General features: G+C 72.0%; 101 protein-coding genes, 2 rRNA genes and 2 pseudogenes (2 of these 105 cut by a window edge). 72 read left to right on the top strand and 33 right to left on the bottom strand.

The window, feature by feature from the left end:
• The 9 genes from D7M15_RS17250 to D7M15_RS17290 form a co-directional block, all read left to right on the top strand.
• Positions 1 to 2,207, top strand: a 23S ribosomal RNA gene (locus D7M15_RS17250) (it extends 922 nt beyond the left edge of the window).
• A 67-nt stretch (positions 2,208 to 2,274) separates the two neighbouring features.
• Positions 2,275 to 2,391: ribosomal RNA gene (rrf, locus tag D7M15_RS17255) — 5S ribosomal RNA — on the top strand.
• Positions 2,392 to 2,474: 83 nt separating this feature from the next.
• Positions 2,475 to 3,185, top strand: a complete 711-nt coding sequence (locus D7M15_RS17260; RefSeq protein ID WP_121518341.1) for an HAD family hydrolase — start codon at positions 2,475 to 2,477, stop codon at positions 3,183 to 3,185.
• A gap of 92 nt (positions 3,186 to 3,277) precedes the next feature.
• The gene (locus tag D7M15_RS17265) at positions 3,278 to 4,459 is read left to right on the top strand and encodes an acetoin utilization protein AcuC (RefSeq protein ID WP_121518342.1); all 1,182 of its coding nucleotides are present in this window, start codon (positions 3,278 to 3,280) and stop codon (positions 4,457 to 4,459) included.
• A gap of 136 nt (positions 4,460 to 4,595) precedes the next feature.
• Positions 4,596 to 5,420, top strand: a complete 825-nt coding sequence (locus tag D7M15_RS17270) for a phosphatase (RefSeq protein WP_240649350.1) — start codon at positions 4,596 to 4,598, stop codon at positions 5,418 to 5,420.
• 126 nt (positions 5,421 to 5,546) lie between these two features.
• On the top strand, positions 5,547 to 5,756 hold the full coding sequence (locus D7M15_RS17275) for a helix-turn-helix domain-containing protein (RefSeq protein WP_121518344.1): 210 nt from the start codon (positions 5,547 to 5,549) through the stop codon (positions 5,754 to 5,756).
• 307 nt (positions 5,757 to 6,063) lie between these two features.
• Positions 6,064 to 6,162, top strand: a complete 99-nt coding sequence (locus tag D7M15_RS17280) for an AURKAIP1/COX24 domain-containing protein (protein WP_003948845.1) — start codon at positions 6,064 to 6,066, stop codon at positions 6,160 to 6,162.
• A 176-nt stretch (positions 6,163 to 6,338) separates the two neighbouring features.
• Complete coding sequence (locus tag D7M15_RS17285) at positions 6,339 to 7,424, top strand: NAD-dependent epimerase/dehydratase family protein (protein ID WP_121518345.1); 1,086 nt, start codon at positions 6,339 to 6,341, stop codon at positions 7,422 to 7,424.
• The gene (locus D7M15_RS17290) at positions 7,417 to 8,475 is read left to right on the top strand and encodes a lysophospholipid acyltransferase family protein (protein ID WP_121518346.1); all 1,059 of its coding nucleotides are present in this window, start codon (positions 7,417 to 7,419) and stop codon (positions 8,473 to 8,475) included. The genes D7M15_RS17285 and D7M15_RS17290 overlap by 8 nt, the downstream gene beginning before the upstream one ends.
• 66 nt (positions 8,476 to 8,541) lie before the next feature.
• On the opposite strand, the gene D7M15_RS17295 is transcribed toward D7M15_RS17290, so the two are convergent.
• From D7M15_RS17295 to D7M15_RS17305, 3 genes are all read right to left on the bottom strand, one after another.
• Positions 8,542 to 9,786 (bottom strand): DUF5667 domain-containing protein, encoded by a 1,245-nt coding sequence (locus D7M15_RS17295; RefSeq protein WP_121518347.1) that lies wholly within the window; start codon positions 9,784 to 9,786, stop codon positions 8,542 to 8,544.
• Between the two features lie 199 nt (positions 9,787 to 9,985).
• The gene (locus tag D7M15_RS17300) at positions 9,986 to 10,798 is read right to left on the bottom strand and encodes an ECF subfamily RNA polymerase sigma factor, BldN family (RefSeq protein WP_121518348.1); all 813 of its coding nucleotides are present in this window, start codon (positions 10,796 to 10,798) and stop codon (positions 9,986 to 9,988) included.
• Between the two features lie 451 nt (positions 10,799 to 11,249).
• On the bottom strand, positions 11,250 to 12,143 hold the full coding sequence (locus tag D7M15_RS17305; RefSeq protein WP_121518349.1) for an HAD-IB family hydrolase: 894 nt from the start codon (positions 12,141 to 12,143) through the stop codon (positions 11,250 to 11,252).
• A 182-nt stretch (positions 12,144 to 12,325) separates the two neighbouring features.
• Between D7M15_RS17305 and D7M15_RS17310 the strand changes: the two genes are divergently transcribed.
• The 6 genes from D7M15_RS17310 (at position 12,326) to hemB (ending at position 18,768) form a co-directional block, all read left to right on the top strand.
• Positions 12,326 to 12,580 (top strand): glutaredoxin family protein, encoded by a 255-nt coding sequence (locus tag D7M15_RS17310; RefSeq protein ID WP_121520914.1) that lies wholly within the window; start codon positions 12,326 to 12,328, stop codon positions 12,578 to 12,580.
• A gap of 309 nt (positions 12,581 to 12,889) precedes the next feature.
• Positions 12,890 to 13,666 (top strand): redox-sensing transcriptional repressor Rex, encoded by a 777-nt coding sequence (locus D7M15_RS17315; RefSeq protein WP_121518350.1) that lies wholly within the window; start codon positions 12,890 to 12,892, stop codon positions 13,664 to 13,666.
• Positions 13,663 to 15,018 (top strand): glutamyl-tRNA reductase, encoded by a 1,356-nt coding sequence (locus D7M15_RS17320; RefSeq protein WP_121518351.1) that lies wholly within the window; start codon positions 13,663 to 13,665, stop codon positions 15,016 to 15,018. Before D7M15_RS17315 ends, D7M15_RS17320 begins: the two co-directional genes overlap by 4 nt.
• The gene (hemC, locus tag D7M15_RS17325) at positions 15,015 to 16,085 is read left to right on the top strand and encodes a hydroxymethylbilane synthase (protein ID WP_276314460.1); all 1,071 of its coding nucleotides are present in this window, start codon (positions 15,015 to 15,017) and stop codon (positions 16,083 to 16,085) included. Before D7M15_RS17320 ends, hemC begins: the two co-directional genes overlap by 4 nt.
• Entirely contained in the window at positions 16,082 to 17,761 is a 1,680-nt protein-coding gene (locus D7M15_RS17330) for a uroporphyrinogen-III synthase (protein ID WP_121518352.1), read from the top strand. Before hemC ends, D7M15_RS17330 begins: the two co-directional genes overlap by 4 nt.
• Complete coding sequence (gene hemB, locus D7M15_RS17335; RefSeq protein ID WP_121518353.1) at positions 17,758 to 18,768, top strand: porphobilinogen synthase; 1,011 nt, start codon at positions 17,758 to 17,760, stop codon at positions 18,766 to 18,768. Before D7M15_RS17330 ends, hemB begins: the two co-directional genes overlap by 4 nt.
• A gap of 17 nt (positions 18,769 to 18,785) precedes the next feature.
• On the opposite strand, the gene D7M15_RS17340 is transcribed toward hemB, so the two are convergent.
• From D7M15_RS17340 to D7M15_RS17350, 3 genes are all read right to left on the bottom strand, one after another.
• Positions 18,786 to 19,106, bottom strand: a complete 321-nt coding sequence (locus D7M15_RS17340) for a DUF397 domain-containing protein (protein ID WP_121518354.1) — start codon at positions 19,104 to 19,106, stop codon at positions 18,786 to 18,788.
• Positions 19,103 to 19,930, bottom strand: a complete 828-nt coding sequence (locus D7M15_RS17345; protein WP_240649351.1) for a helix-turn-helix transcriptional regulator — start codon at positions 19,928 to 19,930, stop codon at positions 19,103 to 19,105. The genes D7M15_RS17340 and D7M15_RS17345 overlap by 4 nt, the downstream gene beginning before the upstream one ends.
• A gap of 102 nt (positions 19,931 to 20,032) precedes the next feature.
• Positions 20,033 to 20,584 carry a MarR family winged helix-turn-helix transcriptional regulator gene (locus tag D7M15_RS17350; protein WP_240649352.1) on the bottom strand — a complete coding sequence of 184 codons (552 nt, stop codon included), beginning with the start codon at positions 20,582 to 20,584 and terminating at the stop codon, positions 20,033 to 20,035.
• Between the two features lie 75 nt (positions 20,585 to 20,659).
• On the opposite strand from D7M15_RS17350, the gene D7M15_RS17355 reads away from it, so the two are divergent.
• From D7M15_RS17355 to D7M15_RS17365, 3 genes are all read left to right on the top strand, one after another.
• Positions 20,660 to 21,544 (top strand): IS982 family transposase, encoded by an 885-nt coding sequence (locus tag D7M15_RS17355; RefSeq protein ID WP_121517663.1) that lies wholly within the window; start codon positions 20,660 to 20,662, stop codon positions 21,542 to 21,544.
• A 166-nt stretch (positions 21,545 to 21,710) separates the two neighbouring features.
• Positions 21,711 to 22,472: an SDR family oxidoreductase gene (locus tag D7M15_RS17360; RefSeq protein WP_121518355.1), complete on the top strand. Its 762-nt coding sequence runs from the start codon at positions 21,711 to 21,713 to the stop codon at positions 22,470 to 22,472.
• A gap of 13 nt (positions 22,473 to 22,485) precedes the next feature.
• Complete coding sequence (locus D7M15_RS17365; protein WP_121518356.1) at positions 22,486 to 23,394, top strand: NAD-dependent epimerase/dehydratase family protein; 909 nt, start codon at positions 22,486 to 22,488, stop codon at positions 23,392 to 23,394.
• A gap of 51 nt (positions 23,395 to 23,445) precedes the next feature.
• Here D7M15_RS17365 and D7M15_RS17370 read toward each other — a convergent pair whose 3' ends face one another.
• Positions 23,446 to 24,207 (bottom strand): class I SAM-dependent methyltransferase, encoded by a 762-nt coding sequence (locus D7M15_RS17370; protein ID WP_121518357.1) that lies wholly within the window; start codon positions 24,205 to 24,207, stop codon positions 23,446 to 23,448.
• Between the two features lie 189 nt (positions 24,208 to 24,396).
• Here D7M15_RS17370 and D7M15_RS17375 point away from each other — a divergent pair, with 189 nt between their 5' ends.
• Entirely contained in the window at positions 24,397 to 25,635 is a 1,239-nt protein-coding gene (locus tag D7M15_RS17375) for an aromatic acid exporter family protein (RefSeq protein ID WP_121518358.1), read from the top strand.
• Positions 25,636 to 25,684: 49 nt separating this feature from the next.
• On the opposite strand, the gene D7M15_RS17380 is transcribed toward D7M15_RS17375, so the two are convergent.
• The 4 genes from D7M15_RS17380 to argS all read right to left on the bottom strand — a co-directional run bounded on the left by D7M15_RS17380 (position 25,685) and on the right by argS (position 29,998).
• Positions 25,685 to 26,197, bottom strand: coding sequence for a GNAT family protein (locus D7M15_RS17380; protein WP_121518359.1), 513 nt, complete (start codon positions 26,195 to 26,197; stop codon positions 25,685 to 25,687).
• A 118-nt stretch (positions 26,198 to 26,315) separates the two neighbouring features.
• Positions 26,316 to 27,812, bottom strand: a complete 1,497-nt coding sequence (locus D7M15_RS17385; RefSeq protein WP_121518360.1) for an FAD-binding protein — start codon at positions 27,810 to 27,812, stop codon at positions 26,316 to 26,318.
• A gap of 151 nt (positions 27,813 to 27,963) precedes the next feature.
• Positions 27,964 to 28,164, bottom strand: a complete 201-nt coding sequence (locus D7M15_RS17390; protein ID WP_121518361.1) for a hypothetical protein — start codon at positions 28,162 to 28,164, stop codon at positions 27,964 to 27,966.
• Positions 28,165 to 28,219: 55 nt separating this feature from the next.
• Positions 28,220 to 29,998, bottom strand: a complete 1,779-nt coding sequence (gene argS, locus D7M15_RS17395) for an arginine--tRNA ligase (protein ID WP_121518362.1) — start codon at positions 29,996 to 29,998, stop codon at positions 28,220 to 28,222.
• 202 nt (positions 29,999 to 30,200) lie between these two features.
• Here argS and lysS point away from each other — a divergent pair, with 202 nt between their 5' ends.
• The gene (gene lysS, locus D7M15_RS17400) at positions 30,201 to 31,979 is read left to right on the top strand and encodes a lysine--tRNA ligase (RefSeq protein ID WP_121520921.1); all 1,779 of its coding nucleotides are present in this window, start codon (positions 30,201 to 30,203) and stop codon (positions 31,977 to 31,979) included.
• A 40-nt stretch (positions 31,980 to 32,019) separates the two neighbouring features.
• On the opposite strand, the gene D7M15_RS17405 is transcribed toward lysS, so the two are convergent.
• The 3 genes from D7M15_RS17405 to D7M15_RS28540 form a co-directional block, all read right to left on the bottom strand.
• On the bottom strand, positions 32,020 to 33,537 hold the full coding sequence (locus tag D7M15_RS17405) for a DUF2637 domain-containing protein (protein WP_240649353.1): 1,518 nt from the start codon (positions 33,535 to 33,537) through the stop codon (positions 32,020 to 32,022).
• A gap of 175 nt (positions 33,538 to 33,712) precedes the next feature.
• Positions 33,713 to 34,405 (bottom strand): DUF3558 family protein, encoded by a 693-nt coding sequence (locus D7M15_RS17410; protein WP_121518363.1) that lies wholly within the window; start codon positions 34,403 to 34,405, stop codon positions 33,713 to 33,715.
• A gap of 119 nt (positions 34,406 to 34,524) precedes the next feature.
• On the bottom strand, positions 34,525 to 35,523 hold the full coding sequence (locus D7M15_RS28540; RefSeq protein WP_165906283.1) for a hypothetical protein: 999 nt from the start codon (positions 35,521 to 35,523) through the stop codon (positions 34,525 to 34,527).
• 225 nt (positions 35,524 to 35,748) lie between these two features.
• On the opposite strand from D7M15_RS28540, the gene D7M15_RS17420 reads away from it, so the two are divergent.
• The gene (locus D7M15_RS17420) at positions 35,749 to 36,942 is read left to right on the top strand and encodes an RtcB family protein (RefSeq protein WP_121518364.1); all 1,194 of its coding nucleotides are present in this window, start codon (positions 35,749 to 35,751) and stop codon (positions 36,940 to 36,942) included.
• Between the two features lie 60 nt (positions 36,943 to 37,002).
• Here the strand turns inward: D7M15_RS17420 and D7M15_RS17425 are convergent, their stop codons facing one another.
• Positions 37,003 to 37,767, bottom strand: a complete 765-nt coding sequence (locus tag D7M15_RS17425; RefSeq protein ID WP_121518365.1) for an SDR family NAD(P)-dependent oxidoreductase — start codon at positions 37,765 to 37,767, stop codon at positions 37,003 to 37,005.
• Between the two features lie 411 nt (positions 37,768 to 38,178).
• Here D7M15_RS17425 and D7M15_RS17430 point away from each other — a divergent pair, with 411 nt between their 5' ends.
• On the top strand, positions 38,179 to 40,065 hold the full coding sequence (locus D7M15_RS17430) for a BCCT family transporter (RefSeq protein ID WP_121518366.1): 1,887 nt from the start codon (positions 38,179 to 38,181) through the stop codon (positions 40,063 to 40,065).
• Positions 40,066 to 40,174: 109 nt separating this feature from the next.
• Here the strand turns inward: D7M15_RS17430 and D7M15_RS17435 are convergent, their stop codons facing one another.
• The 3 genes from D7M15_RS17435 to D7M15_RS17445 all read right to left on the bottom strand — a co-directional run bounded on the left by D7M15_RS17435 (position 40,175) and on the right by D7M15_RS17445 (position 42,841).
• On the bottom strand, positions 40,175 to 41,125 hold the full coding sequence (locus D7M15_RS17435) for a DUF389 domain-containing protein (protein WP_121518367.1): 951 nt from the start codon (positions 41,123 to 41,125) through the stop codon (positions 40,175 to 40,177).
• 125 nt (positions 41,126 to 41,250) lie between these two features.
• Entirely contained in the window at positions 41,251 to 42,102 is an 852-nt protein-coding gene (locus tag D7M15_RS17440; protein WP_121518368.1) for a hypothetical protein, read from the bottom strand.
• A 145-nt stretch (positions 42,103 to 42,247) separates the two neighbouring features.
• Positions 42,248 to 42,841 carry a hypothetical protein gene (locus D7M15_RS17445; RefSeq protein WP_121520925.1) on the bottom strand — a complete coding sequence of 198 codons (594 nt, stop codon included), beginning with the start codon at positions 42,839 to 42,841 and terminating at the stop codon, positions 42,248 to 42,250.
• 124 nt (positions 42,842 to 42,965) lie between these two features.
• On the opposite strand from D7M15_RS17445, the gene hemL reads away from it, so the two are divergent.
• The 6 genes from hemL (at position 42,966) to ccsB (ending at position 49,621) form a co-directional block, all read left to right on the top strand.
• Entirely contained in the window at positions 42,966 to 44,273 is a 1,308-nt protein-coding gene (gene hemL / locus D7M15_RS17450; protein WP_121518369.1) for a glutamate-1-semialdehyde 2,1-aminomutase, read from the top strand.
• Positions 44,274 to 44,365: 92 nt separating this feature from the next.
• Complete coding sequence (locus D7M15_RS17455; protein ID WP_121518370.1) at positions 44,366 to 45,046, top strand: histidine phosphatase family protein; 681 nt, start codon at positions 44,366 to 44,368, stop codon at positions 45,044 to 45,046.
• Between the two features lie 127 nt (positions 45,047 to 45,173).
• Entirely contained in the window at positions 45,174 to 45,776 is a 603-nt protein-coding gene (locus D7M15_RS17460) for a TlpA disulfide reductase family protein (protein ID WP_121518371.1), read from the top strand.
• Between the two features lie 19 nt (positions 45,777 to 45,795).
• Entirely contained in the window at positions 45,796 to 46,557 is a 762-nt protein-coding gene (locus D7M15_RS17465) for a cytochrome c biogenesis protein CcdA (RefSeq protein WP_121520927.1), read from the top strand.
• Positions 46,558 to 46,562: 5 nt separating this feature from the next.
• Entirely contained in the window at positions 46,563 to 48,491 is a 1,929-nt protein-coding gene (locus tag D7M15_RS17470; RefSeq protein ID WP_121518372.1) for a cytochrome c biogenesis protein ResB, read from the top strand.
• Positions 48,488 to 49,621, top strand: coding sequence for a c-type cytochrome biogenesis protein CcsB (ccsB, locus tag D7M15_RS17475; protein ID WP_240649354.1), 1,134 nt, complete (start codon positions 48,488 to 48,490; stop codon positions 49,619 to 49,621). The genes D7M15_RS17470 and ccsB overlap by 4 nt, the downstream gene beginning before the upstream one ends.
• Before the next feature lie 168 nt (positions 49,622 to 49,789).
• Here ccsB and D7M15_RS17480 read toward each other — a convergent pair whose 3' ends face one another.
• Complete coding sequence (locus D7M15_RS17480) at positions 49,790 to 50,146, bottom strand: PLD nuclease N-terminal domain-containing protein (RefSeq protein ID WP_121518373.1); 357 nt, start codon at positions 50,144 to 50,146, stop codon at positions 49,790 to 49,792.
• 109 nt (positions 50,147 to 50,255) lie between these two features.
• Here D7M15_RS17480 and D7M15_RS17485 point away from each other — a divergent pair, with 109 nt between their 5' ends.
• Both D7M15_RS17485 and mqnP read left to right on the top strand, forming a co-directional pair.
• Positions 50,256 to 51,707 carry a menaquinone biosynthesis decarboxylase gene (locus tag D7M15_RS17485; RefSeq protein WP_121518374.1) on the top strand — a complete coding sequence of 484 codons (1,452 nt, stop codon included), beginning with the start codon at positions 50,256 to 50,258 and terminating at the stop codon, positions 51,705 to 51,707.
• Complete coding sequence (gene mqnP, locus D7M15_RS17490) at positions 51,704 to 52,627, top strand: menaquinone biosynthesis prenyltransferase MqnP (RefSeq protein WP_121518375.1); 924 nt, start codon at positions 51,704 to 51,706, stop codon at positions 52,625 to 52,627. Before D7M15_RS17485 ends, mqnP begins: the two co-directional genes overlap by 4 nt.
• Before the next feature lie 81 nt (positions 52,628 to 52,708).
• Here mqnP and D7M15_RS17495 read toward each other — a convergent pair whose 3' ends face one another.
• The gene (locus D7M15_RS17495; protein ID WP_121518376.1) at positions 52,709 to 53,308 is read right to left on the bottom strand and encodes a rhomboid family intramembrane serine protease; all 600 of its coding nucleotides are present in this window, start codon (positions 53,306 to 53,308) and stop codon (positions 52,709 to 52,711) included.
• A 210-nt stretch (positions 53,309 to 53,518) separates the two neighbouring features.
• Here D7M15_RS17495 and D7M15_RS17500 point away from each other — a divergent pair, with 210 nt between their 5' ends.
• From D7M15_RS17500 to D7M15_RS17545, 10 genes are all read left to right on the top strand, one after another.
• Complete coding sequence (locus tag D7M15_RS17500) at positions 53,519 to 54,277, top strand: UbiX family flavin prenyltransferase (RefSeq protein ID WP_121518377.1); 759 nt, start codon at positions 53,519 to 53,521, stop codon at positions 54,275 to 54,277.
• A gap of 60 nt (positions 54,278 to 54,337) precedes the next feature.
• Positions 54,338 to 54,793, top strand: a complete 456-nt coding sequence (locus D7M15_RS17505; protein ID WP_121518378.1) for an Lrp/AsnC family transcriptional regulator — start codon at positions 54,338 to 54,340, stop codon at positions 54,791 to 54,793.
• Between the two features lie 137 nt (positions 54,794 to 54,930).
• Positions 54,931 to 56,097: an aminofutalosine synthase MqnE gene (gene mqnE, locus D7M15_RS17510; RefSeq protein ID WP_121518379.1), complete on the top strand. Its 1,167-nt coding sequence runs from the start codon at positions 54,931 to 54,933 to the stop codon at positions 56,095 to 56,097.
• 169 nt (positions 56,098 to 56,266) lie between these two features.
• Positions 56,267 to 56,785, top strand: a complete 519-nt coding sequence (locus D7M15_RS17515) for a GNAT family N-acetyltransferase (protein ID WP_206337495.1) — start codon at positions 56,267 to 56,269, stop codon at positions 56,783 to 56,785.
• A gap of 57 nt (positions 56,786 to 56,842) precedes the next feature.
• Complete coding sequence (locus D7M15_RS17520) at positions 56,843 to 57,226, top strand: DUF4229 domain-containing protein (protein WP_121518380.1); 384 nt, start codon at positions 56,843 to 56,845, stop codon at positions 57,224 to 57,226.
• A gap of 395 nt (positions 57,227 to 57,621) precedes the next feature.
• The gene (locus D7M15_RS17525) at positions 57,622 to 59,022 is read left to right on the top strand and encodes a dicarboxylate/amino acid:cation symporter (protein ID WP_206337379.1); all 1,401 of its coding nucleotides are present in this window, start codon (positions 57,622 to 57,624) and stop codon (positions 59,020 to 59,022) included.
• Between the two features lie 171 nt (positions 59,023 to 59,193).
• Positions 59,194 to 60,114: an aminoglycoside phosphotransferase family protein gene (locus D7M15_RS17530; protein WP_121518382.1), complete on the top strand. Its 921-nt coding sequence runs from the start codon at positions 59,194 to 59,196 to the stop codon at positions 60,112 to 60,114.
• Positions 60,115 to 60,227: 113 nt separating this feature from the next.
• Positions 60,228 to 60,749, top strand: coding sequence for a TetR/AcrR family transcriptional regulator (locus D7M15_RS17535; RefSeq protein ID WP_206337380.1), 522 nt, complete (start codon positions 60,228 to 60,230; stop codon positions 60,747 to 60,749).
• Positions 60,750 to 60,978: 229 nt separating this feature from the next.
• Positions 60,979 to 61,746, top strand: a complete 768-nt coding sequence (locus D7M15_RS17540; RefSeq protein WP_121518383.1) for an alpha/beta hydrolase — start codon at positions 60,979 to 60,981, stop codon at positions 61,744 to 61,746.
• Positions 61,747 to 61,995: 249 nt separating this feature from the next.
• Positions 61,996 to 62,604, top strand: a complete 609-nt coding sequence (locus D7M15_RS17545) for a TetR/AcrR family transcriptional regulator (RefSeq protein ID WP_121520933.1) — start codon at positions 61,996 to 61,998, stop codon at positions 62,602 to 62,604.
• On the opposite strand, the gene D7M15_RS17550 is transcribed toward D7M15_RS17545, so the two are convergent.
• Together D7M15_RS17550 and D7M15_RS17555 are read right to left on the bottom strand one after the other, a co-directional pair.
• Positions 62,573 to 63,535 (bottom strand): MaoC/PaaZ C-terminal domain-containing protein, encoded by a 963-nt coding sequence (locus D7M15_RS17550; protein WP_121520935.1) that lies wholly within the window; start codon positions 63,533 to 63,535, stop codon positions 62,573 to 62,575. The genes D7M15_RS17545 and D7M15_RS17550 overlap by 32 nt on opposite strands.
• Positions 63,536 to 63,537: 2 nt before the next feature.
• The gene (locus D7M15_RS17555; RefSeq protein WP_121518384.1) at positions 63,538 to 65,256 is read right to left on the bottom strand and encodes a 3-oxoacyl-ACP reductase; all 1,719 of its coding nucleotides are present in this window, start codon (positions 65,254 to 65,256) and stop codon (positions 63,538 to 63,540) included.
• A 72-nt stretch (positions 65,257 to 65,328) separates the two neighbouring features.
• Here D7M15_RS17555 and D7M15_RS17560 point away from each other — a divergent pair, with 72 nt between their 5' ends.
• Positions 65,329 to 66,666, top strand: coding sequence for an acetyl-CoA C-acetyltransferase (locus D7M15_RS17560; RefSeq protein WP_121518385.1), 1,338 nt, complete (start codon positions 65,329 to 65,331; stop codon positions 66,664 to 66,666).
• Between the two features lie 96 nt (positions 66,667 to 66,762).
• Positions 66,763 to 68,769, top strand: coding sequence for an AMP-dependent synthetase/ligase (locus tag D7M15_RS17565; protein ID WP_121518386.1), 2,007 nt, complete (start codon positions 66,763 to 66,765; stop codon positions 68,767 to 68,769).
• 62 nt (positions 68,770 to 68,831) lie between these two features.
• On the opposite strand, the gene D7M15_RS17570 is transcribed toward D7M15_RS17565, so the two are convergent.
• A complete protein-coding gene (locus D7M15_RS17570; protein ID WP_121520937.1) occupies positions 68,832 to 69,707 on the bottom strand; it encodes a TauD/TfdA family dioxygenase in 876 nt (291 codons plus the stop codon).
• A 443-nt stretch (positions 69,708 to 70,150) separates the two neighbouring features.
• Positions 70,151 to 70,354, bottom strand: a complete 204-nt coding sequence (locus D7M15_RS17575; RefSeq protein WP_031008279.1) for a cold-shock protein — start codon at positions 70,352 to 70,354, stop codon at positions 70,151 to 70,153.
• 286 nt (positions 70,355 to 70,640) lie between these two features.
• Here D7M15_RS17575 and D7M15_RS17580 point away from each other — a divergent pair, with 286 nt between their 5' ends.
• The 5 genes from D7M15_RS17580 to D7M15_RS17600 all read left to right on the top strand — a co-directional run bounded on the left by D7M15_RS17580 (position 70,641) and on the right by D7M15_RS17600 (position 77,163).
• Positions 70,641 to 71,495, top strand: a complete 855-nt coding sequence (locus D7M15_RS17580; protein WP_121518387.1) for a menaquinone biosynthesis protein — start codon at positions 70,641 to 70,643, stop codon at positions 71,493 to 71,495.
• Positions 71,496 to 71,609: 114 nt separating this feature from the next.
• A complete protein-coding gene (locus D7M15_RS17585) occupies positions 71,610 to 73,571 on the top strand; it encodes a serine/threonine-protein kinase (protein WP_121518388.1) in 1,962 nt (653 codons plus the stop codon).
• Between the two features lie 54 nt (positions 73,572 to 73,625).
• Entirely contained in the window at positions 73,626 to 74,822 is a 1,197-nt protein-coding gene (gene mqnC / locus D7M15_RS17590; RefSeq protein ID WP_121518389.1) for a cyclic dehypoxanthinyl futalosine synthase, read from the top strand.
• 102 nt (positions 74,823 to 74,924) lie between these two features.
• On the top strand, positions 74,925 to 75,623 hold the full coding sequence (locus D7M15_RS17595) for a demethylmenaquinone methyltransferase (protein WP_121520939.1): 699 nt from the start codon (positions 74,925 to 74,927) through the stop codon (positions 75,621 to 75,623).
• Between the two features lie 175 nt (positions 75,624 to 75,798).
• Positions 75,799 to 77,163 carry a geranylgeranyl reductase family protein gene (locus D7M15_RS17600; RefSeq protein ID WP_121520941.1) on the top strand — a complete coding sequence of 455 codons (1,365 nt, stop codon included), beginning with the start codon at positions 75,799 to 75,801 and terminating at the stop codon, positions 77,161 to 77,163.
• 85 nt (positions 77,164 to 77,248) lie between these two features.
• Here D7M15_RS17600 and D7M15_RS17605 read toward each other — a convergent pair whose 3' ends face one another.
• Positions 77,249 to 78,082 (bottom strand): C40 family peptidase, encoded by an 834-nt coding sequence (locus D7M15_RS17605; RefSeq protein WP_121518390.1) that lies wholly within the window; start codon positions 78,080 to 78,082, stop codon positions 77,249 to 77,251.
• Between the two features lie 831 nt (positions 78,083 to 78,913).
• On the opposite strand from D7M15_RS17605, the gene D7M15_RS17610 reads away from it, so the two are divergent.
• Genes D7M15_RS17610 through nuoN form a run of 14 tightly spaced genes read left to right on the top strand, consistent with a single transcriptional unit; the run spans position 78,914 to position 95,001 of the window.
• Positions 78,914 to 79,273 (top strand): NADH-quinone oxidoreductase subunit A, encoded by a 360-nt coding sequence (locus tag D7M15_RS17610; protein WP_121518391.1) that lies wholly within the window; start codon positions 78,914 to 78,916, stop codon positions 79,271 to 79,273.
• A gap of 11 nt (positions 79,274 to 79,284) precedes the next feature.
• The gene (locus tag D7M15_RS17615) at positions 79,285 to 79,839 is read left to right on the top strand and encodes an NADH-quinone oxidoreductase subunit B (RefSeq protein WP_121518392.1); all 555 of its coding nucleotides are present in this window, start codon (positions 79,285 to 79,287) and stop codon (positions 79,837 to 79,839) included.
• A complete protein-coding gene (locus D7M15_RS17620) occupies positions 79,836 to 80,597 on the top strand; it encodes an NADH-quinone oxidoreductase subunit C (RefSeq protein ID WP_121518393.1) in 762 nt (253 codons plus the stop codon). The genes D7M15_RS17615 and D7M15_RS17620 overlap by 4 nt, the downstream gene beginning before the upstream one ends.
• On the top strand, positions 80,597 to 81,931 hold the full coding sequence (locus D7M15_RS17625; protein WP_121518394.1) for an NADH-quinone oxidoreductase subunit D: 1,335 nt from the start codon (positions 80,597 to 80,599) through the stop codon (positions 81,929 to 81,931). Before D7M15_RS17620 ends, D7M15_RS17625 begins: the two co-directional genes overlap by 1 nt.
• Positions 81,928 to 82,755, top strand: coding sequence for an NADH-quinone oxidoreductase subunit NuoE (gene nuoE, locus D7M15_RS17630; RefSeq protein ID WP_121518395.1), 828 nt, complete (start codon positions 81,928 to 81,930; stop codon positions 82,753 to 82,755). The genes D7M15_RS17625 and nuoE overlap by 4 nt, the downstream gene beginning before the upstream one ends.
• Complete coding sequence (nuoF, locus tag D7M15_RS17635) at positions 82,752 to 84,092, top strand: NADH-quinone oxidoreductase subunit NuoF (RefSeq protein WP_121518396.1); 1,341 nt, start codon at positions 82,752 to 82,754, stop codon at positions 84,090 to 84,092. The genes nuoE and nuoF overlap by 4 nt, the downstream gene beginning before the upstream one ends.
• Positions 84,089 to 86,635: an NADH-quinone oxidoreductase subunit G gene (locus D7M15_RS17640; RefSeq protein WP_121518397.1), complete on the top strand. Its 2,547-nt coding sequence runs from the start codon at positions 84,089 to 84,091 to the stop codon at positions 86,633 to 86,635. The genes nuoF and D7M15_RS17640 overlap by 4 nt, the downstream gene beginning before the upstream one ends.
• The gene (gene nuoH / locus D7M15_RS17645) at positions 86,635 to 88,074 is read left to right on the top strand and encodes an NADH-quinone oxidoreductase subunit NuoH (RefSeq protein ID WP_121520943.1); all 1,440 of its coding nucleotides are present in this window, start codon (positions 86,635 to 86,637) and stop codon (positions 88,072 to 88,074) included. The genes D7M15_RS17640 and nuoH overlap by 1 nt, the downstream gene beginning before the upstream one ends.
• A complete protein-coding gene (gene nuoI / locus D7M15_RS17650) occupies positions 88,067 to 88,690 on the top strand; it encodes an NADH-quinone oxidoreductase subunit NuoI (protein ID WP_121518398.1) in 624 nt (207 codons plus the stop codon). The genes nuoH and nuoI overlap by 8 nt, the downstream gene beginning before the upstream one ends.
• On the top strand, positions 88,687 to 89,559 hold the full coding sequence (locus tag D7M15_RS17655) for an NADH-quinone oxidoreductase subunit J (RefSeq protein ID WP_121518399.1): 873 nt from the start codon (positions 88,687 to 88,689) through the stop codon (positions 89,557 to 89,559). The genes nuoI and D7M15_RS17655 overlap by 4 nt, the downstream gene beginning before the upstream one ends.
• The gene (nuoK, locus tag D7M15_RS17660; protein WP_121518400.1) at positions 89,556 to 89,855 is read left to right on the top strand and encodes an NADH-quinone oxidoreductase subunit NuoK; all 300 of its coding nucleotides are present in this window, start codon (positions 89,556 to 89,558) and stop codon (positions 89,853 to 89,855) included. Before D7M15_RS17655 ends, nuoK begins: the two co-directional genes overlap by 4 nt.
• 13 nt (positions 89,856 to 89,868) lie before the next feature.
• Complete coding sequence (gene nuoL, locus D7M15_RS17665) at positions 89,869 to 91,752, top strand: NADH-quinone oxidoreductase subunit L (protein WP_121518401.1); 1,884 nt, start codon at positions 89,869 to 89,871, stop codon at positions 91,750 to 91,752.
• A 1-nt stretch (position 91,753) separates the two neighbouring features.
• Complete coding sequence (locus D7M15_RS17670) at positions 91,754 to 93,352, top strand: NADH-quinone oxidoreductase subunit M (protein WP_121518402.1); 1,599 nt, start codon at positions 91,754 to 91,756, stop codon at positions 93,350 to 93,352.
• A complete protein-coding gene (gene nuoN, locus D7M15_RS17675) occupies positions 93,349 to 95,001 on the top strand; it encodes an NADH-quinone oxidoreductase subunit NuoN (protein WP_121518403.1) in 1,653 nt (550 codons plus the stop codon). The genes D7M15_RS17670 and nuoN overlap by 4 nt, the downstream gene beginning before the upstream one ends.
• Positions 95,002 to 95,094: 93 nt before the next feature.
• Here the strand turns inward: nuoN and fahA are convergent, their stop codons facing one another.
• Positions 95,095 to 96,339 carry a fumarylacetoacetase gene (fahA, locus tag D7M15_RS17680; protein WP_121518404.1) on the bottom strand — a complete coding sequence of 415 codons (1,245 nt, stop codon included), beginning with the start codon at positions 96,337 to 96,339 and terminating at the stop codon, positions 95,095 to 95,097.
• Between the two features lie 243 nt (positions 96,340 to 96,582).
• Between fahA and D7M15_RS17685 the strand changes: the two genes are divergently transcribed.
• The 5 genes from D7M15_RS17685 (at position 96,583) to D7M15_RS17705 (ending at position 102,110) form a co-directional block, all read left to right on the top strand.
• Positions 96,583 to 97,593, top strand: a complete 1,011-nt coding sequence (locus tag D7M15_RS17685) for a polyprenyl synthetase family protein (RefSeq protein ID WP_121518405.1) — start codon at positions 96,583 to 96,585, stop codon at positions 97,591 to 97,593.
• 364 nt (positions 97,594 to 97,957) lie between these two features.
• The gene (locus D7M15_RS17690; RefSeq protein WP_121518406.1) at positions 97,958 to 99,274 is read left to right on the top strand and encodes a DUF2092 domain-containing protein; all 1,317 of its coding nucleotides are present in this window, start codon (positions 97,958 to 97,960) and stop codon (positions 99,272 to 99,274) included.
• Between the two features lie 189 nt (positions 99,275 to 99,463).
• On the top strand, positions 99,464 to 100,417 hold the full coding sequence (locus D7M15_RS17695) for an ABC transporter ATP-binding protein (RefSeq protein ID WP_121518407.1): 954 nt from the start codon (positions 99,464 to 99,466) through the stop codon (positions 100,415 to 100,417).
• Positions 100,404 to 101,441, top strand: a complete 1,038-nt coding sequence (locus tag D7M15_RS17700; protein ID WP_240649355.1) for an ABC transporter permease — start codon at positions 100,404 to 100,406, stop codon at positions 101,439 to 101,441. Before D7M15_RS17695 ends, D7M15_RS17700 begins: the two co-directional genes overlap by 14 nt.
• Positions 101,442 to 101,615: 174 nt before the next feature.
• The gene (locus D7M15_RS17705) at positions 101,616 to 102,110 is read left to right on the top strand and encodes a phospholipase (protein ID WP_121518408.1); all 495 of its coding nucleotides are present in this window, start codon (positions 101,616 to 101,618) and stop codon (positions 102,108 to 102,110) included.
• Between the two features lie 121 nt (positions 102,111 to 102,231).
• Here the strand turns inward: D7M15_RS17705 and D7M15_RS17710 are convergent, their stop codons facing one another.
• Complete coding sequence (locus tag D7M15_RS17710) at positions 102,232 to 102,681, bottom strand: VOC family protein (RefSeq protein ID WP_121518409.1); 450 nt, start codon at positions 102,679 to 102,681, stop codon at positions 102,232 to 102,234.
• A gap of 56 nt (positions 102,682 to 102,737) precedes the next feature.
• Between D7M15_RS17710 and D7M15_RS29090 the strand changes: the two are divergent.
• Both D7M15_RS29090 and D7M15_RS29095 read left to right on the top strand, forming a co-directional pair.
• Positions 102,738 to 103,334 (top strand): annotated as a pseudogene (locus D7M15_RS29090) (ABATE domain-containing protein); the annotation flags it as partial.
• A gap of 201 nt (positions 103,335 to 103,535) precedes the next feature.
• Positions 103,536 to 103,952: an SRPBCC domain-containing protein gene (locus D7M15_RS29095; RefSeq protein ID WP_240649677.1), complete on the top strand. Its 417-nt coding sequence runs from the start codon at positions 103,536 to 103,538 to the stop codon at positions 103,950 to 103,952.
• On the opposite strand, the gene rarD is transcribed toward D7M15_RS29095, so the two are convergent.
• From rarD to D7M15_RS17745, 6 genes are all read right to left on the bottom strand, one after another.
• Positions 103,904 to 104,890, bottom strand: a complete 987-nt coding sequence (rarD, locus tag D7M15_RS17720) for an EamA family transporter RarD (RefSeq protein WP_121518411.1) — start codon at positions 104,888 to 104,890, stop codon at positions 103,904 to 103,906. The two genes, D7M15_RS29095 and rarD, sit on opposite strands and share 49 nt — an antisense overlap.
• Before the next feature lie 147 nt (positions 104,891 to 105,037).
• Positions 105,038 to 106,162, bottom strand: coding sequence for a 2-oxoacid:ferredoxin oxidoreductase subunit beta (locus D7M15_RS17725; RefSeq protein WP_206337381.1), 1,125 nt, complete (start codon positions 106,160 to 106,162; stop codon positions 105,038 to 105,040).
• A complete protein-coding gene (locus D7M15_RS17730; RefSeq protein ID WP_240649356.1) occupies positions 106,155 to 108,071 on the bottom strand; it encodes a 2-oxoacid:acceptor oxidoreductase subunit alpha in 1,917 nt (638 codons plus the stop codon). The genes D7M15_RS17725 and D7M15_RS17730 overlap by 8 nt, the downstream gene beginning before the upstream one ends.
• 223 nt (positions 108,072 to 108,294) lie before the next feature.
• On the bottom strand, positions 108,295 to 108,954 hold the full coding sequence (locus D7M15_RS17735) for a response regulator transcription factor (protein WP_346428813.1): 660 nt from the start codon (positions 108,952 to 108,954) through the stop codon (positions 108,295 to 108,297).
• A 133-nt stretch (positions 108,955 to 109,087) separates the two neighbouring features.
• Positions 109,088 to 110,455 (bottom strand): sensor histidine kinase, encoded by a 1,368-nt coding sequence (locus D7M15_RS17740; protein ID WP_121518414.1) that lies wholly within the window; start codon positions 110,453 to 110,455, stop codon positions 109,088 to 109,090.
• Positions 110,456 to 110,641: 186 nt separating this feature from the next.
• Positions 110,642 to 111,991: a sensor histidine kinase gene (locus D7M15_RS17745; RefSeq protein ID WP_121518415.1), complete on the bottom strand. Its 1,350-nt coding sequence runs from the start codon at positions 111,989 to 111,991 to the stop codon at positions 110,642 to 110,644.
• 343 nt (positions 111,992 to 112,334) lie between these two features.
• Between D7M15_RS17745 and D7M15_RS17750 the strand changes: the two genes are divergently transcribed.
• The 4 genes and pseudogenes from D7M15_RS17750 to D7M15_RS29545 all read left to right on the top strand — a co-directional run.
• Complete coding sequence (locus D7M15_RS17750; protein WP_121518416.1) at positions 112,335 to 112,706, top strand: NADH-quinone oxidoreductase subunit A; 372 nt, start codon at positions 112,335 to 112,337, stop codon at positions 112,704 to 112,706.
• A gap of 146 nt (positions 112,707 to 112,852) precedes the next feature.
• Entirely contained in the window at positions 112,853 to 113,458 is a 606-nt protein-coding gene (locus tag D7M15_RS17755) for an NADH-quinone oxidoreductase subunit B (protein WP_240649678.1), read from the top strand.
• A gap of 92 nt (positions 113,459 to 113,550) precedes the next feature.
• Positions 113,551 to 113,982, top strand: a pseudogene (locus D7M15_RS29540) (NADH-quinone oxidoreductase subunit C); the annotation flags it as partial.
• A gap of 164 nt (positions 113,983 to 114,146) precedes the next feature.
• Positions 114,147 to 114,162, top strand: the 5' portion of a protein-coding gene (locus D7M15_RS29545) for a hypothetical protein (RefSeq protein ID WP_346428840.1). 476 nt of this gene lie beyond the right edge of the window; only the first 16 of its 492 coding nucleotides appear in the window; its start codon is at positions 114,147 to 114,149; the stop codon falls past the right edge of the window.

Consider the following 114,162-nt stretch of genomic DNA (forward strand, 5'->3'; position numbering starts at 1 on the left):
CCGAAATGCATTTAGGTGCAGCGTCGTGTGTTTCTTGCCGGAGGTAGAGCACTGGATAGGCGATGGGCCTTACCGGGTTACTGACCTTAGCCAAACTCCGAATGCCGGTAAGTGAGAGCACGGCAGTGAGACTGTGGGGGATAAGCTCCATGGTCGAGAGGGAAACAGCCCAGAGCATCGACTAAGGCCCCTAAGCGTGTGCTAAGTGGGAAAGGATGTGGAGTCGCAGAGACAACCAGGAGGTTGGCTTAGAAGCAGCCATCCTTGAAAGAGTGCGTAATAGCTCACTGGTCAAGTGATTCTGCGCCGACAATGTAGCGGGGCTCAAGCACACCGCCGAAGTCATGTCATTCGAGCATTAACCTCTAACGGGGGCTCGGATGGGTAGGGGAGCGTCGTGTGCCGGGTGAAGCAGCCGTGGAAGCGAGTTGTGGACGGTTCACGAGTGAGAATGCAGGCATGAGTAGCGATACGCACGTGGGAAACGTGCGCGCCGATTGACTAAGGGTTCCTGGGTCAAGCTGATCTGCCCAGGGTAAGTCGGGACCTAAGGCGAGGCCGACAGGCGTAGTCGATGGATAACCGGTTGATATTCCGGTACCCGCTGTGTGGCGACCAACGCTGAATCAGGTGATGCTAAGTCCGTGAAGCCGCTCCAGCTCCCTTCGGGGTGTTGGGGTGTGGTGGAGCCGACGGTCCAAGTCTGTAGTAGGTGAGTGATGGGGTGACGCAGGAAGGTAGTCCAGCCCGGGCGGTGGTTGTCCCGGGGTAAGGGTGTAGCCCGTTGTGCAGGTAAATCCGTGCAACTTGTGGGTGAGACCTGATGCCGAGCCGATTGTGGTGAAGTGGATGATCCTATGCTGTCGAGAAAAGCCTCTAGCGATGTCGTACGGCGGCCCGTACCCTAAACCGACTCAGGTGGTCTGGTAGAGAATACCGAGGCGTTCGGGTGAACTATGGTTAAGGAACTCGGCAAAATGCCCCCGTAACTTCGGGAGAAGGGGGGCCACGTCTGGTGATCCAATTTTCTTGGTGAGCTGGGTGTGGCCGCAGAGACCAGCGAGAAGCGACTGTTTACTAAAAACACAGGTCCGTGCGAAGCCGTAAGGCGATGTATACGGACTGACGCCTGCCCGGTGCTGGAACGTTAAGGGGACCGGTTAATCAGGATTCGTTCTGGTGAAGCTGAGAACTTAAGCGCCAGTAAACGGCGGTGGTAACTATAACCATCCTAAGGTAGCGAAATTCCTTGTCGGGTAAGTTCCGACCTGCACGAATGGCGTAACGACTTCTTGACTGTCTCAACCATAGGCCCGGTGAAATTGCAGTACGAGTAAAGATGCTCGTTTCGCGCAGCAGGACGGAAAGACCCCGGGACCTTTACTATAGCTTGATATTGGTGTTCGGTTCGGCTTGTGTAGGATAGGTGGGAGACTGTGAAGTGGCCGCGCCAGCGGTTGTGGAGTCGTTGTTGAAATACCACTCTGGTCGTGCTGGATGTCTAACCTGGGTCCGTGATCCGGATCGGGGACAGTGTCTGGTGGGTAGTTTAACTGGGGCGGTTGCCTCCTAAAGAGTAACGGAGGCGCCCAAAGGTTCCCTCAGCCTGGTTGGTCATCAGGTGGTGAGTGTAAGTGCACAAGGGAGCTTGACTGTGAGACTGACGGGTCGAGCAGGGACGAAAGTCGGGACTAGTGATCCGGCGGTGGCTTGTGGAAGCGCCGTCGCTCAACGGATAAAAGGTACCCCGGGGATAACAGGCTGATCTTCCCCAAGAGTCCATATCGACGGGATGGTTTGGCACCTCGATGTCGGCTCGTCGCATCCTGGGGCTGGAGTCGGTCCCAAGGGTTGGGCTGTTCGCCCATTAAAGCGGTACGCGAGCTGGGTTTAGAACGTCGTGAGACAGTTCGGTCCCTATCCGCTGCGCGCGTAGGAGTCTTGAGAAGGGCTGTCCCTAGTACGAGAGGACCGGGACGGACGGACCTCTGGTGTGCCAGTTGTTCTGCCAAGGGCATGGCTGGTTGGCTACGTTCGGGAAGGATAACCGCTGAAAGCATCTAAGCGGGAAGCCTGCTTCGAGATGAGGGCTCCCACCCCCTTGGTGGGGTTAAGGCTCCCGGGAGATGACCGGGTTGATAGGCCGGATATGGAAGCCTAGTAATGGGTGGAGTTGACCGGTACTAATAGGCCGAGGGCTTGTCCTTAGATGTTCGCGTCCACTGTGTGGTTTCTGAGACCACAACCGCCATGTGCTGGTGTGTTGGGTTGGGTTTCGGTGGTTATAGCGTGAGGGAAACGCCCGGTTACATTTCGAACCCGGAAGCTAAGCCTTTCTGCGCCGATGGTACTGCGAGGGGGACCTCGTGGGAGAGTAGGACACCGCCGAACAATCATTGTGGAACAGCCCCGTCGGCTTTTGTGCCGACGGGGCTGTTTCGCGTTCACGACCAGCCGTCTCGTACGCTGACGGCATGCGCTACGACCTCGTCATCTTCGACAACGACGGCGTCCTCGTGGACAGTGAGCCGATCGCGAACCGGATTCTCTCCGCGTATCTCAGCGAGTTGGGCCACCCCACCACGTACGAGGAGGCCCTGCACGACTACATGGGCGGGTCCGTGCAGCGCGTGCACGACCTCGTGTTCGAGCGGAGCGGGCAGCGGCTTCCCGACGGGTTCGACGAGACGCTGCACCAGCGGACGTTCGAGACCTTCCGGCGTGAACTCCAGCCCGTGAACGGGGTGTCCGAGGTGCTGGAGAAGCTGGCCGCCGACGCCGTGCCGCGCTGTGTGGCGTCGTCCGGGACGCACGAGCGGATACGTGTCTCGCTCCACAAGGCCGCTCTGTACGCCCACTTCGGCGAGGAGCGCATCTTCAGTTCCCAGGACGTGCCCCGCGGCAAGCCCGCCCCGGACCTGTTCCTGCACGCGGCCGAGGTGATGGGCGTACGGCCCGAGCGGTGCGCCGTCGTGGAGGACAGCCCGTTGGGCGTACGGGCGGCGCTCACCGCCGGGATGGACGTCTACGGCTACACGGCGATGACCCCGACCGCCAAGCTGCACGCGGCGCGCGACCAGGCCGTCGCGGAGGTGCGCGAGACGACCGGTCAGGAGCGGCCCGCGCCGCGTTCCCTAGTGCTCTTCGACGACATGCGCGATCTCCCCGCCCTCCTCGCCGGCTGAACGGCCCGAGCTGAACGGCCTGACCGCCTGACTGCCTGACGCGCTTCCGGGCTGGCCGGAGCGCCCGCCGACCCTCCCGGTACGGTGGCCGCATGAGTGGCGGTGCGCAGCTGATGTGGGACGAAGCGGTGGCGGGTTACGACTTCGGCCCCGGCCATCCCATGGACCCCGTGCGGCTCGCGCTCACCATGCGGCTCATCGAGGCGTACGGCCTGGACCGCGCGCCCGGACTGAAGCTCGCGAAGGCGCCGCCCGCCGGTCTGTCGACGCTGCGGCTCGTGCACCGGCAGGACTACATCGACGCCGTACGCCGGGTGTCCGCCGATCCGGCGTCCGCGGACGGCTCGTACGGGCTGGGGACCACCGACGACCCCGCGTTCGCCGGCGCGCACGAGGCGTCCGCGTTGATCGCCGGGCAGTCCGTGGGCGCCGCCGAGGCCGTCTGGCGCGGCGAGGTGCTGCACGGCGTGAACTTCTCCGGCGGACTGCACCACGCCATGCCGGGTGCCGCCGCCGGTTTCTGCATCTACAACGACCCGGCGCTCGCGATCGCCCGCCTCCTCGAACTCGGCGCGCGTCGCGTCGCGTACGTCGACGTGGACGTGCACCACGGCGACGGCGTGCAGGCCGCCTTCTGGAACGACCCGCGCGTGCTGACCGTCTCGCTGCACGAGCACCCGCGCGCGCTGTTCCCCGGCACCGGCTGGCCGGAGGAGCGCGGGGGCGACGACGCGGAGGGTACGGCGGTCAACGTGGCGCTGCCGCCCGGCACTTCGGACGACGGGTGGCTGCGCGCGCTGCACGCGGTCGTCCCCGAGCTGCTGGCGGCGTTCGAGCCGGAGGTGCTGGTGACGCAGCACGGCGCGGACACGCACATCGACGACCCCCTCGCGCATCTCGCGGTGTCGCTGGACGCGCAGCGGGCGGCGGCCGAGGCGTGCCACGAGTGGGCGCACGCGCTGACCGGCGGCCGCTGGGTGGCGCTCGGCGGCGGGGGTTACGCCGTGGTGGACGTCGTACCGCGCAGCTGGACGCACCTGGTGGCGATCGCGGCGGGCGCGCCCGTACCGCCCGAGTCGGTGGTGCCGGAGGAGTGGCTGGACGCGGTGTTCTCGCGTACGGGCGTACGGGCGGCGCCGCGGCGGATGACGGACGGGCGTACGGCGTCCTGGAAGGCGTGGGACGAGTCGGGCTACGACCCCGCCGACGCGCTGGACCAGGCGGTGCTGGCGGCGCGGCGTTCGGTGTTCCCCGCGCACGGGCTGCTGCCGTGACACCGGGGCGGGCACGCCGCTGACGCTCCCGCCGTGCCCCGTACGGCGGTTGGGGGCCCGCCCGGTGCTGCGCCACCGGGGTGACGTCGCGCCGAACGGCCGCCGCACGGGCCGTACGCCCGCGAGCATGGACCCCGTGTCGAGGAGTGCCGCGGCCGCCGCGTTGCGGTCCCATCTGCTGGTGTCCGGGCTGGCCGGTACGGTCGCGACGACGCGGGAGAAGAGCCTGACGCGCTACCGGCTGTTCGCCGCCCGCGACCCCCGCGCCCTGCTCGGGCTGGAGCCCGAACGGGACTGGAGCGTCCCGGAGTTGATCGCGCTGATGGCCGCCGAGTGCGGCGTCTCTGCGGACCCGGGGCGGCTGACGGGGCAGGACACGATCGACCCGGACCGTACGGTGGCGGCGCTCGACGCGTTCGCCGTACGGCTCGCGGTGGCGGCGGAGCGGCGGGCTCCGGTGCTGTTGGGTACGGGGCACCCGGACCGGCTCCTCGGTTTCTACGCCGCGTTGGCGGCGGCGCTCTCGGCGGCCGGATGCCCGGTACTAGCACCAGCGGAGGGCTGCCGTGTCGACATAACGACCCGGTTCGGCGTACGCCCGTACAACCTTTCCTACGTAGGGGGAGTCGCATTGGTCGCAGAGCCCGGCGCTCGCCCTGCCCACGGTGCGCCCGGCGCACACACCCACTCTCCGCTTCCGCTGCGGACGGCGCTGGCTGCCGCGGCGGCCGGTCCGGGGCCCGTTCCGGAACTCGTCATCGGTGATCATGGGTGGGTCTGCGCCGCAGGTCAGCTCGGTGTCGAGGCGATGGGGCCGGGTGATGCGGACGATCCCGCGCTGTACGTGGGGCGGGCCGAGGGGCGTGTGTCCGTGGTCGTTCCGCTCGATGACGCGGCGCCACCCGACAGCTACGGACCGCTCGCGCGTTATGTACTGGATCACTCCGGTCTGTCACCTTAGGAGACCGAACGCTACTCCTCTTCCCCACTTGCATCACCCGCACCTAATCTGGGGAGGAGCGCACAGCGAGCAGGAGTCACCGGAGGGGAAGCCGGTGCCCGACATGTGCGGAAGGTCAGGTGTGGCATGGCTGCTGGCGAGAGGCCTCTGAACGAGGTCGTGTTCCTGACCGTGGCGGAGGTCGCCGCGGTGATGCGAGTGTCCAAGATGACCGTGTACCGGCTGGTGCACAGCGGTCATCTGCCGGCGATCCGGGTGGGCAGGTCCTTCCGGGTCCCAGAACAGGCCGTTCACGACTACCTGCAGGAGTCGTACGTGGGGGTGGAGAGCGCGTAGCCGCCCTCCGGTCGCGAACGTCCGGGCGGTTCCGCGGGGATCGTCGTACGGCGCGTGAAGTGCCGTACGACGCCGCGAGGTGCCGTGCCGCGCCGTGACGCGGCGCCCTGGTGGTGCCGTGTCGTGGCGCCGCGTCGGCGTGCCGTTTCTCGACGGCGAGTGCCACGGAGGACCTCGGTTTACGACCATCACCCGGTGGCGGGTAGGCTGACCCCATGTAGGTCGTGTGGGCTCGGACGCCCCGCACCGAGTGATTCGAGATGAGTTCTCCCCACGCCTGTGGGGAAGACCGTGAGCGAGGGTAGTCGTGGGCTCTGTTATCAAGAAGCGGCGTAAGCGGATGGCGAAGAAGAAGCACCGCAAGCTGCTCAAGCGCACGCGCGTGCAGCGCCGCAACAAGAAGTGAGCGAGCGCGCCGCTCGTTGACCGCCGCTTTTCGCCCCGCACCGTAGTGTGCGAGGCGGCGAGCGGCGGTTTTGTTGTGGTGTTGGCGCCACGGACCGCCACGGGCCCGCCGCGTACGCCGTGGCGCGGACCGCGCGTCACCGGACGCTCACGCAACCGGACGATGGGGAGAGTGTGTTGGGCAAGGTCGTGCTCGTCACCGGTGCCGCCCGGCAGCTGGGCGGCCGTTTCGTACGGCGTGTGCAGCGCGACCCGGACGTCGATCGGGTCATCGGCGTCGACGTCGTGCGGCCCGTGCACGAGCTGGGCGACGCCGAGTTCGTACGGGCGGACATCCGGCAGCCGACCATCAGCAAGGTGCTCGTCGAGCACGACGTCGACACGGTCGTGCACATGGACGTCCACGGCACGCCCCTGAGCCCGCGCGGCAGCCGTACGGCGGTCAAGGAGACCAACGTCATCGGCACCATGCAGCTCCTCGGCGGCTGCCAGAAGGCGCCCCGCGTACGGCGGTTGGTGGTCAAGTCCAGCATCGGCGTCTACGGTTCGGCGCCCCGCGACCCGGCCGTCTTCGACGAGAACACCCCGTCGAAGGCGCTGCCCAGCGGCGGCTTCGCGAAGGACGTGGTCGAAGTCGAGGGCTACGTACGGGGGTTCGCCCGGCGCCGTCCGGACGTCTCCGTGACGGTGCTGCGCTTCGCGCAGCTGCTGGGCCCGACGGTGGACTCGCCCATGGGCGACTACTTCTCGCTGCCGGTCCTGCCGACCGTCCTCGGCTACGACCCGCGGCTCCAGTTCGTGCACGAGGACGACGCCGTGGAGGTGCTGCGGCTGGCGTCCCGGGAGCCCGCGCGCGGCACGTTCAGCGCGGGCACGTTCAACATCGCCGGGGACGGGGTGCTGCTGCTGTCGCAGTGCGCGCGGCGCCTCGGCCGCCCGACCGTCCCCATGCTGCTGCCCGCGATCCGCTGGGGCGGCTCCGCGCTGCGGTCGGTGGGGCTCACGGACTTCTCGCCCGAGCAGGTCCGGCTGCTCACGCACGGGCGGGTCGTACGGACCGCGCGGATGCGGGACGTGCTGGGCTTCGCGCCGCGCTTCACGACGGCGGAGGCGCTCGCGGACTTCGGGCGCGCCCTGGACGCGGGCCTGCTGCCGCCGGAACGGTGGGCGGGCGCGGTGGACCGGGTCGCGGCGCGGCTGGACGCACCGTACGAGTACGCGGGGGAGCACCCGGCAGAGGAGGGGCAGCACCGCCATGGCTGACGCCAAAGTGATCCCGTTCGACGAGGACGGCCGACGGCGCCGCGCCACGGAGGGCGCGCAGGGCGCCGGGCGCGCCGCCGGGCGCGGCCGGGACCGCGACGCGGGGACCGGCGGGGCGCAGGCCGCCCGCGCCGCCGCGCCCGTACCGGAGCAGGCGCGGGCGCCCGTGGAGGCCGCCGAGGCGGACGCGGCCGACGAGCCCGCGCCGGGCGGCGGTTGGGAGGCGAAGGCCGCGCGCGGCCTGGCGTTCCTGCGGCGCCGCGTCACCGGCGACTACGAGGTCGACGACTTCGGGTACGACGCGGAGCTGACCGACCAGGTGCTGATGTCGGTGCTGCGTCCGGTGTACGAGTCGTACTTCCGCGTCGAGGTGAAGGGCATCGAGAACATCCCGTCGGACGGCGCGGCCCTGGTCGTCGCCAACCACTCCGGGACGCTGCCGCTCGACGGGCTGATGCTCCAGGTCGCCGTGCACGACCACCACCCGGCGGACCGCAGGCTGCGCCTGCTCGCCGCCGACCTGGTGTTCATGCTGCCGCTGGTGAACGAGTTGGCGCGGAAGGCCGGTCACACGCTGGCGTGCGCCGAGGACGCGCAGCGGCTGCTGAGCAGCGGCGAGGTGGTGGGCGTGATGCCGGAGGGCTTCAAGGGGCTGGGGAAGCCGTTCGCGGAGAGGTACAAGCTCCAGCGCTTCGGCCGCGGCGGCTTCGTGTCCACGGCGCTGCGGACGGGCGCGCCGATCGTGCCGTGCTCGATCGTGGGGGCCGAGGAGATCTACCCGATGCTCGGCAACTCCCGCACGATGGCGCGGCTGTTGGGCCTGCCGTACTTCCCGGTGACGGCCACGTTCCCGTGGCTGGGGCCGTTGGGGGCGGTGCCGCTGCCGACGAAGTGGACGATCCAGTTCGGCGAGCCGATCCCGACGGACGGTTACGCGCCGGAGGCCGCGGACGACCCGATGCTGATGTTCAACCTGACGGACCAGGTGCGGGAGACCATCCAGCACACGCTCTACAAGCTGCTGGTGCAGCGGCGTTCGGTGTTCTTCTGACGCGGACGGGGCACCCCGGTACGTGTCCGGGGTGCCCCGTGTCGCGTGCGGTCTCTCCGGCGGGCGCTACCGCCCGCCGTCCCCGCCCTTGCCGTCCAGCCCGGGAAGGACCTCCGGGAGGAGTGGCGGCAGGGTGATCTCCGGCGCCGGGCGTTCGGGGGTGTCCGGCCAGGGGCCGGAGTCCTTCCCGGACCGGCCGTCGTCGGGGTCCGCCGAGGGGTCCAACAGGCCCTGGCCGCCCAGCAGTCCGTCGTCCGCCGACTCGGCGCCGGAGCCGGAGGGCTCTGGCGTGCCCGTGTCCCGCCGCTCGCGCTCCGACGTGTCCGACGGCGGGGGCGACGAGGGCCGCGGGGTGGCGTCGTCGCGACCGCGACGCTCCGCCCCGGGGTCCGGCTGCTGCGGCGCCGTGTCGCCGGGCGACCGGGGGAACAGCGAGCGGAGCGGGGCGACCTCCTGCTCCATGGCGTCGAAGACGGAACTGACCTGCTCCCCGACGTCGGAGAGCTGCGGCGGCAGCAGCTCGCGCAGCTGCGACCAGACCTTGCGGTGCTCCTTGGAGAACGACGAGAGCGACTGCATCGGGGCGAGCCGACCGTCCCGCTCGTACGCCGCGCTGAGCAGCCGGTGGCCCTCCGACGCGTCGTGCTCCATGCCGGTCAGGGTCCGGCGGACCTCCCGCAGCGACTCGTGTTCGAGCGGGCCGGAACGGCCCCGCTCCACCAGCCGACGGGCCTCGCGGAGGCGCGTGGAGGCGTGGTCGAGGTAGACCTCGCCGCGGTCGGCGTCGTCGCCCGCGAGATCCAGCTGGATGCCCTCCATGCCCCGCTTCAGCCCGTACAGCGAGTCGCCGGGCAGCGCGTCCGAACTGGCCGCCGCCGCGCCCCCGAGGGCGCTCGCGGCCACGCCCACGCTCAGCCCGCCCGCGGCGAGGCCCTTGCCGAGCCGCGACGTGGGGCGGAGGCGGGAGAGCGCGCCCAGTGGTGGGGCGCGGTGCGCGCCGCGGCCCGTACGGGCTCCGCCGCGCTGTTCGGGGACGGTACGCCCGTCGCCCGTGCCGCCGGTGGCGCCCGCGCCGAGGGTTCCCTCGGCCAGGGCGGTCTCCATGGCGGCGATGAGCTGGGCCCGTTGGACGGACTTCACCTCGGGGTCCAGCTGGGGCTTCGGCAGGGCACCGAGCCCGTCCGCCAGGGTGAGCAGCACGGACTGCTCGTGTTCGCCGTCGGCCGCTTCCTCGCCGACCTCGCGGTCGTGCTCGTCCAGGGCCTGGGCGAGGGCGTGTGCCCGGCGGCTCGTCGACATGGACCCGATCACCGGCGGCACCTCCTCTCGTCAGCACGCGTCGACCCCCGCGGCAGGCAGGGAACACGGCCTGCCCGGTCCCGCTCGGTGAGCGGAACCCATGGGCACGACGTGACCGCGGGGCGTCTGCATCCCCCTCAACGAGCGGAAAGCCAGTCGGGTTACGGAGTCACGATGATGTGACCGGGGGTGCACGCGTCGCTACGAGTCGTCACCTGACGTCGTCCGGCAGGAGCCGGGCGAGGGTGCGTACCGCGCGGTACTGGAGGGTCTTGATCGCGCCCTCGTTCTTGCCCATGATCCGCGCGGTCTCGGCGACCGTGAGGCCCTGGAGGAAGCGCAGGGTCACGCACTCCTGCTGCTGCGGGTTGAGTCTGCGGACGGCTTCGAGCAGGGCGGCGTTGGAGAGTGTCTCCAGAACCGATTCCTCGGGGCTGCGCTCGACCTCGTTGGCGTCGAGCATCTCCCCGGTGGTCACTTCGAGTCGGAAACGGCTCGACTTGAAGTGGTCCGCGACCAGGTTCCGCGCGATCGTGACCAGCCAGGCGCCGAAGTCGCGGCCCTGCCAGGTGAACGTGCCGATACGGCGCAGGGCGCGCAGGAACGTCTCGCTGGTGAGGTCCTCGGCCGTGGCCCGGCCGCCGACGCGGTAGTAGATGTAGCGGTAGACCGTGTCGCTGTACTGGTCGTAGAGGCGGCCGAACGCGTCGGCCTCGCCGTTCTGCGCGCGCTCGACGAGGTCCATCATCCGGCGCGCGTCGCTGTCGCTCACCGCGGGACGGCGGCGTGCGGTCGAGGTGCCGGTGGAACCGGTGCGGGCGCGTCTGCCGGCGGACCGGGGCCCCGCGGAGGTGCCGGTCGTGGCGCCGTTCGCGAGGGTGTAGCAGGGGCGTGCGGGGACAGGTGCGGCTGCGGCGAGGGCGGGGACGGCGTACGCGGTGGGGACGAAAGCGCTCAACTGGTCGACGACCGTCGTGCGCAGCGTAGCCAGGCCCGAGGTGTCAACCCCGACGTGTGGGTACACGGGACTCCCAGAGGCAGAGCTTCACATACGTGCAGAGCGGGACCTTGCGTCCGGTGCTGGGACGGGTGGGTACCGGATTGCGTCTGAGGAGAATAACGCTTCGTACAGGGAGCGCTACACCTAGTTGTCGAAATCGTCGATTCGGTTTGGTCTGTTACGGGTTGGCACTCGACCTGAATTCGAACAAACGCGGGATGTTGATCGCTTTGGAAGCGGAATTTGTCGATTAGATGGTCACTTCCGGCTGAACGCCGGGAGCGGGACTGGCCGGACGCCGATGGGGGCGAAGGAGCGGGCCGGGCGCGCGTGTCGGTGCCGCGCTCCCTGCGCGCACCACCGTCCACCCCGTACGGGCAAGGGTGTCGGCCGCGCCGGACCGCGCGTCGGGCGCGTGTCGGCGGCTGGTCGGAGGCCGGTCGGAGGGCTGGTCAGCAGCCTGTCGGGGGGCCGGTCAGCGGCGGCGGCGCTGGAGCGCGACCGCCGCGGCCGCGCCGCCCGCCACCGCGCCGACCCCGGCGGCGGCGGGTATGCCCACCTTGGCCGCCTTGCGGGCCGTCCGGTAGTCCCGAAGTCGCCAGCCCATTTCGGCGGCGTGCGAGCGAAGCCTGCTGTCAGGATTGATCGCATACGGATATCCGACGAGCGAGAGCATCGGGATGTCGTTCGCGGAATCGCTGTACGCGGCGCACCGCTCGAACTCCAGGTCCTCCACGGCGGCCAGCGCCCGTACGGCCTCCGCCTTGGCCGGTCCGTGCAGCGGTTCCCCGACGAGGCGGCCGGTGTAGACGCCGTCGACCGACTCGGCCACCGTGCCGAGCGCGCCGGTCAGGCCCAGCCGGCGGGCGATGATCGTCGCGGTCTCCACGGGAGCGGCGGTGACGAGCCACACCTTCTGTCCGGCGTCCAGGTGCGCCTGGGCCAGGGCGCGGGTGCCGGGCCAGATGCGGCCCGCCATGTACTCGTCGTAGATCTCCTCGCCGAGCGCCATCAGTTCGGACACCTGGTGGCCCTGGACGATGGAGAGGGCGCTGTCCCGCGCGTCCCGCATGTGCTCCGGCTTCTCGGTGCCCGCGAGCCGGAAGTACGCCTGCTGCCAGGCGAAGCGGGCCAGTTCGCCCCTGCTGAAGAAGTCCCGCTTGTAGAGGCCCCGACCGAAGTGGAAGAGGGAGGCGCCGCGCATGATCGTGTTGTCGAGGTCGAAGAAGGCGGCGGCGCGGGTGTCGCCGTTCACGGGGAACTCGGGCGTCTCCAGCTTGTGCGCCGCCTCGGCGGCGGCCTCTCCCGCGAGCACGCTCCGCGCGGTCGCGGGGCGCCTGCGGGGAGTGAGCCAGGAGGGAACGGCCATACGGCGAGCATAGCCAGTCCGTACCCGTGGGTCCGTTACGGCCGGGTGACCGCCGGGGAACGGGGTGCGGGACAACGGGCCCTCCGGTGACGGCGGTGACGGCGGTGACGGTCGTGGCGGTCGTGGCGGTGGTGGCGACCGCGGCGGCGGCAACGACTGGTCCGGCGCGGGAGAATGGGCGCATGGAGACGCAGAAGCCCCAGAAGACGGTCACGTTGATCGGCAAGCCCGGCTGCCACCTCTGCGATGTGGCGAGGGACACGGTGGTGCGGGTGTGCGCCGAGACGGGTGCGGCCTGGGAGGAGCGGGACATCAACCAGGACGCGGAGTTGTACCGGATGTACTGGGAGCAGATCCCGGTGGTGCTGGTGGACGGCGCGCAGCACGACTTCTGGCGGGTGGACCCGGACCGGCTGCGCGGCGCGCTCACCGGCTGAGCGCGGCGCGCGGCCGTACGCGCGTCGCCCTCCCGCTGCCCGCGCGCTGTCCGTGCGGTCCGGAATCGACTGGATTTCGATTACCATCGAGGTCGTTTTGGCCTGCCGGGGCGTATACGTGAGGAGCGTGACCGCGTGTCCCCCTTGACGTATGTGGCGCCGGTCACGTTGACCGGACAAACCGGACACCATCTTTGTGCACGCGTTCACAAAGGCATAGCCTGGACGCGACGGAGCGGTCCGGACGAGTGCGCGGTGACGTGCGCGGTCGCAGACCGCTCACCGCTTCGCGCAACCGGCAGGAGCACCGTGGCAACTGGCCGAACCCACCGACCGGCGACCCGCAGCCGAGGGATTCCCGAGGCGACCGTCGCCCGGCTCCCGCTGTACCTGCGCGCGCTCACCGCGTTGTCCGAGCGGTCCGTGCCCACCGTCTCCTCCGAGGAACTGGCGTCGGCCGCCGGGGTCAACTCCGCGAAGCTGCGCAAGGACTTCTCGTACCTCGGCTCGTACGGCACCCGCGGTGTCGGCTACGACGTCGAGTACCTCGTCTACCAGATCTCCCGCGAACTCGGTCTGACGCAGGACTGGCCCGTGGTGATCGTCGGTATCGGCAACCTCGGCGCCGCCCTCGCCAACTACGGCGGGTTCGCCTCCCGCGGCTTCCGGGTCGCGGCCCTCATCGACGCCGACCCGGCGATGTCGGGAAAGCCCGTGGCGGGCATCGCGGTGCAGCACGCCGACGAGTTGGAGAAGATCATCTCCGACAACGGCGTCTCCATCGGCGTGATCGCGACCCCGGCCGGTTCGGCCCAGCAGGTCTGCGAACGGCTGGTGGCGGCGGGTGTCACCTCGATCCTCAACTTCGCGCCCACCGTGCTGACCGTGCCGGACGGCGTGGACGTACGGAAGGTCGACCTGTCGATCGAGTTGCAGATCCTCGCGTTCCACGAGCAGCGCAAGGCCGGTGAGGAGGCGCCCCCCGAGGAGGAGACCGCGCCTCCCGTGGCGCCGCCCGCCGCGACCGTGAAGAAGCGCACCGACCCGGGGTCCGACGGGGACGTCCCCGCCGTGATGCCCGCATGAGCCTCCTCGTGGTCGGCCTCAGCCACCGCAGCGCCCCGGTGAGCGTGCTCGAACGGGCCGCGCTGGACAGCGGGATGCGCGGCAAGCTCCTGCACGACACCGTCAGCGCCGAACCGGCCGCGGAGGCCGCGGTGCTGGCGACGTGCAACCGGCTGGAGCTGTACGCGGACGTGGACAAGTTCCACGCGGGCGTCGCCGAGCTCTCCACCCTCCTCGCCCGGCACAGCGGTGTCGACCTGGAGGAGCTGACCCCGTACCTCTACGTGCACTACGAGGACCGCGCCGTCCACCACCTGCTCTCGGTGGCGTGCGGGCTGGACTCGATGGTGGTCGGCGAGGGGCAGATCCTCGGGCAGATCAAGGACGCGTTGGCCGTCGCGCAGGAGGAGCACACGGCGGGCCGCCTGCTCAACGACCTGTTCCAGCAGGCGCTGCGGGTCGGCAAGCGGGCGCACACCGAGACCGGGATCGACCGGGCGGGTCAGTCGCTCGTCACCGTCGGCCTGGAGACGTTGGCCGACGGGCGTGATGTCGCGGAGTGGGTCGCCGGGAAGCGCGTCCTGGTGATCGGCGCGGGCTCCATGTCGTCGCTCGCCGCCACCACGCTGGCCCGGCGCGGTGCCACCGAACTGGTGATCGCCAACCGGACCGTGGAGCGCGCGCGCCGCCTCGCGCACGGCCTCGCCGCCGGTGGCGCGGACGTACGGGCGGTGCCCGTCGACGCGATCACCGCCGAACTCCCGCTCGCCGACATCGTCGTGTCCTGCACCGGCGCCACCGGCCTCGTCCTCACCGCCGACGCGGTGACCGCCGCGCGTGCCGCGCGCCCCGCCGCCCGCGCGGGCGACCCGCTCGCGCTGCTCGACCTCGCGATGCCCCGCGACGTGGACGCGGCCGTCCACCGGCTGGACGGCGTACGGCTGGTGGACATCGAGTCCCTGGCCGAGGCCGCCGCCGACGCGCCGATGGCCGCCGACGTCGACAAGGTCCGCGACCTCGTGACGGAGGAGGTCGCCGCGTTCGGCGCCGCCCAGCGCGCGGCCGTCATCACGCCGACGGTGGTCGCGTTGCGCGCCATGGCGTCGCAGGTGGTGGCGGGCGAGATGGCCCGGCTCGACGGCCGGTTGCCGGGGCTCGACGACAAGCAGCGCGCGGAGATCACGCAGACCGTGCGCCGTGTCGTCGACAAACTGCTGCACGCGCCGACGGTACGGGTGAAGGAGCTGGCCGGTGAGCCGGGCGGCGCCGGTTACGCGGACGCCCTGCGCGAGCTGTTCGACCTCGACCCGCAGGCCGTGGCCGCCGTGAGCAGCCCCGGCCACCCCGGCGGCGCGGAACAGGAGCGGCCGTGAACGAGCCCTCCGCGCCCGGCACTTCCGAACCGGCCTGTCGCACCGCCCAGGCGGACCGCCCCGGCACGCCCGCGTCCGCCGCCCCGCTCCGGCTCGGCACCCGCCGCAGCCCGCTCGCCATGGCCCAGTCCGGCATGATCGCCGCGCGGGTGCGCGAGATCACCGGCCGCCCCGTCGAACTCGTCGGCGTCACCACGTACGGCGACACCAGCGGCGAGGAGTTGGCCCGCATCGGCGGCACCGGCGTCTTCGTGTCGGCGCTGCGGGACGCGGTGCTGCGCGGCGAGGTCGACTTCGCGGTGCACTCCCTGAAGGACCTGCCGACCGCGCGCCCCGAGGGCCTGACGCTGGCGGCGCTGCCCGTACGGGAGGACCCGCGGGACGCGCTCGTCGCGCGCGACGGGCTGGACTTCGCGCGGCTCGTACGGTCCGCGCGGGAGAACGGGGAACGGCCACCGCGCGTAGGCACGGGGTCACCGCGGCGTACCGCGCAGCTCCGGGCGTGGGCACGATCACTCGGCGCCGAGGTGGAGACGGTCCCCGTTCGTGGGAATATCGAGACGCGGATCGGGTACGTGCGCTCCGGCAGGTGCGACGCCGTCGTACTCGCCGCCGCCGGGCTGACCCGTATCGGCCGGATCGACGAGGCAACCGAGCTGATCGCCCCGGACGTCATGCTGCCCGCCCCCGGCCAGGGGGCACTCGCGGTCGAGTGCGCGCCCACCCGAGCGCACCTGACCGCACAGCTCGCCGAGCTCGACGACCCGTACACTCGGGCCGCCGTGACCGCCGAGCGAACCCTGCTCGCCGCCCTGGAGGCCGGTTGCAGCGCACCCGTGGGGGCGTTGGCCGACCTGTTGGGCGACGGGCAGGCTGCCACCGAACTGCGCCTGCGCGGCGCCGTCGGCACGACCGACGGCACGACGTTGGTGCAGCTGTCCACCACCGGTCCCGTACCGGCGTCCGCCGCCGAGGCCGTGTCCCAGTCCGAACGACTGGGCCGCGAACTCGCCGACGAGATGCTCGCCAAGGGCGCGGCCGGTCTGATGGGGGAGCGAGCACTTTGAGCCCCACCGCCGCCCAGTCTTCGACCACGCAACACCTCTACGGTGCCCACGGGCACGTCACCTTCCTCGGTGCCGGGCCCGGAGACCCGGGACTGCTCACACTGAGCGCCGTCGAGGCCCTGGCGCGGGCCGACGTGCTGGTCGCCGATCCACAGGTGCACGGGATCGTACGGCCGCACGCACGGGCGGGCGTGGACACACCCCTGCGCGAGGCCGCGCAGCCGGACAGCGCCGGAACGCCTTCGACGGGCCCCTCGGGCACCGGCGATTGGGCAAATATTGTCATGGCGGCCGCGCGGAGCGGCAAGCGGGTCGTCCGTGCCGTCGTGGGTGATCCGGGCCTCGACGCGGACGCCGCGCAGGAGATGTTGGCCTGCGTCGCGGAGGGCATCACCTTCGAGGTGGTGCCGGGTGTGGCGACGGCCGTGGGGGTGCCCGCGTACGCGGGGGTGCCGCTGCGGGACGCGCACGGCACCGACGTCCGCCTGATCGACGCGCGTACCGCCGACGACAGATGCTGGACGGAGAGCGGCGCGAGCGACGCGACGCTCGTCGTCACCGTCGCGTTGGACTCCGTGGCCGCCGCGGCGGGCGAGCTGGTCGCCGCGGGCCGGAAGCCCGACACCCCGCTGTCCGTCACCCTCGCCGGTACGACCACCCGCCAGCGCACGTGGACCGGCACGCTCGGTTCCATCGCGCAGGTCCTCAAGGCGGCGAAGGTGCTGCCCGCGTCGGACGGCGGCCAGCCGGTGATAGCCGTCGTCGGCGAACGGAGCGCCCCCGCGCACCGGGAGCAGCTGGCCTGGTTCGAGTCCAAGCCGCTGTTCGGCTGGCAGGTGCTGGTGCCCCGTACGAAGGAGCAGGCGGCGTCGCTGTCCGACCAGCTGCGTTCGTACGGCGCCGTGCCCGCCGAGGTGCCGACCATCGCGGTCGAACCGCCGCGGACGCCGCAGCAGATGGAACGTGCCGTCAAGGGCCTCGTCACCGGACGCTACGAGTGGATCGCCTTCACGTCGGTCAACGCGGTGAAGGCGGTGCGCGAGAAGTTCGAGGAGTACGGGCTCGACGCGCGCGCGTTCGCCGGGATCAAGGTGGCGGCCGTGGGGGAGCAGACCGCCGCGTCGCTGGTCGAGTTCGGCGTCAAGCCGGACCTGGTGCCCAGCGGCGAGCAGTCCGCGGCCGGGCTGCTGGAGGACTGGCCGCCGTACGACCCGGTCTTCGACCCGATCGACCGCGTCTTCCTGCCGCGTGCCGACATCGCCACGGAGACGCTGGTCGCCGGGCTGATCGAGCTGGGCTGGGAGGTGGACGACGTGACGGCGTACCGGACCGTACGCGCGTCGCCGCCGCCCGCCGAGACGCGTGAGGCGATCAAGGGCGGCGGGTTCGACGCGGTGCTGTTCACCTCGTCGAGCACGGTGCGGAACCTGGTGGGCATCGCGGGCAAGCCGCACAACGTCACGATCATCGCCTGCATCGGCCCGGCCACGGCGAAGACCGCCGAGGAGCACGGCCTCCGGGTGGACGTCATGTCGCCGGAACCGTCCGTGCACAAGCTCGCGGAGGCGCTCGCGGACTACGGCCAGAAGCGCCGTGCCGAGGCCGCCGAGGCGGGCGAACCGGTCAAGCGGCCGAGCGAGAAGCGGCCGACGCGGAGGAGGGCACGCACCTCATGAGTCCCGAGGGTTCCGGCGCGTACGGCGGCTTCCCGCACGTACGCCCGCGCCGCCTCCGTACGACCGCCGCGATGCGCCGCATGGTCGCGGAGACGCGCGTCCACCCGGCGGACCTGATCCTGCCCGCGTTCGTACGGGAGGGCATCGACGAGCCGGTGCCCGTCGGCTCCATGCCGGGCGTCGTCCAGCACTCGCGGGACTCGCTGCGCCGGGCCGCCGTGGAGGCGGTCGAGGCGGGCGTGTCCGGGCTGATGCTGTTCGGGGTGCCGCTGGAGAAGGACGCGGTCGGCTCGCAGGGCACCCACCCGGACGGCATCCTCCAACAGGCGCTGCGGGACGTACGGTCCGAGGTCGGGGACGACCTCGTGCTGATGTCGGACCTGTGCCTGGACGAGTTCACCGACCACGGCCACTGCGGCGTCCTCGACGCGCGGGGCCGCGTGGACAACGACGCGACCCTGGAGCGCTACGCCGAGATGGCGCTCGTCCAGGCCGACGCGGGCGCCCACATGCTGGGGCCGAGCGGCATGATGGACGGTCAGGTCGGGTACGTACGGGCCGCGTTGGACGCCGCCGGGCACCAGGACGTGTCGATGTTCGCGTACACCGTGAAGTACACGTCCGCCTTCTACGGGCCGTTCCGCGAGGCCGTCGCGTCGTCGCTGTCCGGCGACCGTACGACGTACCAGCAGGACCCGGCCAACGGCCGCGAGGCGCTGCGCGAACTCGCCCTGGACGTCGCCGAAGGCGCGGACATGGTGATGGTCAAGCCGGGGCTGCCGTACCTGGACGTGCTCCGCGACGTGGCCGAGGAGGCGCGGGTCCCCGTCGGCGTGTACCAGATCTCCGGCGAGTACGCGATGGTCGAGGCCGCCGCCGAGAAGGGCTGGATCGAACGCGAGCGCGCCATCCTGGAGACCCTGACGAGCTTCAAGCGGGCGGGCGCGAGCACCATCCTCACGTACTGGGCGGTGGAGGCGGCCCGGCTGCTGCGCGCGGCCGGGTAGCCTCCCTCGCGTTCAGCTCAGCGGTCCGCCGGGGCCGCCGCCGTGACCGACCGGTGGACGAACGCCGTCCAGGCGGCGGGCGTGGCGGTGAAGGTGGGGCCGTCGGGGTTCTTGGAGTCCCGTACGTGCACGGCGCAATCGCAGGCGGCGACCTCGACGCACTGGCCCCCTTCTTCGTTGCTGTACGTCGACCGGTGCCAGGGGAGCGCCACCTCGACGCATTCCCCGCCTTCCTCGTTGCTGTAGCTGGAGGTGTGCCACGAGTAGGCCACCTCGACGCAGTCGCCGCCCTCCTCGTTGCTGTAGCTGCTCTTGAACCAGGCCAGTTCCGCGCTCATAGCTCTCCCGCCATCCGCTCCAACAGGCCCTTCGTCTCCTCGGTGTTGAGGGCCTGCGTTCGCAGCATGCCATAGCGCTGGTTGAGCGCGGTGACGGTGGCCGGATCGTCGGTGAGCTGGCTGCCGCGCTGGTGCTCGACGTACGCGTACTGCTGGTGGTCCGCGGTCTCCACCAGGACGAACGGGCCCGACAGCCCGGCGTGCAGGGGCCGTTCGAACGGCATGATCTGCACGCTCACGCCGGGTAGGTCGGCGCAGGCGCGCAGATGCCGCAGCTGCTCCTTCAACACGGCGGCGCCGCCCAGCTGTTGCATCAGCACCCCCTGCGCGATCACGAAGCTGGCGACCAGCGGGGGCTTGCGGTGGAGCACCGCCTGGCGTTCCAACCGGGCGGTGACGGCGGCCTCGTACTCCTCGTCGTCGAACGGCGGTACGGCGCTGGCGAACGCGGCTCGTGCGTAGCGTTCGGTCTGGAGCAGGCCGGGCACGGCTACGGCGTCGAAGGCGGACCGGCTCAGGGCTTCCCGCTCGTACCGCATGAACTCCTCGGCGTAGAGCGGGTACTTGTCCACCTCCGGCAGGTTCTCCACCGCCACGGCCAGCGCGCCCTTCGTACCGAGCACCTGGTCCATGATCTCCGCGACGTCCGGCTGGAGGTTCCGCCTGCCCTGCTCGATGGAGGCGACGGTCTCCTCGTCGATCGGCAGGTGCTCGGACAGCGCCCGCTGCGTCATGTGCGCCTTCCGCCGGAACTGCCCGACGAGCGCGCCGACGAGCCGCATCGAGGTGGCGTTCTTCTTGTACTTCCGCTGTGGCTTCCTCATGCCCCTCCCCCTCCCCACCGGACGGCCGTCCGTACGGTGCGCCGACACGTACAACTCAGTTGTACGTGTCGGGGTTTCGCCCGTACGAGCGGTGCGGCGCCCTCAACACCCGCCGCCGCCCGGCGCGTCCGGGCCCAGCGCCTCGCGCTGCGCGGTGCGCGCGACGCGGGACAGCAGGGCGCGCAGCTGCGCGGCGTCGTCGGTGCCGAGGTCCGCGAAGAGGCGGGCCTCGGCCGTCGCGAGGCTGCGGCGTGCCAGGTCCAGGCGCGTACGCCCCGCGTCGGTGAGGAGGACCTGCCGTGCGCGCCGGTCGCGGGGGTCGGGTCTGCGGCTGATCAGGCCCTGCGTCTCCAGGTCGTCCAGCAGGTACGTCATCACCGTGCGGTCGAGGCTGACCTCCTTGGCGAGCGCCAGCTGCGACGGGGGTTCGCCGCTCGCCAGGGCCACCAGGACGAGGTATCCGCGTGCGCCGCCCGGGAGTTCGGCGACCGACTCCGTGCCGACGCGGCGGAAGGCGGTGGAGACGATGCGCAGCGCCCAGCCGAAGTCCGTGCCCAGTGCGACGGCTTCGGTGCCCGCGTCGGCGTCCGGGTCGGTGTCGGCGGCGCTGTCGGCGCGGCGGGTCTTCCGGCGGGGGGAGGGGGATGCGCTCACGGCGCCAATCTAGATGAGTGAGTCCGATGTCCGTCCTGGTCGCGACCATGGCGAAGGGCGCCCGTTGGTCAGTGTGTGAAGACAAACCTGGACGCCCTTCTGGCGGCACTGTACGTGTTCATCGACGACCACGTGGCGCCTTGTCGCCGGATCGGGCGACCGCCGAAGCTGACGGACGCCGAACTGATGTGCCTGGCCGTGGCCCAGGTCCTCCTCGGGTTCCCCTCGACCCGGCACTGGATCCGCTTCGCCCACGCCCGCCTCGGCCACCTCTTCCGCTACCTGCCCCAACAGTCCGCCTACAACAAGCGCCTCAACGCCGCAGGTCCGCTCATCAGCCGCGTGATCGAGGCACTGGCCAGGCAGGTGCCGACCTGGAACGACGACCTGCGGCTGATCGACTCCACCCCGCTGCCCTGCGCGGCCTCCCGCGAGACCGTCAAACGCTCCGACCTGGCCGGGCACTGCGGCTACGGCTTCTGCCGCAGCCACTCCCGCTTCTTCTGGGGCTTCCGCCTCTACCTGGTCACCACCGCCGAGGGCATGCCTGTCACCTGGTGCCTGGCCAACCCGAAACTCGGCGAACGGGAGGTGATGACCGCGCTCCTGGAACGCGAACACCACCTCGTCCGCCAAGGGCAGGTGATCCTCGCGGACAAGGGCTTCGCGGGCAAGGAGTTCGAAGCGTTCGTCGCCGAGCGGCTCGGCGCACACCTGGTGCGGCCGGACCGCAAGGACGAACCGGTCCGGCACGGGAAGATCGCCCGGGTCCGCCAGTGGATCGAAGCCGTCATCGACACCCTCAAAGGCCAGCTCAGCCTCGAACAACACGGCGGCAGAACCCCGGCCGGAGTCTTCGCCCGCACCGGACAACGACTCCTCGCCCTCGCCGCCGGCATCTGGCACAACTGGACCACCGGCGCACCCATCAAACGATCACTGATCGCCTACGACCACTGAAGACATCGGACTCATTCATCTAGCACTCATGTGCTGCGAGCAAGATGTTCTTGTCAGCAGAACATCTGCGGTGCATAGTTTCTCTCCGGTGGCCACCCGGGCACCGACGCGGACCCGAGCACGTACGCGGACCCGTACCCGCACCCGTACACGGAAGAGGAACGCCATGACCGTCACGCACGCCGACACCCCCCTGCGGGGCAGCACCGCCCTCGTCACCGGGGCCACCTCGGGCATCGGCCGCGCCGTCGCCCGCAGCCTGGCCGGGCAGGGCGCCGCGGTCGTCCTGCACGGGCGGGACCGCACCCGTGGCGAGGCGGTGGTGAAGGAGATCGCGGAGCGGGGCGGCACCGCCCGCTTCGTCGCCGCCGACCTCGCGGACGCGGGGGAGACGCTGCGGCTCGCCGCCGAGGCCACGGGCGCGGACATCCTCGTCAACAGCGCCGGGGTGTTCGACTTCGCGCCCACCGCCGCGACCGGCGCCGAGAGCTTCGACCGGCACGTGGCCGTCAACACGCGCGCCCCGTTCCTGCTGGTCGGCGCGCTGGCACCGGCCATGGCCGCACGGGGGCGCGGCGCCGTCGTGACGATCGGGTCGAGCGCGGCCCGGATGCCCGCGCCGATCGGCGCCGCGTACGGCGCGTCCAAGGCGGGGGTGGAAGTGCTCACCCGCTACTGGGCCACCGAGTTCGGCCCCTCCGGCGTACGCGTCAACGCCGTCTCGCCCGGCCCCGTCCGTACGGAGGGCTCCGCCGCCGCGCTCGGTGACCACGCCGAGGCGCTCGACCGCACCAACGCCCGTGGCAGGGCCGGTGATCCGCAGGAGATCGCGGACATCGTCACGTTCCTCGTCAGCCCCGCCAGCAGCTACGTCAACGGCGCGACCCTCTTCGCCGACGGCGGCGAACTGAGCGTCCTGCCCGGCTGAGAGGAGCGGACCCGTGGACGTCTTCGTCATCGGTGCCACCGGCTTCGTCGGCGGCGCCCTCGCCCGGCACCTCGCCGCCGCCGGGCACCAGGTCGGTGGGCTGGCCCGAACGGCCTCCGCCGCGGCGGCACTTGAGGCCGCGGGCATCCACCCCGTACGCGGCGACCTGGACGAGGGGCGCGGCGCGACGGTCGCCGCCGCCCGCCGGGCCGACGCCGTGGTGTACGCGGCCCAGCCCGACGCCGTACTGGAGACGGCGACGGTGGCGGAGCTGACGCGCGCGATGGCCGGTACGGGCCGGACGCTGGTGTTCCTCTCCGGCACCGGCGTGCTGCTCCAGCGGACCGGGGGCGCGTGGAGCGAGGACGGCTTCGCGGAGCACGAGCCGTTCGCCGTCGAGCCGTTGGCCGCCGCCCGCAAGGCGGCGGAGGACACGGTGCTGGCGTCGGCGGCGCACGAGGTGCGCGCCATGGTCGTACGTCCCGGGCTGGTGTGGGGACCCGGCGACCACGGGCACGTGGCGCTCGTCCACCGGTCTGTCGCCGCCACCGGCGCGGCCTGCTACGTCGGGCCCGGCCTCAACACGTACAGCCACGTCCATGTGGACGACGTGGCGCGGCTGTTCGGCCTCGCGCTGGAGCGCGGCAGGCCGGGCGGGCTGTACCACGCGGTGGCGGGCGAGGTGCCGAACCGGTGGATCGCGGAGAGCGTCGCCGCCGACCTGGGGTGCGCCACCCGCAGCGTCGGGGAGGAGGAGGCGGCCGCGATCTGGGGCCCGTTCGGCGCGCTCGTCATGGCCGCCTCCAGCCGCTGCCGCGCGGTCGCGTCCCGGCGCGAACTGGGCTGGGCGCCGCGCCGGTTCGACATGCTGTCGGAGGTGGGGGAGCCGCGGCTACGGGAGTTGGCGGCCGGACCCGCGTGACGCGAGGGCCCGGCCGAGCCGTCGGCGGCCGGGACGCGCGGGTACGCCGTGTCAGGTGCCGACCGTCCCGGGCGCTTCGGGCCCGGGGGCTTCCAGGGTGAAGAAGAGGAAGCACGGCTGCGTCGACAACGCGCGGAACCCCTCCGGGAACAGGACACGCGCCGCCGGGTCGGGGCGCGGCTCGCTCAGGCCGGTGAGCCGGAACCCGGCGGCGGCGAACGCGTCCGTCATCGCGTGCAGCGGCCTGCGCCAGAACCGCATCGGCACGGTCCGGCCGCCGAGCGTCCAGTCGAAGGAGCAGGCCGTGGCCGCGAGGTAGTCGGGCCGTGGGTCCCGGAGCGTCCAGGCCACGAACGGGTGGTCCACGGACGCGACCAGCCGTCCGCCCGACGCCAGCACCCGCCGCAGCTCGGCCAGCGGCGGCCCCCAGTCCTCCAGGTAGTGCAGCACCAGCGACGCCGTCACCACGTCGAACGCGGCGTCCGCGAACGGCAGTCGCCCGCGGAGGTCCGCCACGTGCAGCGGTACGCCGTCGCCGAGGCGCCGCCGCGCCAGCGCCGCCATCGCCGCGCTGGCGTCGACCCCCGTCACGTACGCGCCCCGCTCGCGCAGCGCGGCGGCCAGCGGCCCGGCGCCGCACCCGGCGTCGAGGACGCGCAGCCCGCGTACGTCACCGGCGAGCGCGAGCATGGCGGGCCGCTCGTAGTACGCGTTCACGAGATTGTGCTCGGCCTCCGCCGCGTACGCCGCCGCGAAGGAGTCGTAGTCGTTGGGGCCGGGTGCGTCGTGCTCGCCGTCCGTCGCCATCGCCATCGCCGGAGAGTAGCGCGGGCGGTCCGGGCGGTGTCGCCGCGCGGTCGCCCCCAGGGGTGGCGCCCGGCCCGGTGCGGCGTGCCGGGCGCGTCGCGGGGCGTGTGACCTCCGCCACGGTCTGGAGTGGTCTGCGGCGGGCACTCCACGTCCGTCGTCCGTGGTGGAACGAGAACGTGTCCGGGAGAGAGAATGGCTGAAGCCGCTGCGGGACAGCAGCGCACACACGCGGCACCCCAGGGCCGCGCGGCCCGCGTGAAGCAGTGGTTCGTACGGGCCGCGTCGGACGGGCACGAGCGGCACACCCTCGCGCTCGTCACCAAGAGCGCCCTCGCCGCCACCGTCTCCTGGGTGATCTCCTACGACCTGATGGCGGCGGGATCACCGGCCTTCGCACCGTTCTCGGCGGTGCTGATCATGCAGGTGACGGTCTACCAGTCGATGCTCCAGGCCCTGCGCTACGTGGGCGCGGTGAGCGTCGGCGTGGCGCTCCAGGGCGTACTGGGCCTGCTCGTCGGGCCGCACCTGTTCACGTTCGTGCTGATGGCCCTGGCGGCGCTGGCCATCGGCCGGTGGCGCCCGCTGGGCTCCCAGGGTTCGCAGGTCGCCACCGCGGCGTTCTTCGCGTTCTCCACGTACGTCGCGGCCGCCGACACCTCCGAACGGTGGTCGCAGCTCGGGGAGATCGTCGTGCTGGTGCTCATCGGGTGCGGTGTCGGGGTCGTGGTGAACGCGCTGGTGCTGCCCCCGATGCGCTACCGCAGCGCCGAGTACGGCATCCACACCCTCGCGCACTCGCTGTGCGAGCTGGTGAGCGACATGTACGCGGCCATGCGGGAGGGGAAGCTGGAGGAGGAGCGCACCCGGCACTGGCGGCAGCGCGCCGGGGACCTGGGGCCGCTCGCCCAGCAGGCCCACGCCTCCGTGCACACCGCGTGGGAGAGCACCCTCTACAACCCCCGTCGGCTGTGGCGCCGCCACCGGCACCGCACCTCGTTCGCCGGCTACCGGGCGGTGGTGAGCGCCCTCGAACGGGTCTCCTACCAGGTGGCCTCCATGGCCCGCAGCCTCGACCAGTGGCACGGGACCGAGGGCGGCCGGAGCCACGACGACTTCACCCGCGCCTACGGCGACTTCCTCGCGTCCCTCGCCCACATCGCCGACCTGCTCAGCGGGCTCGACGAGGACCGGCTGGAGGAGCAGGCGCGGGAGTTGTGCCAGGCGGCGGGGAAGGCCCAGGAGTGCCGCGACCGGTTGCAGGAGGACGCGCGGAACGGGTCGCTGCCGCTCGGCGACCCCGGCGAGCCGTACGGCGTCCTCATGGTCGAGGCGACGCGCCTGATGGACGAGTTCCAGTACGCCTGCGACGTGCTCCAGCACGGCGTCGACGAGGCCACCCGGCACCCCCGGCGGGGCGGCGGCGACGGCTGACGCCCGCGCCCGCAGGGGGCGGGGCGGGGCGGTACGCAGCCGGGGCGCCCTACGTCAGTTCGGCCGCCAGCAGATCCATCAGCAGGCCGTCGTGCCAACTGCCGTCCGGCCCGCGCTCGTACTGGCGCATCACGCCCACCGGCCGGAAACCGACCTTCCGGTAGCAGGCGATGGCCGCGTCGTTGTCCGCCGCCGGGTCGATGACCAGCCGGTGGTGGCCGAGGTCGTGGAGCAGGTGGCGGGCCAGGGTGCGTACCGCGTCGGTGCCGACGCCCTGACCGTGGACGTCCGGGGCGAGGAAGATGTCGATGTTCGCGTGCCGGTAGTCCGGCTCGTCCTCCGCGCTCCACTGGATCGCCCCGGCCACGCGCCCGCCGTACAGCACCGCGTACGTGCGCGCCTCCGGGTCCGCCAGGTCCTCCGCGACGTCCGCCGCCAGGTCGTCGCCGCCGCGCCAGCGCGCGTAGACCTCGGGCGTGGCCCGGATCGCGGCCAGCGCCGGGACGTCGTCCGGGGTCGCCGGGCGCAGCGTGACGAGGGCGCCGGTGAGGATCTTCCGCATCCGACGATCCTGCCCGACGGGGGAGTAGGGGCGCTGTCAGGGGTCGTACCGACGCGTACGGGGTGCGGTGCCATCCGCCGTACGCGCCGCTGCCGTACGGCGGACGGGACGGGACCGGTCAGAAGACGCCCTGGCCCGGCACCAGCAGGCCGCGCGGGTCGTACCGCCGCCGGGCCTGCTTCAGCCGCGGCCACGCGTCCCCGAAGTGGTCGCGCCAGTCCGCCCGCCGGAACGGGACCGACCCCACCGGGTACTGCTTGCCGCCCCGCGCCCGCACCGTCTCGTACGCCGCGCGGTTCGCCGCCAGCATGCGGTCGACGGTCGCCCGGTCCTCGGGCGGGCAGCTGCGCAGCACCGCCATCAGGTACGGCATCGGGTCGTCCGGCACGCGCAGCAGCGGGGTGCGCAGGCGTGCGCGCACCAGCGGGTAGAGGAGGACGACACCCGGGCCGACGTCCTCGGGTGTGAGGCCGTCGAGCAGCCCGCCCGCCAGCTCCTCGACGGCGTCGCCGGGCAGCAGCAGGTTCAGCCAGGGGTGCGCGTCGTCCCAGAGGCCCGCCTCCTTCTGCTGCTCGACCGACTCCGCGAGCCGGTCCAGGAACGCGTAGTAGTCCAGGTCCTCGACCACCGCGCCCGCCGGATCGTGCCGCAGCCCGCGCAGCAGCGCCGCGTCGTCCGGCACCGGCCCGGCGGGCGGCCCGTACGCCACCGCCTCCAGCAGGTACGTGCGGAACGCGCCCGTGTCGTCCGGCACGACCTGCCCCTCCACGTACGCGAAGCGGCGCTCCTCGGCCAACAGCCGCTGGTCGGCGAGGAACGTCGGCAGGTCGGCGTACGGCAGGAGGTAGTGCCGTACGGTCTCCGGCGCCCGTACGAGCCGCAGCGTGACGCCCACGACGATCGCGCACTGGCCCAGCCCGGCCCGTACCGCGTCGAACAGGTCCGCGTGCCGCGTCGCGGAGCACCGCACCAACTCGCCCGCGCCCGTGACCACACGCAGCTCCGCGACCGTGTCGACCTGCGCGCCGTGCCGGTGCGTCTGGCCGCCGAGGCCGCCGACGGAGACCGTGCCGCCGACGGACAGCTCCAGGTAGTCGGTGAACACCGGGGGCGTCAGGCCGAGTTCGAGCGTCGCCTTCGCCACGGTGCTCCACCGGGCGCCCGCGCCGACCGTCACGGTGTCCCGTACGGGCCGCTCGACGCGCGACAGCGCCTCCGTCGACGTGGCGATGACGAGGCCGCCGTCGACCTGCGCCTGGCCGTGCGTCGCGTGGCCCTCGCCGCGCGGGGCCACGGGGATGCCGTGCTCGCCGCAGAATCTGACCATGGCCACGACGTCCGCGACCGAGCCCGGACGCAGCACGGCGGCGGGCGTACGGTGCACGGTGTGGCCGTAGTCGTCGGCCGCGGCGGCGAGGGACGCGGGGTCCGTCACCAACTCGCCGTCGAGCGGCGGCACTTCGTCGAACGGTGCGTCCGGTGAGCCGGTGCCGCCGGGCCCCGGCCGTTCCGTGGCCCAGGCGCGGGCCGCCGGGTCGAAGCCCACGACGGTGACGGCCGCCGCCGTGGCGGCCAGCCCGTGCAGGGCGTGACGGCGTGTCGGTTCCATGCTCATGCGCGGTCCTCCGTAGCTGCCTGCTCGCATCCGTTCCCCCCTGGGAACGTGCAGACGCTACCTCGATCGGGGACGGCGAACCGGACACACGTACGCCCGACTCGCCGCCCCCACGCGGCAGTTGACAGGGAGCGGCGGGGCCGCCGGGACGCTACGCGCCCGGCGCCGCCCCGCACGGACCGGAGGCGGCACGCGCGACCGGCGGGGCGGAGACACGGGACCAGAGGGCCAGCAGCTGCCGGTACTCGGCACTGCGGCCACCGTCCGGCGGACCGGACATCAGCGCGCGGATACGGGAGTTGACGTCGTCGGGGTCGGGGACACGCACGGGAAGAGGCGCGACGAGGGGCATACGAAGACCGTACGACCCACCACTGACAACGGCCCCGCCCCGGCGCCCCACGCCCCTACAGGCGGTCCGGGGTGCGGATGCCCAGCAGGGCCATGCCCTGGTGGAGGGTGCGGGCGGTCAGGTCGCAGAGGAACAGCCGGTTCTCCACCTGCTCCGGCCCGCCGTCCGCCTTCAGCACCGGGCACTGGTCGTAGAACGTCGTGTAGAGGGACGCCAGTTGGTAGAGGTACGCGGCGAGCTTGTGCGGCTCGTACGCCTCCGCCGTCTGCTCCAACGCGTCCCCGAACTCGTCCAGGTGCAGGGCCAGGGCCCGTTCCGCCGGGGCGAGCGCCAGCTCCGGGTGCGGCGCGGGCTTCGCGTCGTCGCCCGCGCGGCGCAGGATGGACTGGATGCGGGCGTAGGCGTACTGGAGGTAGACGCTGGTGTCGCCCTGGAGGGAGACCATGCGGTCGAGGTCGAAGACGTAGTCGCGGGTGAGGGAGTTGGACAGGTCGGCGTACTTCACGGCGCCGATGCCGACCTGCGTGGCCCGTTCCCGCACCTCGTCGTCGGAGAGGCCGAGGCCCGCGCTCTTCTCCCGTACGACTGCCGCCGCCCGGTCGACCGCCTCGCCGAGCAGGTCGACCAGCCGGATCGTCTCGCCCTCGCGGGTCTTGAACGGCTTGCCGTCCTTGCCCAGCACCGTGCCGAACGGCAGCTGCCGCGCCGCGTCCTCCGGCAGCCAGCCCGCCCGCCGCGCGGTCTCGAAGACCATCCGGAAGTGCAGCGCCTGCCGCGCGTCCACCACGTACAGCAGGGTGTCGGCGCGCAGCGTGCCGATCCGGTCGCGGATCGCGGCGAGGTCGGTGGCGGCGTACCCGAAGCCGCCGTCGGACTTCTGCACGATCAGCGGGGTGGGCGTGCCGTCGGGGCCCTTCACGTCGTCGAAGAACACGCACAGCGCGCCCCCGGAGCGCACGGCGACGCCCGACTCCTCCAACTCCTTGACGACCTGCCGCAGATCGTCGTTGTACGCGCTCTCGCCGAGGGTGTCCTCGTCGCGGATCTCGACGTCCAGCAGTTCGTACACGCCCTGGAAGTAGATCTTCGACTCGTCGACGATCTTGTGCCAGAGCGCGAGCGTCTCCTCGTCGCCGCCCTGGAGCCGCGCGACCCGGTCCCGGGCCCGCGTCTTGAACTCCGCGTCGCTGTCGAAGAGCGCGCGGGACGCCTTGTAGAGCCGGTTCAGCCGGGCCATCGCGGCCTCGCCCTCACCGGTCGCCCCGGCCGCGTCGGAGCTGTGGTCCAGCTCCTGCGGGTGCTCGATCAGGTACTGGATGAGCATGCCGAACTGCGTGCCCCAGTCCCCGATGTGGTGCCGCCGTACGACCTTCTCGCCCCGGTGCTCCAGGATCTGCACCAGCGCGTCCCCGATGACCGTCGACCGCAGGTGGCCGACGTGCATCTCCTTCGCGACGTTCGGCTGCGAGTAGTCGATGACGGTCGTGCCGGGGTGCTCGGCGTACGGCACGCCCAGCCGCTCGTCGGCGGCGCGCGCGGCGAGCGTACGGGTGAGGGCGGCGTCGCCGACCGTGATGTTGAGGAAGCCGGGGCCCGAGACCTCGACGCCGGTGATCTCGTCGTTCTCCGGCAGGGCCGCGGTGACGCGCGCGGCCAGCTCCCGCGGGTTGCCCTTCAGCCGCTTGGCGAGGGCGAGCATGCCGTTGGCCTGGAAGTCCGCCCGGTCGCTCCGGCGCAGCAGCGGATCGGCGCCCGCCGCTTCCGGCACGGCGGCCGAGAGGGCGTGCGCGAGGCGCTGGTGGACCGTGGCGGCGAGGGAGGGGACCGAGGCCATGGGCTGCTTACCGTTCCGTCGGGTGCTCAGGATGTTCGGGGTGCTTCCGAAGGGCCCCGCACGCGGGCCGTGCGAATCCCGCGCGGAGAGTGGGGCAGAGGCAAGTATCCCACGGCCCGCATCCCCTTTTCCGGATGGGAGAATGGGGCCGCCGGCCCTCAGGCCGGGCGAGGACCACGAGCGAGAGAAGGAAGTACCGGACGTGGCAGAGACCACCCCCGAGGCCGACTGGGTATCCCGTATCGCCGATGACGTCATCGCCGAGGCGGAGCGCCGCGCCCCGGGGAAACCCGTCGTCTGCGCGTCGGGGCTCAGCCCCTCCGGCCCCATCCACCTGGGCAACCTGCGCGAGGTGATGGTCCCGCACCTGGTCGCGGACGAGATCCGGCGGCGGGGCGTGCCCTGCGACCACCTGATCTCCTGGGACGACTACGACCGCTTCCGCAAGGTGCCCGCGGGCGTCGACGGGGTGGACGGCGCCTGGCAGGAGCACATCGGGAAGCCGCTGACGTCCGTGCCCGCGCCGCACGGCAGCCCGCACCCGAACTGGGCCGAGCACTTCAAGTCCGCCATGACGGAGTCCCTCGCCGCGCTCGGTGTCCAGCACCGGGGGATCAGCCAGACGGAGATGTACACCTCCGGCGCCTACCGCGAGCAGATCCTCTTCGCGATGCGCGAGCGCGCCCGTATCGACGCGGTCCTCGACCGCTACCGCACGCTGGACCAGGCCGCGCAGGGCGGGCAGTCCGGTGGTGGGCAGTCCGGTGGCGCCAAGGCCGGGAAGAAGCCGCAGCAGAAGCAGCAGAAGCCGCAGGACGCCGCCGAGGTGGAGGCCGCCGAGGGGTCCGGCGCGGCCGACGAGGACGACGGTTCGGGCGGCGGCGGCTACTACCCGTACAAGCCCTACTGCACCGTCTGCGCCCGCGACCTCACCACCGTCACCGGCTACGACGACGACAGCACCGAGCTGACGTACCTGTGCGCCTGCGGCCACGGCGAGACGGTGCTGCTGTCCGAGCACCGGCACGGCAAGCTCGTCTGGAAGGTCGACTGGCCGATGCGCTGGGCGTACGAGGGCGTGACCTTCGAGCCGAGCGGCGTGGACCACCAGTCGCCGGGCTCGTCGTTCGTCGTCGGCGGGCAGCTCGTACGGGAGGTCTTCGGCGGCGAGCAGCCGATCGGCCCGATGTACGCCTTCGTCGGCATCAGCGGCATGGCGAAGATGTCCAGCTCGAAGGGCGGCGTGCCGACCCCGGCCGACGCGCTGGAGATCATGGAGGCGCCGCTGCTGCGCTGGCTGTACGCGCGCCGCCGCCCCAACCAGTCGTTCAAGGTCGCCTTCGACCAGGAGATCCAGCGCACGTACGACGAGTGGGACGCGCTCGTCCGCAAGATCGCGGACGGTGCCGCGCAGCCCGCGGACATCGCGGCGCACTCGCGCGCGTCCGGTACGGCGGAGGGCCGACTGCCCGTGACGCCGCGCCCGTTGCCGTTCCGTACGCTCGCCTCGGTCGCGGACGTCACGGCGGGTGCCGAGGAGCAGACGTTGCGCATCCTCGGCGAGCTGGACCCGGCCGACCCGGTGCGCTCCCTCGACGAGTGCCGCCCCCGACTGGACCGCGCGGAGCGCTGGACGGCCACGCAGGTGCCGGAGGAGCAGCGCACGCGCGTACGGGAGACGCCGGACGCGGAGCTGCTCGGCTCGCTGGACGACGAGGGGCGCGAGGCGCTGCGGCTGCTGCTGGCGGGGCTGGACGACAACTGGTCGCTGGACGGGCTGACCGGCCTGGTCTACGGCGTGCCGAAGGTGCGCGCGGGGCTCGCCCCGGACGCGAAGCCGACGCCTGAACTCAAGGCGGCGCAGCGCGCGTTCTTCGTGCTGCTGTACCGGCTGCTGGTCGGCCGGGACACCGGGCCGCGGCTGCCGACGCTGCTGCTCGCGGTGGGCGCGGAGCGGGTGCGGACGCTGCTGGGCGGCTGACGGCCGTACGGGGTGTGGCGGCGGGCGGCCCGCGTACGGGTCAGCCCGCCATGCCCATCTCGGTGCGGTAGCGCTCGCGGATCTCGTGCAGGTACGTGCGCAGGTACGCCTCGCTGAGCAGGTTGCCGTGCGCGTCGGTGACACCATGGCTCTCGTTCAGGGCGATCGCGAGCTGCCGGGCGTTGGGGAAGTCGGAGCGGGCGGCGGCGTAGTCGCGGTAAGCCTGGAAGTAGAAGTCCTCGCGCGTGACCCCGTCCGGTATGCCGACGGGCTCGGTCTCCGCCGGGTCGGCCACGGGTACGGGCTCCGGCTCCGGTCTCGGCTCGGGCGCCGGTACGGGCTCGGGCGCGGGACCGTACGACTCCGCCCGCTGCGCCGGGAGTTGGGGTTCGAGGAACAGCCCGTCCCGTTCCCGGGGTGCGGCCTCCACGGGCGGCGCGTCCACGGGCGCGTACGCGCCGTGCGTGGCGGCGCCGTTGAGCGGCGCGTTGGCGTTGCCGAGCGCGCGGACGCGGCCCGGCCCCACGGGGACCGTCACGCGCGGGGTGCCGCCGGTGGGCGCGTACGCCTCGGCGGTGTACGCCTCCGCCGCGTACGCCGGGTCGGGCGCGGGCTCGTGGAGGCCGGGGCCGCGGGTGGGCTGGGCCGCGTGGCGCGGTCCGGAGGCACCGGCGGGCGGGCGCGCGGGGCCGTCCGCGTCGCCGACGCCCGCCGTGTCCGCCGCCTCCGGCGCCGGGTCCCGTACGTCCGCCGCCTCCGCCTCCCGTACCGCCGACTCCCCGTCACGGGAGGTCCGTTCACCCTCCCCGGCCGCGGCGCCGAGCGCCCCCGCCGCCGTACCCGCGCCCGAACCGGGCAGCAGGACCGGCGGCTTGATGCCCGCCGCCGCCAGCCCGGCGGGGCCGGTCTCGGCGAGCGGCACGCCGTAGCGCGCCAGCCGCAGCGGCATCAGCGACTCGACGGGCGCCTTGCGCCGCCAGCCGCGACCGTAACGGGCGTGCAGCCGCGCCTCGTACACCAGCCGGTCCTGCTCCATCCGGATCACCTGGTCGTAGCTGCGCAGCTCCCACAGCTTCATGCGGCGCCACAGCCGGAACGTGGAGGGGAACGCGAGCAGCCAGCGCGAGACCCGTACGCCCTCCATGTGCTTGTCGGCGGTGATGTCCGCGATCCGCCCGACGGCGTGCCGCGCGGCCTCGACCGCGACGACGAACAGGACGGGGATCACCGCGTGCATCCCGACGCCCAACGGGTCGGGCCAGGCCGCCGCGCCGTTGAAGGCGATCGTGGCGGCCGTCAGCAGCCAGGCGGTCTGCCGCAGCAGCGGGAAGGGGATGCGTATCCAGGTGAGGAGCAGGTCGAGCGCGAGGAGCACCACGATGCCCGCGTCGATGCCGATCGGGAAGAACGGCGCGAAGTCGCCGAAGCCCTTCTTCTCGGCGAGGTCGCGCACGGCGGCGTACGAACCGGCGAAGCCGATCCCGGCGATCACGACCGCGCCGGAGACGACGACGCCGATCAGTATTCGGTGCGTACGGGTCAGTTGTACGGCCTGCACTGGACTTGTCCCCACCCTCGGAAGTCGGCGGCGCCAAGCCTGGCACACGCGTCAAGGTCCCGGGTGACGGAGCCGCCCCGTGACGGCGAACCGCCGTACGCACGGGGCGGGTTGACGGGTGCACGGGGCGGGTCGACGTACGGCGACCCGCCCCGCGCGCCCGTACGCCGCGCCGTCACTTGACGGCCGAGACCGCCTCCCGGGCGATCTTCTCGCCGCTCTTCTTCAGTTCGTCCGCGCCCGGCAGGTCCGCGCCCTCGAAGCCGGTGCCCTCGTAGTCGACGGTGACGACGACGTTGTACGTACGGACGACGGTGCGGTTGACGCGGTACTCCTGGTCCTTCTTCTTCGTCTCGTAGCCGATCGAGACGCCCTCCTGGCCGATGCCGGAGACCGGCGACTCCTTGGCCTTCTTGTTGTCCTCGTCGCCGCTGACCGCCCCGGCCTCCTGCTTCAGGAACCGGCCCGCCTGGGTGTCGCCCGAACCGAGCGAGGCACCCGACTCGTACCGCTTCAGGGAGACGGTCAGCGCGCGGTAGTCCGCGTCGTTCTTGCCGCTGCCGCCGCTCCACAGGCAGGAGCCGTAGCTCTCGGTGTCGGTCGACGCGAGGTTCTTGCCCTTGTCGTCGGCGCCCGGCACCACGTCCTCGACGGTGCCCTTCGGCAGCGTCTTGCACGGGTCCGGCAGCTGCTTGAACTTGACCGGGGCCGCGCTCGCCGACTTCGACGGCGTCGGGGCCTTGGACTCGTCGCCGCCGCCCTCGTCGCCGCCGGAGTCGTCCGAGGAACAGCCCGCGAGCAGCAGCACGGGTACGGCTACGGCGGCGCAGGCGATCTTCCGGGCCAGGCGCGTGTCGAATCGGTGCATGGTTCCTTCGCTTCCGGGTGTTCTCAGGGCTCGTCGCTCGCCGGGCCCTCGCGGTGCACGGTACGCGGCCGGGTCGGGCGGCGCGGCGGGTCCCCGCGCGTACGCCCGGCCGCCGACCGTCAGTCGTCGTCGAACCGGGCGGCCAGCTGCCGCGCCAACTCCTGCGCGCGCTCCTGGAGTTCGACGCCGTCCGGAGTGCGGCGCTCGTCCGCGACGGACTGGGTGTACTCGACGGTGACCAGGACGTTCGCCCGGCGGAACACGAGTTGGACGTCCCGGTGGGTGGCCCGGCCGCTCTTGGCGCTCACCAACTCGTCCGCGATGAAGGCGGCGTCACCGATGCCGTCGAGCGTACGGGAGGGCTCCGGCTCCTCCGGGTCCGGCGAACCGGACGGGTCGTCGGTCGGGGAGGGGGAGCCGGAGGGGGAGTTGCCGTCCTCGGCGTCCCCGTCGCCGGTCCCGCCGTCGCCGTCCCCGTCGCCCTTCGGGCCGCCGTCCACGGCTTCGCCCGCCTTGCCGCCCTCGGGGGTGGCGCCGCCGGGGTCCGGGGAGGCGTCGGCGCCCTTGCCGCCGTCGTCCGTACCCTCGTCGCCGTCCGCGTCCGCGTCCGCGTCGTCGCTCGCGGACGGGTCGTCCTCCAGGCTGATCCCGGCCTTCTCGGCCCGCTCCGCGTAGAGCACGTCCGTCTGCTCGTCGTCGCCCACGGTCGGGTCGTACGACACCACCCGCTCGAAGTCCACGGTGAGATGCCTGCTGCCGAGGCTCGTCGCGCTCTGCCAGGTGCATCCGGCGCGGCGGTCCGTGTCGTACGTGACGGTCGCCTCGCCCTCGAACGGCGACGGGGGCGTGCTGCTCCCCAGCCCCCCGTCGTCGTCGGCGGCGGACTCGGCGCCGGGCAGCATCTTCTCCAGCGTCTCGCGGCTCACCTCACCGCACGGTTCGGGCAGCGTGCGGTACCGGCCGGGCCGCGCGTCGGGCTCCGCCGCGCTCGTGCCGCCCGGCTTGGTGTCACCGCCGCCGGAGTCGGAGTCGGACGAACCGGTGCAGGCGCTCAGGCCGCCGGTCAGTACGACCACCAGCCCCGCGCCGGTCAGGAACGTCCTTGCCCTCCGCCGCACCGGTCGCCTCCTGGAGTCGAAAACGTGTTGTCCCCGGGAGGGGGCAACGGAACACAATGTCTATCGCACGCACCGCACGGCCGTCCGGTCCCGTGACGCCTATGTTGCGCGAAGTCCGGCTTTTCCTTTTCGGACGTATCCCGGTCGCGTGCGGTTCTGTCGACCGTTCGCACGCGGATTCTCACGCGTGTTCACGCGGGTCTCACATGGGGGGAGTCGAGCACGATGCCGTACACGGAGGTTCCGGGAGCCCGGGTCCCGATCCGGATGTGGGCCGACCCCGGCACGGTGGAGGACGGGGCGATGCAGCAGCTGCGCAACGTCTCCACCCTGCCCTGGATCAAGGGCCTCGCGGTCATGCCCGACGTGCACTACGGCAAGGGCGCGACGGTCGGCTCCGTCATCGCCATGCACGGCGCGGTGTGTCCCGCCGCCGTCGGCGTCGACATCGGCTGCGGCATGTCCGCCGTACGGACGTCGCTGACGGAGAACGACCTGCCCGGCGACCTGTCCCGGCTGCGTACGCGCATCGAGCAGGCGATCCCCGTCGGCCGCGGCATGCACGACGACGCGGTGGACCCGGGGCGGCTGCACGGGTTCCCGACCGCGGGCTGGGACGACTTCTGGGGCCGCTTCGACGGGGTGGCGCAGGCGGTGCGGTTCCGCCGGGAGCGGGCCACGAAGCAGATGGGGACGCTCGGCTCGGGCAACCACTTCTGCGAGGTGTGCGTCGACACGACCGGCGCCGTCTGGCTGATGCTGCACTCCGGTTCGCGGAACATCGGCAAGGAGCTGGCCGAGCACCACATCGGCGTCGCGCGCGGCCTCCCGCACAACCAGGGCCTCGTCGACCGCGACCTCGCGGTGTTCGTGGCGGACACCCCGCAGATGGCGGCGTACCGGCACGACCTGTTCTGGGCGCAGGAGTACGCCCGGCACAACCGCGCCGTCATGATGGGCCTCCTCCAGGACGTCGTGCGGAAGGAGTTCCGGAAGGCGAAGCCGACGTTCGAGTCCGTCATCTCCTGCCACCACAACTACGTGGCGGAGGAGCGGTACGACGGCCTGGACCTGCTCGTCACCCGCAAGGGCGCCATCCGCGCGGGCAGCGGCGACTACGGGATCATCCCCGGCTCCATGGGCACCGGCTCGTACATCGTGAAGGGCCTCGGCAGCGCCGACTCGTTCAACTCCGCATCGCACGGCGCCGGGCGGCGGATGAGCCGCAGCGCGGCGAAGCGGCGGTTCACCGCCCGCGACCTGGAGGAGCAGACGCGGGGCGTGGAGTGCCGGAAGGACACGGGCGTCGTGGACGAGATCCCGGGCGCGTACAAGCCCATCGAGCAGGTCATCGACCAGCAGCGGGACCTCGTCGAGGTGGTCGCGAAGCTGAAGCAGGTCGTCTGCGTGAAGGGCTGAAGGGCTGAAGGGCTGAGGGTTGTACGGGGGCCGGGGCACGCGCACCGGCCCCCGTACGGCTCAACCCTCCCGGTGCACCTTCGTGTTGGACGCCTGTGCCCGCGGGCGTACGACGAGCAGGTCCACGTTCACGTGCGGCGGCCGGGTCACCGCCCAGCCGACGGTGTCCGCGACGTCCTCGGCCGTCAGCGGCGCGGCCACGCCCTCGTACACCTTCGCGGCCCGCGCCTCGTCGCCGCGGAAGCGCGTCAGCGCGAACTCGTCCGTCCGCACCATGCCCGGCGCGATCTCCACGACGCGTACGGGATGGCCGCACAGCTCCAGCCGCAGCGTCTCCGCGAGGACGTGCGCGCCGTGCTTCGCGGCGGCGTAGCCCGCGCCGCCCTCGTACGTGCCGTGGCCCGCCGTGGAGGACAGCACGACCACCGTGCCCTCGTCGGTGGGGGACGCGGCCAGCGCGGGCAGCAGCGCCTGCGTCACGTGCAGCACGCCGAGCACGTTCACCTCGTACATCCGCCGCCAGTCGGCCGGGTCGGCCGTCGCGACGGGGTCCTGGCCGAAGGCGCCGCCCGCGTTGTTGAGCAGTACGTCGCACCGGTCGAGCCCGGCGGCGAAGGCGTCCACGGCGGCGCGGTCGGTGACGTCGAGGGCGTACGCCTCGGCCCGGTGCCCGTCCCGTACCAGCTCCGCCGCCAGCGCCTCGACGCGGTCCGCCCGGCGCGCGGTGAGGACGACGCGGAAGCCCTCGGCGGCGAGGCGCCGGGCGGAGGCCGCACCGATACCGCTGCTGGCCCCGGTGATGACTGCGGTACGTGTGGAGGTCATGCCCGCAGCGTACGTGCGCCACCGGGGCCGGTGCGCGGGCCGGGCGCCCCGTACGACCCGCCCCGTACGCCCGCTTACGTACCGCCCCGACCCGCGACCGTCACGAAACCGTGAGGTCCCGACGGCGGCAATCCGGCCACGGCCGGGCCCCGTCGCGGGGGATCGCGGATACCCTGCCACACCAGCCGGGCGCCGCCGGGCTCCCTCCGGGAGAGCTCCGACGCCCGGTCCCGGCGCCGAGGTGCCGGGAGGAACCGGGCCGCCACGCCCGGAGACAGGACGAAGGGGACGGGTCCGCCGTACGTCGGTCGCCCCGGGCAACCGCCGCCTGCCGCAGGGCATGCGGTGGGCGAGGTCGGGTAGCGGCCCACAGGACCCAACTCCATAAGGGAATGAAGGAAAGGTCGAAACGTGCAGAACAAACGGGAGGAAAGGGAGTCGAGAGGCGGCGCGCCGCCGGCCCCGGACGACACCGGTCACAGTGCCGCCGCCGCTCCCCGGACGGACAAGATCGTCTTCGGTGTCACGGCGGCACTGACACTCGGGTTCATCGTGTGGGGAGCGGTCGCGACCGACTCCCTCGAGAGCGCGTCGACCTCGATGCTCGAAGGCGTGATGAAGAACGCGGGCTGGGCGTTCGTCCTGGCGGCGTCCGGGTTCGTGGTCTTCTCGCTGTGGCTGGCCTTCAGCCGCTACGGCCGCATCACCCTCGGCAAGGAGGGTGAGGAGCCGGAGTTCAAGACCGTCTCGTGGGTCGCGATGATGTTCAGCGCGGGCATGGGCATCGGCCTGATGTTCTACGGCGTGAGCGAGCCGCTGACGCACTACACCTCGCCGCCGCCGGGCACCAACCCGCCGGACTCCGGCGCCAAGATGGAAACGTCGATGGCGACGACGCTGTTCCACTGGACGCTCCACCCGTGGGCGATCTACGCGGTGGTCGGCCTGGCGATCGCGTACAGCGTGTTCCGCCGCGGCAGGCGCCAGACGATCAGTGCCGTCTTCACCCCGCTCATCGGGGAGAAGAACGCCAACGGCCCGATCGGCCGCGCCATCGACATCCTCGCGATCTTCGCGACCCTCTTCGGCTCCGCCGCGTCGCTGGGCCTCGGCGCCCTCCAGATCGGCAGCGGCATCGAGGAGGTCAACTGGATGTCGGACGTCAGCACCGGCGTCCTCGTGGTGATCATCGCCGTGCTGACCGCGGCGTTCATCCTGTCCGCCGTGTCCGGTGTGGCCAAGGGCATCCAGTGGCTGTCCAACATCAACATGGTGCTGGCCGGGCTGCTGGTCGTCTTCCTCTTCGTGGCCGGTCCGACGGTCCTGATGCTGGACCTGATCCCCACCTCGCTCGGCGCGTTCCTCGGCGACCTGCCGCAGATGGCGTCCCGTACGGAGGCGAGCAGCGGCGAGGACATCCTGACGTGGCTGTCCGGCAACTCGATCTTCTACTGGGCGTGGTGGATCTCCTGGACGCCCTTCGTCGGCATGTTCATCGCGCGCATCAGCCGCGGCCGTACGATCCGCCAGTTCGTCGGCGGCGTCATCCTCGTGCCCAGCACCGTCAGCCTGGTCTGGTTCGCGATCTTCGGCGGTACGGCGATGCACCTGGAGGCGGGCGGCGCGAAGCTGACCGAGGCGGGCACCGTCGAGGGGCAGCTGTTCGCGGTGCTCCGCGAGTACCCGATCTCCGGGTTCACCTCGCTGATCGTCATGATCCTCGTCGGCATCTTCTTCGTCTCCGGCGCGGACGCGGCCTCCATCGTGATGGGGACCCTGTCGCAGGAGGGCACGATGGAGCCGAGCCGCCCCGTCGTCATCTTCTGGGGCGTCCTGACCGGCGCGGTCGGCGCGATCATGCTGCTCATCGGGGACGGTGGTGACAAGGCGCTGGAAGGGTTGAAGAACCTCACCATCCTCGCCGCGGTGCCGTTCACGCTCGTGATGGTCGGACTCTGCGTGGCCCTCATGCGCGACCTGCGGCGCGACGCGCTGATCCTGCGCAGCGAGATGGGCGAGGAGGCCGTCGAGATGGCGGTCATCGCCGGACACACGCAGTACGACGGCGACTTCGAGATCCGGATCGGTCCGGGCAGCGACGTCGACCTCGAAGAGGTACGGCAGATCGCCGACGAGGCGCTGCTCAAGGCCGAGGAGGCCGCCGTCAACGGGAACGGCGCCGTACCGGACGACGCGTCCGACAGCGGCACCCGTTCCGGCGACGCCGAGCCCGTCAAGGCTGGGTCGGGCACCGACAAGGCCGCGCCGGACGCCGAGGCGGGCGTCGGCAAGGAGTGACCCGCACGGCGTGACCCGCACGGAGTGACCGGCCGGGAGTGACCGGCGGGTCACGCCGGGCAGGTCACGACGGACAGCGGCGCCCCGCCGCGGCCCCCGGTCCGGGAGTTCAGGACACGGGGTCCGAGGCGGGGCGCTGTGCGCGTTTACGGGCCCAGAACGCCTTCTGCGCCAGCAGCGTCAGCGTCCCGGCGAGAAGGATGCCGACGAGGTTCACGCCCAGCTGGAGCATCGCGCGGCCGCCGTCGGCCAGTTCGCCGTAACCGAGGGCCAGCGCGGCGAAGGCCGCCGCCGGTACGGTCGTCACCGAGATCGCCACGCCTAGCAGCGCGCCGGACTTCGCGGACGTCAGGGAGAGGATGCCCGCCACCCCGGCGAGCATCGCCACCACCAGTGACATCGCGTCCGGGTGCCACACGAAGTCGCTCACCGGGTGCGGCGCCGTGAAGTCCTCCTCGGAGAACAGCCCGAGCCCGTCCAGCACCACGCTGAACACGCCGGTCGCCGCCATCGCGAAGAGGAAGCCCACCACCAGCGCCGTCAGCGAGCTGAACGCCAGCCGGGGCAGCCGCCGCACCACGCTCGTACAGACCCCCGCGAGCGGACCGAACTCCGGCCCGACGACCATCGCCCCGACGAGCAGGATCGCGCTGTCCAGCATCACGCCGCACGCGGCGAGCATCGTCGCCACCGTGAGGAACGCCAGGTAGGTGATGGAGAGTTGGGACTCCTCGTGCGTCTCCTCCGTCAGCGACTCCCACAGCACGGCGTCCACGCCCTCGCCCGGCGCGTCCACCTTCGCCTGCTCGGCCCGGTCGGACAGGCTCAGCTCCACCTCGTCGACGGCGACGCAGCCGTCCTCCGGCAGCCCCGACGCGCGCAGCTCCGCCAGCAGGTCGTCCGCCGCCTCCCGCGCGACGTCGCACATGACGACGTCGCCGGGCGGCGTACGGGCGGCGCCGGGGAACACGGCGAGGTGCGTGGTGCCGACGGTGCCCTCCAGCAGGGCGACGACGGCCTCGGTACGGTCCACGGGCGCGATGATGCGCAGATGCAGCATGCCGCGAAGACTAGGCGGTGTCGTACGGGCGGTGCCGGTGAGGCCGGTCCTAGGGGCCGCGCGAGGTCAACCGGCGTACGGGGAACGGCAGTTCCGGCGGGCGCCGGGCCACGGGCGCCCGGCCGTCAGCTGTGCTCGCACATCCGGTCCGCCGTGGCCGCCGGGTTGCCGTTGGCGCTGCCGAACGCCGACGCGTTCTCCTTGAACTCGCGGTACAGGTCGCCGTCCGGCACGACCTCCACCAGGCCGCCGCCCTCGTCGGACCACACCGGGTAGTCGGCCTGCCGGTACTCCAGGTCCGTGTACGCGGACAGCACGTCCTTCAGGCCCGCCTTCTGGTCGTTGAACATGGAGTGGCTGCCGAAGCCCACGAACACCCGCGGGTACTCCCGGCCGAGACCCGCGCTCGTACGGTCCCCGTTCCAGCTCTCCGCCTCGTCCCACGACGCGTGCCGGTGCTTGCCGTGCGCGCTCAGCAGCAGGTCGGAACGGGTCCACCGGTCGCCGTCCCGCTTCCACACGACGTCCACGTGCTCGAAGTCGTGCGGGTGCCCGGACGGCTTGAAGCCGCTGCTGGCCTGGTAGATGGTGTAACTGGCGCGGATCTCCGCGTCATCGCACCGCTTCGCCGTGAAGAACGTCGGGAAGTCCGCGCCGTGCGGGGCGCAACCGCCGTCGCTGTCCGGCCAGTTCTGGAGCGTGCCCTTCTTCGGCCGGCCCTCGGAGTCGAACGGGTCCTCGGGCCAGCACGGGTCGTTGCTGTTGGCGCGCGGGAAGTTCCACTGCGGCGCGGAGGCGCGCGCCAGATCCTGGGGCGAAGTGCCGCCCGGCTGCGGCTCGTCGGCCCGGCCGACGCCGCCGAGCAGCAGGCTCCCGGCGAGGCCGAGCGCCGCGGCAGCCGCGAGCGCGGCGTGCGGCGTCGTGCGGTGCGCGGTCGTGCGCTGCGCGCTCGTACGGTGCGGGGTGCGCTTCGACACGTCCGGCCTCCAGGGCGTCGTCCCCGCCGCCCACGGCGGGCGACCGGTGCCGGGGACACGCTAGACCGGCGGACACGCTCCGGGCCAGGGCACGCCCGTACCCGTACACCGCGCAGGGAAGCCCCGGTAAGGAGTCGGGGAGGCGTCAGGGCCAGACCAGGCAGTACGCCTGGTGGCCGTTGAGGTGGAGGCGTTCGGAGAAGTCCTGCCACTCGTGCAGCAGCCGGTAGACGTTGAACGCGTCCTGCGGTCCCGAACGGTCGGGCACCGTGGACCAGATGAACGCCGCCGCGCCGACGGACTCCTCACCGATGCCGCGCAGCGGGTCGACCACGGTCATGGGGAGCTTCACCACCGCGTAGTCCGGGTGCAGCACGACCAGTTCGAGCGGGGGGACGCGGTAGAGGGGTATGCCCTCGATGCCGGTGAGGACCATCGCGGCCATCGTCTCCGGCTTGATCTTGGTGAACATGCCGTGCCCCAGCTCGTCACCGCCCAGCTCCTCCGGGCGCATCGAGATGGGGACCCGGGCGGCGGTGGCGCCGTCCGGCGCGCCGAAGTACTTGTAGGTCACCCCCACTCGGCCGCCACCCTCGCTGTTCCCTGTTCCCGCCGCCGCTCCGGTCACCGGCTCGCGTCGCTGCTGCCGGGCCGCCGCGTCCCGCCGGTGCCGCCCGCCCCGCGCGCGTTCGGGCTCGAGGTCCCCGGTCCCCTCGCCCAGTCCGCCACCGCGCTTCATGTCACCACCCGACCACTCGCGGCTCGCGCCGCGCAACCCGATCATCGTGTCAGAGACCTCCCCCCGCAGACGTCTGTGAAACGCCCGGCGGCGGAAGCGCGTACGGCTCTGACACCATGGCCCCGTGACCTACTCGTTCGATGCCCCAGTATCGCAGTCGCTGTTCGACCGTGCCGCCGTGGTGACGCCCGGAGGCGTGAACTCTCCGGTCCGCGCGTTCCAGGCCGTGGGCGGTACGCCCCGGTTCATGGCGTCCGGTACGGGTCCGTACCTCACCGACGCCGACGGCCGCGAGTACGTGGACCTCGTCTGCTCCTGGGGCCCGATGATCCTCGGGCACGCGCACCCCGAAGTGACCGCGGCCGTACGGGAGGCGGTGTCGCGCGGCACGTCGTTCGGCACGCCCGGCGCGGACGAGGTGGCGCTCGCCGAGGAGATCGTGGCCCGGGTCGCGCCCGTCGAGCGGGTACGGCTCGTCTCCAGCGGCACCGAGGCGACGATGTCCGCGATCCGGCTGGCGCGCGGCTTCACGGGACGCACGAAGATCGTCAAGTTCGCCGGGTGCTACCACGGCCACGTCGACGCCCTCCTCGCCGCCGCCGGCTCCGGGGTGGCGACGCTCGGGCTGCCGGACACCCCCGGCGTCACGGGCGCGCAGGCCGGGGACACGCTCGTGCTGCCGTACAACGACCTCGACGCCGTACGCGCCGCGTTCGCCGCGCACCCCGGCGAGATCGCCTGCGTGATCACCGAGGCGGCGGCGGGGAACATGGGCGTCGTGCCGCCGGTCGACGGCTTCAACGCGGGCGTACGGGAGCTGTGCCGCGCCGACGGCGCGCTCTACGTCTCGGACGAGGTCATGACCGGCTTCCGCGTCGACCGCGCGGGCTGGTACGGGCTGGACGGCGTGACGCCGGACCTGATGACGTTCGGCAAGGTGATGGGCGGCGGCTTCCCCGCCGCGGCCTTCGGCGGGCGCCGCGACATCATGGACCAACTGGCCCCGGCCGGGCCGGTGTACCAGGCGGGCACCCTCTCCGGGAACCCGGTCGCCACCGCCGCGGGCGTCGCGCAGCTGCGGCTGCTGGACGACGCGGCGTACGCGGCCCTGGACGCCACGTCCGCGCGGCTGCGGGCGCTGGTCACCGAGGCGCTGGCGAAGGAGGGCGTGGCGCACCGGGTGCAGACGGCGGGCAGCATGTTCTCCGTCTTCTTCACCGACGCGCCCGTACGGGACTACGCGGCGGCGAAGACCCAGGAGGCGTTCCGCTACACGGCGTTCTTCCACGCGATGCTCGCCCGGGGCGTGTACCTGCCGCCGTCCGCCTTCGAGTCGTGGTTCGTCTCGACGGCGCTCGACGAGCGCGCCGTCGAGCGCGTCGCGGACGCGCTCCCGGCCGCAGCCCGCGCCGCCGCGGAGGCGGTCGCGTGAGCGGCGACGGCGCGGACGCGGAGCGGGGGACGACGGGCGGGAGCACGGGGAGCACCCCGGACAGGACAGTGGAACAGGGAGGCGCGGAGCGGATGGCGGACGAGAAGACGGTGACCGTCGTGCACGTGCTGCGGCACGGCGAGGTCGAGAACCCGGAGGGCGTGCTGTACGGCAGGCTCCCCGGCTACCACCTCTCCGACCTCGGCCGCCGCATGGCCGACCGGGTCGCCGAGCACCTCGCCGCGCGCGACGTCCGTCACGTCGTCGCCTCCCCGCTGGAGCGCGCGCAGGAGACCGCCGCGCCCATCGCCAAGCAGCACGGCCTGGACACGGCGTCCGACGGGCGGCTGATCGAGGCGGCGAACGTCTTCGAGGGCCGCACCTTCGGCGTCGGTGACGGCGCCCTGCGACGCCCCGCGAACTGGCGGCACCTGCGCAACCCGTTCCGCCCGTCCTGGGGCGAGCCGTACGTCGACCAGGTCGTCCGGATGCGGGCCGCGCTGGACGCCGCCCGGGACGCCGCGTACGGGCACGAGGCGGTGTGCGTCAGCCACCAGCTGCCGATCTGGATCCTCCGCAGCCACGCGGAGAAGCGCCGCCTCTGGCACGACCCGCGCAGCCGCGAGTGCACCCTCGCGTCGCTGACGAGCTTCACGTACCTGGGCGACCGCCTGGTGTCGGTCGGCTACGGCGAACCGGCCCGCGACCTCGTACCGGCCCATCTCCTGCCCGGCGCCAAGCCGGTGCCGGGGGCGAAGGGCCACGGGGCCTGACACGCGTACGGACGCGGGGGCCCGTACGGACGCGACGGTCCGCGCGTACGGGCCCCGTGAACGGTCCGTACACAACGGACAAGGGGGGCGAGCAAGATCCCTCGGACGCCCATGCGAAACTTTTCACATGTTCCGAGTCCGTGCCGCCCGAAGCCGTACGACCCTGCTGGCCGCCGGAGCCGCGGCCGGGGCGCTGCTGCTGGCGGGCTGCGGTGGTGAAGACACCGGTTCGTCGTCCGGCGACACCCAGTTCGTGCAGGGCACCGGCCAGGTGACGACCGTGCCGAAGGGCAAGCGGAAGGCCGTACCGGACATCTCCGGCGAATCCGTGGACGGCGGGGAGCTGAGGCTGTCCGCGTACCGCGGCAAGATCGTCGTGCTGAACGTCTGGGGCTCCTGGTGCGCGCCCTGCCGCGCCGAGGCGCCGCACATGGCGAAGGTCGCGAAGGACACCGAGAGCAAGGGCGTCCAGTTCGTCGGCATCAACACCCGCGACCTCGACAAGGCCAACGCCAAGGCGTTCGAGCGCGGTTACGGCATCGACTACCCGAGCCTGTACGACCCCAGCGGCAAGCAGATCCTCAAGTTCCCCGAGAACAGCCTCTCCCCGCAGACCATCCCCTCCACGCTGGTCCTCGACCGCGACGGGAAGATCGCCGTCCGCGCGCTCAAGGAACTGGGCGAGGACGATCTGCGCGCCATGCTCGACCCCCTGATCGACGAGAAGTGACCGGGGCGTGGACCGGGCCATGAACGCACTCGCGGCCACCGGCGTGAACGAGACGGTGCTCAGCGGATCGCTGCCGCTGGCACTGCCGATCGCGGTCCTCGGCGGCCTCGTGTCGTTCTTCTCCCCGTGCGTGCTGCCGCTCGTACCGGGCTACCTCAGTTACGTCACCGGGGTCAGCGGTACGGACCTCGCGGACGCCCGGCGCGGGCGGATGTTCCTCGGCTCGGCGCTGTTCGTCCTCGGCTTCACCGCCGTCTTCGTGTCGGGCGGCGCCCTCTTCGGCGGCTTCGGCGGGACGCTCCAGGAGCACCGCAAGGACATCGCGAAGGTGCTGGGGGCGCTGACGATCCTGATGGGCCTCGCGTTCATGGGCGTCATGTCGCGCTTCACCTCGCGGGAGTTCCGCTTCCACAGGAAGCCCGCGATGGGCCTGGCGGGTGCGCCGATGCTCGGCGTGCTCTTCGGCATCGGCTGGACGCCGTGCATCGGGCCCACGCTCGCGGCGGTGCAGACCCTGGCGCTCACCGAGGCGAGCGCGGCGCGCGGGGCGCTGCTCACGGTGGCGTACTGCCTCGGCCTCGGCGTGCCGTTCGTCGTCGCGGCGGTCGCCTTCCGGCGCACGCTGGGCGCGTTCGGCTGGGTGAAGCAGCACTACGTGTGGGTGATGCGGCTCGGCGGCGGGATGCTCGTCGTGGTGGGCGTGCTGCTGGTGACGGGGGCCTGGGACAGGATCGTTTACGAGATGCAGGTGTGGTCGTCCGACTTCACCGTGGGGATCTGAGCGCGATGAGCGATGACGTGACCAAGGGCCGCGGCGACTCCTCCGTGGCCGTCGAGGAGACGGCGGCGGACGGCGACGCGGCGGCGGCGGACCGCGAGGTACGTACGGCGGACGGGGAGCCGGGGTCCGGTGGGGACTTGGGCCCCGAGCCGGAGACGGACGCCGGTGAGGACGCGGCCCGTTCGCAGCTGTCCACCGCGCCCGTCGACGACGACGATGCCGCCGCCGACCGGGCGCGGACCGCGGGCGGCGGCTCCTTCGGCGGCGCCCGCGCCCCGGGCCCCGTGGGCGGCGCCCTCTGGCTGGCGCGCGAACTGACCGGCTGGGCGCGGTGGTTCTGGCGCCAGCTGACGTCGATGCGGGTCGCGCTGATCCTGCTGTTCCTGCTCTCCCTCGCGGCCGTGCCGGGCTCGTTGATCCCGCAGACGCCGGTCGACGCCGTCAAGGTCGACGTGTTCAAGCGGCAGCACGACACCGTGGCGCCGCTCTACGAGAAGCTCCAGCTGTTCGACGTCTACACCTCGGTGTGGTTCTCCGCGATCTACATCCTGCTGTTCGTCTCCCTGGCGGGCTGCATCGTGCCGCGCAGCTGGCAGTTCGTCGGCCAGCTCCGCGCCCGCCCGCCGCGCGCCCCGCGCCGACTGGACCGGATGCCCGCGTACACCACCTGGCACACCGACGCCGCACCCGACCACGTGCGCGACGCCGCCCGTACGCTGCTGGGCGGCAAGCGGTTCCGCGTGCACGCGGAGGGCGACGCGGTCGCCGCCGAGAAGGGCTACCTGCGGGAGGCGGGCAACCTCCTCTTCCACATCGCCCTCATCGTGCTGCTGCTGGCCTTCGCCGCCGGACAGCTGTGGAAGTCCGAGGGCGGCAAGCTGATCATCCAGGGCGACGGCTTCTCCAACACCCTCACCCAGTACGACGACTTCAAGTCCGGCTCCCTCTTCAGCTCCGACGACCTGGACTCCTTCGGCTTCCGGCTGGAGGACTTCACCGCCACGTACGCGAAGGACGGCCCGGACGCGACGACGCCCCGCGACTACCGCGCGGACATCACGTACTGGGAGGGCGCGGACGGCGAGGAGAAGAAGTCCGCGATCGAGATGAACCACCCGCTGGAGGTGGGCGGTTCCAAGGTGTACCTGCTCGCCCACGGCTTCGCGCCGGTCGTCACCGTCAAGGACGGCAAGGGCGACGTCGCGTACCGCGGGCCCGTCGCGTTCCTCCCGCAGGACACCAACCTCACCTCCAGCGGCGTCGTCAAGGTCACCGACTACCGCGACGCGAAGGGCCGCCGGGACCAGCTCGGCTTCCAGGGTTTCTTCGTGCCGACCTTCGGCGGCGCCAACTCCGGCACGATGTTCTCCCAGTCGCCCGAGCTGAACTTCCCGGTGCTCTTCCTCACCGCGTACCGGGGCGACCTGGGGCTGGACTCCGGGCTGGCGCAGAACGTGTACCAGCTCGACACCGACAACATGAAGCAGTTCAAGGCCGACGACGGCCGCGCGCTCGCACAGAAGATCCTCCCCGGCGAGACGATGGAACTGCCGGACGGCGCGGGCTCCCTGAAGTTCGAGGGCGTCAAGCAGTGGGCCAACTTCCAGGTCTCCCACCAGGTCGGCAACGGCTGGGCGCTGGGCGGCGCGCTCGCCGCAGTCGCCGGGCTGGCGGGCTCGCTGTTCATCCAGCGGCGCCGCGTGTGGGTGCGCGCGGTCGCCGGACCCGACGGCCGTACGGTGGTGGAGATGGCCGGACTCGGCCGCAGCGAGTCGGCGCGGCTCCCCGAGGAGCTGTCCGACCTCGCGACGAGCATGCAGGCCGAGGCGCCCGCGGTGGCGGGACCCGCCGACGGGACACCTTCCGACGGGACACCTTCCGACGGAACACCTTCCGAAGACGCTGAAGAAGCTGCTGAAGGAGCAGGCAAGTGACCATCCTCGCTGCCGCACAGAACGAGAATCTCGCCGAGATCAGCAACTACCTGATCTACTCGGCGATGGCCGTCTACGTCCTCGCCTTCTCCGCGCACATCGCGGAGTGGGTCTTCGGCAGCCGCAGCAAGGTCGCCCGTACGGCCGCCGCGCTCACCGCCACGGGCGCCGACTCCGACCCGGACCCGGCCGCCGACACCGCCGCCGCACCGGCCCCGGCCGTGACCGTACGGAAGGGCGGCACCACCTCCGTACTGGAACGGCCCGGCGCCGCCCGCCCCAAGGTCGTCGTACGCTCCGCCGCGGGCCGCCGCGGCGACCTCCCGGACGGGCCCGGCGCGGCGGGCGGCGACGAACAGGGCGACCTGTACGGGCGGGTGGCCGTCTCGCTCACCGTGCTCGCGTTCCTGCTGCACGCGGGCAGCGTGCTGACGCGCTCCCTGTCGGTGGGGCGCGCGCCCTGGGGCAACATGTACGAGTTCTCGACGGCCTTCTCCATGGTCGCCGTGGGCGCGTACCTCGCGTTCCTCCTCGCCCGGAAGGACATCCGCTGGATCGGCCTGCCGCTGATCACCACCGTCCTGCTGGACCTCGGGCTCGCCGTCACCGTGCTGTACACGGAGAGCACGCAGCTGGTGCCCGCGCTCGACTCGTACTGGCTGTGGATCCACGTCTCCCTCGCCATCGTCTGCGGCGCGCTCTTCTACCTCGGCTTCGTCGCCACCGCGCTCTACCTCTTCCGCGACCGCTACGAGACCAAGCTGCTCGCCGGGGAGACCCCCTCGCGCGCGGCCACTTCGGTGCTGGAGCGGCTGCCGTCGGCGTCCTCGCTGGACAAGTTCGCGTACCGGGTGAACGCGGCGGTCTTCCCCTTCTGGACGTTCACGATCGTCGCGGGCGCCATCTGGGCGGGCGACGCCTGGGGCCGCTACTGGGGCTGGGACCCCAAGGAGGTCTGGTCGTTCATCACCTGGGTCGCGTACGCCTGCTACCTGCACGCGCGGGCCACGGCCGGATGGAAGGGGCGCAAGGCCGCCTACCTCGCGCTGGTCGCGTTCGCCTGCTTCCTCTTCAACTACTACGGCGTCAACATCTTCGTGACCGGCAAGCACTCGTACGCGGGCGTCTGAGCCCGGCTGGTCCGGGCCTCGCCGGTCCGGATGTCCCCGGCCTGCGTCCCACCGGTCCGTGGTCCGCGCGCCAAGCGCCCGGCCCCGGTGCCCCGTTCGGGGCCCGGGGCCGGGCGCGTTTCCGGGTGCCGGTGCGGGCGGTCGGGCCCGTGGCCGTCGTCGTGTCGCTCAGGCGCCGGCCGGGGGCGGGGTCTCGTCGGGGCCCTCCTGGCCCGCGTTCCCGCCGTTCCGCCTGCGGCGCGCCTCCTCGTCGTCCTTGATCTTCTTGAGGAACTCCGGGTTGTCGTCCGGAGCCACCCAGCGCCGCTCCTGCGGACTCGTCGCCCCGTACGGCGCGTTCCGCCGCGGGCGGCCGACCGCGAACCACGCCACCGGGCCGACCAGCACCTGCCCGAAGAGCAGCACGATCAGCACCCAGGCCAGCTTCGGCAGCTTCCGCACCTCCGACTCCGGGGTGTTGAGGCAGTCGATGAAGGCGTAGATCCACACCGCCAGGACCAGTAGGAACGGCAGATACCTGAGCATGTGGAGCGCCCCCTGGGTATGAGCGGTTGGCGGCGTGGACAGGCCGAGCGCGGCGGCCGTACAGGGCCAGCGTAACGGCCCCGGAAGGCCATGGCTGATACTGGGGCGTATGGCATACGACGATCTCCGCTCGCTGCTGCGGGCCCTCGACCGCGACGGCGACCTCAAGCGGATCAAGGCGGAGGTCGATCCCCGGCTGGAGATCGGGGAGATCGTCGACCGGGTGCAGAAGGACGGTGGCCCGGCGCTCCTCTTCGAGAACGTACGGGGCACCTCGATCCCGCTGGCCATGAACGTCTTCGGCACCGACCGCCGTCTCCTCAAGGCGCTCGGCCTCGGTTCGTACGAGGAGATCAGCGAGAAGATCGGCGGCCTCCTCAAGCCGGAACTGCCGCAGGGCTTCGTCGGGATGCGCGAGGCGTTCGGGAAGCTCGGCGCGATGGCGCACGTGCCGCCGCGGAAGGTGAAGGAAGGGCCCGTCCAGGACGTCGTCCTCCAGGGCGACGACGTCGACCTCGACGCGCTGCCCGCGCTGTTCACCTGGCCCGAGGACGGCGGGTACTTCTTCAACCTCGGCCTCACGCACACCAAGGACCCGGAGACCGGCGTACGCAACCTCGGCCTCTACCGCCTCCAGCGGCACGACCGGCGCACCATCGGCATGCACTGGCAGATCCACAAGGACAGCCGGAACCACTACCAGGTGGCCGCCCGCCGTGGCGAGAAGCTGCCCGTCGCGATCGCCTTCGGCTGCCCGCCCGCCGTGACGTACGCCGCGACCGCTCCGCTGCCGGGCGACATCGACGAGTACCTCTTCGCGGGCTTCACCCAGGGCAAGCGGATCGAGATGGTCGACTGCAAGACCGTGCCGCTCCAGGTGCCCGCCGCCGCCGAAGTGGTGCTGGAGGGCTGGCTGGAGCCGGGGGAGACGCTGCCGGAGGGGCCGTTCGGCGACCACACCGGCTTCTACACGCCGCAGGAGGACTTCCCCGCGCTCCGCATCGACTGCGTGACCATGCGGAAGCGGCCGCTGCTCCAGTCGATCGTCGTGGGACGGCCGCCGACGGAGGACGGGCCGCTGGGGCGGGCGACGGAGCGCTTCTTCCTGCCCCTGCTCAAGATCATCATCCCGGACATCGTGGACTACCACCTGCCGGAGGCGGGCGGCTTCCACAACTGCATCATCGTCTCGATCGACAAGAAGTACCCCAAGCACGCGCAGAAGATCATGCACGCCATCTGGGGCGCGCACATGCTCTCCCTGGAGAAGCTGATCGTGGTGGTGGACGCCGACTGCGACGTCCACGACCTGCACGACGTCGCCTGGCGCGCGCTCGGCAACGTCGACTACGCCCGCGACCTGTCCGTCGTCGAAGGCCCCGTCGACCATCTCGACCACTCCTCCTACCAGCAGTTCTGGGGTGGCAAGGCGGGCGTCGACGCCACCGCCAAGTGGACCGGTGAGGGGTACACGCGGGACGGCGGCTGGCCGCGGATGATCGAGTCCGACCCGGAGACGGCCCGGCTGGTCACCGAACGCTGGAAGGAGTACGGCCTGTGAGCACCGCCGACGGCCTGCCCGTGCGCGACGAGGCGGCACGGCCCGACACCGGGCGGGTGCGCGCCTTCCTGCGGCTCGTCATGATCGAACACTCCGTGTTCGCGCTGCCGTTCGCGTACATCGCCGCGCTCGTCGCGATGTACCACGAGGACTCGTCCGTCCACTGGCGCCAACTCCTCCTCGTCACCGTCGCGATGGTGTCCCTGCGGACCTTCGCCATGGCCGCGAACCGGATCATCGACCGCGAGATCGACGCCCGTAACCCGCGCACCGCGGGCCGCGAACTGGTCACCGGCGCCGTCTCCGTACGGACCGCCTGGACCGGCTCGCTCGTCTCCGTCGTGATCTTCCTGACGTCGTGCGCCCTGCTGAACCCCCTCTGCCTCGCGCTCGCACCCGTCGCGGTCGTGCCGATGGTCGTGTATCCGTACGGCAAGCGGTTCACCGACTTCCCGCACGCGATCCTCGGTCTCGCGCAGGCCATCGGCCCGGTCGGCGCCTGGATCGCGGTGACCGGCGCCTGGTCCTGGGACGCGGTGGCCCTCGGTCTGGCCATCGGCATATGGATCGGTGGCTTCGACCTGATCTACGCCTGCCAGGACGTCGCCGCCGACCGCACCCAGGGCGTACGGTCCTTCCCCGCGCGCTTCGGCGTCGCCGCCGCGCTGCACGGCGCGCGGCTCTGCCATGTGCTGACGGTGGCGCTGCTGGCGCTGTTCGGCGCGGTCACCGGCGCCGGGCCGCTCTACTGGGTGGGCCTGGCGATCGTGGTGGGCGCCTTCTGCTACGAGCACTCCGTCGTACGGCCCACGGATCTGTCCCGGCTGAACCGGGCCTTCTTCACGGTCAACGGCGTCATCGGCATCGTCCTCTTCGTCTTCGCCCTGCTGGACCTGGTGGTGCGCGGCTTCTCCGCGTAGGACCTCTCTGAGCAGGACTGCTCCGCGGAGGAGCGGGAGGAGGGTCCGTCCGCCGGGGCCCCGGTCTGTCAGGGCCCCGGCTCAGTGCCAGGCCGGTGGCCGCCCGGTGCCTATGGCACCCCGAGTGCTGGACGTCGTGAACGCCGCCAGCACGCCACCTATCAGCCCGAACAGGTGCGCCTGCCAGGAGATCCCCGCCGAGGTCGGCAGCACGCCCCAGAGGATCGACCCGTACAACACCGCGACGACGCCGCCCAGCGCCACGTCCGTGATCCGCCGGTCCACGAAACCGCGCACCAGCAGATAGCCGAACAGCCCGAACACCAGCCCCGACGCGCCCGCCGTGTTGCTGTGCTCCGGCGCCGTCAGCCACACGCCCAGGCCGCTCACCACGATGATCGTCATGGCCACCGCGAGGAAGCGGGCCGTGCCGCGCAGCGCCGCCACGAAGCCCAGCACGAGCAGCGGCACCGTGTTCGCCATCAGGTGGTCGAAGCCGAAGTGGAGGAACGACGCCGGGACCACGTCCACCAGCTCACCCGTGCGGCGCGGCTCTATCCCGAAGGTGTCCAGCGCGTTGCCCGTGGCCTGGTCGACGAACTCCAGCACCCACAGCAGGCCGACCCACAGCAGGACGATCAGGAGGGCCGACTTCACCCTGTGGTTCGATTCGCTTGTCATCGTCCTCCCTCCCCCGGGAGAGACCGGTGCCGCCACCGGTACGCACACGACATTTCGCGTCGTTCGTCCGTTACAACGCCGTCGTACCTCCCCGGAGTTCCCGCTCCGCGAAGTCGCGCCGGTTCCCCCTCCCGGAGGCCGTCGCGCCCCGTCCCGCCCGCCCGCGCCCCGTGTCCGGGGAACGGGCGGGCGGGACGTAGTCTCGGAGGCGTGAACTCCAGTCAGCGCCGCCCCTGGGTGGTGGGGGTGTCCGGCGCGTCCGGCACGCCGTACGCCGCCGCCGTCCTCCGCGCGCTGCTGCACGCCGGGGAGGACGTCGACCTGGTCGTGAGCCGGGCCGCCCGGCTGACCGTCCTGGACGAGACGGGTCACCCGTTCCGCGACGCGCACGCCGCCGCCGACCTGCGCCGCTGGCTCGCGCGCGGCGCGGACGGCACCCCCGACGCGTACGACCCGGACGTGAGCGGCGTACGCCACTGGCCCGCCGGGGACCTGGCCGCCGGGCCGTCCTCCGGCTCGTACCCGGTGCGGGGCATGCTGATCGTCCCGGCCAGCACCGAGTGCGTCGCCGGGGTCTCCCTCGGCCTGTCGAAGGACCTCCTCCAGCGCACGGCCGCCGTCACCCTGAAGGAACGGCGGCCGCTGGTCGTCGCCGTACGCGAGACCCCGCTCGCCGGATCGACGCTGCGGCACCTCGTGGCGCTCGACGAGGCCGGGGCCGTCGTACTGCCGACCTCGCCCGCCTTCTACGGCGGCGCCCGGGACATCCAGGAGCTGGTCGACTTCGTCGCCGGGCGGGTGCTCGACGCGGTCGGCGTCCCCCACAAGCTCTACCGCCGCTGGGATCCTGACCACCGCGACGCCCCCGGGGGCCCCGACGACCCCGGCCGTGGCGGCCCCACCCCCGACGGGCCCCCGCGAGCCGGCCACCCCGAAGGGACGCGAGGCGCCGCCGGGCCCATGCCATAGATTCGTCCCCGACGAATCCAGGAGTCTGCGAATCCCAGGGAAACGGAAGGCCCAGTACGCATGGACGCGGTGGACAGGCAGCTCATCCAGGCGCTGCGCGAGAACGGCAGAGCGTCGTACGCGGAGCTCGGCCGATTGGTCGGCCTGTCCGGCCCGAGCGTGACCGACCGCATCAACCGCCTGGAGGCGGCGGGCGTCATCACCGGCTACCGCGCCACCGTCCACTCGCCCTCCCTCGGCCTCGGCGTCACCGCCCTCATCGGCATCCAGCTCTCCGACGCCGTGGACCACGAGGAGGTCGCGACGCGGCTGCGGGACCTCGCGGAGATCGAGGACTGCTGGTTCATCGCGGGCGACGACTCGTTCATGCTCAAGGTCCGCGCGGGCGACATCGACGACCTGGAACGCGTCATCCGGCGGCTCTCCGGCACCAAGGGCGTGTCCCGTACGCGTACGACCATGGTCCTCTCCACGAAGTGGGAGAACCGGGTCGGCGAACTCCCCGAGGACGCGTAGCCGCCGCCCGGACCGCCCGGCTCCGCACCCGCGCGACCTGCCCGTACGGCCGGTGCGGGGGGCGGGGTATGGGGGCGCCCCGTACGGGGGAGTACGCTCGAAAACCGCTCATCGCAGACCGAGGGAGGCGCGTGCGCATGGACGCTGGGCTCAAGCGCGAGCTGGAGGAGAAGGTCCGTTCCGGAGAGCGGTTGACCCGCGAGGACGGCATCGCCCTCTACGAGTCCGACGATCTCGCGTGGCTGGGCGGACTCGCCCACCACGTGCGTACGGAGAAGAACGGCGACATCGTCCACTTCAACGTCAACCGCCACCTCAACATGACGAACGTGTGCACGGCGTCCTGCGCCTACTGCTCGTTCCAGCGGAAGCCGGGCGAGAAGGACGCGTACACGATGCGCATCGAGGAGGCCGTACGGCTGGCCAAGGCGATGGAGGGGGACAACCTCACCGAGCTGCACATCGTCAACGGCCTGCACCCGACGCTCCCGTGGCGCTACTACCCGCGGTCGCTCAGCGCGCTCAAGGAGGCGCTGCCGGAGACCGTGTCGCTGAAGGCGTTCACGGCCACGGAGATCCACCACTTCGAGACGATCTCCGGGCTCAGCGCGAGCGAGATCCTGGACGAGCTGATCGAGGCCGGGCTGGAGTCGCTCACCGGCGGCGGCGCCGAGATCTTCGACTGGGAGGTCCGGCAGCACATCGTCGACCACGCCACCCACTGGGAGGACTGGTCGCGCATCCACCGGCTCGCGCACGAGAAGGGCCTCAAGACGCCCTGCACGATGCTGTACGGGCACATCGAGGAGCCCCGGCACCGCGTCGACCACGTACTGCGGCTGCGGGAGCTCCAGGACGAGACCGGCGGCTTCCAGGTCTTCATCCCGCTGCGCTACCAACACGACTTCGTGGACATGAAGGACGGCAAGGTCCGCAACCGCCTCCAGGCCCGTACGACGATGGCCAGCGGCGCGGAGGCCCTGAAGACGTTCGCCGTGTCCCGGCTGCTCTTCGACAACGTGCCGCACGTGAAGGTGTTCTGGGTCATGCACGGCGTGCAGACCGCCCAACTCGCCCTCCAGCACGGCGCGGACGACATGGACGGCTCCGTCGTCGAGTACAAGATCACGCACGACGCCGACAACTTCGGCACCCCCGACAAGCTCACCCGCGAGGACCTGCTCGACCTCATCCGGGACGCGGGCTTCCGTCCGATGGAGCGGAACACGCGGTACGAGATCATCCGCGAGTACGAGGGCGCCGACCCGGACCGCCGTGAGTCGCCGCAGCCCATGCGGGTGTGAGCGGGCGGTACGGGCGCGGCGGGTGGTACGTGCGCGGCGGACGGTGCGGGTGCGGCGGACGGTGCGTCGTGGAAGCCCGTGTGACGACCGGCGGGCCGAGCGGACGGGCCACGTGAACGGCGTGCGTACGCCCGGGACCCGTACGGGCACCCCGGGCGCGCCCGCCGCGCTGCGCTTCGTCGCCGACCCGCCGCTGGAGACGGACGTCGTGGAGGGCCTGACCGCCCTCTGGGCGGACGTCGTCAACGCCGACGGCGCGGTCGGCTTCGTACCGCCCGTCACCCGCGACGACGTACGGCCGGAGGTGCTCCGCTACCTCGACGCGATGGGCGAGGGGCGGGTGCGGCTGGTCGCCGGGTTCGACGCGGACGGCGCGGTCGCCGCGACGGCGTTCCTCACCCTCAACTCCCACCGCCTGATGCGCCACTGGGTGTGGCTCTACACCGTGATGGTCCACCCGTCCCTCCAGGGCACCGGCGCGGGACGGCGGTTGATGGCCGCGGCGGCGGACACGGCACGCGGCATCGAGGGCGTGTCGGGCGTACGGCTGACGCTGCGCGGTGGTCGCGGGCTGGAACGTTTCTACGCCTCCTGCGGCTACGCGGAGGTCGGCCGCGTCCCGGACGCCATCAAGGTGGCCGACGGGGAGTTCCGCGACGATGTCACCATGTGGTTGGCGCTCCGCTGACCCCGCCGATCCACCACCCGGGCCCCACCCCCGAGCCGACGTAAGGAAGACAAGGCAGTGAGCAGCAGCACCTCGCACGCGACCCTCCGCTACACCCTGATGCGGCTGGCCATCTTCGCGGGCTGCCTCGTCGTCGCCGCCGTGCTGGCGTACGTCGGGGTCCTCCCCGAGGGCATCGGTGACTCCAACCCGCTGTGGATCTTCCTGCTCGCGCTGCTGCTGTCGGCGCCGCTGAGCTTCGTCCTGCTGGCCAAGCAGCGCGACGCCATGGCGCGGCAGCTGGCCGACGGCGTGGACACCGCGAAGGGGCGGCTGGCCGCGAACCGCAGCATGGAGGACGAGGAGGCGGGCGCGGCGGACGCTTCGGACGCTGTGGACGTCGGCGGCGCCGGGGACCGGGACCGGGACCGTACGGCGGACGAGGCACCGCGTACGGCGTAGCACCGCACCGGCCCCCCCACGGGTCGTACACCTCACATCCGCGACGGCGCCCCGCCGGGAATCCCCTTCCCGGGCGGGGCGTTGTGCGTCGTCGTGAGCGTTGCCCAAAGAGAAGCTTTGGGTACATCAAAGACATGGTGTTAGCGTGAGTTCCGTGACGACAGCGGCCCTTCTCTCCGACGCGACGAGCCCTCTGCTCGTAGCGCGGCTGCACGTCGACCTCTGCCGCTGCCTCTCCGCGGCCTGTCAGCACCGCGACTGACCAGCGGCTGACCACCGTCTGACCAGCGACTGTTCACGACTGATCAGCGCCTGAGCAGCGGCCGGGCCCGACCCGCCGCCCGCTCGTCCCGCCTCGCGCCCGTACGCGTCCCCCGTCCCGTCGTCACCGGAGTGTGCCCGTGTCCTCGTCCGCCCCGTCCCCCGACGCGTCCACGTCGTCGCCGTCGTCCACGCCCTCGCGCGTACGGCTGCCGCTGCCCCGGGTCCCGTTCTGGGCCCAGATACTCGGCGGCCTCGTGCTGGGCGTCCTGCTCGGCTGGGCCGCCCGGCACTGGGAGATCGACTGGCTCGGGACCACGCTGACCAAGATCGGCGAAACGTTCGTCCAGCTGCTGAAGCTGGCCGTCGCACCCCTCGTCTTCTTCGCGATCGTCATCTCCATCACCAACCTGCGCAAGGTGTCCAACGCCGCGCGGCTCGCCACCCGTACGCTGCTCTGGTTCATGGTCACCTCGCTCATCGCGGTGGCCATCGGTCTCGCCATCGGCCTGCTCACCAACCCCGGCTCCGGCACCGGCCTCAGCGCCAGCGACGGCGCCGAACCGGAGAGCAAGGGCTCCTGGCTGGACTTCCTCACCGGCATCGTGCCGACGGACGTCATCACGCCGTTCACCGAACTGAACGTCCTCCAGATCGTCTTCATGGCCGCCGTCACCGGCGTCGCCGCCCTCCAGCTCGGCGCCACGGCGGAACCCCTGCTGACCCTCGGCGAGTCCGTCCTCGCGCTGCTCCAGAAGGCCTTGTGGTGGATCATCCGGCTCGCCCCGCTCGGCTCCCTCGGCCTGATCGGCACGGCGATCAAGGACTACGGCTGGGACCTCATCAGCCAGTACGCCACCTTCACCGCCGACATCTACATCGGCTGCGCCCTCGTACTCTTCGGCGTCTACCCGCTGCTGCTGGCCACCGTCGCCAAGGTCAACCCCGTCCAGTTCTTCCGCGGCGCCTGGCCCGCCATCCAGCTCGGCTTCGTCTCCCGCTCCTCGGTGGGCACCATGCCCCTGACCCAGAAGGTCACCGAACGCCTCGGCGTACCCAGGGAGTACGCGTCCTTCGCCGTCCCGTTCGGCGCCACCACCAAGATGGACGGCTGCGCGTCGATCTACCCGGCGATCTCCGCGATCTTCGTCGCCCAGATCTTCGGCGTCGACCTGCACGTCGGTGACTACCTCCTCATCGCCTTCGTCTCGGTCATCGGCTCCGCCGCCACGGCCGGACTCACCGGCGCCACCGTCATGCTGACCCTGACCCTCTCCACGCTGGGCCTCCCGCTGGCGGGCGTCGGCCTGCTGCTGGCGATCGACCCGATCCTGGACATGATGCGTACGGCGACGAACGTGGCCGGTCAGGCGCTCGTACCGGTCCTCGTCGCGGCCCGCGAGAACATCCTGGACCTCGACGCGTTCCACAGCGCGAAGAGCTTCAGCCTGGACGACCTCGACCACGACGACACCCCGTCCCGCACCCACGGCGACGACACCCGCCCGGAGCCCACCCACCCGCTCCCGGCCTGACGCACGGCTCTCGGCTCCCCTGACCTCGCGACGCGGGTCAGGGGAGCCGCCGCATGCCCGAGCCCATTCCGTAGTGATTCGTGGGTACGGTCGGTGCGGTGTCCGCCGCGTGCCGCCGTCTGACTCGCCGGTACGCGGTCGCGTCGGTGACGGCAGGGGAGTTGGTTCGGCATGCCTTCGGGTGGTGCGCAGGGTGGGGGCGTGGAGTTCACGTCGGTGGTGTCCGAGCGGGCCATGGTCGGCGCGTGCCGGGCCTCCGGGCTCGACAGCCGGGGCGCGGAGCTGATCCGGTTCGGGGAGAACGCCCTGTACCGGCTGGCGGCTCACCCCGTGATCGTCCGGGTGGCGCGTTCCGCCGACTACCTGTCGTCGGTGCGGGTCGAGGTGGCGGTGTCGCGGTGGCTGGAGGGTGAGGGCTTCCCCGCCGCGCGTGTACTCGATGACCTTGAACAACCGGTGGTCGTGGACGGTTGCCCGGTCACCTTCTGGCACCTGATCGAGGAGGGCGAGCGGAAGGCGACGTACGGGGAGTTGGGCGGCATCCTGCGTGACCTGCACGCCCTGACCGTTCCCGAGGGGCTGGAGCTGCCCCCGTACACGGTGTTCGGGCGGACGGACCTGCGGATCGAGAAGGCGACCGGGATACCGGAGGAGGACCGGGAGTTCCTGCGCGAGCGGGCGCGGGAGCTGCGGGAACGGCTGAGCGGGTTGCGCTTCGCGTCGCCGAAGGGCCCGGTGCACGGTGACGCGCACGTCCAGAACCTCATGGTGGACCGCGACGACCGCGTGATCCTGATCGACTTCGAGGGCTTCGGCTTCGACCACCCCGAGTGGGATCTGATGGTGACGGCGACCGAGCACCACAGCCTGGGGTGGCAGACGGGCGAGCAGTACGGGGCGTTCGTGGACGCGTACGGGCGGGACCTGCGGGACTGGGACGGCTTCCGGACGCTGCGCGGCATCCAGGAGTTCCAGATGACCACCTGGCTGATGCAGAACGTGGGCGAGAGCGACGACGTGGCGAAGGAGTACACGCGCCGGATCGCCTCCCTGCGGGACGACGACGCGCCGCGCCACTGGCAACCGGGATGACCGGGGTTGCGGGCTGACGCGCGGACCGGGGGTGTCGCTCCGGTGGTGGGCGGTGGGGGCGGGGTGTCTGTCACCCTGGGTGTTCGCGTTCGGTGGAGGCAGGGGAGCGATACGTGGCCGGTAGTCCGTCACGACGTACGCAGGAGCAGCGGCGGGCCGAGGCCGAGCGGCGGGTGGTCGGTGCGGCGATCGGGCTCATCGCGCGGGCCGGGTCCCGGGGGATGACACTCGCGCAGGTGGGGGAGGCGGCCGGGTACAGCCGCGGGATCGTGTACCACCACTTCGGCAGCCGTGAGCGGCTGTTGGAGGCCGTGGTCGACGAGGCGCAGCGGTTCGAGGTGCCCGCGGGGGAGGGGGACGGGCTGGGGCATCTGGTGCGGCTGGTCGAGGCGTACCTGCGCAACATCGGCCGACGGACCCCGGAGGCGCGGGCGTTCCTCCAGTTGTGGGGTGAGGCGATCGCCGCGGACCCCGTGCTGGAGCCGTTGTTCGCGCGGCGGGACGCCGACTTCCGGGGGAGTTGGCGGGGATGGTGCGCCGGGGGGTGGCGGACGGGACCGTACGGGCCGACGTGGACGCGGAGGCGGCGGCCGTACTGCTCCTGGCGTTGCTGCGGGGGAGCGGCCTCCAGCTGATCGCGGAGCCTCCGGTCGGTCGGCTCGACGTGCTCGTACGGGAGGCGGCGCGGTCAGTGCGCGCGGCGTTCGGCGCCTGAGGCGGGCCTGAGGCGGGCCTGAGGCGGGCGGGGGGCGGGACCGCGGCGTAGCGGGCCGGAGCAGGAGTAAACGGTGGTGCGTGCGGGGGCTCGTGGCGCTATGGTTACTTGCATACGTGCACGCAAGTTAGTTCGTGAGGAGCTTCCCCATGCCGCACCGCCCGCCCCTGGTCCTCGTCCACGGCAACCCCGGTACCGCCGCCGTATGGGGGCCGCTGCTCGCGGAGTTGGGCCGCGACGACGCGTTCACCCTCTCCCCGCCGGGCTTCGGCGTGCCCGCTCCCGACGGCTTCGAGGCGACGGTCGACGGCTACCGCGAGTGGCTCGTCCGCTGCCTCGGGCGGTTCCGCGAGCCCGTCGACCTCGTCGGGCACAGCCTCGGCGGCGCGCATGTGGCGCAGGCGGTGATGGCGCGCCCGGATCTCGTACGCAGCTGGGCGTCCGACGCGATGGGCCTGTTCGCGCCCGACTACGTGTGGCACCCGCGCGCACAGGTGTGGCAGCGGGAGGGAGAGGGGGAGGAGTCGGTACGGGAGATCTACGGCGGCACCCTGGAGCAGCGGCTCGCCGTGGTCAACGGGATCGGGATGACCGGGCACGCGGCCGAGGGCGTCGCCGCCGGGATGGGCGACGGCATGGGCCGGGCCGTGCTCTCCCTGCTCAGGTCGGCCGCCCAGCCCGTGATGGCCGACGCGGGCCGCCGCCTGGAACTGGCGCGGCGGCGGCCGGGGTTGGCGCTGGTCGCGGCGTGCGACGAGGGGGCCAGCGCCGGTACGCCGGAGCAGCACCGCGCCGCGGCCGCGCTGGCCGGTGCCGAGGTGGCGGAGCTGGCCGGGGTCGGGCACTGGTGGCCCGTCCAGGACCCGCGCCCGGCGGCGCGCGCACTGACCGCGTTCTGGTCGCGGCTCGACGGCTGACGCGGGCGGCGTACGGCTGACGCCGTCGGCGTACGGCTCACGCGGGCGGCGTACGCCGTCTCCCGCCCCGCGCGCCGCACCTCCGGCCCGCGCCGACCCCGTACGGGCCGACCCGGGACCCCGACGCACGTCGGTGCGGCCGGGCTTCGGCGTAGCCTGGCCCTGGCAGCGCTCGGGGGTCGGCGGAGGAGCACGGACGTGGGGACGAAGGCGGGCAAGCGGGTGCCCAGGGCTGTCCGCGAGCAGCAGATGCTGGACGCGGCGGTGGAGGGCTTCGCGCGGTACGGCTACCGCTCCGCGTCGATGGACGACATAGCGGAGGCGGCGGGGGTCTCCAAGCCGCTGGTCTACCAGTACCTGAAGTCCAAGGACGACCTGTTCACCGCCTGCATCCGGCGGGAGTCCGCCGCGCTGGTCGCCGCCGTACGGGCGGGTACGGAGGACGCTGACGGTCTGCTGCCCGCCGACCGGCGGCTGTGGAACGGCCTGTGCGCCTTCTTCGCGCACACCGCGGCCCACCCGCACGGCTGGGCGGTGGTGCACCAACAGGCCCGTACGGAGGGGGAGTCGTTCGCGCGGGAGGCCGCCGCGGTGCGCGCCGAGATCGCGGAGCTGGTGACCGGGCTGCTCGGGGTCGCCGCGCGCGACGCGGGTTGCGCCGACGACGCGCTCGCGGAACGCGAGGTGTCCGGGCTGGCGCACGCGCTGGTGGGTGCGGCCGAGTCCCTGGCCGACTGGGCCAACGCCCCGCGCCAGGAACCGCCTTCGGCGCGGGAGACGGCGGCGACCCTGATGAACTTCTGCTGGGCCGGGATGGAGAACCTGCTCAAGGGCTCCCGCTGGACACCCGCCCCGTGAGGTGCAGCCGCGGTGCGCGGCTGCTCCCGTCGGCGTCGGTGGCGTCGGGGCGTGGGCGGGCTCGTAGCTCGAACGTGCCGTTCCGCTCGCCGTAGTGGACGGTGGCGGGCAGCAGCACGGGGGAACGGAACTCCGCGGAGAGGGTCAGCCGCCCCGCGCCCGTGAAGCCGGCCCCCGTACCCGCGCCCGGTTCCGCTTGCGCCCCCGCTTCCGTCGCGGCGAGGCAGCGGGCCGCCAGCCACATGCCGTGGGCGATGGCGCGGCGGAAGCCGAACGGGCGGGCGGTGAGCGGGTGCAGGTGGATCGGGTTGCGGTCGCCGGAGGCCGCCGCGTAGCGGCGTCCGAGGTCGCCCGGCAGCGCCCACTCGGCGCGTACGGGGAGCGGCCCGCCGGGCACCTCCACGCCCGTCTCCGCACCCGCCTCCGGTTCCGCCTCCGTTCCGGCCGCCCGCGCGTGCCGGTACAGGTACGTGCTGCGCGACCGCCACACCTCCGTACCGTCCGCCCGCACCTCCGTCACCACGTCGAAGCTGCTGCCCCTGCGGTGCGCCGCCAGCCCCTCCGCCCGTACGCGGACCTCCGGCAGGCCCTCGTCCGCCCGCAGCGCCCGGTGCTGCGTCACCTCGATGCCCGTGTGCACCAGGCCCAGCAGCGGGAACGGGAACGCGCGGTCCGCCAACAGCCGCATGGCCAGCGGGAATCCGAGGACGTGCGGGTACGTGGCGGGCAGTACGGCGCCCGTGCCCGCGCCCGTGCCTGCGCCCGCGCCCGGGGGCGCGAAACCGCACACGGCCGCGTACGTCGCGAGGCGGGCGCGGTCCACGCGTACGTCGCGCAGCACCAGCGGATCGGTGGGCAGGCGCGCGCCGTCGTACGGTCCGCGCTTGCGCAGTGAGCCGAGGGCGCCCTTGGCGAGAGTGGTCGCGAGCATCGTCACGCCCCCAGGAGGCTCTGGCCGCAGACGCGGACGACCTGCCCGTTCACGGCGCCCGAGCCGGGGTCCGCGAACCAGGCGACGGTCTCCGCGACGTCCTCCGGAAGACCGCCCTGCGAGAGGGAGTTCATACGGCGGCCCGCCTCGCGGATGACGAGGGGGATCGCGGCCGTCATCCGGGTCTCGATGAAGCCGGGGGCGACGGCGTTCACGGTGACGCCGTACTCGGCGGCGGCGCGCGGCGCCAGCGAGCGGACCATGCCGATGACGCCCGCCTTGCTGGCCGCGTAGTTGGTCTGACCGGTGTTCCCGGCGATGCCCGCGATGGAGGCGGTGGCGACGACACGGCCGCCCGCGCGTACGGCACCGGACGCCAGCAGGTGGTCGGTGGTGCGCAGCACGCTCGCGAGGTTGACGTCCAGCACGGGACGCCAGCGGTCGGCGGGCATGTTGACGAGGCGGCGGTCACGGGTGATGCCCGCGTTGTGCACGAGGACGTCGAGGTCGCAGGGGAGCGCGGCGACGATCGCGTCGCCCGCGTCGGGGGCGGTGATGTCGAGGGGCAGCGCCCGGCCGCCGAGGCTCTCGGCGAGCGCGGACAACTCCGGTTCGGACTGCGGCACGTCGAGCAGGACGACGTGCGCGCCGTCCCGCGCGAGCGTGCGCGCGACGGTCGCGCCGATGCCGCGCGCCGCCCCGGTGACGAGGGCGGTACGGCCCGCCAGCGGGTGTGCCGGGTCGGCGGGCACGTGCGGGTCGGTGCCGGTGGCGCCGGCCCCCGTCGTGGGGAGCGCCGGGTCGAGGGTGATGACCTGGCCGCTCACGTACGCGGAACGGGGCGAGAGGAGGAAGCGGAACGTCGACCGCAGCGCCTCGGCGGTGTCGGTGCCGCCCGTGGCGCGTGCGGGCTCCGCCACGGGGGCGGGGAGGGCGGTGACGGGGGCGACGACGGGGCCCGCGGGCGGGTCGTCCAGGGCGGGGACGACGCCGAGCCGCACCGTGCCCGTACGCACCGTCCGCGTCGCCCCGCCGCCGACCGCGACGGGGGTGGGGGCGGGGGCGGGCCGGGCGTCGGTCGCCCCTTCCACCTCTGCCACCCCGTCGGTCCCGTCCGTCCCTTCCGCCACCACCGTCGGCGGCTCAGCCTCCGCGTCCGCCGCGGGCCGCAGCCGTACGAGCTGCGCCGTACGCCCCTTGCCCAGCTCCTTGCCGAGCGACCGTACGAAGCCCTCCAATGCCTGCTGCGCCGCCGCTTGGTGGTGGTCGTCGGGGTCGGGCACGGAGCCGAGGACGACGACGCGGCCGTTGCTGGAGAGGTCGCGGAGGACCGGGTGCAGGGCGCTGTGGATCTCGTCGAGTTCCGCTATGGTCCGTATGCCCGTGGCGTCCAGGAGTACGGCGGACGTCGCCGAGGATTCGGGGGAGACGGGGAAGACGGGGGACTCGGGGGATTCGCGGGGCGTCGCGGTGTCGGTGGACGACGGGCGCGCGCCGCCGGTTCCCGTACGCACCACGAGCCCGCACGCGTCGAGCGCCGCCGCCAACGCGTCGGTGTCGTACGCGCTGCGTCCGGCCGTGAGGTGCAGCAGCGGGCCGCCTTCCAGCGTGGGCCGTTCCGCGGACCAGCGGTGGAGCCGCGCCGGTGCGGGCAGGCCGAGGCGGCGGGTGAGGAAGCGGCCGGGGCCCGTACGGGTCCAACGAAGGTAGCGGTCGACCATTCCCCAACTCCTCGGGCTCGCGTAAATTTACCGTTGAGTAAGGTTACTCACAGGTCAGGAGTTTGGTCGAGGATGAGAAGCAGCGGCCTCATACGCACGCAGGTCCCGCGCCGGGTGGCGATCGTGGGCGGCAGCCGGATCCCGTTCGCGCGGGCGGACGGGCCGTACGCCACGTGCTCGAACCAGGACCTGCTCACCGCCGCGCTCGGCGGGCTCGTCGAACGCCACGGCCTGCACGGCGAACGCGCCGTCGGCGAGGTCGTCGCGGGCGCCGTGCTCAAGCACAGCCGGGACTTCAACCTCGCCCGCGAGAGCGTCCTCTCCACCGGCCTCGACCCGCGCACACCCGCGTACGACATCCAACAGGCGTGCGCCACCAGCCTCCAGGCCGTCATCGCCGTCGCCAACAAGATCGCGCTCGGGCAGCTCGAATCCGGCGTCGCGGGCGGCGCCGACACCGCCAGCGACCCGCCCATCGGCCTCAACGACCGCATGCGCCACATCCTCCTCGCCGCCCGCCGCGCCGAGGGCGGCACCGCGCGCGTACGGGAGCTGGCGCGCGTGCGGCCCAAGCACTTCGTACCGGAGGTGCCGCGCAACGCCGAGCCGCGCACCGGCCGTTCCATGGGCGAGCACGCCGCCCGTACGGCACGGGAGTGGGGCATCACGCGCCAGGCCCAGGACGAACTGGCCGCTCTCAGCCACCGCAACCTCGCCTCCGCCTACGACAGCGGCTTCCTGCACGACCTCGTCGTCCCCTTCAACGGTCTCGCCCGCGACCAGAACCTGCGCCCCGGCACCACCGCGCAGAAACTCGCCGCGCTGCCGCCGGTGTTCGGCCTCCCCGACGCCGAGGGCCACCCGGGCGCCCCCGCCGAGGGACCGGCCGGTGCCGCCGAACCCACCATGACCGCCGGGAACTCCACGCCGCTCAGCGACGGCGCCGCCACCGTCCTGCTGGCCTCGGAGGAGTGGGCGGAACGGCGCGGGCTGCGGCCGCTCGCGTACCTCACCGCGTACGAGACGGGGGCCGTCGACTTCACCGAGGAGGCGGGCGAGGGGCTGCTGATGGCGCCCGCGTACGCCGTGCCGCGCATGCTCCGCCGCGTCGGACTCGGCATGGAGGACTTCGAACTGGTCGAGATCCACGAGGCGTTCGCCTCCCAGGTGCTCGCCACGCTCAGCGCCTGGGAGAAGCAGGGCCTCGCGCCCGTGGACCGGGGCCGCCTCAACGTCGCCGGTTCGTCGCTGGCCACCGGCCACCCCTTCGCCGCCACCGGCGCCCGTATCGTCGCGACGCTCGCCAAGCTCCTCGCGGAGCGGGAGGGCGCCGGGCCGGGCGCGCTGGGGCTGATCTCCGTGTGCGCCGCCGGAGGGCAGGGGGTGACGGCGATCCTCGAACGCGCGTAGGCGCACCGGGCGTTGGCACGCTGCTCCGCCCCGCGCGCCCCGCCCGTACCCCGCACCGGACCTGGACCTGGAACCTCCGACCCTCAAGGAGCCACCATGCCCGAGCAGACCGCCGCCCCCCGCCCGCCCGCGCCGACCCCCGACGGAGCCGCGAGCCCCCGCAACCCCGCTCCCGCCCCCGCCGTCGTGGAGCCGGTGCGGCACGTGGTCGACGGCGTCGTACGGGAGGTGTCCGTACCGCCGCTGGCCGCGCCCGTGGAGCACGGCTCCCTCGCGGACGTGCCGTTCCGGAACGCCGCCGAGGCCCCCGACGACGTCGTCCTCAGCCGCAGGCAGCCGGACGGCAGCTGGACGGACGTGACGGCGGCGACGTTCGCGGACGAGGTGCGGGCCACCGCCAAGGGGCTGATCGCGTGCGGCCTGCGGCCCGGCGACCGGCTGGCCATCATGGCCCGTACGAGCTACGAGTGGACGCTCCTCGACTTCGCCGGCTGGGCGGCCGGACTGGTCACCGTGCCCGTCTACCCCACGTCGTCGGCCGAGCAGACGCGCCACATCCTCCAGGACGCTGGCGTGGCCGCGTGCGCCGTCGAGAACGTCGAGCTGGCGCGGCTCGTGACGGGCGTACGGGACGGGCTGCCGACCCTGGAACACCTCTGGCAGTTCGACGCCGGGGCCCTGTCGCAGCTGGTGGCGGCGGGCCGGGGCGACGGCCGGGGCGCCTCCGGGGACGAAGGCGGGGAGGGGGAGCCGCGCGCGGCCGTGTCGGACGAGGCCGTCGAGGAACGCCGGGCCCTGCTCACCCCCGACACCATCGCCACGCTGATCTACACCTCCGGCACCACCGGCCGCCCCAAGGGCTGCGTGCTCACCCACGCCAACTTCTTCGCCGAGGTGGACAACAACACCGAACTGCTCCACCCCGTCTTCCGGTCCGTCAGCACCGAACCGGCCTCGACGCTGCTGTTCCTGCCGCTGGCCCACGTGTTCGGGCGGATGGTCGCGGTCGGCTGCGTGCGCGCCCGCGTACGGCTCGGGCACGCGCCCAGCATCCGTACGGACGACCTGCTGGCGGACCTGGCGGGCTTCCGGCCCACGTTCCTGCTGGCCATCCCGTACGTCCTGGAGAAGGTCTACAACACCGGCCGCGCCACCGCCGAGAAGATGCGCCGCGCCTCGTCGTTCGACCGCGCGGCGGCGATCGCCGTCCGGTGGGGGGAGGCCGCGATCGACGCGCGGAACGGCCACGGGCCGGGCCCCGGCCTGGGGCTGCGGGCGGCGCGGGCGCTGTACGACCCGCTGGTCTACCGGCGGATCAGGGCGGCGCTCGGCGGCCACGTCCGGTACGTCATCTGCGGCGGCTCACCGCTGGGCAGGCGCCTCGGGGCGTTCTACACGGGCGCGGGCGTCGAGGTGTACGAGGGCTACGGGCTGACGGAGACCACCGCCGCGCACACCGTGACACCCCCGCTCCGGCCCCGGCTGGGCACGGTCGGCTGGCCGCTGCCGGGCACGGCCGTGCGGATCGCGGACGACGGCGAGGTGCTGCTCAAGGGCGACCAGGTGTTCCGCGGGTACTGGGACGCGGAACGGCGCGCCGCCGTCCCGGACGTGTCCGACGACGGCTGGTTCGCGACGGGCGACGTCGGGCGGCTCGACGACGACGGCTACCTCGTCATCACCGGACGCAAGAAGGACCTGATCATCACCTCCGGCGGCAAGAACATCGCGCCCGCGCCCCTGGAGGACCGGCTGCGCGCGCACCCGCTCGTCCAGCAGTGCCTGGTCGTGGGCGACGACAGGCCGTACGCCGCCGCGCTGGTCACCCTGGAGCCGGACGGGATCGCGCACTGGCGGCGGACGCACGGCAAGGAGGCGCTGTCGGCGGCCGAACTCACGGCGGACGAGGACCTGTTGCGCGAACTGCAAGGAGCCGTGGACGACACCAACCAGCTGGTGTCCCGCGCCGAGTCGATCCGGCGCTTCGCGGTGCTGCCGACGGACTTCACCGAGGAGGGCGGGCACCTCACGCCGTCGATGAAGCTGCGACGGGCGGCGATCGTACGGGACTTCGCCGCGGAGATCGACGAACTCTACGGCTGACGACGGGAGTCGGGAGTCCGGAGCCGGGCGGACGGTCGTGCGACCGTCCGCCCGGACACCGCCTAGAAGGGCCGGTCGCCCGCGATGGCGACGCGTTCGGCGACGCGGCGCTGCGGCGCGTAGTCGTCCACCGCGTAGTGCTGCGTGGCGCGGTTGTCCCAGAACGCGATGTCGCCGGGCTGCCAGCGGAACCGCACCTGGTACTCGGGTACGTGCGCCTGCTGCACCAGTTCGCGCAGCAGCGCGTCGCTCTCCGCCCGCGGCATGCCCGTGATGTGCGTGGTGAACGAGGTGTTGACGAACAGCAGCTTGCGGCCCGTCTCCGGGTGGGTGCGCACCACCGGGTGCTCCACGGGCGGGAACTCGTCCTGGAGCGGCACCAGTCGGTCCGGCCCGTAGAAGCGGACGAAGCCGGGGATGAAGTCGTGCACCGCGGTGGCGCCGTCGATCCGCGCCTTCACGGAGTCCGACAGGTTGTCGTACGCGCAGGCCATGTCGGCCCACATGGTGTCCCCGCCGACCGGCGGCACCTCGCGCAGCTGCAACACGGCGCCCAGCGCGGGACGTTCACGGAAGGTGACGTCGGCGTGCCAGACGTTCTCGTACGTGGGGGTGGCGCTGCCGCCCTTGTCGAAGCGGACGACGTCGTCGGAGGAGCCGCGGGCCAGCAGCGGGTTGGTCTCCAACTCGCCCCAGTGGAGGGCGAAGTCGCGCTGCTGCTCGGGGGTCAGGTGCTGGGCGCGGAAGAACAGCACCTTCCACTCCAGCAGCGCGCGGTTCAACTCCTCGCGCAGCGCCGGGCCCAGCGGCCGGGAGAGGTCGACGCCGCTGATCTCGGCGCCGATCACCCGGCCCTGCGGCGTCAGTTGGAAGAGTTCGTACGGGCGGTCCTGCCAGTCCTCGGGAACGCGGCGCAGGGTGCGACGGCCCTCGTAGATGCCGCCGCCCGGGATGGGGGCGGGACGCAGCCGGGGCGCGGGGGTGGGGGAAGCGGTGTCGGCGCGGGACGTCACGGGACGCGGGTCGGTCAGGGACACGGAGCTCTCCTGGCGGCAGTGGTGGATGAAGACGTCGAAGCGGATGAAGGCGCTGACGTGCCGCAGCTAGAGACCGGACCGCTCACACCCGTAACGGACCGGGACACCGAGGGTGCTGGCCGCATATGACGAGTGCTGCATGATCATGCGAACATTCTGGGGATCGGCCGTGTGCGCTGTCAATGGTGGGGTACGCGGGGTGGTTGGTGTGATTGCTCACCGTGCCCGTGGCATGTGCCGACCGTACGGGCGGTCCCCGTACGGGAGTTGGCGGGTGCCGGGCACAACGGCAGGAGCCCCCGCCGGGGCGGGGGCTCCTTGGTGGTGCTCACACAGTGAGGTGATCAGACGGGAGTGACGTTCTCCGCCTGCGGGCCCTTCGGGCCCTGGGTCACGTCAAAGTTCACCTGCTGGTTCTCCTCGAGGGAGCGGAAGCCGGTGGCGTTGATCGCGGAGTAGTGGACGAACACATCGGGACCGCCGCCGTCCTGGGCGATGAAGCCGAAGCCCTTTTCAGCGTTGAACCACTTGACGGTTCCGGTAGCCATAAGCCCTCCCTGGGCCTATAAGGGTCGCCCTGCTCCAGATCCTGCAAGAAGTCTGAAAATGACGAGAGCCCGCGGTCACATGCTCCGCAGGCTCTGTACTGCAAGGGAAACCAAACTGCAACTTGCGGCGAGCCTAGCACGGTGAAGCTGTGGCGCGGAAGTGCTGAAGATCTGTCGGTGGCGAACACCTCCCCGTACCCGCCCCGTCCCTGGCCAGGAGGGGTCCGTGAGGGCCCGTGGGGACCCGTCCGCCGTACGGTGCCCCGCCGGGCGTACGCTCCGGAGTGTGACAGCACAGCCGAGAATCCGACCGCGCGTAGGACACATCGAGTTCCTCAACTGCCTGCCCCTCTATTGGGGTCTCGCACGCACCGGCACCCTGCTCGATCTGGAGCTGACGAAGGACACTCCCGACCGGCTCGGTGAACTGCTGGTGAACGGAGATCTCGATATCGGGCCCGTTTCGCTGGTCGAATTCCTGCTCAATACGGACGATCTCGTGGCCCTCCCCGATATCGCGGTCGGCTGCGACGGCCCCGTCATGTCCTGCGAGATCGTTTCCCGCGGCCCGCTGGAACGGCTGGACGGCGCGCGCGTCGCGCTCGGCTCCACCTCGCGCACCTCCGTACGCCTCGCGCAGCTGCTCCTCGCGGAACTGCACGGCGCCCGCCCGGACTACTACACCTGCCCGCCCGACCTCACGCGCATGATGGCCGAGGCCGAGGGCGCCGTGGTGATCGGTGACGTCGGCCTCCGCTCCTACCTGCGGGCCCTGCCCGAACCGGGCCTGGACGTGCACGACCTCGGCCAGCTGTGGAAGGACTGGACGGGCCTGCCGTTCGTCTTCGCCGTGTGGGCCGTGCGCCGCGACTACCTGGAGCGCGAGCCGGAGATCGTACGGGCCGTGCACCAGGCGTTCCTCACCTCCCGCGATCTGTCGCTGGAGGAGGTCGCGAAGGTCGCGGAGCAGGCGTCGCGCTGGGAGCCCTTCGAGGCGAACGTGCTGGAACGCTACTTCACGACCCTCGACTTCCGGCTGGGCGCCGAACAGCTCGCCGGTATCCGCGAGTTCGCCCGCCGTACGGGCCCCGACCTGGGCTACCCGGCCGACGTACGGGTGGAGCTGCTGGACACCCCCTGACACCCGCGACGGTACGGCGGCGTCCCCGCGCGTCCCCGCTTTCCCGTACGGCCGAGCCCGACGGCGTTCTAAGCTGGTGCGGCACGCCATGGGGCCAGGGGGAGGTCGCTCACGATGCAGCCGCTCGACGCCGACGATCCGCGGACGATCGGTGAGTACCGGCTGCTGCGGCGGCTCGGCGCGGGCGGCATGGGACGCGTGTACCTGGGCCGCAGCCCCGGCGGCCGTACGGTCGCCGTGAAGGCCGTGCATCCGCGCTTCGCCGAGGACGGGGAGTTCCGCGAGCGCTTCCGGCGCGAGGTCGACGCCGCCCGCAGGGTCGGCGCGGCGCCGCCGGGCGGCGGGCTCGCCTGGACCGCGCCCGTGCTGGCCGCCGACCCGGACGCGCGGGTGCCGTGGGTCGCCACCGCGTACGTCGCGGGCCCCACCCTCCAGCAGGCGGTCGCGGACCACGGCCCGCTGCCGGAGGCGACCGTACGGGCGCTGGGCGGCGGGCTCGCGGAGGCGCTGGCGGCGGTGCACGGGCTGGGTCTCGTGCACCGGGACGTCAAGCCGTCGAACGTGCTGCTCACGCTGGACGGTCCCCGGCTCATCGACTTCGGCATCTCCCGCGCCACCGACGGCACTTCGGCCCTCACCTCGACGGGCGTCTCGATCGGCTCGCCCGGCTACATGTCGCCCGAGCAGGTGCTCGGCGGGGGCGGGGTCGGGCCCGCGTCGGACGTGTTCTCCATGGGCGCGGTGCTGGCGTACGCGGCGACGGGCGGCGCCCCGTTCCCCGGCGACAGCTCGGCGGCGCTGCTCTACAAGGTCGTGCACGAGGAACCGGAACTGGGCGCCCTGGACGGCGGGTTGCGCGCCCTGGTCGAGGAGTGCCTCGCGAAACGGGCGGCGGACCGACCCGACCCGGCGGCCGTGGCGGGGCGCCTGGCGGGCGGTACGGGCGCGGGCGGTACGGGCGCGGGTGGCGGCGACCGTACGGGCGGCGGCTCCGGCGGTGGTACGGGTGGCGGTGGCGGCGCGAGCGGGCTGATCCGGTCCGGCTGGCTGCCCGGCCCGCTGGTCGAGGAGGTCAGCCGGAGCGCCGTCGCGCTGCTGGACCTGGAACCGGAGGAGCAACGGGAGGCGCCCTCCGGGCTGGTCCCCTTCACGCGGGGCTCGCGCGCCCCCGCCGAGGCGGGGGACGGTGCCGGCGCGGGTTCCGGGGACGCCGCCGCGCGCGCCGCCGCCGGGGCGTGGCCGACCGCCCCGTCGCCCCCGCCCACCTCGCCGCCGCCCACCTCGCCCCCGCACGGCACGCCCGCGCCCGTACCGCCCGTACCGGCCCGGCCGCCCGCCGTACCGGACGCGCCGGCCGCGCCGCCGCCCCGGCGCGGCCGGTTCTCCGTGTCCGCCGACGCCGCGGCGCACACCACCGCGTCCGCCACCGAAGGGGGCCCGCGCGGACGGCAGTTGAGCTGCACGCTCGTCCTGTCCGTCGCCGGTGCCCTGGCCGTCGCGCTGCTCACCAGCACCTTCGTGTTCGACCTGCTGCCGTACGGCGGCGGGGGCACGCACAACGACAAGTCCTCCGGCGCCGAGAACCCCTCCGCCACCGACGAACCCTCGCCGGGCGCGCCCACCGACGGCGGGACCAGCGGCGGCGAGACGGACGACACCGCGACCCCGGACCGGGAGCCCACGCCGACCGGCAGCGGCCCCGTACCCGCCGCGTTCGTCGGCCGCTGGCGCGGCGCGGTGACGACGGACAGCGGGCTGCCCGGCGGCACGCTCACCGTCACCATCCGGGAGGGCGCGGCGGGCGACCCCGTCGCCACCGGCAGCTTCGAGCTGGCGGGCCTGGCCTGCCCCACGACCTGGACGCTCGCCGGGACCGCGCCCGACCGGCTGCGCGTGGACGCCGCCCCCGGGGAGGACGACGACGGGGGCGACGACGACGGCGCCGCCTCCGCGCCGCAGTGCGCCGAGGGCGGCGCGGACGAGGAGTTCACGCTCCGGAAGAACGGCACTCTCCGTTACGAGTCGCACGACGAGGAGAGCGGGAACTCCGCGGGGACACTGCGCAAGATCGGCTGATCGGCCTGGCGTACGCTGGCCCGGTCCTCACCGCCACCACGAAGGGACGCATCGGTGCCCGAGAACGCCGACCTCCAGTCCGTACTCGACCGCGCCGCCCAGGGTGGCCGCGTCACACCCGAAGAGGCGCTCGACCTCTACCGCTCCGCGCCGCTGCACGCGCTGGGCAGCGCCGCCGACGCGGTGCGGCGCAGGCGGTACGCGGGTACGGAGCACATCGCGACGTACATCATCGAGCGGAACATCAACTACACCAACTCCTGTGTCACCGCCTGCAAGTTCTGCGCGTTCTACGCCGCGCCCAAGAGCGACAAGGTGTGGGTCCGCGACCTGGACGACATCCTGCGGCGGTGCGCCGAGACGGTGGAGCTGGGCGGCACCCAGATCATGTTCCAGGGCGGGCACCACCCGGACTTCGGCGTCGAGTACTACGAGGAGCACTTCGCCGCGATCAAGCAGGCGTACCCGCAGCTGGTGATCCACTCGCTGGGCGCGTCCGAGGTCGAGCACATGGCGCGGATCTCCGGTGTGACGCCCGAAGAAGCGATCCGCCGCATCCACGCCGCCGGGCTGGACTCGTTCGCGGGCGCGGGCGCCGAACTGCTCCCGGCCCGCCCCCGGAACGCCATCGCCCCGCTCAAGGAGTCCGGCGAACGCTGGCTGGAGATCATGGAGACGGCGCACGGCCTCGGCGTCGAGTCCACGTCCACCATGCTGATGGGCACCGGCGAGACCAACGCCGAGCGCATCGAGCACCTGCGCATGATCCGCGACGTGCAGGACCGTACGGGCGGCTTCCGCGCCTTCATCCCGTACACCTACCAGCCGGAGAACAACACGCTGAAGGGCCGTACGCAGACGACCCTCTTCGAGTACCTGCGGCTGATCGCCATCGCCCGCATCTTCTTCGACAACGTCGCCCACATCCAGGGCTCCTGGCTGACCACCGGCAAGGAGGTCGGCCAGCTGTCGCTGCACTACGGCGCGGACGACCTCGGCTCGGTGATGCTGGAGGAGAACGTCGTCTCGTCGGCGGGCGCCAAGCACCGCTCCAACCGCATGGAGCTGATCGACCTCATCCGCAAGGCGGGACGCGTACCGGCGCAGCGCGCGACCACGTACGAGCACCTGGTCGTGCACGACGACCCGGCGAACGACCCGGTGGACGACAAGGTCGTCTCGCACTTCTCGTCCACGGCGATCGAGGGCGGCACCGCGCACCCGGAGCTGAAGCTCGTCGACGCGGACTGACACCGACCGCGTCCCCTCAGCTGCCACGCACCCCGCCCCGCGCCGCCCGTACGGCACGGGGCGGCTGCGTGTCGCGCGCGCGGGAGGTGAACAATGGGGCGCGTGACCCGCGCATCCCTGGACAAGCAGCCGCAAGAAGTCGCCGCGATGTTCGACGACGTCGCCGAGCGCTACGACCTCACCAACGACGTGCTCTCCCTCGGGCAGGCACGCCTCTGGCGCCGGGCGGTCGCCCGCGCCGTCGAGGCCCGACCGGGGGAGCGGGTGCTCGACCTGGCGGCCGGTACGGCGACGTCGTCGCTGCCGTTCGTCGACGCGGGCGCGTACACCGTGCCGTGCGACTTCTCCCTCGGCATGCTCGCGGCGGGCAAGCGGCGGCACCCGTGGCTGCCGCTGACGGCCGGGGACGCGACCCGACTGCCGTTCCGCGACGGCGTGTTCGACGCCGTGACGATCAGCTTCGGGCTGCGCAACGTGCAGGACACCGACGCCGCCCTCGCGGAGATGCTGCGGGTGACGGCGCCGGGCGGGCGCGTCGTCATCTGCGAGTTCAGCCACCCGACGTGGGCGCCGTTCCGCACCGTCTACACCGAGTACCTGATGCGGGCCCTGCCGCCGGTCGCGGACCGCGTCTCCAGCAGCCCCGACGCGTACACCTACCTCGCGGAGTCCATCCGCGCCTGGCCCGACCAGCCCGCGCTCGCCCGCAGGCTCCAGCAGGCGGGCTGGGGCAGGGTGGCCTGGCGGAACCTGTCGGGCGGGATCGTCGCCCTGCACCGCGGCACGCGCCCGGCGGCCTGACGCCGCACCGTACGGGCCGCTGCCCAGCCCCCGCACCCCGCCCCGTACCCGAACGCCGCCCCGCCTGGGTCGTCCGGAGACGGGCGCCGTGCCGCCCCGCGACGCCGGTCCCCGTACGGGCCCTCATAGACTGTGCGTGTCCAGTGCACGGGCCATTGGGGTCTCCCCGTCGAAGATCCGGGGGAAGGGCCGGCCGGCACCGCCACCCAGTCTCCGGGAGACCGACGTGACCGAGCCCCTGTCCAAGGTGCCGTCCGAGCAGCGCGCCGACGTGATCGTCGTCGGCGCGGGACCGGCCGGTTCCACGACCGCCTACCACCTCGCCCGCGCCGGACTGGACGTCCTGCTGCTGGAGAAGACGTCCTTCCCGCGCGAGAAGGTCTGCGGCGACGGACTCACGCCGCGCGCCACCAAGCAGCTGATCGCCATGGGCATCGACATCTCCGAGGAGGCGGGCTGGCTGCGCAACAAGGGCCTCCGCATCATCGGCGGCGGCCAGCGCCTCCAGCTCGACTGGCCGGAGCTGGCCAGCTACCCGGACTACGGACTCGTGCGCAAGCGCGACGACTTCGACGAGCAGCTGGCCCGCCAGGCCGAGAAGGCGGGCGCCCGCCTCTACGAGCGGTGCAACGTGGGCGACCCGGTGCTGGACGAGCGTACGGGCCGCATCATCGGCGTCGAGGCGAAGCTCGGCGAGCCGGGCACCGCGTCCAAGGACAAGACGGCCGTCACCTTCCGGGCCCCGCTGGTGGTCGCCGCCGACGGCAACTCCACCCGCCTGTCGCTGAAGATGGGCCTGCACCGGCGTGAGGACCGCCCGATGGGCGTCGCCGTCCGTACGTACTTCACCTCGCCCCGGCACGACGACGACTACCTGGAGTCCTGGCTGGAGCTGTGGGATCGGCGCGGCGCCGAGGACCGGCTGCTGCCCGGCTACGGCTGGGTCTTCGGCATGGGCGACGGCACCTCCAACGTCGGCCTGGGCGTGCTCAACACCTCCTCGTCCTTCCAGGAGCTGGACTGGCGGGAGGTCCTCAAGGCGTGGTGCGCGTCGATGCCGGAGGAGTGGGGCTACACCCCCGACAACCAGCAGGGGCCGATCCGCGGCGCCGCCCTCCCCATGGCGTTCAACCGCCAGCCGCACTACACCCGGGGCCTGGTGCTGGTCGGTGACGCGGGCGGGCTGGTCAACCCGTTCAACGGCGAGGGCATCGCGTACGCCATGGAGTCCGGCCAGATGGCCGCCGAGGTCATCACGCAGGCCCAGGGCCGCCGGACGCCCGCACAGCGCGAACTGGCCCTGCGCGGCTACCCGAAGGCCCTCAAGGACACCTACGGCGGCTACTACACGCTGGGCCGCGCCTTCGTGAAGCTCATCGGCAACCCGCAGGTGATGAAGCTCGCGACGGAACGCGGCCTCAGCCACCCGATGCTGATGCGCTTCACCCTGAAGATGCTCGCCAATCTCACCGACCCCACGGGCGGCGACAGCATGGACCGCATCATCAACGGCCTCTCGAAGGTGGCCCCGAGGGCGTGACGCCCGTACGCGAGAGCCGGTCCCCGGGACGTTCCGGGGACCGGCTCTCGCGTGCCGTACGGGTGGTGCGGGTCGTGCGGGTGGTTCAGAGGACGCGGGTCGCGGTCGTCGGCGGGTAGTCCGAGAGGGCCTGCTGGACGACGCCCTTCGACGGGTTCGCCGCGTCGATGTACTGGCCGTCGCCGACGTACACGGCCACGTGGTACGCGCTGCCGGTGCCGCCCCAGAAGAGGAGGTCGCCGGGCTGGGCCGAACTCACCGGGATCTGCGTGCCGGTGGTCGACTGGTCCTGCGAGACGCGCGGCAGGTCGATGCCGACCTGCTTGAACGCGGCCAGGGTCAGCCCGGAGCAGTCGTACGCGCTGGGGCCGGTCGCCCCGGAGACGTACGCCTTGCCGAGCTGCGCGCGCAGGAAGCTGATGACCTCGGCGGCGCTGCCCGTGGCGTTGGACGGCGCGGGGGCCGACGCGGCGTCCGGGGCGTCGGCGGCGCTCAGCGTGGTGCGTTCGGCGGTACGGGACGCCTGCTCGTCGGCCTTCCGCTGGGCCTCCGCCCGGCGGGCCTCCTCGGCCTTGCGGTCGGCCTCGGCCTTGGCGTCCTTGGCCTGCTCCGCCGCCTTGTCCGCGGCGGAGTCCCGGGCCGCGTCCAGCTCGTACCGGAGGGCGGACATGGCGAGCGAGTCCGCGGTGCGCTGCGCCGTCTCGGGCAGCTCGGCGGTCAGGGTGGGGAGTTGGGCCGTGGTCTCGGGGGCGGTGTTCTGGCCGCCCGCCGAGTGGTCGGTGGACGAGGGCGAGGCGGCGCCGGTCGTCACCGCGATGGTGCCGAGGACGCCACCGGCAACTCCGGCGCGCAGCGCCAGCGTCTTCCTGGACCGGGAGCGGGGCTTCCGGTGGCTGGGTATGTGAGCGGTCTGGGACATGGGTACTGGCTATCAGGGCCGCGGGGGTGCCTTCAATAAGAGTGGGATGCGCCACATTGCGGCCGTGACGGGCGAGTTGGGCCCCTGTCGATCTTCCCCCGGGACCTCCGCGCCGACACCCCAATGCCCGAATACGGGCCTGTGTCCTGGCAGTTGTCCCGAAAGGGCGAATCGCCGCGACGGCATATCACGTACGGATAACGGAGGCAAAGAAGGCGGCGGCTGCCGCGAGTTGGGGTGGCGCAGCTCACGACGCGTATCCGAACTACCGGCGCAAAACCCGTCATTGGGCGCCATACACCGCATCCTGGCTTGTGCGGTCATTCACGACCTCCCGTGACATGGCGCGTTCTGACGCCCTCCGGTGGCGCGTTCCCGTACGTTGCCGCCGGTGCCGAACGTGCCCTGTGGAGCGGCCCGGAGAGCCTTCCGGAGCGTGTGCGCGGGCGCCCTCCGTACCACTCGATCGCGAATTTGCCACCGCAGCCGGGAAGTTGACGTAATACGCCGACGCACGCCGTTCACCTGCCGTTCACGTCATCGGCCGGGAAAGCGCGACCACTTCGCGTACGCAGACGAACACGCGGCCGTCGACATGATCGTCCTACGGGTGGCAGAGATCACAAAGCCCGTTGTCGTACCCCGTGTCGCAGGTCACAGAGTGCCGGGCATAGGATGCTCCCCCAGGGCTTGTGAACTGCCTCACATAGAAGCGATCTTCGTGGGGAGCACCACCTGCCCGGTGGTCAGCGGATGTCAGTGTCGACGCCCCTCGGCTCTGACGGCCCGGGAAACGCCCCTGCAGGGGTCGACTGGAAGGAGCGAGGAGCGGTGAACGCGTACGCGCCCATCCTTGTACTGGGGGGCATCGGAGCCGCCTTTGCCATCTTCTCCGTGATCGCGGCCTCGGTCATCGGCCCCAAGCGCTACAACCGCGCCAAGCTTGAGGCGTACGAGTGCGGGATCGAGCCGACGCCGCAGCCGGAGGGTGGCGGCCGCTTCCCCATCAAGTACTACCTGACGGCGATGTTGTTCATCGTCTTCGACATCGAAATCGTCTTCCTCTACCCGTGGGCCGTCTCCTTCGACGCCCTGGGGATCTTCGGGCTCGTGGAGATGCTTCTCTTCGTGCTCACCGTCTTCGTCGCCTACGCGTACGTGTGGCGGCGCGGCGGGCTGGAATGGGACTAGGTGCATAAGTAATGGGACTCGAAGAGAAACTGCCGAGCGGCTTCCTGCTCACCACCGTCGAGCAGGCCGCCGGGTGGGTCCGCAAGTCGTCCATGTTCCCGGCGACCTTCGGACTCGCCTGCTGCGCCATCGAGATGATGACGACGGGCGCCGGCCGGTACGACCTCGCCCGGTTCGGCATGGAGGTCTTCCGCGGCTCGCCCCGACAGGCGGACCTCATGATCGTCGCCGGCCGGGTCAGCCAGAAGATGGCCCCCGTCGTGCGGCAGGTCTACGACCAGATGCCGAACCCCAAGTGGGTCATCTCGATGGGCGTCTGCGCCTCGTCCGGCGGCATGTTCAACAACTACGCGATCGTGCAGGGCGTCGACCACATCGTGCCCGTCGACATCTACCTGCCCGGCTGCCCGCCGCGCCCCGAGATGCTGCTCGACGCGATCCTCAAGCTCCACGAGCACGTCCAGGGCGAGAAGCTCGGCGTCAACCGCGAGCAGGCGGCGCGTGAGGCGGAGGAAGCCGCGAGGAAGGCGCTCCCGACGATCGAGATGAAGGGGCTGCTGCGGTGAGCGAGCAGGACCGCCGTAACGACGGGGCCAACCCCGACCAGGAACTCAACGCCGAGAACCTCCCCGGCAACCGCGGCGACGGCGGCGAGGTCATCGGCGTACGCCGCGGCATGTTCGGCGCGAAGGCGGGCGGTGACACCTCCGGCTTCGGGGGCCTCGTCCGCACGGTGCGGCTGCCCGGCGGCACGCGGCGTCCGTACGGGCCGGGCCCGGAGGCCGGCTGGTTCGACGAGGTGGCCGACGAGCTGGAGGGCGCGCTCGACGAGCAGGGCCTGCTCCCCGAGAACGTGATCACCAAGACGGTCGTCGACCGCGGTGAACTCACGTTCCACATCGAGCGGGAGCACCTGCCGCGGGTCGCGCGCACGCTGCGCGACGATCCCGCGCTGCGCTTCGAGTACTGCGCCGGTGTCAGCGCCGTGCACTTCCCGGAGGACCGCGGGCGCGAGCTGCACGCCGTCTACCACCTGCGGTCGCTCACCCACAACCGGCTGATCCGGCTGGAGGTCACGGTCCCCGACGCGGACCCGCACATCCCGTCGATCGTCGAGGTGTACCCGACGAACGACTGGCACGAGCGCGAGGCGTACGACTTCTTCGGCCTGATCTTCGACGGGCACCCCGCCCTGACGCGGATCATGATGCCGGACGACTGGCAGGGCTTCCCGCAGCGCAAGGACTACCCGCTCGGCGGCATTCCCGTCGAGTACAAGGGCGCCCAGATCCCGGCTCCCGACCAGCGGAGGTCGTACAGCTGATGTCCACACCAACGAGGCACGCCACCGCGGGTATCCGCGAGACCACCGAGGGCACCGTCTACGACGTGACCGGTGGCGACTGGGACGAGCTGGCCGCCGCCGCTGCGAAGAGCGACGACGAGCGCATCATCGTCAACATGGGCCCGCAGCACCCGTCCACGCACGGCGTGCTCCGGCTCATCCTGGAGATCGACGGCGAGACGGTCACCGAGGCCCGCTGCGGCATCGGCTACCTGCACACCGGGATCGAGAAGAACCTCGAGTACCGCACGTGGACGCAGGGCACGACCTTCGTGACGCGCATGGACTACCTCACGCCGTTCTTCAACGAGGCGGCGTACTGCATGGCGGTCGAGAAGCTCCTCGGCATCGAGGACGACATCCCCGACCGCGCGAACGTCATCCGCGTACTGCTCCAGGAGCTGAACCGGCTCTCGTCGCACCTGGTCTGCGTCGCCACCGGCGGCATGGAGCTGGGCGCCACCACCGTCATGATCTTCGGCTTCCGCGACCGCGAACTGGTCCTGGACCTCTTCGAGTTGATCACCGGGCTGCGCATGAACCACGCGTTCATCCGCCCCGGCGGCCTCGCCCAGGACCTGCCGTCCGGCGCGGTCGACGCACTCCGCGAGTTCGTCAAGAAGATGCGCAAGAACCTGCCGGAGTACGACAAGCTCGCCACCACCAACCCCGTCTTCAAGGCGCGGTTGCAGGACATCGGCTACCTCGACCTGGCCGGCTGCATGGCCCTCGGCGCCACCGGCCCGATCCTGCGCTCCGCCGGGCTGCCGCACGACCTGCGCAAGGTCCAGCCGTACAGCGGCTACGAGACGTACGACTTCGACGTGCCGACCGTGGACACCTGCGACAGCTACGGCCGGTTCCTCATCCGGATCGAGGAGATGCGGCAGTCGCTGCGCATCATCGAGCAGTGCATCGACCGGCTGGAGCCGGGCCCCGTGATGGTCGGCGACAAGAAGATCGCCTGGCCCGCGCAGCTCGCCCTCGGCCCGGACGGGCTGGGCAACTCGCTCGACCACATCAAGAACATCATGGGCACCTCCATGGAGGCCCTGATCCACCACTTCAAGCTCGTGACCGAGGGCTTCCGGGTCCCGCCGGGCCAGGCGTACGCCGCCGTGGAGTCCCCCAAGGGCGAGCTGGGCGTGCACGCCGTGAGCGACGGCGGCACCAGGCCGTACCGCGTGCACTTCCGCGACCCGTCGTTCACCAACCTCCAGTCGATGGCGGCGATGTGCGAGGGCGGCCAGGTGGCCGACGTCATCGTGGCCGTCGCGTCCCTCGACCCCGTGATGGGAGGCGTCGACCGATGACGGATGTGTCACTCGGCATGCCCGAGCTGCCCGCGCCCGACTACCCGGCGGACGTACGGACGCGGCTGGAGGCCGACGCGAAGGAGATCATCGCGCGCTACCCGGACAGCCGGTCGGCGCTCCTGCCGATGCTGCACCTCGTGCAGTCGGAGGAGGGCCACGTCACCCGCACCGGGCAGAAGTTCTGCGCCGAGATGCTCGACCTGGCCACGGCCGAGGTGAAGGCGGTCGCGACCTTCTACAGCATGTACCGCCGCAAGCCGTCCGGTGACTACCAGGTCGGCGTCTGCACCAACACCCTCTGCGCCGTCCTCGGCGGCGACGAGATCTTCGAGGACCTCCAGCGGCACCTCGGCGTCGGCAACAACGAGACGACCGACGACGGCAAGGTCACCCTCGAACACATCGAGTGCAACGCCGCCTGCGACTTCGCGCCCGTCGTGATGGTCAACTGGGAGTTCTTCGACAACCAGACGCCCGACAGCGCCCGCCGTCTCGTCGACGACCTGCGCGCCGGGAACGACGTGCAGCCGACGCGCGGCGCGAAGATCTGCACGTTCAAGGAGACGGCCCGCATCCTGGCCGGCTTCCCGGACGAGCGCCCCGGAGCCGTCGAGGCGACCGGCGGCGCCGGTCCCGCCTCGCTCGCCGGACTGCGGCTGGCCAAGGGCGACACCGGCGGCCGCGTCGTCACCCCGCGCGGCCCCGCGCCGACGGGCGGCCAGCCGCCCGAGCGGCTCAGCTCGCACGACGCGCCGCAGGACAACGCGCCGTCCGACCCGAAGAACCCGACCGGGCCGGTCACCGAGGAGGGCCAGTCATGACCACCGAGTCTCCCGAGAAGGTGCTGACGCCGGTCCTCTCGGCGTTCTGGGACCAGCCGGACGCCTGGACGCTGGACACCTACCGCCGCCACGACGGCTACGAGGGCCTGCGCAAGGCGCTCGCCATGCCGCCGGACGACGTCATCGCGTACGTCAAGGAGGCGGGCCTGCGCGGCCGTGGCGGCGCGGGCTTCCCCACCGGCATGAAGTGGCAGTTCATCCCGCAGGGCGACGGCAAGCCGCACTACCTCGTGGTGAACGCGGACGAGTCCGAGCCCGGCACCTGCAAGGACATCCCCCTCCTCTTCGCCAACCCGCACTCCCTGATCGAGGGCATCGTGATCGCGTGCCACGCGATCCGCTCCGAGCACGCCTTCATCTACCTCCGTGGCGAGGTCGTCCCCGTCCTGCGCCGCCTGCACCTCGCGGTGCGCGAGGCGTACGAGGCGGGCTACCTCGGGCCGGACGCGCTCGGCCCCGGCAAGCCGCTGGACCTCACGGTGCACGCGGGCGCGGGCGCGTACATCTGCGGTGAGGAGACGGCGCTCCTCGACTCCCTCGAAGGACGACGCGGTCAGCCCCGGCTGCGCCCCCCCTTCCCGGCGGTCGCGGGCCTCTACGCCTGCCCCACCGTGGTGAACAACGTCGAGTCCATCGCGTCGGTTCCCGCGCTCATGCACAAGGGCAAGGAGTGGTTCCGCTCCATGGGCAGCGAGAAGTCCCCGGGCTTCACGCTGTACTCGCTGAGCGGCCACGTCGCCACCCCCGGCCAGTACGAGGCGCCGCTCGGCATCACGCTGCGCCAGCTGCTGGAGATGAGCGGCGGCATGCGCCCCGGACACCGGCTCAAGTTCTGGACGCCCGGCGGTTCCTCGACACCGATGCTCACCGAGGAGCACCTCGACGTGCCCCTCGACTACGAGGGCGTCGGCGAGGCCGGTTCGATGCTGGGCACCAAGGCGCTCCAGTGCTTCGACGAGACCACCTGCGTCGTACGGGCCGTGACCCGCTGGACCGAGTTCTACGCCCACGAGTCCTGCGGCAAGTGCACGCCCTGCCGCGAAGGGACGTACTGGCTCGTCCAGTTGCTCCGCGACATCGAGGCGGGCAAGGCGACCATGTCCGACATCGACAAGATCGACGACATCGCCGACAACATCAACGGCAAGTCCTTCTGCGCCCTCGGTGACGGCGCGGCATCCCCGATCTTCTCGTCGCTCCAGTACTTCCGCGACGAGTACGAGCAGCACGTCACCGGCCGTGGCTGCCCCTTCGACCCGGCCGCCACCACGGTCTGGGCCGACGACAAGACCGCTCACCTGGAGGTGACCGCGTGACCGTCACGACCGACGCCAAGACCTCCGGTGGCGGGGAGGGCCCTCCGCCGGAGGATCTCGTCTCGCTGACCATCGACGGAGCGCAGATCAGCGTGCCCAAGGGCACCCTGGTGATCCGCGCCGCCGAGCAACTGGGCATCGAGATCCCGCGCTTCTGCGACCACCCGCTGCTCGACCCCGCGGGCGCCTGCCGCCAGTGCATCGTCGAGGTGGAGGGCCAGCGCAAGCCGATGGCCTCCTGCACCATCACCTGTACCGACGGCATGGTGGTCAAGACGCAGCTCAGCTCGCCCGTGGCCGAGAAGGCCCAGCGCGGGGTGATGGAGCTGCTGCTCATCAACCACCCGCTGGACTGCCCCGTCTGCGACAAGGGCGGCGAGTGCCCGCTCCAGAACCAGGCGATGGCCACCGGCTCCGCCGAGTCCCGCTTCGAGGGCCGCAAGCGGACGTTCGAGAAGCCCGTACCGATCTCGACGCAGGTGCTGCTCGACCGCGAGCGCTGCGTGCTCTGCGCCCGCTGCACCCGCTTCTCCAACCAGGTCGCGGGCGACCCGATGATCGAGCTGCTCGAACGGGGCGCCCTCCAGCAGGTCGGCACCGGCGAGGGCGACCCCTTCGAGTCGTACTTCTCCGGCAACACCATCCAGATCTGCCCCGTCGGCGCCCTCACCTCCGCCGCGTACCGCTTCCGCTCCCGCCCGTTCGACCTGGTCTCCTCGCCCAGCGTCTGCGAGCACTGCGCGGGCGGCTGCGCGACCCGTACGGACCACCGCCGCGGCAAGGTCATGCGGCGGATGGCGGCCGAGGACCAGGAGGTCAACGAGGAGTGGCTGTGCGACAAGGGCCGCTTCGGCTTCCGCTACGCGCAGCGCCCCGACCGGCTCACCACCCCGCTCGTACGGGACCCGGAGACCGGTGAACTGGCCGAGGCCAGCTGGCCCGAGGCACTGGAGGCGGCCGCCCGCGGCCTGGCCGCGGCCCGCCGGGACGGCGGCGTCGCCGTGCTGACGGGCGGCAGACTCACGTACGAGGACTCGTACGCGTACGCCAAGTTCGCGCGCGTCGCCCTCGGCACGAACGACATCGACTTCCGCGCGCGCGTGCACACCGCCGAGGAGGCCGACTTCCTCGCGGCCCGGGTCGCCGGGCGCGGCCGGGACCTCGACGGCGCCGGACTCACGTACACCGCCCTGGAGAAGGCCCCGGCCGTGCTCCTCGTCGGCTTCGAGTCCGAGGAGGAGGCGCCCGGCGTCTTCCTCCGGCTGCGCAAGGCGTACCGCCGCCACGGGCAGCGCACGTACGCCCTCGCCACGCACGCCACCCGCGGCCTGGAGAAGGCGGGCGGCACGCTGCTGCCCGCCGCCCCCGGCACCGAGACCGAGTGGCTGGACGCGCTGTCCGGCGGCGTCGGCCTCGACCCGGCGGGCGAGGGCGCGGCGGAGGCGCTGCGCGCCGAGGGCTCCGTGATCATCGTCGGGGAGCGGCTCGCCGCCGTCGCCGGCGGGCTCACCGCCGCCGTACGGGCGGCCGCCGCCACCGGCGCGCGGCTCGTCTGGATCCCGCGCCGGGCCGGTGAGCGCGGCGCCGTCGAGGCGGGCGCGCTGCCGGGCCTGCTGCCCGGCGGGCGGCCCGCGACCGACGCGCGCGCACGCGACGAGGTCGCCCGGGTCTGGGGCCTGCCCCGGCTCCCGGAGGGCCGCGGACGCGGGACGGACGGGATCGTGGCGGCCGCGGCCGCCGGTGAACTCGGCGGACTCGTCGTCGGCGGCGTCGAACCGGCCGACCTGCCCGACCCGGCTGCCGCCGTCGCCGCGCTCGACGCGGTCGGCTTCCTCGTCAGCCTGGAGCAGCGGCCCTCGGAGGTCACCGAGCGGGCGGACGTCGTCCTGCCGGTCGCCGCCGTCGTCGAGAAGACCGGCACGTTCCTCAACTGGGAGGGCCGCGCGCGGACGTTCGAGGCCGCGCTGAAGCCCGACCAGATGACGCGCCGTCACGTACAGCCCGACGGCCGGGTGCTGCACATGCTCGCGGACGCCCTCGGCGACCCCGTCGCGCTGCCCGACGTGCACGCCATCCGCCGCGAACTGGACCTGCTCGGCGGTTGGGACGGCCCGTACCCGGACGCCCCGCAGGAGCGGTCCCGCCCGCTGCCGCAGCCCGGCAAGGGCGAGGCCGTGCTCGCCGGGCACCGGCTGCTGCTCGACCAGGGCCGCATGCAGGAGGGCGACGAGGCGCTGACCGGTACGCGGCACGCCGCCGTCGTACGGCTCGCGCCGCGCACCGCCGACGAGGCCGGGGTACGGGACGGCGAGCTGGTCGCGGTCACCGGACCGGCCGGGCACGTGACGCTCCCGCTCCGGGTCACCGACCCGATGCCCGAGCACGTCGTCTGGCTGCCGCTCAACTCCGTGGGCGGCGGCGCCCACCGCGACCTGGGCGCCGTACCCGGCACGCTCGTCAAGCTCGCACCCGCCGTACCGGACGGCACCGCCGTACGGGACACCGCCGCCGGGTCCGAGGGATCGAAGGAGGTGGACGCGTGATGCAGGGAACCCTGCCGGGCACCGTGCCCGGCTACGTGGTCGCCGCCGAGGACCTGTCGGCCTTCGGCACCGACCCGTGGTGGCTGATCGCCATCAAGGCGGTGTTCTGCTTCGCCTTCCTGATGCTGACCGTGCTCCTCTGCATCGTGCTGGAGCGCAAGGTCGTCGCCTGGATGCAGCTGCGCATCGGCCCCAACCGGCACGGTCCGTGGGGCATGCTCCAGTCGCTGGCCGACGGCATCAAGCTGATGCTGAAGGAAGACATCATCGTCAAGGGCGCCGACAAGGCGGTCTACATCCTGGCGCCGATCGTCGGCACCATCCCGGCCTTCATGGCCATCGCGGTGATCCCCTTCGGCCCGCCCGGCAACGAGGTGTCGATCCTCGGCACCCGTACCGCCATGCAGCTCACCGACCTGCCGGTGGCCGTGCTCTACATCCTGGCCACCTCGTCCATCGCCGCGTACGGCGTGGTCCTCGCGGGCTGGTCGTCCAACTCGACGTACCCGCTGCTCGGCGGCGTACGGGCCACGGCCCAGGTGATCAGCTACGAGGTCGCCATGGGCCTCAGCTTCGCCGCCGTGTTCCTCTACTCCGGGTCGATGTCGACGTCCGCGATCGTGGCGGAGCAGGACGAGCGCTGGTTCGCGGTGCTGCTGCCGATCTCGTTCCTGATCTACCTGGTGTCGATGGTCGGTGAGGCCCACCGGGCCCCGTTCGACATGCCGGAGTCCGAGGGCGACCTCGTCGGCGGCTTCAACACCGAGTACTCGTCGATCAAGTTCGCGCTGTTCATGCTCACCGAGTACGTCCACATGGTCACGGTGTCCGCCCTCGCGGTCACCCTGTTCCTGGGCGGCTGGCGGGCCCCGGCGCCGATCTCCACGTACTGGGAGGGCGCGAACCACGGCTGGTGGCCGATGCTCTGGTTCGTGCTCAAGCTGCTCATGCTGCTGTTCGGCTTCGTCTGGATCCGGGCCGCGCTGCCGCGCGTGCGCTACGACCAGTTCATGCAGCTCGGCTGGAAGGTCCTCATCCCCGTCTCGATGGTCTGGCTGATGCTGGTCGCGACCGTACGGGCCATGCGGAACGAGAACTACTCCTTCACCGACGTCATCTACTGGGTCGGCGGACTCGTCCTCGCCCTGCTGCTGGTCTCGTTCCTCGTGGACGTCTTCCGCGAACGCGGCGAGAAGGCACGCGAGGCCGAACGCGAGAAGGAGCTGGCCGAGTCCGGCGGACCGGCCTTCGACCCGATGGCCGGCGGCTACCCGGTGCCCCCGCTGCCGGGCCAGACGCTGCCCGCCGCGCCGCGCCGCCCGTCCCGCGCGAAGCGGGACCGGGAGCTGGTCGGTACGGCGGCGGAGCCGGCGGAGTCCGGCGGCTCCTCCGAGAGCAACACAGGGACCTCCCAAGGAAGGGGGAGCGACGATGCCTGAGAACCCCCTGGGCGGCTTCGGCGTGACCTTCAAGGCCATGTTCAAGAAGCGGCTGACCGAGCAGTACCCGGAGTACAAGAAGCCGACGGCGCCCCGCTTCCACGGGCGCCACCAGCTGAACCGGCACCCCGACGGGCTGGAGAAGTGCGTCGGCTGCGAACTGTGCGCCTGGGCCTGCCCGGCGGACGCGATCTACGTCGAGGGCGCGGACAACACCGAGGAGGAGCGCTACTCCCCGGGCGAGCGCTACGGCCGCGTCTACCAGATCAACTACCTGCGCTGCATCCTGTGCGGCCTGTGCGTCGAGGCGTGCCCCACGCGGGCACTGACCATGACGAACGAGTACGAACTCGCCGACTCCTCCCGCGCGTCGCTCATCTACACCAAGGAAGAGCTGCTCTCGGGTCTCCAGGAGGGCATGGTCGACTCGCCGCACGCGATCTTCCCGGGCATGACCGAGAAGGACTACTACAACGGTCTGGTCACCGAGGCGGCCCCCGGCACCGTGCAGCAGGAGCCGCACTCCGGGGACAAGCTGAACGAGGAGCCGCAGCCCGCGGAGACCACCTTCGGTGCCGCCGAGCCCGCGGCCGCGGAGGCGGTGAGCGAGAAGTGAGCACCACCCTCGCCGCCGCCAGCACCGCCACCTCCACGGGCGAGGCCGTGCAGTTCTGGGTGCTCGGCACCGTGGCGGTGCTGGGCGCGCTCGGCACCGTACTGATGCGGCGGGCCGTGCACGCGGCCCTCTGCCTCGCCGGCACCATGATCATCCTGGCGGTCTTCTACCTCGCCAACGGCGCGTACTTCCTGGGCATGGTCCAGGTCGTCGTCTACACGGGCGCCGTGATGATGCTGTTCCTCTTCGTGCTGATGCTCGTCGGCGTCTCCACCAGCGACACGCTGGAGGAGACCATCAAGGGCCAGCGCTGGCTGGCCGTCGCCGCCGGACTCGGCTTCGGCGTCCTCCTCGTCGGCGGCCTCGGCAACGCGTCGCTCAGCACGTTCAACGGCCTCGCGGAGGCCAACGCCGAGGGCAACGTGCAGGGGCTGGCCCGCCTGGTCTTCACCAAGTACGTCTTCGCCTTCGAGATCACCGGCGCCCTGCTCGTCACCGCCGCCGTCGCCGCCATGGTGCTCACGCACCGCGAGCGTACGGAACGCCGGTCGACGCAGCGGGAGATGGCCGAGAAGCGCGTACGCGAGAACCGCCAGGTCCCGCCGCTGCCCGCGCCCGGCGTCTACGCCCGCCACAACGCCGTGGACATCCCCGGCCTGCTGCCCGACGGCAGCCCGTCCGAACTGACCGTCAACCCGACGCTGCGCGGCCGCGGCCAGGTCCGCGACGTGTCCGACGAGGCGCTCGCCGACCTGGCGGCGCTGGAGCAGCGCACGCAGGAGTACCTGGAACGGGGCGAGCGCCCCGCGGGGAACGCGGGCCGCGACGCCGACGGCTCCGGCGACAGGGATAAGGAGAAGGCCAAGTGAACCCGGTCAACTACCTCTATCTCGCGGCGCTGCTGTTCACCATCGGCGCCGCCGGGGTGCTGGTCAGGCGGAACGCCATCATCGTCTTCATGTGCGTCGAGCTGATGCTGAACGCGAGCAACCTCGCGCTGGTCACCTTCTCCCGCCTGCACGGCAACCTCGACGGCCAGATCATGGCGTTCTTCACCATGGTCGTCGCCGCCGCGGAGGTCGTGGTCGGTCTGGCGATCATCGTGACGTTCTTCCGCTCCCGCCACTCGGCCTCGGTCGACGACGCCAGCCTGATGAAGCTGTAAGGAGTACGGACCAGTGGAATCACTCATCGGGCTGCTCGTCGGAGCACCGCTCCTCGGCGCGGCCGTCCTGCTGTGCGGGGGCCGCAGGCTCGACCGTACGGGGCACTGGCTCGGCACGCTGCTGGCCGCCGCCTCGTTCGTCGTCGGGCTGCTGCTCTTCGCGGACATGCTCGGCAAGGACACCGAGCAACGCGCCATGCACCAGCATCTGTTCAGCTGGATCCCCGTCGCCGACTTCCAGGCGGACGTGGGCTTCCAGCTCGACCAGCTGTCCATGACGTTCGTCCTGCTGATCTCCGGGGTCGGCACGCTCATCCACGTCTACTCCATCGGCTACATGGAGCACGACGAGCGGCGGCGGCGCTTCTTCGGCTATCTCAACCTCTTCCTCGCGGCGATGCTGCTGCTCGTCCTCGCGGACAACTACCTGCTGCTGTACGTCGGTTGGGAGGGCGTGGGCCTCGCCTCGTACCTGCTCATCGGCTTCTGGCAGCACAAGCCGAGCGCGGCGACCGCGGCGAAGAAGGCGTTCCTGGTCAACCGGGTCGGCGACGTCGGCCTGTCGATCGCGATCATGCTGATGTTCACCACGTTCGGCACCTTCGCCTTCGAGCCCGTGCTGGAGTCGACGGGCGAGACGAGCGAGGGCAAGCTGACGGCCATCGGCCTGATGCTGCTGCTGGCGGCCTGCGGCAAGTCGGCGCAGGTGCCGCTCCAGTCGTGGCTGGGCGACGCGATGGAGGGCCCGACCCCGGTCTCGGCCCTGATCCACGCGGCGACGATGGTCACCGCGGGCGTGTACCTGATCACCCGCTCCGGCGAGATCTTCAACGCCGCCCCCGACGCGCAGCTCGTCGTCGTCACCGTCGGCGCGGTCACGCTCCTCTTCGGTGCGATCGTCGGTTGCGCCAAGGACGACATCAAGAAGGCCCTCGCGGGCTCCACGATGTCGCAGATCGGCTACATGATGCTGGCGGCCGGACTCGGCCCGATCGGCTACGCGTTCGCGATCATGCACCTGGTCACCCACGGTTTCTTCAAGGCGGGCCTCTTCCTCGGCGCCGGTTCCGTGATGCACGGGATGAACGACGAGGTGGACATGCGGAAGTACGGCGGGCTGCGCAAGCACATGCCGGTCACCTTCGTCACGTTCGGCCTCGGCTACCTCGCGATCATCGGTTTCCCCGGCCTCTCCGGGTTCTTCTCCAAGGACCAGATCATCGAGGCGGCGTTCGCCAAGGGCGGCACCCAGGGCTGGATCCTCGGCACCTGCGCGCTGCTCGGCGCGGCCATCACCGCGTACTACATGACGCGGGTCATGCTCCTCACCTTCTTCGGTGAGAAGCGCTGGGACCCGGCGGAGACGCACCCGCACGAGTCGCCGCGGACGATGACGATCCCGATGATCGTCCTCGCCTTCGGCTCGGTCTTCGCGGGCGGCTACTTCAAGCTGAACGAGAACTTCGTGCACTGGCTGGAACCCGTCACCGAGTTCGAGCACGGGCATCCGCCCATGTCGGCGGCGACCGTCACCGCGGCCACCGTCGTGGCGCTGCTGATCGGCGTCACCGGCGCCTGGTTCCAGTACGGGCGCCGACCGGTGCCGGTGGTCGCCCCGCGCGGCAGCCTGCTGACCCGCGCGGCCCGGCGCGACCTGCTCCAGGACGACCTGAACCACGTGGTCCTGGTCAAGGGCGGCGAGCACCTGACGCGCGGCCTGGTCTACCTCGACCACAAGCTGGTCGACGGAGTCGTCAACGGCACGGCCGCCTCGTTCGGCGGCCTGTCCGGGCGGGTCCGGCGGGTCCAGAACGGTTTCGTCCGCTCGTACGCGGTCTCGATGTTCGGGGGTGCGGCGGTGCTCGTCGCCGCGACCTTGCTGATGAGGGCGGTCTGAGATGTCATTTCCCCTGCTGACGGTCACCGCACTGGTGCCCGCGGTCGGCGCGGTCGCCACGGCGGCGATGCCCGCCGCGCGCCGGTCGGCGGCCAAGTGGCTGGCGCTGTCCGTGTCCCTGGTGACGCTGGGGCTGGCGGCGGCCGTGCTCGTACGCTTCGACCCGGGCGGCGCCCGCTACCAGCTCACCGAGTCCCGGCCCTGGATCGCCGAGTTCGGCGTCCGCTACGAGCTGGGCGTGGACGGTATCGGCGCCGTACTGGTGGCGCTCACCGCGCTGCTCGTCCCGTTCATCCTCCTCGCCGGCTGGCACGACGCGGACGAGGAGGCGGGCGGCGACAAGCCGGGCCGCCGCTGGCGGCCCACCCAGGGCTTCTTCGCGCTGATCCTGGCCGTCGAGGCGATGGTGGTCATCTCCTTCCTGGCCACGGACGTCTTCCTCTTCTACATCTTCTTCGAAGCGATGCTCATCCCGATGTACTTCCTCATCGGCGGCTTCGGTGACCGTGCCCACGAGCACGGCGAGGAGGAGGCGTCGCGGCAGCGCTCGTACGCCGCCGTGAAGTTCCTGCTCTACAACCTGGCGGGCGGCCTCATCATGCTGGCCGCCGTCATCGGCCTGTACGCGGTCACCGCCGACCAGCTCGGCGAGGGCACGTTCTCGCTCCAGGCGATCACCGAGGCGCGCGCCAGCGGTGAGCTGGAGATGGCGACGAACACCGAACGGCTGCTGTTCCTCGGCTTCTTCTTCGCCTTCGCGGTGAAGGCGCCGCTGTTCCCGCTGCACACCTGGCTGCCCAACGCGATGGGCGAGGCGACCGCGCCGGTGGCCGTGCTGATCACGGCCGTCGTCGACAAGGTCGGCACGTTCGCGATGCTCCGCTACTGCCTCGGGCTGTTCCCGGAGGCGAGCGAGTGGGCCACGCCGGTGGTCCTGGTGCTGGCGCTGATCAGCATCATCTACGGCGCGCTGGTGGCCGTCGGCCAGCGGGACATGAAGCGGCTGATCGCGTACGCGTCGATCTCCCACTTCGGGTTCATCATCCTCGGCGTCTTCGCGATGACCTCCCAGGGCCACAGCGGCGCGACGCTCTACATGGTGAACCACGGCATCTCCACCGCCGCCCTGATGCTCGTCGCCGGATTCCTGATCACCCGGCGCGGCTCGCGGCTCATCGCGGACTACGGCGGTGTGCAGAAGGTGGCGCCGGTGCTGGCGGGCGCGTTCCTCGTGGGCGGTCTCGCGACGCTGTCGCTGCCCGGACTGGCGCCGTTCATCAGCGAGTTCCTGGTCCTGGTCGGTACGTTCAGCCGCTACCCGGTGGTCGGCGTCATCGCCGCCGCGACCATCGTGCTGGCCGCGCTGTACGTCCTCGTCCTCTACCAGCGGACGATGACCGGCCCGGTGAAGGAGGGCGTCAAGGGGATGCCCGACCTGCGCGTCCGCGAACTCGCGGTCGTCACCCCGCTGATCGCCCTGCTGATCTTCCTCGGCGTCTTCCCGAAGCCGCTGACGGACATCGTCAACCCTGCGGTCGAGCACACGCTCTCCGACGTGGAGAAGCACGATCCTGCCCCTGATGTGGAGGCGGCCAAGTGAGCACCACGCAATCCGTCCACAACCTGTGGACGCACGCGGCGGCCGAGCCGGAGAAGATCCCGACCCCGCACATCGAGTACGCCCAGCTGTCACCGACGCTGATCGTGCTCGGCGCCGCCCTCGTCGGCATCCTGATCGAGGCGTTCCTGCCGCGGCGCACCCGTTACACCGCGCAGGTCCTCGTCGCCGTGGTGGCGCTGGCCTCGGCGTTCGCCGCCGTCCTCGCCCTCGGTATGGACGGGTACGGCACCACGAAGGCGCAGGTCGCCGCCATGGGCGCGATCGCGGTCGACGGTCCCGCGCTGTTCCTCCAGGGCACGATCCTGCTGGTGGGCCTCGTCGCGGTCTTCACGTTCGCGGAACGGCGGCTCGACCCCACCGCGCACGGCAACCGCGTCGACTCGTTCGCCGCGCAGGCCGCGTCCGTACCGGGCGGGCAGGGTGAACGGGACGCCGTACGGGCCGGGTTCACCACCACCGAGGTCTTCCCGATCGCCCTCTTCGCGATCGCCGGCATGCTGGTCTTCCCGGCGGCCAACGACCTGCTGACGCTCTTCATCGCGCTGGAGGTCTTCTCCCTCCCGCTGTACATCCTGTGCGCGCTCTCCCGCCGCAACCGCCTGATGTCGCAGGAGGCGGCGGTGAAGTACTTCCTGCTGGGAGCCTTCTCCTCCGCGTTCCTGCTGTTCGGCATCGCGCTGCTGTACGGCTACGCGGGCGCCGTCGACTACTCGTCCATCGCCCGCGTCGTCAGCAACGCCGACAACGCCACCGACCCGGCCCTCGCCGGGACCATGGGCAACGACGCGCTGCTCCTCATCGGCGGCGCCATGGTGCTGATGGGCATGCTGTTCAAGGTCGGCGCCGTGCCGTTCCACATGTGGACCCCGGACGTCTACCAGGGCGCCCCCACCCCGGTCACCGGCTTCATGGCGGCGGCCACCAAGGTGGCGGCGTTCGGCGCGCTGCTGCGGCTGCTGTACGTCGTGCTGCCGGGCCTGCGCTGGGACTGGGAGCCCGTGATGTGGGGCGTCGCGATCGTCACCATGCTGGGTGGCGCGATCGTCGCGATCACGCAGACCGACATCAAGCGCCTGCTGGCGTACTCCTCCATCGCGCACGCCGGGTTCATCCTCGCCGGTGTCGTCGCGACGTCGGAGGACGGCGTCTCGTCCGTGCTGTTCTACCTGGCGGCGTACTCCTTCGTGACGCTCGGCGCCTTCGCGGTCGTGACGCTCGTACGGGACGCGGGCGGCGAGGCCACGCACCTGTCCAAGTGGGCCGGGCTGGGCCGCCGTTCGCCGCTGGTCGCGGCGGTCTTCGCGGTGTTCCTGCTGGCCTTCGCGGGCATCCCGCTGACGTCCGGCTTCACCGGCAAGTTCGCGGTGTTCAAGGCGGCGGCGGAGAGCGGCGCGGGCGCCCTGGTGGTCGTCGGTGTCATCTCGTCCGCCATCGCGGCGTTCTTCTACATCCGCGTCATCGTGCTCATGTTCTTCCAGGAGCCGAAGGCGGACGGGCCCACCGTGGCCGTCCCCAGCCCGCTGACGATCACGGCGATCGGCATCGGCGTCGCGGTCACCCTGGTGCTCGGCCTCGCGCCGCAGTACTTCCTGGAACTGGCCGGGGACGCGGGCGTGTTCGTGCGCTGAGCCGCCCGTACGCCCACCCGGACGCACCACCGCCCGGCACCTCCTGCGAGGGGTGCCGGGCGGTGCCGTGTGCGGGGGAGCGGGGGGCGGTTCTCAGCCGCCGGGGGACGGCTCGATCCGGCCCGTCACCTCGCCCAGCCCGATCCGCGCCCCGTCCGGGCCCGGCGCCCACGCGGAGAGCGTCACCTCGTCGCCGTCCGCGAGGAACGGCCCCTTGCCCTCGGTGACCTCCAACAGCGAGCCCAACTGGTCCGGCTCCGGGCCGCTGACCGTCCCCGAGGCGTACAGGTCGCCCGTACGCAGCGAGGCGCCGTTCACCGTCAGGTGCGCCAACTGCTGCTGCGCCGTCCAGTACATCGACGAGAACGGCGGCTCCGCGATCCGCCGCCCGTTCAACGTGACGGTGATCCGCAGGTCGAAGCCGCCGGGCTCGGCCACGGCGCCGTCGCCGTCGTCCAGGTACGGCAGCAGCGGGAAGTCCCGGGCGGGCGGCCGCGTACGGGCCGCGTCCAACGCGTCCACCGGCGTGATCCACGGGGACACCGACGTCTGGAACGACTTGCCCAGGAACGGGCCCAGCGGCACGTACTCCCACGCCTGGAGGTCCCGCGCCGACCAGTCGTTCAGCAGGCACACGCCGAAGACGTGGTCGCGGAACGCGTCCTGCCCGACCGGCTCGCCCAGCCGCGACGGGGCGCCGACCACGAACGCGACCTCGGCCTCGATGTCCAGCCGCGTCGACGGGCCGAACAGCGGCGCCTCCGCGGTGGGCGGCTTCCGCTGGCCCCGCGGCCGTACGACCGGCGTGCCGGACACGACGACGGTGCCCGCGCGGCCGTGGTAACCGATCGGCAGGTGCTTCCAGTTGGGCGTCAGCGGGTCGCTGCCGGGGCGGAAGATCCGGCCGACGTTGGCGGCGTGGTGCTCGCTGGCGTAGAAGTCGACGTAGTCCGCCACCTCGAACGGCAGCCGCAGCTCCACCTCCGCGAGCGGACGCAGATGCCGCGCCGTGGCCGCACGCCGCTCCGAGCCGCCCGTCAGCCACTCCCGCAGCTCGGCCCGTACCGCCTGCCAGACGGGACGGCCCGCGGCCAGCAGCGGGTTGAGCAGCGGCTCCCGCAGCAACTCGGCGTGCGGGGAGCCGAACTCGGTGGCGGCGGCGCCCGCGTCCAGCACGTACGCGCCGTAGCGGACGCCGATCCGGGGCTGCCCGGCGTCCCGTCCGTCCGGTGTGGTGCGGGCGTCGTGCGGGCCGGGGTCCGTGAACAGGCCGTACGGCAGGTTGTCCGCGCCGAAGAGATCGTCTCCGGGCAGGTCCAGCGCGCTGGCTTCGGTCATCCGTGGTGCCTCGCCTTCGAGGTCGTCGCCGGTCAGGGGCCGCCGCCAGGCTATCGGGCGGCCCGTCACGGAACGCGCGGTGGCACGGGACGGCCGTCGCCGTACGTAGCCGGACGCACAGGGGTGGTCACGGTGAGGCTCCGGGGGTACGCGGGGGTAGTGATCGACCTGTGACCGGCTACGCTGCCAGAGATGGTGGCAGCGATTCATCGACATGCAGCCGCGTAGACAGGAGTACCCCTCGTGACCGTCGACGGGCCGTTCGGGCTGAGCGTGCGGGACCAGGCTCTCGAAGCCGATGTCCAGGCAGGGTTGTCGGCAGTCGAAGAAGGTCTCATGGAGGCCACGAAGAGCGACGTGCCGTTCATCACGGGCGCCGCGCAGCACCTCGTACGGGCCGGGGGGAAGCGCTTCCGGCCGCTGCTGGTGATGCTCGGCGCGCAGTTCGGGGACCCGCACGAGCCGGGCGTCGTACCGTCCGCCGTGGTCGTCGAGCTGACGCACCTGGCGACGCTCTACCACGACGACGTGATGGACCAGGCCGACGTACGGCGCGGGGTGCCCAGCGCGAACGCCAACTGGGGCAACTCGGTGGCCGTCCTCACCGGCGACTTCCTCTTCGCCCGCGCCTCGCAGATACTCGCGGACCTGGGCCCCGAGGCCGTACGCATCCAGGCGGAGGCGTTCGAACGGCTCGTCACCGGCCAGATCATGGAGACCGCCGGGCCGCAGGACGGCCAGGACCCCGTCGCCCACTACCTCGAGGTGCTCTCCGGCAAGACCGGCTCGCTGATCGCGGTGGCCTGCCGCTTCGGGGCGATGACGGCCGGGGCGGACGAGAGCGTCACCTCGACGCTCACGCAGTACGGCGAGCGGATCGGCACCGCCTTCCAGCTCGCCGACGACGTACTGGACATCGCCAGCGACTCCCACGAGTCCGGCAAGACGCCGGGGACCGACCTGCGGGAGGGCGTGGCCACGCTGCCGGTGCTGTACCTGCGGGAGCACGCCGCGAACGGCGGGGCCGCCGCCGACCGCGAGCTGTGCCGGCTGCTCGACGGGGACCTGACGGACGACGCGCGGCACGCGGAGGCGCTGGCCGGGCTGCGCGCGCACCCGGCGCTGGAGCAGGCGCGGCGGGACACCGTGCGGTACGCACGGGAGGCGCGGGCGACGCTGGAGCCGCTGGCGGACGGGCCGGCGAAGCTCGCCCTGTCGGACCTGTGCGACGCGGTGGTGCACCGCGCGGGCTGAGCGGGTCGGGGCTGTGGTCCGGGGCCGGGCCCGGGCCCGTGGCGGCGCGGAGGCGCCGGGCGGTGCGGGCGGTGCGGGCGGTGCGGCGCTGGTTCGGGTCCGGTGGCGGCCCGCGGGGCCTCAGGGGTGCGTGAGGGTGCCCCGTACGGGTAACCGGGTACGCGTGGGGCCACCCGGCGGAGGCGGCCGAGGCGCGCGTAGTCCCGTGGGAGTACGCGGAGTTGCCTCCCTCGGCTGACGCCCGGCCGCCGGTGATTTGGTGCTATTGATTCACCATCCCGCACCAGTTCGGGTGACAATGGCGGCAAGGGGTGGACGAGTGCGAGGTAAGAAAGCGCCGCCGACCACGGAGGTAGGCACACACATGGCACAGATCCAACCGGGCAAGCCGCGCAGGAAAGCGGTGCGCTACGGCGTTCCGGTCGCGGTCGCGGGCGTCGCCGCCGCGACGATCGGGCTCGTCCCGGCGCTCGCCGACTCCGGTGACCCGGACCTGCCGAAGATCACCGCCGAGGAACTCCTGGCCAAGATGGCCGAGTCGGACGTACCGCACCAGTCCGGCACCGTGAAGGTCGAGACGGACCTCGGCCTCCCCGCCCTGCCGGGCACCGGCGGCGGCAGCCGCGGGCCGTTCGGCGGCGGTGACGACGAGCGCGGGGACGATGGTCAGCGCGGGGGCGGTGCGGACGACGGCGAGGACGGGTCCGCCGCGGACCCGCAGAAGAAGCTCATGGAGCTGGCCTCCGGCACGCACACGCTCCGGGTGGCCACGGACGGGCCCGACAAGCAGCGCGTCTCGGTCGTCGAGGAGGCCGCCGAGTACAGCCTCATCCACAACGGCCGGGACCTGTGGGCGTACGACAGCGCCAGCAACTCCGCCGTCCACAGCAGCCTTCCCGAGGGCGCGCACCACGGCGCGGACAAGGACGACGCGGGCAAGGACGGTAAGGGCAGGGGCGGTAAGGGCGGGGGCGGGGCGCACGAGATGCCCGGCGGCGTGGCCGATCTGACTCCGGAGAAGGCCGCCGAGCAGGCGCTGAAGGCCGTCGACAAGACGACCTCGGTGTCCGTGGACGGCACCGCGAAGGTCGCGGGCCGCGACGCGTACCAGCTCGTCGTCAAGCCCAAGGCCGAGGACTCGACCGTCGAGGCCGTCCGTATCGCCGTCGACGCGGACAACGGCGCCCCGCTGAAGTTCACGCTCACCCCCGACGGCGGCGGCAAGCCCGTCGTCGACATCTCCTACCGGAACGTCGACTTCGGCAAGCCCGACGCGGACTCCTTCACCTTCAAGGCGCCGAAGGGCACGGAGGTGACCGAGAAGAAGCTCGGCGGAGCCGCCGGTGCGGCCACCAAGAAGCCCGGCAAGGACGCGCGGCCCGAACTGTCGGAGCTGTCCGGCCTCAACACGTTCGGCAAGGGCTGGGGCACCGTCGCCGAGATCCCGCTGCCCGGCGGCGGGCTGCCGGGGCCCCTGCTCGGTGACGCGAAGGGCGCGGAGTCCGAGCCGGTGAAGCGGCTGTTGGACAGTTTCACGGACGAGGCCGAGGGCGACTTCGGCACCGGACGGGTCTTCGAGACCCGGCTCGTGAACGCCCTGATCACGGACGACGGCAAGCTTTTCGTCGGCGCCGTGACCAAGGAGGGCCTGGTCAAGGCGGCCGACGCGGCGGCCAAGTAACCCCGGCGGCGGCCCCGCGCGCCACGGTGCGCGGGGCGGCCCGTCCCGCGGACGTACCAAGCGCCCGGGGACGTACGCCGCGCCCGCCGTGCGCCGCGCACCCGCGGGCGTACGGAGCACAGGACACATCTCGCATCGCCGCCGCCCGGCAACCGCCGGGTGGCGGCGAAGTTCCTCCCAGGGAGCACCATGGCAGAGGCGGCCGAAGCCGTTGTCGAGACGCAGGGGCTCAGCAAGCGCTACCGAGGCGGTCAGCTCGCCGTGGACAGCCTCGACCTGTCCGTGCCCCGGGGCAGCGTCTTCGGATTCCTCGGGCCCAACGGCTCGGGCAAGACCACCACGATCCGGATGCTGCTCGGCCTGATCGAGCCCTCCGACGGCACCGCCCATCTGCTCGGCATGCCCATGCCGCACGCCGCCGGGCGCGTCCTCCCGCACGTCGGCGCCCTGATCGAGGGCCCCGCGCTCTACGACTTCCTCTCCGGCCGTGACAACCTCCTCCGCTACGACGCCGCCGACCCCACCGCCGACCCCCGCACCCGCCGCACCCGCGTCGCGGCGGCGCTCGACCGCGTGGGCCTGTCGGCCGCCGGGGGCAAGAAGGCCAAGGCGTACTCGCTCGGCATGAAGCAGCGCCTCGGGCTCGCCTCCGCCCTGCTGCAACCCCGTCGCCTCCTCGTACTGGACGAGCCCACCAACGGACTCGACCCGCAGGGCATGCGCGAGATCCGCGTCCTCGTCCGCGAACTCGCGGATGACGGCATCACGGTCTTCCTCTCCTCCCATCTGCTGGACGAGATCGAGCAGGTCTGCACGCACACCGCCGTGATGAACCGAGGCAGGCTCATCACTCAGGGCACCGTCGCCGAGATGTCCGCGGGGGCGCGCGGCCGTCTCGTCGTCACCACCCCGGACACGGCCGAGGCCGTGCCGGTCCTCAAGGAGCACGGGGTCACGGACGTCACCGTCGTCGAGGACCGGGTGTCCGGCGAACTGCCCGCCACCGACCCGCCGGACCTGGCGGACGTCAACGCCGCCCTGGTGGCCGCCGACGTACGGGTGCGGGCCTTCGGACTCGAACGCGCCTCACTGGAGGACGTGTTCGTCGCACTCACCGGGGAGGGCTTCGATGTCGCAGGCTGAGACCGGTGACCAGCACGACGTCCAGCGGGACACGGGCGTACGCCGAGACGTGGAAGGCGAGTGGCAGGGCCCGCGAACGGCGCCGACGACGGCCGTTCCGGCCACCGCTCCCACCGGCGGACCGACCGCGGCCGGTCCGACCGCCGCGGGGCCGCTTCTGTCCGGAGCGCCCGCGGGCAGTCGGCTCGGGCGGCTGGGTCTCGGCCTGTTCCGCAGCGAACTCCTCACGACCTTCCGCCGGTGGCGGACGCTCGCGCTGCTCGGCGTGCTGGCACTCGTACCGGTCATGGTCGGCATCGCCGTCAAGATCGAGACGAGTGACGGCGGCGCCGTGGGCGACGGGGGAGGGGAGGGGCCCGCCTTCATCGCCCAGGTCACCAACAACGGTCTGTTCCTGGTGTTCACCTCGCTCGCGGTGACCCTTCCCTTCTTCCTCCCCATGACCGTCGGGGTGATCGCCGGTGACTCGCTCGCGGGGGAGGCGGCGAGCGGGACGCTGCGCTATCTGCTGGTCGCGCCCGCCGGCCGTACCCGGCTGTTGCTGGTCAAGTACGCCACCACCTTCGTCTTCTGTCTCGCCGCGACCCTGGTCGTGGCGCTCTCGGCGCTGATCGTCGGGTCATTGCTGTTCCCCCTCGGGGAGGTCACCCTCCTCTCCGGCACCACCGTGTCGTTCGGTGAGGGACTCGGGCGGGCGCTGGTCATAGCGGTGCTGGTCGCGCTCTCCCTGCTCGGGCTGGCGGCACTGGGCGTGTTCATCTCCACGCTGACGAACAGCGGTGTCACCGCGATGGCCGCCACCGTCGGCCTGCTGATCACCGTGCAGATCCTGGACACCATCCCGCAGTTGCACGCGGTGCCCCCCTTCCTCTTCCCCCACTACTGGCTGTCGTTCGGGGACGTGCTGCGCGATCCGGTGTACTGGGACCAGCTGGTGAAGAACCTCGGCCTCCAGGCCCTCTACGCCGCGTTCTTCGGTTCGGCGGCCTGGGCCCGTCTGACCACGAAGGACATCACGGCCTGAATCCGGCGAACCGTCCCGCCGGGTGAGGGACTGTCACCGAGGTGACTGCGAACTGACAGCACTCTGTTGTCTCCGGGCTGGACACTGGGGCTGCTTCTCGGCCATCCGAGGAGAGCGGAACCCCTCGTCAGCAGCCCCACCGCCGGGCTGCCACCCCCCACCCGGAGGTACTGGATGCGTCGTCGGTTCATCACCGGCCTGTCCAGCGCGGCTGTCGCGCTGGCCGCCACGGCAGCCATGGCCGCTCCCGCGAACGCGGCGCCCGCGGACAAGCTCCAGGTCATGTCCAGCTGGAGCCAGACCAGCGCCAGCAGCCAGCAGGCGTTCCTGAACGCGCGTGCCCACCAGGGTGACTGGTCGGCGTACGGCTTCGACTGGAGCACGGACAAGTGCAGCTCCTCTCCTGACAACCCCTTCGGTTTCCCGTTCGAGAACTCGTGCATCCGGCACGACTTCAACTACCGCAACTACAAGGCGGTGGGTAAGTTCGACGCGAACAAGGCCCGGATCGACAGTGCCTTCTACGAGGACCTGAAGCGGGTCTGCAACGGTTACTCGGGTGCCCAGAAGACCGCGTGCAGCGGTCTCGCCTGGACGTACTACCAGGCCGTCTCCAAGCTCGGTGTGGCTCCGGCCGACACCGGCGCCCAGGTGGACCAGGCCGCGTAGTCCACCCGTCTCCGTGCGCCGCCCGGCCCTCGCCGGGACGCTGTGCCCTTCTTCTGCCCGTCCGGTCCACGACCGGGCGGGCAGAAGTCTTTCCCGGACGGACCGGCCGGGGGCGCCGGGCTCAGTGCACGCAGAACTCGTTGCCCTCCGGGTCCTGGAGGACCGTCCACTCGCCTGACGGCTCTGCGACCTGCCGCACCAGCGTCGCCCCGAGCGACTCCAGCCGCGCCACCGTGGCCGCGCGCCCCGCCGGGCCGGAGTGGACGTCGATGTGCAGTCTGTTCTTGCCCGCCTTCGGCTCCGGCACCCGCACGAACAGCAGCCTTCTGCCCAGGCCGGCGCCGCTGTCGGGATCGAACGGGTCCTCCGGGTGCCGGGTCGCGGTGGCGTCCCGCCAGAACTTCCGGCCCTTGAACTCGACCAGCAGCGACGCGTCGACGACGCCCTCGCCCAGCAGCCGCTCGATCCGCGTGCTGTTGTCCTCCAGTTCGTACCCCAGGACGTCGGACCAGAAGGCCGCCTGCCGCTGCGGCTCGGCAGAGTCGATCACGAGCTTCCAGCCGAGGGTCATGTCGCGTCCTTCCGTCGGGGACTTCCGTTCCGTGCGTAACCAGTTATAGTGGTTACATGACTGAGTTCGCAAGGGGGTCCTCGAAGGGACTCCTCCTCCAGCCGCCGGACGGGGTGGACTTCCACTTCGATCCCGGTTCCCTGTGCCTGGAGCTGCTCGTGACGGGTGGCCCGGGTCCTCTTGCCCGCTTCGAGGTGCTTCACCGACCCGCGGGGCTCACCGGGTGGGCCGAGTCCTCCCGTCTCGACCCGACGCCCCATCTGGAGGTGACGGAGCTGGAGTTGGCGGCGGCCCGGCTCCTGCGGGACTCGGTGCTGACGCTGGCCCGTGACCGGCTGCGGGGGCGGGAGCCGCGCCCCGAGGACCTGGCGGAGGTGAACGCGGCGGCGGCGCGGCCACCGCTGGCCCCCGTGCTGGAGTGGCCCGAGCCCGGCGGCCTGGAGTGGCTGCCCGCGACGGGCACTCAGCTCCTCTCGACGGTCGCGCGGGACGCGATCGACCTGTTCACCGGCCCGTACGCCCATCGGATACGGGAGTGCGGCGCGGACGACTGCTCCCTGATCTTCGTGGACACCTCGCGCCCAGGGCGGCGCCGCTGGTGCTCCATGGAGCGTTGCGGCAACCGCCACAAGGTCCGCGCGCTGCGCGCGCGGCAGGGCGGCGCGGGAACGGACGAAGAGGCGGGCGGGCCGCTCCCGGGCACGGGCGGCGGCGACGCGACGGCGCGCGCGGAAGCGGTGGACACCGGGGTACCGGCCGCCGACGCGGGGTTCGGGGACGCGGGAAGTCCCCGGGGCGCGGGGAGCGCCGGGAGTTCCGAGGACGCCGGGGACTCCCCGGAGTTCGGGGGCCGGTTGCCCACCGGGCTCACCCGGGACGCCGGGTGGGAGATCGGCGTCTCGAAGACCCTCGGGCATCCGCCCGGCGCCGTATGGGACTTCATCACCGGACCGGAGGGCCTGTCGTGCTGGCTCGGTGACGGTGTCGACCTGCACGACGGCGCGAAGGGGCGGGCGTACGAGACCGACGACGGCACGGTGGGGGAGGTGCGCAGCTACCGCCCCGGTGACCGCATCCGGCTGACGTGGCGGCCCTCCGGCTGGGACCACGACACGACCGTGCAGGTCGCGGTCACCGCGTCACGCGGATCGGAGGAGAGAAGCGTGCTGCGCTTCCATCAGGAGTGGCTGGCCGGTCCGGAGGAGCGGGAGCGGCAGCGGACTCACTGGCGGGCGGTGATGGACTCCGTGGTGGCCTCGCTCGACGCCTGACCCGCGGCGGCGGTCGCGGCGGCCTCCGCGGCCCGCGCCCGCAACTCGGCCCGCCCCCGGTGGGCGTGCCGCAGGGCGTCCCAGGTCAGCAGCACGAGCGCGGCCCACACCAGCCCGAAGCCCGCCCAGCGTTCGGCCGGCATCGGCTCGTGGAAGACCAGCAGCCCGAGGACGAACATGAACGCGGGAGCCATGTACTGGAGGAGCCCGATGGTCGACAGCGGCAGCCGTACGGCCGCGGCGCCGAAGAAGATCAGCGGCAGCGCGGTGGCGATACCGGTGCACGCCAGCAGCAGGGCGTGCGCGGGACCGTCCGTGGCGAAGGTGGCCTCGCCCCGGGAGCCGAGATAGAGGAGGACGCCGAGCGCCGGGAGGAACTGCATGGCCGTCTCGGTGCTGAAGCTCTCGACGCCGTCCAGCTGCACGCGCTTCTTCAGCAGCCCGTACGTGGCGAAGCTGAAGGCCAGGACGATGGACAGCCAGGGCAGTTGGCCGTAGCCGACGGACAGGACGACGACCGCCAGCACGCCGATGGCGACGGCCAGCCACTGGGTGCGCCGCAGCCGTTCCCGCAGCAGCAGCACGCCGAACGCGATCGAGACGAGGGGGTTGATGAAGTAGCCGAGGGAGGCTTCGATGACGCGGTCGTTGGCGACCGCCCAGATGAACAGGCCCCAGTTCACGGAGATCACCGAGGCGGCGAGGAACAGCAGCCCTATCCTCCGGGGCTCCTTCAGCAGCGGCCGTATCCATCCCCAGCGGCGCAGGAGCACGAGTATCGCGACCGCCGTGGGCAGCGACCACACCATGCGGTGCGCGAGGGTCTCGGCCGCGGGGGTGGATTCCAGCAGGTGCCAGTAGAGAGGAAGGAGGCCCCACATCCCGTAGGCGGCGAGCCCGAAGACGAGACCGGTCCGGGTCTGGCTCGACGGCTGCATCTGGTTTCCTCCGGGAGCTGGGGCGAGACACCCATGAAGGTAACGCCGAAAAACCCGGCTGTCATTTCCGTTCCGAATGACGGTCATGACAGCCGGGTGCGGGGCGCGGGCCGGACAGCCGGGGCGGTCCGGCCGGTGCCCGGAGGTTCAGCCGACGACGGTCCAGGTGTCGCGGCCCGCGAGCAGGGAGCCCAGCTCGCCCTTACCGTTGAGCTGCACGGCCTGCTCCAGCTGGTCGGACATCAGCGACTCGTAGACCGGCCGTTCGACGTCCCGCAGCACGCCGATCGGCGTGTGGTGCAGGGTGTCCGGGTCGGCCAGCCGGGACAGCGCGAAGGCGGTCGTCGGCGAGGCCGAGTGCGCGTCGTGGACGAGGACGTCCCCGGTGCCGTGCTCCGCGACGTCGATGATCCGCAGGTCACCCGTCGCCGGGTCGCGCACCACACCGCGTGCCCCGAGCCCGTCGCCGCCGTCCGTCTCCAGCCAGGGCGCGCCGAAGCGGATCGGCTCACCGTGCTCCAGCCGGATCACGGCCTCCTGCGCCTGCTCCTTGTCCTTGAGGATCTCGAAGGCGCCGTCGTTGAAGATGTTGCAGTTCTGGTAGATCTCGACGAGCGCCGTGCCCGGGTGTTCGGCGGCGGCCCGCAGCACCGACGTGAGGTGCTTGCGGTCCGAGTCGACCGTGCGGGCGACGAACGACGCCTCCGCCCCGATCGCCAGCGACACCGGGTTGAAGGGGGCTTCGAGCGACCCCATCGGCGTCGACTTGGTGATCTTCCCGGGCTCCGAGGTCGGGGAGTACTGCCCCTTGGTGAGCCCGTAGATCCGGTTGTTGAACAGCAGGATCTTCAGGTTCACGTTGCGCCGCAGCGTGTGGATCAGGTGGTTGCCGCCGATGGAGAGCGCGTCGCCGTCACCCGTGACGACCCACACCGACAGGTCCCGCCGCGCCGAGGCCAGCCCCGTCGCGATGGCCGGGGCGCGGCCGTGGATGGAGTGCATCCCGAAGGTGTTCATGTAGTACGGGAAGCGGGACGAGCAGCCGATGCCGGAGACGAAGACGATGTTCTCCTTCGCCAGCCCCAGCTCCGGCATGAAGCCCTGCACCGCCGCCAGCACCGCGTAGTCACCGCAGCCGGGGCACCAGCGGACCTCCTGGTCGGACTTGAAGTCCTTCATCGACTGCTTGCCCTCGGCCTTCGGCACCAGGGACAGCAGGCCGCGATCCCCCGGCTCCCGGGTATCAGGCCCCTCCATGAGCTGCTCAGCCATTGTCTATGGCCTCCTTGAGAGCGTTCGCGAGCTGTTCCGCCTTGAACGGCAGTCCGCGGACCTGCGTCAGGGACTGCGCATCGACGAGGTACTTGGCGCGCAGCAGCGCGGCCAGCTGGCCGAGGTTCATCTCCGGCACGACGACCTTGTCGTACCGCCGCAGCTCCTCGCCCAGGTTGCGCGGGAAGGGGTTGAGGTGACGCAGATGCCCCTGCGCGATCCGGCCCCCGCCGCGCCGGATGCGCCGTACGGCTGCGGTGATCGGCCCGAAGGTCGACCCCCAGCCGAGCACCAGCACCCGCGCGGGCCCTTCCTCCTCGATCCCGGGGTCGTCGACGACGAGGTCCGGGACCTCGATCCCGTCGACCTTCGCCTGCCGGGTCCGCACCATGAACTCGTGGTTGGCCGGGTCGTACGAGATGTTGCCCGACCCGTCCTGCTTCTCGATGCCGCCGATCCGGTGCTCCAGACCGGGCGTGCCGGGCACGGCCCACGGCCGGGCGAGCGTCTCCGGGTCGCGCTTGTACGGCCAGAACACCTCGGTGCCGTCGTCCAGCTGGTGGTTCGGCGCCTGCGCGAACTGCACCCGCAGGTCGGGCAGGGTGTCCACCTCGGGGACGCGCCACGGCTCGGAGCCGTTGGCCAGGTACCCGTCGGACAGCAGGAAGACCGGCGTCCGGTACGTCAGCGCGATACGGGCCGCGTCCAGCGCCGCCGTGAAGCAGTCCGCGGGCGTCGCGGGCGCCACGATCGGCACCGGCGCCTCGCCGTTCCGCCCGTACATCGCCTGGAGCAGGTCGGCCTGCTCGGTCTTGGTGGGCAGACCGGTGCTGGGCCCGCCGCGCTGGATGTCGACGATCAGCAGCGGCAGTTCGAGGGAGACGGCGAGGCCGATGGTCTCGGACTTGAGCGCGACACCCGGCCCGGACGTGGTGGTGATGCCGAGCGAGCCGCCGAAGGAGGCGCCGAGCGCCGCGCCGATGGCGGCGATCTCGTCCTCCGCCTGGTAGGTGCGGACGCCGAAGTTCTTGTGCTTGGACAGCTCGTGCAGCACGTCGGAGGCGGGCGTGATCGGGTACGAGCCGAGGAACAGCGGCAGGTCCGCCTGCTGGGCGGCGGCGATCAGGCCGTACGACAGCGCCAGGTTGCCCGAGATGTTCCGGTACGTCCCCGGTGGGAACGCGGTGGTGGCGGGCGCCACCTCGTAGCTGACGGCGAAGTCCTCGGTGGTCTCGCCGAAGTTCCAGCCCGCGCGGTACGCCGCGACGTTGGCCTCCGCGACCTGCGGCTTCTTCGCGAACTTCGTCCGCAGGAACTGCTCGGTGGACGCCGTGGGCCGGTGGTACATCCACGACAGCAGCCCGAGCGCGAACATGTTCTTCGACCGGCCCGCTTCCTTGCGGCCCAGGTCGTAGTCCTTCAGCGCCTCGACGGTCAGCGTGGTCAGCGGCACCTGGTGCACGCTGTACCCGTCCAGCGAACCGTCCTCCAGGGGGCTGGTGTCGTAGCCCACCTTGGCCATCGCGCGCTTGTTGAACTCGTCGGTGTTGATGATGAGTTCGGCGCCGCGCGGCAGGTCCCCGATGTTGGCCTTCAACGCGGCCGGGTTCATCGCCACCAGTACGTTCGGGGCGTCGCCCGGGGTGAGGATGTCGTGGTCCGCGAAGTGCAGCTGGAAGCTGGAGACGCCCGGCAGGGTCCCTGCGGGGGCGCGGATCTCGGCGGGGAAGTTCGGCAGCGTGGACAGGTCGTTCCCGAAGGACGCCGTCTCGGAGGTGAAGCGGTCACCCGTGAGCTGCATGCCGTCGCCGGAGTCACCCGCGAACCGGATGATCACCCGGTCGAGCTGCCGTACTTCCTTCTCGGTGGACGGCCGTTCCTCGGCCGGGCTGTTGACCTGACTGGTCACGGTAAATCTGACCTCCCCTGAGGCGGCGCTCGCCGTCATCCTACGTGCGTCCCGATCCTGCCGGTCGTCGCTCGCCGGACACTGGTGAGACGCCCAGAGACTGCTTCCGCGGGCCGACGACCGGTCCCCTCCCGTACGGGTCCGTCCGCGCCCCGCGCCGGACCGTACGGTTCCGGCCCCGCACCGGGCGGTACGGTCCCGTACCGCCCGTACGCTTCGCAGGCTACGAGTTGAGGTAGCGCAGCACCGCCAGCACACGACGGTGATCCCCGTCACTCGGGGACAGCCCCAGCTTCTGGAAGATGTTGCTGACGTGCTTCTCCACCGCCCCGTGGCTGACCACCAGCTGCCCGGCGATGGCCGAGTTCGTACGCCCCTCCGCCATCAGCCCCAGCACCTCGCGCTCCCGCGGGGTGAGCGCCGACAGCACGTCCTGCTTGCGGCTGCGTCCCAGCAGCTGCGCGACGACCTCCGGGTCGAGCGCCGTACCGCCCTGGGCGACCCGTACGACCGCGTCCACGAACTCGCGCACCTCCGCGACGCGGTCCTTCAGCAGGTAGCCGACGCCGTGGGTGGACCCGGCGAGCAGCTCCGTCGCGTACTGCTCCTCCACGTACTGCGACAACACCAGCACCCCCAGTCCCGGATGCGCGGCGCGCAGCTGCACCGCGGCCCGTACGCCCTCGTCGGTGTGCGTCGGCGGCATCCGTACGTCCGCCACGACCACGTCCGGGAGCCGTTCCGCGGCGGCCAGCTCGGCCACCGTGCGCACCAGCGCCTCGCCGTCGCCGACACCGGCGACGACCTCGTGCCCGCGGTCCGTCAGCAGCCGTGTGAGCCCTTCTCTGAGCAGCACCGAGTCCTCGGCGATGACCACACGCACGTCCGTCCTCCATCTTGTCCGCCCCCGACCCGCGCACGGGAATGCCCCCGCACCCCGGCCGCGCCCGCCGGGAGGGCGGACGCGGTCGGGGCACGGAGGGTTCAGCGCGTGGCGTGAGGGGTCGGGGGACCGGTCAGTCCCGCCACGGCAGTTCGGCCGTCACAGTAGTCGGGCCGTTGTGGGGGGAGTCGAGTACGAGGAGGCCGTCTACGGAGTGGAGGCGGTCTGCGAGTCCGGCGAGTCCGGTGCCGCCGGTGCCGGAGGGGCTGTTGTGGAGTGAGGTGGTGGCGCCGCCTTGGCCGTTGTCGGTGACTTGGAGCATGAGGCGGTTGTCGGAGCGCCAGACGTCGACGGTGGCGTGGGTGGCGTGGGCGTGTTTGCTGATGTTCTGGAGGAGTTCGGAGACGGTGAAGTAGGTGATGCCTTCGATGGCTTGGGCGGGTCGTTGGTGGAGGTCGACGGTGACGCGTACGGGGACGGTGCAGCGGGTGGCGATGGCGGAGAGGGCGGGGCCGAGTCCGCGGTCGGTGAGGATGGCGGGGTGGATGCCGCGGGCGAGGTCGCGGAGTTCTTGGAGGGCGAGTTTCACTTCGCCGTGTGCTTCGTCGACCATGGCGGCTGCTGCTTCGGGGTCTTCGAGGAGTTTTTCCTTGGCGAGGCCGAGTCCCATGGCGAGGGCGACGAGTCGGGCTTGTGCGCCGTCGTGGAGGTCGCGTTCGATGCGGCGGAGGTCGGCGGCGGCGGTGTCGACCACCACCCCCCGATCCGACTCCAGCTCCCAGACGCGGGTGGCCAGTTTGGACGGGCCGAGCAGCCCCGTGACCATCAGCCGGTCCACCTGCGTCGTGCCGCGCAGCACCCAGGGTGAGACGAGGAGCAGCACCAGTCCGACGGCGGAGGCGACGGCGATCTCGGGCGGGCTGTCCACGAAGAAGCCGGTGTGGCCGTCGCCGCCCAGCTGGATGCCCGGCTGGTCCAGGTACTCCGGGAACACCCACTGCCACGCGGGGTAGAGCAGCAGTCCCAGGGCGTCGACCCAGAGGACCGTCGCCAGGACGAACTGGAAGACGGCCCACGGGAAGTGCAGCAGCGAGTACAGCGCGCTGCGCCACGACACCCCGCTGCGGAACAGCGCGCCGGTCCACGCCAGTACGCCCGTACCCCGCTGGAGGGCCCGTACGGGTTCGGGTTCCGCCACGTCGTGGCCGAGCAGCAGCCGGGCCCGCGCCCGTTCCATCCGGCCGAACGCCCGGCAGCAGGAGAGGCCCGCGGCGAGGATCGGCAGGCCCACGAAGGTGATGAGCAGGCCGATGCCGACGGAGCCCGTCGTGAGGGTGAAGACGAAGGCCGCGAGGGAGATCGGGAAGCTGCTGAGGACGTACAGCAACTCGCCCCACGTACGCCCCGAGAAGGGCGCGCGCAGGATCTCGGCCACGCCGGGCGGGCGGAGCCCGGCCTGCCGGGGCTGCGGGGGGCCGGATGCCGTGGCCGTGGTTCCCATGTGTCGCTTCCTTCTCCGTCGGATACGTCCGGGTCGCGTACGTGCCGGGATCGCGTACGTGCCGGGCACGTGCGTACGTCCGTCGGGTCCGTCCGTACGCGCCCGCCGCCTCGGGCGGGCTGACTCCAGCATCCGCCGCCGGACCGCACCGGGCCATGAGGCCGGTGGGTGTCTCGGGCAGGGGGTTTACCCCACCTCCCGGGTGGGCTCCGCCACCGGTCGGCGGCGCCACGGCAGCTCCGCGGTGATCACGGTCGGGCCGTTGTGGGGGGAGTCGAGTACGAGGAGGCCGTCTACGGAGTGGAGGCGGTCTGCGAGTCCGGCGAGTCCGGTGCCGCCGGTGCCGGAGGGGCTGTTGTGGAGTGAGGTGGTGGCGCCGCCTTGGCCGTTGTCGGTGACTTGGAGCATGAGGCGGTTGTCGGAGCGCCAGACGTCGACGGTGGCGTGGGTGGCGTGGGCGTGTTTGCTGATGTTCTGGAGGAGTTCGGAGACGGTGAAGTAGGTGATGCCTTCGATGGCTTGGGCGGGTCGTTGGTGGAGGTCGACGGTGACGCGTACGGGGACGGTGCAGCGGGTGGCGATGGCGGAGAGGGCGGGGCCGAGTCCGCGGTCGGTGAGGATGGCGGGGTGGATGCCGCGGGCGAGGTCGCGGAGTTCTTGGAGGGCGAGTTTCACTTCGCCGTGTGCTTCGTCGACCATGGCGGCTGCTGCTTCGGGGTCTTCGAGGAGTTTTTCCTTGGCGAGGCCGAGTCCCATGGCGAGGGCGACGAGTCGGGCTTGTGCGCCGTCGTGGAGGTCGCGTTCGATGCGGCGGAGGTCGGCGGCGGCGGTGTCGACCACCACCCCCCGATCCGACTCCAGTTCGGCGATACGGCGTTCCAGCACGTCCGAGGGGGACAGCAGGACGCGTACGAGCACCCGGTCCACGTTCGTCAGCCCCCGCGCGATCCACGGCAGCACCGGCCAGCCGACGAACAGGCACACGAGCGTGCAGCCGAACGTGAACACGTCCCACGGCAGCCGGACCACGGCGTACAGCGCGTGCCGCCAGCCGACCGGGTCCCGCAGGTGCGCCCACAGCCAGTACAGGGCGCCGTCGGTCGGGACGTGGACGGGGCTGGGCTCGTCGATCCGCATCCGCAGCAGCAGGCGGGCCCGCGCCCGTTCCAGCCGGCCGAACTGCCGGCAGCCGAGCAGTCCCAGCGCGAGCAGCGGCAGCCCGACGACCGTCACCGACAGTCCGGCGCCGAAGAAGAGGACGGCGGTGGTGTAGACGAAGCCGAGGAGACCGAACGGCAGGTTCGTGACGAGGTGCGCGATCTCCCGCCAGGTCTGCGCCTCGAAGGGCGGGCGAGGGGCGGGGAGGCGTTCCTCCGCGGGCACCTCGCGCTCGGGGGCGGGCGTCCCGGGCCCGGCGGCCGGTGTCCCGGGCGCGGTCGCGGGCGTCCCGGTCCCGGCGCCGGGAGTGTGCGGGTCCGCCCCGGACGTCTCGCGGTCCTCCCCGGGCGCCTCGGGGCGCGGCGGTCTCGCGTGCATGGGTGCCAGCCTGACGTTCGCCACCCCCCTGGCGCCATGGGGTGCGTGGGGGCGTGGGGGTGGGGTTATCCCTACCATTGTCGCCACCGCGCCCCCGTGGGGCGGGCGAAAGGGGGCAAGCGCCCCCACCCTGAGACGGGTCGGAGCCGGGACCGGGGTCAGGGCCTAGACTCCCCTGCGTACAGATCGTCGGCCCCGCCGGGACCGCGGCCCCGGCAGCGGGACGCCGTACGGGGAACCGGGCGGAGCACGCGGTGAGCGGACGGTCAGCAGGCAGGTACGCGCGCGGGGGCACCACCACCCTGCGGACGCGGACACGCGAACACGTGAGGACGGGACGGACGTGCCGGACTATTTCCACGGCTACTCGGTGGTCGGGTTGGTCGCCGTCGTGGGCGTGTGCTTCGTCGCGGTGGCCTTCGGCGCCGGGCGGCTGCTGCGGCCCGTCGTACCGACGCGCGAGAAGATGCTGACGTACGAGTGCGGCGTCGACCCGGTCGGCGACGGCTGGGCGCACACCCAGGTCCGCTACTACGTGTACGCCTTCCTCTACGTCATCTTCGCCGTCGACTCGGTCTTCCTCTTCCCCTGGGCGACGGTCTTCGCGGCGCCGGGCTACGGGGCGACCACGCTCGTGGAGATGTTCGTGTTCCTGGGGTTCCTGACGGTCGGGCTGCTCTACGCATGGAAGAAGGGCGTCCTGGAATGGACGTGACGGGTACGGGTACGGACGCGGTTCCGGGTACGGGCGCGGGTACGGGAGCGAGCGCGGGTTCCGGCGGGGCGGTGGACCTGCCGACGCCGGTCGTGGCGTCCCCGGCGCCACGGCTCGGGGCGCTGGCACGGCTGGCGCCGGAGCCGATGAAGGTCGTCCTCAACTGGGGCCGCCGGTACAGCCTCTGGGTCTTCAACTTCGGACTCGCCTGCTGCGCCATCGAGTTCATCGCGGCGTCGATGGCCCGGCACGACTTCATCCGCCTCGGCGTCATCCCGTTCGCGCCGGGGCCGCGCCAGGCGGACCTCATGGTCGTGTCGGGCACGGTCACGGACAAGATGGCACCGGCCGTGCGGCGGCTCTACGAGCAGATGCCCGAGCCGAAGTACGTGATCTCGTTCGGCGCCTGCTCCAACTGCGGCGGCCCGTACTGGGACTCGTACTCGGTGACCAAGGGCGTCGACCAGATCATCCCCGTCGACGTCTACGTGCCGGGCTGCCCGCCGCGTCCCGAGGCGCTGCTCCAGGGGATCCTGAAGCTCCAGGAGAAGATCGCGCACGAGTCGACGGGCAGCCGCTACGCGGCGTCGGCGTCGGCGGACGTGGCTTCCGGCGGTGGGCGCCCCTCGGTGGCGGCGCTGACCAGCCCGCTGGCGGAAGGACCGGCGCGGGCGCCGGAGTCCGCCGGGTCCGACGGGGCTTCCGGAGCTGACGGTTCGCGCGCCGAGGGTGCGGGGGAGGGCGACCGGTGAGCGAGACGCCCGAACCGGCGGCGACGCCCGAACCGAGCGGTACGCCCGAGCCTTCGGACGCGCCGGAAGCCGCCGCGCCGCCGCAGGGACCCGTGGGCTGGCTGCCGCGCGCCGCCGACGCGCTGTTCGGTGAGGGAGCGGTCGCCGAGGAGGCGTACGCGCTGCTCACCGTCGACGTCCCGCCGGCGCGGTGGATTCCGGCGCTGGAGACGGCCCGCGACGCGCTGGGCTGCACGTACTTCGACTGGTTGAGCGCCGTCGACGAGCCCGGCACCGGCTTCCACGTCTGCGCCCACCTCGTCGCCCTGCCCGGTCCGCCCGGCCCGTCCGGCCCGTCCGGTTCACCCGTCGGGGGCGGCGGCGCCGGGGCGGCGCTGCGGCGGCTGGTGCTCCGTACGACCGTGCCGCACGCGGCGCCCGTACTGCCCACGGCCACCGGCGTGTTCGCGGGAGCCGCCTGGCACGAGCGCGAGACGCACGAGATGTTCGGCGTGGGCTTCACCGGCCACCCGCATCTCGAACGGCTGCTGCTGCCGGACGAGTTCGAGGGGCACCCGCTGCGCAAGGACTTCGTCCTCGCCGCGCGGGTCGCCAAGGCGTGGCCGGGCGCGAAGGAGCCCGGCGAGGCCGGGCACGGCGGGCCGAAGCGGCGGCAGATGCAGCCGCCGGGCGTGCCCGACCCGAACGAGTGGGGCCCGCTGAAG

The sequence above is a fragment of the Streptomyces sp. Z26 genome (assembly GCF_003665095.1).
GTDB lineage: Bacteria > Actinomycetota > Actinomycetes > Streptomycetales > Streptomycetaceae > Streptomyces > Streptomyces phytohabitans.

Excerpts from the sequence above, each read along its gene's own strand:
- D7M15_RS17375 (WP_121518358.1), top strand. The coding sequence starts at position 24,397 with ATGGCTGAAGCCGCTGCGGGACAGCAGCGCACACACGCGGCACCCCAG.
- D7M15_RS17700 (WP_240649355.1), top strand. The coding sequence starts at position 100,404 with ATGTCGCAGGCTGAGACCGGTGACCAGCACGACGTCCAGCGGGACACG.
- D7M15_RS17575 (WP_031008279.1), bottom strand. The coding sequence starts at position 70,354 with ATGGCTACCGGAACCGTCAAGTGGTTCAACGCTGAAAAGGGCTTCGGC.
- D7M15_RS17755 (WP_240649678.1), top strand. The coding sequence starts at position 112,853 with ATGAAGGTCGTCCTCAACTGGGGCCGCCGGTACAGCCTCTGGGTCTTC.
- D7M15_RS17425 (WP_121518365.1), bottom strand. The coding sequence starts at position 37,767 with ATGACCTCCACACGTACCGCAGTCATCACCGGGGCCAGCAGCGGTATC.
- mqnE (WP_121518379.1), top strand. The coding sequence starts at position 54,931 with ATGGACGCTGGGCTCAAGCGCGAGCTGGAGGAGAAGGTCCGTTCCGGA.
- D7M15_RS17435 (WP_121518367.1), bottom strand. The coding sequence starts at position 41,125 with ATGCTGCATCTGCGCATCATCGCGCCCGTGGACCGTACCGAGGCCGTC.
- D7M15_RS17345 (WP_240649351.1), bottom strand. The coding sequence starts at position 19,930 with ATGAGGAAGCCACAGCGGAAGTACAAGAAGAACGCCACCTCGATGCGG.
- D7M15_RS17275 (WP_121518344.1), top strand. The coding sequence starts at position 5,547 with ATGGCTGCTGGCGAGAGGCCTCTGAACGAGGTCGTGTTCCTGACCGTG.
- D7M15_RS17710 (WP_121518409.1), bottom strand. The coding sequence starts at position 102,681 with ATGACCCTCGGCTGGAAGCTCGTGATCGACTCTGCCGAGCCGCAGCGG.
- D7M15_RS17565 (WP_121518386.1), top strand. The coding sequence starts at position 66,763 with ATGCCCGAGCAGACCGCCGCCCCCCGCCCGCCCGCGCCGACCCCCGAC.
- D7M15_RS17485 (WP_121518374.1), top strand. The coding sequence starts at position 50,256 with ATGGCATACGACGATCTCCGCTCGCTGCTGCGGGCCCTCGACCGCGAC.
- D7M15_RS17545 (WP_121520933.1), top strand. The coding sequence starts at position 61,996 with ATGCTGGACGCGGCGGTGGAGGGCTTCGCGCGGTACGGCTACCGCTCC.
- D7M15_RS17615 (WP_121518392.1), top strand. The coding sequence starts at position 79,285 with ATGGGACTCGAAGAGAAACTGCCGAGCGGCTTCCTGCTCACCACCGTC.
- D7M15_RS17555 (WP_121518384.1), bottom strand. The coding sequence starts at position 65,256 with ATGGTCGACCGCTACCTTCGTTGGACCCGTACGGGCCCCGGCCGCTTC.
- argS (WP_121518362.1), bottom strand. The coding sequence starts at position 29,998 with ATGGCCTCGGTCCCCTCCCTCGCCGCCACGGTCCACCAGCGCCTCGCG.
- D7M15_RS17370 (WP_121518357.1), bottom strand. The coding sequence starts at position 24,207 with ATGGCGATGGCGACGGACGGCGAGCACGACGCACCCGGCCCCAACGAC.
- D7M15_RS17340 (WP_121518354.1), bottom strand. The coding sequence starts at position 19,106 with ATGAGCGCGGAACTGGCCTGGTTCAAGAGCAGCTACAGCAACGAGGAG.
- D7M15_RS17305 (WP_121518349.1), bottom strand. The coding sequence starts at position 12,143 with ATGGCCGTTCCCTCCTGGCTCACTCCCCGCAGGCGCCCCGCGACCGCG.
- D7M15_RS17390 (WP_121518361.1), bottom strand. The coding sequence starts at position 28,164 with ATGCCCCTCGTCGCGCCTCTTCCCGTGCGTGTCCCCGACCCCGACGAC.
- D7M15_RS17690 (WP_121518406.1), top strand. The coding sequence starts at position 97,958 with ATGGCACAGATCCAACCGGGCAAGCCGCGCAGGAAAGCGGTGCGCTAC.
- nuoE (WP_121518395.1), top strand. The coding sequence starts at position 81,928 with ATGACGGATGTGTCACTCGGCATGCCCGAGCTGCCCGCGCCCGACTAC.
- D7M15_RS17360 (WP_121518355.1), top strand. The coding sequence starts at position 21,711 with ATGACCGTCACGCACGCCGACACCCCCCTGCGGGGCAGCACCGCCCTC.
- D7M15_RS17705 (WP_121518408.1), top strand. The coding sequence starts at position 101,616 with ATGCGTCGTCGGTTCATCACCGGCCTGTCCAGCGCGGCTGTCGCGCTG.
- rarD (WP_121518411.1), bottom strand. The coding sequence starts at position 104,890 with ATGCAGCCGTCGAGCCAGACCCGGACCGGTCTCGTCTTCGGGCTCGCC.
- D7M15_RS17605 (WP_121518390.1), bottom strand. The coding sequence starts at position 78,082 with ATGTCCCAGACCGCTCACATACCCAGCCACCGGAAGCCCCGCTCCCGG.
- D7M15_RS17495 (WP_121518376.1), bottom strand. The coding sequence starts at position 53,308 with ATGACAAGCGAATCGAACCACAGGGTGAAGTCGGCCCTCCTGATCGTC.
- D7M15_RS17725 (WP_206337381.1), bottom strand. The coding sequence starts at position 106,162 with ATGGCTGAGCAGCTCATGGAGGGGCCTGATACCCGGGAGCCGGGGGAT.
- D7M15_RS17445 (WP_121520925.1), bottom strand. The coding sequence starts at position 42,841 with ATGAAGCGCGGTGGCGGACTGGGCGAGGGGACCGGGGACCTCGAGCCC.
- D7M15_RS17505 (WP_121518378.1), top strand. The coding sequence starts at position 54,338 with ATGGACGCGGTGGACAGGCAGCTCATCCAGGCGCTGCGCGAGAACGGC.
- D7M15_RS17745 (WP_121518415.1), bottom strand. The coding sequence starts at position 111,991 with ATGCACGCGAGACCGCCGCGCCCCGAGGCGCCCGGGGAGGACCGCGAG.
- D7M15_RS17480 (WP_121518373.1), bottom strand. The coding sequence starts at position 50,146 with ATGCTCAGGTATCTGCCGTTCCTACTGGTCCTGGCGGTGTGGATCTAC.
- D7M15_RS17585 (WP_121518388.1), top strand. The coding sequence starts at position 71,610 with ATGCAGCCGCTCGACGCCGACGATCCGCGGACGATCGGTGAGTACCGG.
- D7M15_RS17740 (WP_121518414.1), bottom strand. The coding sequence starts at position 110,455 with ATGGGAACCACGGCCACGGCATCCGGCCCCCCGCAGCCCCGGCAGGCC.
- D7M15_RS17410 (WP_121518363.1), bottom strand. The coding sequence starts at position 34,405 with ATGCACCGATTCGACACGCGCCTGGCCCGGAAGATCGCCTGCGCCGCC.
- D7M15_RS17385 (WP_121518360.1), bottom strand. The coding sequence starts at position 27,812 with ATGAGCATGGAACCGACACGCCGTCACGCCCTGCACGGGCTGGCCGCC.
- D7M15_RS17380 (WP_121518359.1), bottom strand. The coding sequence starts at position 26,197 with ATGCGGAAGATCCTCACCGGCGCCCTCGTCACGCTGCGCCCGGCGACC.
- fahA (WP_121518404.1), bottom strand. The coding sequence starts at position 96,339 with ATGACCGAAGCCAGCGCGCTGGACCTGCCCGGAGACGATCTCTTCGGC.
- D7M15_RS17560 (WP_121518385.1), top strand. The coding sequence starts at position 65,329 with ATGAGAAGCAGCGGCCTCATACGCACGCAGGTCCCGCGCCGGGTGGCG.
- nuoH (WP_121520943.1), top strand. The coding sequence starts at position 86,635 with ATGCAGGGAACCCTGCCGGGCACCGTGCCCGGCTACGTGGTCGCCGCC.
- D7M15_RS17260 (WP_121518341.1), top strand. The coding sequence starts at position 2,475 with ATGCGCTACGACCTCGTCATCTTCGACAACGACGGCGTCCTCGTGGAC.
- hemB (WP_121518353.1), top strand. The coding sequence starts at position 17,758 with ATGAGTCCCGAGGGTTCCGGCGCGTACGGCGGCTTCCCGCACGTACGC.
- D7M15_RS17460 (WP_121518371.1), top strand. The coding sequence starts at position 45,174 with ATGTTCCGAGTCCGTGCCGCCCGAAGCCGTACGACCCTGCTGGCCGCC.
- D7M15_RS17470 (WP_121518372.1), top strand. The coding sequence starts at position 46,563 with ATGAGCGATGACGTGACCAAGGGCCGCGGCGACTCCTCCGTGGCCGTC.
- D7M15_RS17455 (WP_121518370.1), top strand. The coding sequence starts at position 44,366 with ATGGCGGACGAGAAGACGGTGACCGTCGTGCACGTGCTGCGGCACGGC.
- D7M15_RS17265 (WP_121518342.1), top strand. The coding sequence starts at position 3,278 with ATGAGTGGCGGTGCGCAGCTGATGTGGGACGAAGCGGTGGCGGGTTAC.
- D7M15_RS17465 (WP_121520927.1), top strand. The coding sequence starts at position 45,796 with ATGAACGCACTCGCGGCCACCGGCGTGAACGAGACGGTGCTCAGCGGA.
- D7M15_RS17540 (WP_121518383.1), top strand. The coding sequence starts at position 60,979 with ATGCCGCACCGCCCGCCCCTGGTCCTCGTCCACGGCAACCCCGGTACC.
- D7M15_RS17695 (WP_121518407.1), top strand. The coding sequence starts at position 99,464 with ATGGCAGAGGCGGCCGAAGCCGTTGTCGAGACGCAGGGGCTCAGCAAG.
- D7M15_RS17530 (WP_121518382.1), top strand. The coding sequence starts at position 59,194 with ATGCCTTCGGGTGGTGCGCAGGGTGGGGGCGTGGAGTTCACGTCGGTG.
- D7M15_RS17310 (WP_121520914.1), top strand. The coding sequence starts at position 12,326 with ATGGAGACGCAGAAGCCCCAGAAGACGGTCACGTTGATCGGCAAGCCC.
- D7M15_RS17625 (WP_121518394.1), top strand. The coding sequence starts at position 80,597 with ATGTCCACACCAACGAGGCACGCCACCGCGGGTATCCGCGAGACCACC.
- D7M15_RS17550 (WP_121520935.1), bottom strand. The coding sequence starts at position 63,535 with ATGCTCGCGACCACTCTCGCCAAGGGCGCCCTCGGCTCACTGCGCAAG.
- D7M15_RS17290 (WP_121518346.1), top strand. The coding sequence starts at position 7,417 with ATGGCTGACGCCAAAGTGATCCCGTTCGACGAGGACGGCCGACGGCGC.
- D7M15_RS17420 (WP_121518364.1), top strand. The coding sequence starts at position 35,749 with ATGCCGTACACGGAGGTTCCGGGAGCCCGGGTCCCGATCCGGATGTGG.
- nuoI (WP_121518398.1), top strand. The coding sequence starts at position 88,067 with ATGCCTGAGAACCCCCTGGGCGGCTTCGGCGTGACCTTCAAGGCCATG.
- D7M15_RS17670 (WP_121518402.1), top strand. The coding sequence starts at position 91,754 with ATGTCATTTCCCCTGCTGACGGTCACCGCACTGGTGCCCGCGGTCGGC.
- nuoF (WP_121518396.1), top strand. The coding sequence starts at position 82,752 with ATGACCACCGAGTCTCCCGAGAAGGTGCTGACGCCGGTCCTCTCGGCG.
- D7M15_RS17320 (WP_121518351.1), top strand. The coding sequence starts at position 13,663 with ATGAGCCTCCTCGTGGTCGGCCTCAGCCACCGCAGCGCCCCGGTGAGC.